103 protein-coding genes, 1 tRNA gene and 1 riboswitch (2 of these 105 running past the window's edge) are annotated in these 115,343 nt (G+C 58.3%); of the genes, 47 read left to right on the forward strand and 57 right to left on the reverse strand.

Annotated elements, in window-relative coordinates:
* The 3 genes in view from AABB31_RS12560 to AABB31_RS12570 are tightly spaced (each overlapping or abutting the next) and all read left to right on the forward strand, a layout consistent with a single transcriptional unit that may run on beyond the window.
* On the forward strand, positions 1-1,306 hold the 3' portion of the coding sequence (locus tag AABB31_RS12560) for an ABC transporter ATP-binding protein (protein WP_342077804.1). 194 nt of this gene lie to the left of the window's left edge; only the last 1,306 of its 1,500 coding nucleotides appear in the window; the start codon falls outside the window, past its left edge; its stop codon occupies positions 1,304-1,306.
* The gene (locus tag AABB31_RS12565; protein ID WP_373634813.1) at positions 1,303-2,373 is read left to right on the forward strand and encodes an ABC transporter permease; all 1,071 of its coding nucleotides are present in this window, start codon (positions 1,303-1,305) and stop codon (positions 2,371-2,373) included. The genes AABB31_RS12560 and AABB31_RS12565 overlap by 4 nt, the downstream gene beginning before the upstream one ends.
* Complete coding sequence (locus AABB31_RS12570; protein WP_342077801.1) at positions 2,370-3,251, forward strand: ABC transporter permease; 882 nt, start codon at positions 2,370-2,372, stop codon at positions 3,249-3,251. The genes AABB31_RS12565 and AABB31_RS12570 overlap by 4 nt, the downstream gene beginning before the upstream one ends.
* Before the next feature lie 101 nt (positions 3,252-3,352).
* Here the strand turns inward: AABB31_RS12570 and AABB31_RS12575 are convergent, their stop codons facing one another.
* From AABB31_RS12575 to AABB31_RS12585, 3 genes are all read right to left on the reverse strand, one after another.
* Positions 3,353-7,237 carry a choice-of-anchor I family protein gene (locus tag AABB31_RS12575; RefSeq protein ID WP_373634814.1) on the reverse strand — a complete coding sequence of 1,295 codons (3,885 nt, stop codon included), beginning with the start codon at positions 7,235-7,237 and terminating at the stop codon, positions 3,353-3,355.
* Between the two features lie 624 nt (positions 7,238-7,861).
* The gene (locus AABB31_RS12580) at positions 7,862-8,470 is read right to left on the reverse strand and encodes a dihydroxyacetone kinase subunit L (protein ID WP_342077798.1); all 609 of its coding nucleotides are present in this window, start codon (positions 8,468-8,470) and stop codon (positions 7,862-7,864) included.
* 2 nt (positions 8,471-8,472) lie between these two features.
* The gene (locus AABB31_RS12585; RefSeq protein ID WP_342077797.1) at positions 8,473-9,468 is read right to left on the reverse strand and encodes a dihydroxyacetone kinase subunit DhaK; all 996 of its coding nucleotides are present in this window, start codon (positions 9,466-9,468) and stop codon (positions 8,473-8,475) included.
* A gap of 169 nt (positions 9,469-9,637) precedes the next feature.
* On the opposite strand from AABB31_RS12585, the gene AABB31_RS12590 reads away from it, so the two are divergent.
* From AABB31_RS12590 to AABB31_RS12600, 3 genes are all read left to right on the forward strand, one after another.
* A complete protein-coding gene (locus tag AABB31_RS12590; RefSeq protein ID WP_342077796.1) occupies positions 9,638-10,402 on the forward strand; it encodes an IclR family transcriptional regulator in 765 nt (254 codons plus the stop codon).
* A gap of 144 nt (positions 10,403-10,546) precedes the next feature.
* Positions 10,547-11,884 (forward strand): FAD-binding oxidoreductase, encoded by a 1,338-nt coding sequence (locus AABB31_RS12595; RefSeq protein ID WP_342077795.1) that lies wholly within the window; start codon positions 10,547-10,549, stop codon positions 11,882-11,884.
* Entirely contained in the window at positions 11,881-12,237 is a 357-nt protein-coding gene (locus AABB31_RS12600) for a cupin domain-containing protein (protein WP_342077794.1), read from the forward strand. The genes AABB31_RS12595 and AABB31_RS12600 overlap by 4 nt, the downstream gene beginning before the upstream one ends.
* Positions 12,238-12,324: 87 nt before the next feature.
* Here the strand turns inward: AABB31_RS12600 and AABB31_RS12605 are convergent, their stop codons facing one another.
* From AABB31_RS12605 to AABB31_RS12615, 3 genes are read right to left on the reverse strand one after another with little or no spacing between them, the layout of a single operon-like run.
* Positions 12,325-12,777 carry a nuclear transport factor 2 family protein gene (locus AABB31_RS12605; RefSeq protein WP_342077793.1) on the reverse strand — a complete coding sequence of 151 codons (453 nt, stop codon included), beginning with the start codon at positions 12,775-12,777 and terminating at the stop codon, positions 12,325-12,327.
* Positions 12,778-12,822: 45 nt separating this feature from the next.
* Entirely contained in the window at positions 12,823-13,221 is a 399-nt protein-coding gene (locus AABB31_RS12610) for a nuclear transport factor 2 family protein (RefSeq protein ID WP_342077792.1), read from the reverse strand.
* 22 nt (positions 13,222-13,243) lie between these two features.
* Complete coding sequence (locus AABB31_RS12615) at positions 13,244-13,780, reverse strand: peroxiredoxin-like family protein (RefSeq protein ID WP_342077791.1); 537 nt, start codon at positions 13,778-13,780, stop codon at positions 13,244-13,246.
* Between the two features lie 69 nt (positions 13,781-13,849).
* On the opposite strand from AABB31_RS12615, the gene AABB31_RS12620 reads away from it, so the two are divergent.
* Positions 13,850-14,473: a TetR/AcrR family transcriptional regulator gene (locus AABB31_RS12620; protein ID WP_373634815.1), complete on the forward strand. Its 624-nt coding sequence runs from the start codon at positions 13,850-13,852 to the stop codon at positions 14,471-14,473.
* A 32-nt stretch (positions 14,474-14,505) separates the two neighbouring features.
* Here AABB31_RS12620 and AABB31_RS12625 read toward each other — a convergent pair whose 3' ends face one another.
* A complete protein-coding gene (locus AABB31_RS12625; RefSeq protein WP_342077788.1) occupies positions 14,506-16,686 on the reverse strand; it encodes a molybdopterin cofactor-binding domain-containing protein in 2,181 nt (726 codons plus the stop codon).
* 1 nt (position 16,687) lies between these two features.
* On the reverse strand, positions 16,688-17,152 hold the full coding sequence (locus tag AABB31_RS12630) for a (2Fe-2S)-binding protein (RefSeq protein ID WP_342077787.1): 465 nt from the start codon (positions 17,150-17,152) through the stop codon (positions 16,688-16,690).
* A 322-nt stretch (positions 17,153-17,474) separates the two neighbouring features.
* On the opposite strand from AABB31_RS12630, the gene AABB31_RS12635 reads away from it, so the two are divergent.
* The gene (locus AABB31_RS12635) at positions 17,475-19,307 is read left to right on the forward strand and encodes an ABC transporter ATP-binding protein (RefSeq protein ID WP_342077786.1); all 1,833 of its coding nucleotides are present in this window, start codon (positions 17,475-17,477) and stop codon (positions 19,305-19,307) included.
* Positions 19,308-19,508: 201 nt separating this feature from the next.
* Positions 19,509-21,260, forward strand: a complete 1,752-nt coding sequence (locus AABB31_RS12640) for an alpha-amylase family glycosyl hydrolase (protein WP_373634817.1) — start codon at positions 19,509-19,511, stop codon at positions 21,258-21,260.
* Between the two features lie 7 nt (positions 21,261-21,267).
* Here AABB31_RS12640 and AABB31_RS12645 read toward each other — a convergent pair whose 3' ends face one another.
* Positions 21,268-22,488: a glycosyl transferase gene (locus AABB31_RS12645; protein WP_342077785.1), complete on the reverse strand. Its 1,221-nt coding sequence runs from the start codon at positions 22,486-22,488 to the stop codon at positions 21,268-21,270.
* The gene (locus AABB31_RS12650; RefSeq protein WP_342077784.1) at positions 22,481-23,284 is read right to left on the reverse strand and encodes an HAD-IIB family hydrolase; all 804 of its coding nucleotides are present in this window, start codon (positions 23,282-23,284) and stop codon (positions 22,481-22,483) included. The genes AABB31_RS12645 and AABB31_RS12650 overlap by 8 nt, the downstream gene beginning before the upstream one ends.
* A 114-nt stretch (positions 23,285-23,398) precedes the next feature.
* Here AABB31_RS12650 and AABB31_RS12655 point away from each other — a divergent pair, with 114 nt between their 5' ends.
* Positions 23,399-25,708 (forward strand): methyl-accepting chemotaxis protein, encoded by a 2,310-nt coding sequence (locus tag AABB31_RS12655; RefSeq protein ID WP_342077783.1) that lies wholly within the window; start codon positions 23,399-23,401, stop codon positions 25,706-25,708.
* 317 nt (positions 25,709-26,025) lie between these two features.
* Here the strand turns inward: AABB31_RS12655 and AABB31_RS12660 are convergent, their stop codons facing one another.
* Positions 26,026-27,258, reverse strand: a complete 1,233-nt coding sequence (locus AABB31_RS12660) for an ABC transporter substrate-binding protein (RefSeq protein WP_373634819.1) — start codon at positions 27,256-27,258, stop codon at positions 26,026-26,028.
* 509 nt (positions 27,259-27,767) lie between these two features.
* Positions 27,768-27,877: riboswitch (guanidine-I (ykkC/yxkD leader) on the forward strand.
* A 97-nt stretch (positions 27,878-27,974) separates the two neighbouring features.
* On the opposite strand from AABB31_RS12660, the gene AABB31_RS12665 reads away from it, so the two are divergent.
* The 6 genes from AABB31_RS12665 to AABB31_RS12690 are packed head-to-tail and all read left to right on the forward strand — an operon-like array spanning position 27,975 to position 32,428.
* Positions 27,975-29,039 carry a putative urea ABC transporter substrate-binding protein gene (locus AABB31_RS12665; RefSeq protein WP_342077781.1) on the forward strand — a complete coding sequence of 355 codons (1,065 nt, stop codon included), beginning with the start codon at positions 27,975-27,977 and terminating at the stop codon, positions 29,037-29,039.
* 11 nt (positions 29,040-29,050) lie between these two features.
* Positions 29,051-29,863: an ABC transporter permease gene (locus tag AABB31_RS12670; protein WP_342077780.1), complete on the forward strand. Its 813-nt coding sequence runs from the start codon at positions 29,051-29,053 to the stop codon at positions 29,861-29,863.
* On the forward strand, positions 29,860-30,627 hold the full coding sequence (locus AABB31_RS12675; protein ID WP_342077779.1) for an ATP-binding cassette domain-containing protein: 768 nt from the start codon (positions 29,860-29,862) through the stop codon (positions 30,625-30,627). The genes AABB31_RS12670 and AABB31_RS12675 overlap by 4 nt, the downstream gene beginning before the upstream one ends.
* A complete protein-coding gene (locus AABB31_RS12680; protein ID WP_373634820.1) occupies positions 30,608-31,852 on the forward strand; it encodes an agmatinase family protein in 1,245 nt (414 codons plus the stop codon). The genes AABB31_RS12675 and AABB31_RS12680 overlap by 20 nt, the downstream gene beginning before the upstream one ends.
* A complete protein-coding gene (locus tag AABB31_RS12685) occupies positions 31,842-32,267 on the forward strand; it encodes a hypothetical protein (protein WP_342077776.1) in 426 nt (141 codons plus the stop codon). Before AABB31_RS12680 ends, AABB31_RS12685 begins: the two co-directional genes overlap by 11 nt.
* On the forward strand, positions 32,264-32,428 hold the full coding sequence (locus AABB31_RS12690) for a hypothetical protein (RefSeq protein WP_342077775.1): 165 nt from the start codon (positions 32,264-32,266) through the stop codon (positions 32,426-32,428). Before AABB31_RS12685 ends, AABB31_RS12690 begins: the two co-directional genes overlap by 4 nt.
* Here the strand turns inward: AABB31_RS12690 and bhcD are convergent.
* From bhcD to bhcA, 4 genes are all read right to left on the reverse strand, one after another.
* The gene (bhcD, locus tag AABB31_RS12695; protein ID WP_373634821.1) at positions 32,425-33,390 is read right to left on the reverse strand and encodes an iminosuccinate reductase BhcD; all 966 of its coding nucleotides are present in this window, start codon (positions 33,388-33,390) and stop codon (positions 32,425-32,427) included. The genes AABB31_RS12690 and bhcD overlap by 4 nt on opposite strands.
* Before the next feature lie 86 nt (positions 33,391-33,476).
* Complete coding sequence (bhcC, locus tag AABB31_RS12700) at positions 33,477-34,640, reverse strand: 3-hydroxy-D-aspartate aldolase BhcC (protein WP_342077774.1); 1,164 nt, start codon at positions 34,638-34,640, stop codon at positions 33,477-33,479.
* A gap of 12 nt (positions 34,641-34,652) precedes the next feature.
* Complete coding sequence (gene bhcB, locus AABB31_RS12705) at positions 34,653-35,618, reverse strand: beta-hydroxyaspartate dehydratase BhcB (RefSeq protein ID WP_373634822.1); 966 nt, start codon at positions 35,616-35,618, stop codon at positions 34,653-34,655.
* Positions 35,618-36,808 carry an L-aspartate--glyoxylate aminotransferase BhcA gene (gene bhcA / locus AABB31_RS12710; protein WP_373634823.1) on the reverse strand — a complete coding sequence of 397 codons (1,191 nt, stop codon included), beginning with the start codon at positions 36,806-36,808 and terminating at the stop codon, positions 35,618-35,620. Before bhcA ends, bhcB begins: the two co-directional genes overlap by 1 nt.
* A 164-nt stretch (positions 36,809-36,972) precedes the next feature.
* Here bhcA and bhcR point away from each other — a divergent pair, with 164 nt between their 5' ends.
* From bhcR to AABB31_RS12755, 9 genes are all read left to right on the forward strand, one after another.
* Complete coding sequence (gene bhcR, locus AABB31_RS12715) at positions 36,973-37,812, forward strand: HTH-type transcriptional regulator BhcR (protein WP_373634825.1); 840 nt, start codon at positions 36,973-36,975, stop codon at positions 37,810-37,812.
* Between the two features lie 154 nt (positions 37,813-37,966).
* Positions 37,967-39,994 carry a bifunctional diguanylate cyclase/phosphodiesterase gene (locus tag AABB31_RS12720; protein ID WP_342077773.1) on the forward strand — a complete coding sequence of 676 codons (2,028 nt, stop codon included), beginning with the start codon at positions 37,967-37,969 and terminating at the stop codon, positions 39,992-39,994.
* Positions 39,995-40,051: 57 nt separating this feature from the next.
* Positions 40,052-40,663, forward strand: a complete 612-nt coding sequence (locus AABB31_RS12725) for a ribonuclease H-like domain-containing protein (protein ID WP_342077772.1) — start codon at positions 40,052-40,054, stop codon at positions 40,661-40,663.
* Complete coding sequence (locus tag AABB31_RS12730) at positions 40,663-41,631, forward strand: KpsF/GutQ family sugar-phosphate isomerase (protein ID WP_342077771.1); 969 nt, start codon at positions 40,663-40,665, stop codon at positions 41,629-41,631. The genes AABB31_RS12725 and AABB31_RS12730 overlap by 1 nt, the downstream gene beginning before the upstream one ends.
* Before the next feature lie 3 nt (positions 41,632-41,634).
* Positions 41,635-42,234, forward strand: a complete 600-nt coding sequence (locus tag AABB31_RS12735) for a hypothetical protein (protein WP_373634827.1) — start codon at positions 41,635-41,637, stop codon at positions 42,232-42,234.
* 32 nt (positions 42,235-42,266) lie between these two features.
* A complete protein-coding gene (gene lptA / locus AABB31_RS12740; protein ID WP_342077768.1) occupies positions 42,267-42,752 on the forward strand; it encodes a lipopolysaccharide transport periplasmic protein LptA in 486 nt (161 codons plus the stop codon).
* A complete protein-coding gene (gene lptB, locus AABB31_RS12745; RefSeq protein WP_342077767.1) occupies positions 42,752-43,513 on the forward strand; it encodes an LPS export ABC transporter ATP-binding protein in 762 nt (253 codons plus the stop codon). The genes lptA and lptB overlap by 1 nt, the downstream gene beginning before the upstream one ends.
* Before the next feature lie 239 nt (positions 43,514-43,752).
* Positions 43,753-44,328, forward strand: a complete 576-nt coding sequence (gene hpf / locus AABB31_RS12750; RefSeq protein WP_342077766.1) for a ribosome hibernation-promoting factor, HPF/YfiA family — start codon at positions 43,753-43,755, stop codon at positions 44,326-44,328.
* A gap of 29 nt (positions 44,329-44,357) precedes the next feature.
* On the forward strand, positions 44,358-44,822 hold the full coding sequence (locus AABB31_RS12755) for a PTS sugar transporter subunit IIA (protein WP_342077765.1): 465 nt from the start codon (positions 44,358-44,360) through the stop codon (positions 44,820-44,822).
* On the opposite strand, the gene AABB31_RS12760 is transcribed toward AABB31_RS12755, so the two are convergent.
* The 7 genes from AABB31_RS12760 to cysQ form a co-directional block, all read right to left on the reverse strand.
* Positions 44,819-46,252, reverse strand: coding sequence for a nodulation protein NodH (locus AABB31_RS12760; RefSeq protein ID WP_342078835.1), 1,434 nt, complete (start codon positions 46,250-46,252; stop codon positions 44,819-44,821). The genes AABB31_RS12755 and AABB31_RS12760 overlap by 4 nt on opposite strands.
* 2 nt (positions 46,253-46,254) lie before the next feature.
* The gene (locus AABB31_RS12765; protein WP_373634828.1) at positions 46,255-47,949 is read right to left on the reverse strand and encodes a beta-1,6-N-acetylglucosaminyltransferase; all 1,695 of its coding nucleotides are present in this window, start codon (positions 47,947-47,949) and stop codon (positions 46,255-46,257) included.
* Positions 47,946-48,953, reverse strand: a complete 1,008-nt coding sequence (locus AABB31_RS12770; protein WP_373634829.1) for a glycosyltransferase family 2 protein — start codon at positions 48,951-48,953, stop codon at positions 47,946-47,948. Before AABB31_RS12770 ends, AABB31_RS12765 begins: the two co-directional genes overlap by 4 nt.
* Positions 48,954-48,985: 32 nt before the next feature.
* Entirely contained in the window at positions 48,986-50,023 is a 1,038-nt protein-coding gene (locus tag AABB31_RS12775; protein WP_342077764.1) for a glycosyltransferase family 2 protein, read from the reverse strand.
* Between the two features lie 15 nt (positions 50,024-50,038).
* Positions 50,039-50,932 (reverse strand): UTP--glucose-1-phosphate uridylyltransferase GalU, encoded by an 894-nt coding sequence (gene galU / locus AABB31_RS12780; protein ID WP_342077763.1) that lies wholly within the window; start codon positions 50,930-50,932, stop codon positions 50,039-50,041.
* Between the two features lie 146 nt (positions 50,933-51,078).
* Positions 51,079-51,879 carry a 3-deoxy-manno-octulosonate cytidylyltransferase gene (locus AABB31_RS12785; RefSeq protein WP_373634831.1) on the reverse strand — a complete coding sequence of 267 codons (801 nt, stop codon included), beginning with the start codon at positions 51,877-51,879 and terminating at the stop codon, positions 51,079-51,081.
* Positions 51,879-52,676, reverse strand: coding sequence for a 3'(2'),5'-bisphosphate nucleotidase CysQ (cysQ, locus tag AABB31_RS12790; RefSeq protein WP_342077762.1), 798 nt, complete (start codon positions 52,674-52,676; stop codon positions 51,879-51,881). The genes AABB31_RS12785 and cysQ overlap by 1 nt, the downstream gene beginning before the upstream one ends.
* 123 nt (positions 52,677-52,799) lie before the next feature.
* Between cysQ and AABB31_RS12795 the strand changes: the two genes are divergently transcribed.
* The 4 genes from AABB31_RS12795 to radC all read left to right on the forward strand — a co-directional run bounded on the left by AABB31_RS12795 (position 52,800) and on the right by radC (position 57,787).
* Positions 52,800-53,621, forward strand: coding sequence for an ABC transporter permease (locus tag AABB31_RS12795; RefSeq protein WP_342077761.1), 822 nt, complete (start codon positions 52,800-52,802; stop codon positions 53,619-53,621).
* Between the two features lie 217 nt (positions 53,622-53,838).
* Complete coding sequence (gene dnaK, locus AABB31_RS12800; protein ID WP_342077760.1) at positions 53,839-55,758, forward strand: molecular chaperone DnaK; 1,920 nt, start codon at positions 53,839-53,841, stop codon at positions 55,756-55,758.
* A gap of 76 nt (positions 55,759-55,834) precedes the next feature.
* Positions 55,835-56,977, forward strand: a complete 1,143-nt coding sequence (gene dnaJ / locus AABB31_RS12805; RefSeq protein ID WP_342077759.1) for a molecular chaperone DnaJ — start codon at positions 55,835-55,837, stop codon at positions 56,975-56,977.
* A 51-nt stretch (positions 56,978-57,028) separates the two neighbouring features.
* Complete coding sequence (gene radC / locus AABB31_RS12810) at positions 57,029-57,787, forward strand: DNA repair protein RadC (protein WP_342077758.1); 759 nt, start codon at positions 57,029-57,031, stop codon at positions 57,785-57,787.
* 10 nt (positions 57,788-57,797) lie between these two features.
* Here radC and AABB31_RS12815 read toward each other — a convergent pair whose 3' ends face one another.
* Together AABB31_RS12815 and secA are read right to left on the reverse strand one after the other, a co-directional pair.
* Positions 57,798-58,790 carry a hypothetical protein gene (locus AABB31_RS12815; RefSeq protein ID WP_342077757.1) on the reverse strand — a complete coding sequence of 331 codons (993 nt, stop codon included), beginning with the start codon at positions 58,788-58,790 and terminating at the stop codon, positions 57,798-57,800.
* Between the two features lie 103 nt (positions 58,791-58,893).
* Positions 58,894-61,602, reverse strand: a complete 2,709-nt coding sequence (secA, locus tag AABB31_RS12820) for a preprotein translocase subunit SecA (RefSeq protein WP_373634832.1) — start codon at positions 61,600-61,602, stop codon at positions 58,894-58,896.
* A 185-nt stretch (positions 61,603-61,787) separates the two neighbouring features.
* Here secA and AABB31_RS12825 point away from each other — a divergent pair, with 185 nt between their 5' ends.
* The 4 genes from AABB31_RS12825 (at position 61,788) to AABB31_RS12840 (ending at position 64,697) form a co-directional block, all read left to right on the forward strand.
* Complete coding sequence (locus AABB31_RS12825; RefSeq protein WP_342077756.1) at positions 61,788-62,630, forward strand: peptidylprolyl isomerase; 843 nt, start codon at positions 61,788-61,790, stop codon at positions 62,628-62,630.
* Positions 62,627-63,850, forward strand: coding sequence for a bifunctional glutamate N-acetyltransferase/amino-acid acetyltransferase ArgJ (gene argJ / locus AABB31_RS12830; RefSeq protein ID WP_342077755.1), 1,224 nt, complete (start codon positions 62,627-62,629; stop codon positions 63,848-63,850). Before AABB31_RS12825 ends, argJ begins: the two co-directional genes overlap by 4 nt.
* Complete coding sequence (mutT, locus tag AABB31_RS12835; RefSeq protein ID WP_342077754.1) at positions 63,847-64,245, forward strand: 8-oxo-dGTP diphosphatase MutT; 399 nt, start codon at positions 63,847-63,849, stop codon at positions 64,243-64,245. The genes argJ and mutT overlap by 4 nt, the downstream gene beginning before the upstream one ends.
* A gap of 110 nt (positions 64,246-64,355) precedes the next feature.
* Positions 64,356-64,697: a hypothetical protein gene (locus AABB31_RS12840; RefSeq protein ID WP_373634833.1), complete on the forward strand. Its 342-nt coding sequence runs from the start codon at positions 64,356-64,358 to the stop codon at positions 64,695-64,697.
* A gap of 52 nt (positions 64,698-64,749) precedes the next feature.
* Here AABB31_RS12840 and infB read toward each other — a convergent pair whose 3' ends face one another.
* The 6 genes from infB to panB form a co-directional block, all read right to left on the reverse strand.
* Complete coding sequence (gene infB, locus AABB31_RS12845) at positions 64,750-67,233, reverse strand: translation initiation factor IF-2 (RefSeq protein ID WP_342077752.1); 2,484 nt, start codon at positions 67,231-67,233, stop codon at positions 64,750-64,752.
* Positions 67,230-67,862, reverse strand: a complete 633-nt coding sequence (locus tag AABB31_RS12850; RefSeq protein WP_342077751.1) for an RNA-binding protein — start codon at positions 67,860-67,862, stop codon at positions 67,230-67,232. Before AABB31_RS12850 ends, infB begins: the two co-directional genes overlap by 4 nt.
* A 25-nt stretch (positions 67,863-67,887) precedes the next feature.
* Positions 67,888-69,498: a transcription termination factor NusA gene (gene nusA / locus AABB31_RS12855; RefSeq protein ID WP_342077750.1), complete on the reverse strand. Its 1,611-nt coding sequence runs from the start codon at positions 69,496-69,498 to the stop codon at positions 67,888-67,890.
* Positions 69,498-70,073 (reverse strand): ribosome maturation factor RimP, encoded by a 576-nt coding sequence (gene rimP, locus AABB31_RS12860; RefSeq protein WP_342077749.1) that lies wholly within the window; start codon positions 70,071-70,073, stop codon positions 69,498-69,500. Before rimP ends, nusA begins: the two co-directional genes overlap by 1 nt.
* Before the next feature lie 262 nt (positions 70,074-70,335).
* Positions 70,336-71,193 (reverse strand): pantoate--beta-alanine ligase, encoded by an 858-nt coding sequence (panC, locus tag AABB31_RS12865; protein ID WP_373634834.1) that lies wholly within the window; start codon positions 71,191-71,193, stop codon positions 70,336-70,338.
* Positions 71,190-72,014 (reverse strand): 3-methyl-2-oxobutanoate hydroxymethyltransferase, encoded by an 825-nt coding sequence (panB, locus tag AABB31_RS12870; protein ID WP_342077748.1) that lies wholly within the window; start codon positions 72,012-72,014, stop codon positions 71,190-71,192. The genes panC and panB overlap by 4 nt, the downstream gene beginning before the upstream one ends.
* A gap of 116 nt (positions 72,015-72,130) precedes the next feature.
* Between panB and AABB31_RS12875 the strand changes: the two genes are divergently transcribed.
* Genes AABB31_RS12875 through AABB31_RS12915 form a run of 9 tightly spaced genes read left to right on the forward strand, consistent with a single transcriptional unit; the run spans position 72,131 to position 80,877 of the window.
* Complete coding sequence (locus AABB31_RS12875) at positions 72,131-73,606, forward strand: ABC transporter substrate-binding protein (RefSeq protein WP_373634835.1); 1,476 nt, start codon at positions 72,131-72,133, stop codon at positions 73,604-73,606.
* On the forward strand, positions 73,607-73,849 hold the full coding sequence (locus AABB31_RS12880; RefSeq protein ID WP_342077747.1) for a hypothetical protein: 243 nt from the start codon (positions 73,607-73,609) through the stop codon (positions 73,847-73,849).
* A 3-nt stretch (positions 73,850-73,852) separates the two neighbouring features.
* On the forward strand, positions 73,853-74,356 hold the full coding sequence (locus AABB31_RS12885) for an N-acetyltransferase (protein ID WP_342077746.1): 504 nt from the start codon (positions 73,853-73,855) through the stop codon (positions 74,354-74,356).
* Positions 74,353-75,297, forward strand: coding sequence for an ABC transporter permease (locus tag AABB31_RS12890; protein WP_342077745.1), 945 nt, complete (start codon positions 74,353-74,355; stop codon positions 75,295-75,297). Before AABB31_RS12885 ends, AABB31_RS12890 begins: the two co-directional genes overlap by 4 nt.
* Positions 75,294-76,109 (forward strand): ABC transporter permease, encoded by an 816-nt coding sequence (locus AABB31_RS12895; protein WP_342077744.1) that lies wholly within the window; start codon positions 75,294-75,296, stop codon positions 76,107-76,109. The genes AABB31_RS12890 and AABB31_RS12895 overlap by 4 nt, the downstream gene beginning before the upstream one ends.
* On the forward strand, positions 76,106-77,701 hold the full coding sequence (locus AABB31_RS12900; RefSeq protein ID WP_373634836.1) for an ABC transporter ATP-binding protein: 1,596 nt from the start codon (positions 76,106-76,108) through the stop codon (positions 77,699-77,701). The genes AABB31_RS12895 and AABB31_RS12900 overlap by 4 nt, the downstream gene beginning before the upstream one ends.
* Positions 77,682-79,124 carry an aldehyde dehydrogenase family protein gene (locus tag AABB31_RS12905; protein WP_373634837.1) on the forward strand — a complete coding sequence of 481 codons (1,443 nt, stop codon included), beginning with the start codon at positions 77,682-77,684 and terminating at the stop codon, positions 79,122-79,124. The genes AABB31_RS12900 and AABB31_RS12905 overlap by 20 nt, the downstream gene beginning before the upstream one ends.
* Positions 79,125-79,127: 3 nt before the next feature.
* Positions 79,128-79,868, forward strand: a complete 741-nt coding sequence (locus tag AABB31_RS12910; RefSeq protein WP_342077743.1) for an SDR family oxidoreductase — start codon at positions 79,128-79,130, stop codon at positions 79,866-79,868.
* On the forward strand, positions 79,852-80,877 hold the full coding sequence (locus AABB31_RS12915) for a P1 family peptidase (protein WP_373634839.1): 1,026 nt from the start codon (positions 79,852-79,854) through the stop codon (positions 80,875-80,877). The genes AABB31_RS12910 and AABB31_RS12915 overlap by 17 nt, the downstream gene beginning before the upstream one ends.
* Before the next feature lie 23 nt (positions 80,878-80,900).
* Here AABB31_RS12915 and urtE read toward each other — a convergent pair whose 3' ends face one another.
* From urtE to AABB31_RS12945, 6 genes are all read right to left on the reverse strand, one after another.
* Positions 80,901-81,596, reverse strand: coding sequence for an urea ABC transporter ATP-binding subunit UrtE (gene urtE / locus AABB31_RS12920; protein ID WP_342077742.1), 696 nt, complete (start codon positions 81,594-81,596; stop codon positions 80,901-80,903).
* A complete protein-coding gene (gene urtD / locus AABB31_RS12925; protein WP_342077741.1) occupies positions 81,596-82,339 on the reverse strand; it encodes an urea ABC transporter ATP-binding protein UrtD in 744 nt (247 codons plus the stop codon). Before urtD ends, urtE begins: the two co-directional genes overlap by 1 nt.
* Entirely contained in the window at positions 82,336-83,499 is a 1,164-nt protein-coding gene (gene urtC / locus AABB31_RS12930) for an urea ABC transporter permease subunit UrtC (protein ID WP_342077740.1), read from the reverse strand. Before urtC ends, urtD begins: the two co-directional genes overlap by 4 nt.
* A gap of 104 nt (positions 83,500-83,603) precedes the next feature.
* Complete coding sequence (gene urtB, locus AABB31_RS12935; protein ID WP_373634840.1) at positions 83,604-85,538, reverse strand: urea ABC transporter permease subunit UrtB; 1,935 nt, start codon at positions 85,536-85,538, stop codon at positions 83,604-83,606.
* 71 nt (positions 85,539-85,609) lie between these two features.
* Positions 85,610-86,899 (reverse strand): urea ABC transporter substrate-binding protein, encoded by a 1,290-nt coding sequence (gene urtA, locus AABB31_RS12940; RefSeq protein WP_342077739.1) that lies wholly within the window; start codon positions 86,897-86,899, stop codon positions 85,610-85,612.
* A gap of 273 nt (positions 86,900-87,172) precedes the next feature.
* Entirely contained in the window at positions 87,173-88,099 is a 927-nt protein-coding gene (locus AABB31_RS12945; protein WP_342078834.1) for an alpha/beta hydrolase, read from the reverse strand.
* Positions 88,100-88,564: 465 nt separating this feature from the next.
* On the opposite strand from AABB31_RS12945, the gene AABB31_RS12950 reads away from it, so the two are divergent.
* On the forward strand, positions 88,565-92,944 hold the full coding sequence (locus tag AABB31_RS12950; protein ID WP_342077738.1) for an ExeM/NucH family extracellular endonuclease: 4,380 nt from the start codon (positions 88,565-88,567) through the stop codon (positions 92,942-92,944).
* A gap of 42 nt (positions 92,945-92,986) precedes the next feature.
* Here AABB31_RS12950 and AABB31_RS12955 read toward each other — a convergent pair whose 3' ends face one another.
* The 8 genes from AABB31_RS12955 to AABB31_RS12990 all read right to left on the reverse strand — a co-directional run bounded on the left by AABB31_RS12955 (position 92,987) and on the right by AABB31_RS12990 (position 102,876).
* On the reverse strand, positions 92,987-93,769 hold the full coding sequence (locus AABB31_RS12955; RefSeq protein ID WP_342077737.1) for a hypothetical protein: 783 nt from the start codon (positions 93,767-93,769) through the stop codon (positions 92,987-92,989).
* Between the two features lie 33 nt (positions 93,770-93,802).
* On the reverse strand, positions 93,803-94,165 hold the full coding sequence (locus tag AABB31_RS12960) for a hypothetical protein (protein ID WP_342077736.1): 363 nt from the start codon (positions 94,163-94,165) through the stop codon (positions 93,803-93,805).
* Positions 94,166-94,261: 96 nt separating this feature from the next.
* On the reverse strand, positions 94,262-95,095 hold the full coding sequence (locus tag AABB31_RS12965) for a dynamin family protein (protein WP_342077735.1): 834 nt from the start codon (positions 95,093-95,095) through the stop codon (positions 94,262-94,264).
* Positions 95,092-97,167 carry a dynamin family protein gene (locus AABB31_RS12970; RefSeq protein ID WP_342077734.1) on the reverse strand — a complete coding sequence of 692 codons (2,076 nt, stop codon included), beginning with the start codon at positions 97,165-97,167 and terminating at the stop codon, positions 95,092-95,094. The genes AABB31_RS12965 and AABB31_RS12970 overlap by 4 nt, the downstream gene beginning before the upstream one ends.
* A gap of 158 nt (positions 97,168-97,325) precedes the next feature.
* The gene (locus tag AABB31_RS12975; RefSeq protein WP_342077733.1) at positions 97,326-98,618 is read right to left on the reverse strand and encodes a hypothetical protein; all 1,293 of its coding nucleotides are present in this window, start codon (positions 98,616-98,618) and stop codon (positions 97,326-97,328) included.
* Positions 98,618-99,715, reverse strand: coding sequence for a protein phosphatase 2C domain-containing protein (locus AABB31_RS12980; RefSeq protein WP_342077732.1), 1,098 nt, complete (start codon positions 99,713-99,715; stop codon positions 98,618-98,620). The genes AABB31_RS12975 and AABB31_RS12980 overlap by 1 nt, the downstream gene beginning before the upstream one ends.
* Positions 99,699-100,493 (reverse strand): FHA domain-containing protein, encoded by a 795-nt coding sequence (locus AABB31_RS12985; RefSeq protein ID WP_342077731.1) that lies wholly within the window; start codon positions 100,491-100,493, stop codon positions 99,699-99,701. The genes AABB31_RS12980 and AABB31_RS12985 overlap by 17 nt, the downstream gene beginning before the upstream one ends.
* 58 nt (positions 100,494-100,551) lie before the next feature.
* On the reverse strand, positions 100,552-102,876 hold the full coding sequence (locus AABB31_RS12990; RefSeq protein WP_373634841.1) for a protein kinase: 2,325 nt from the start codon (positions 102,874-102,876) through the stop codon (positions 100,552-100,554).
* 459 nt (positions 102,877-103,335) lie between these two features.
* On the opposite strand from AABB31_RS12990, the gene AABB31_RS12995 reads away from it, so the two are divergent.
* Together AABB31_RS12995 and AABB31_RS13000 are read left to right on the forward strand one after the other, a co-directional pair.
* The gene (locus AABB31_RS12995) at positions 103,336-104,316 is read left to right on the forward strand and encodes a glyceraldehyde 3-phosphate dehydrogenase NAD-binding domain-containing protein (protein WP_342077728.1); all 981 of its coding nucleotides are present in this window, start codon (positions 103,336-103,338) and stop codon (positions 104,314-104,316) included.
* An 85-nt stretch (positions 104,317-104,401) separates the two neighbouring features.
* A tRNA-Met gene (locus tag AABB31_RS13000) sits at positions 104,402-104,478 on the forward strand.
* A 375-nt stretch (positions 104,479-104,853) separates the two neighbouring features.
* Here the strand turns inward: AABB31_RS13000 and AABB31_RS13005 are convergent.
* Positions 104,854-106,047 carry an alpha-D-ribose 1-methylphosphonate 5-triphosphate diphosphatase gene (locus tag AABB31_RS13005; RefSeq protein WP_342077727.1) on the reverse strand — a complete coding sequence of 398 codons (1,194 nt, stop codon included), beginning with the start codon at positions 106,045-106,047 and terminating at the stop codon, positions 104,854-104,856.
* Here AABB31_RS13005 and AABB31_RS13010 point away from each other — a divergent pair.
* On the forward strand, positions 106,001-106,717 hold the full coding sequence (locus AABB31_RS13010; protein WP_342077726.1) for a DUF1045 domain-containing protein: 717 nt from the start codon (positions 106,001-106,003) through the stop codon (positions 106,715-106,717). The two genes, AABB31_RS13005 and AABB31_RS13010, sit on opposite strands and share 47 nt — an antisense overlap.
* On the opposite strand, the gene phnN is transcribed toward AABB31_RS13010, so the two are convergent.
* The 8 genes from phnN to phnG are packed head-to-tail and all read right to left on the reverse strand — an operon-like array spanning position 106,699 to position 112,264.
* On the reverse strand, positions 106,699-107,244 hold the full coding sequence (gene phnN, locus AABB31_RS13015) for a phosphonate metabolism protein/1,5-bisphosphokinase (PRPP-forming) PhnN (RefSeq protein ID WP_342077725.1): 546 nt from the start codon (positions 107,242-107,244) through the stop codon (positions 106,699-106,701). The two genes, AABB31_RS13010 and phnN, sit on opposite strands and share 19 nt — an antisense overlap.
* Positions 107,241-107,924: a phosphonate C-P lyase system protein PhnL gene (gene phnL / locus AABB31_RS13020; RefSeq protein WP_342077724.1), complete on the reverse strand. Its 684-nt coding sequence runs from the start codon at positions 107,922-107,924 to the stop codon at positions 107,241-107,243. The genes phnN and phnL overlap by 4 nt, the downstream gene beginning before the upstream one ends.
* A 4-nt stretch (positions 107,925-107,928) precedes the next feature.
* Complete coding sequence (phnK, locus tag AABB31_RS13025) at positions 107,929-108,699, reverse strand: phosphonate C-P lyase system protein PhnK (protein WP_342077723.1); 771 nt, start codon at positions 108,697-108,699, stop codon at positions 107,929-107,931.
* Entirely contained in the window at positions 108,696-109,571 is an 876-nt protein-coding gene (locus tag AABB31_RS13030; RefSeq protein ID WP_342077722.1) for an alpha-D-ribose 1-methylphosphonate 5-phosphate C-P-lyase PhnJ, read from the reverse strand. The genes phnK and AABB31_RS13030 overlap by 4 nt, the downstream gene beginning before the upstream one ends.
* Positions 109,568-110,164, reverse strand: a complete 597-nt coding sequence (locus AABB31_RS13035; RefSeq protein ID WP_342077721.1) for an HAD-IA family hydrolase — start codon at positions 110,162-110,164, stop codon at positions 109,568-109,570. The genes AABB31_RS13030 and AABB31_RS13035 overlap by 4 nt, the downstream gene beginning before the upstream one ends.
* A complete protein-coding gene (locus AABB31_RS13040; RefSeq protein ID WP_342077720.1) occupies positions 110,161-111,249 on the reverse strand; it encodes a carbon-phosphorus lyase complex subunit PhnI in 1,089 nt (362 codons plus the stop codon). The genes AABB31_RS13035 and AABB31_RS13040 overlap by 4 nt, the downstream gene beginning before the upstream one ends.
* On the reverse strand, positions 111,249-111,809 hold the full coding sequence (gene phnH, locus AABB31_RS13045) for a phosphonate C-P lyase system protein PhnH (RefSeq protein ID WP_342077719.1): 561 nt from the start codon (positions 111,807-111,809) through the stop codon (positions 111,249-111,251). Before phnH ends, AABB31_RS13040 begins: the two co-directional genes overlap by 1 nt.
* Positions 111,809-112,264 (reverse strand): phosphonate C-P lyase system protein PhnG, encoded by a 456-nt coding sequence (phnG, locus tag AABB31_RS13050; RefSeq protein ID WP_342077718.1) that lies wholly within the window; start codon positions 112,262-112,264, stop codon positions 111,809-111,811. Before phnG ends, phnH begins: the two co-directional genes overlap by 1 nt.
* An 81-nt stretch (positions 112,265-112,345) precedes the next feature.
* On the opposite strand from phnG, the gene phnF reads away from it, so the two are divergent.
* A complete protein-coding gene (gene phnF, locus AABB31_RS13055) occupies positions 112,346-113,095 on the forward strand; it encodes a phosphonate metabolism transcriptional regulator PhnF (protein WP_342077717.1) in 750 nt (249 codons plus the stop codon).
* A gap of 24 nt (positions 113,096-113,119) precedes the next feature.
* Here the strand turns inward: phnF and AABB31_RS13060 are convergent, their stop codons facing one another.
* From AABB31_RS13060 to phnE, 4 genes are all read right to left on the reverse strand, one after another.
* A complete protein-coding gene (locus tag AABB31_RS13060; protein WP_342077716.1) occupies positions 113,120-114,334 on the reverse strand; it encodes a glycerophosphodiester phosphodiesterase family protein in 1,215 nt (404 codons plus the stop codon).
* 112 nt (positions 114,335-114,446) lie between these two features.
* Positions 114,447-115,061: a DapH/DapD/GlmU-related protein gene (locus AABB31_RS13065; RefSeq protein WP_342077715.1), complete on the reverse strand. Its 615-nt coding sequence runs from the start codon at positions 115,059-115,061 to the stop codon at positions 114,447-114,449.
* Positions 115,062-115,063: 2 nt separating this feature from the next.
* Entirely contained in the window at positions 115,064-115,216 is a 153-nt protein-coding gene (locus AABB31_RS13070; protein WP_342078959.1) for a hypothetical protein, read from the reverse strand.
* A gap of 35 nt (positions 115,217-115,251) precedes the next feature.
* Positions 115,252-115,343, reverse strand: the 3' portion of a protein-coding gene (gene phnE / locus AABB31_RS13075; protein WP_373634844.1) for a phosphonate ABC transporter, permease protein PhnE. 1,225 nt of this gene lie beyond the right edge of the window; the window shows 92 of its 1,317 coding nt (coding positions 1,226-1,317); its start codon lies beyond the right edge, outside the window; its stop codon occupies positions 115,252-115,254.

The following is a 115,343-nucleotide window of genomic DNA, read 5'->3' on the forward strand; positions in this document are numbered from 1 at the left end:
GAACGGCGCCCCGGTCCAGTTGGCCCGGCCATCGGATGCGCAGGCATTGGGCATTGGTATGGTATTTCAACATTTTTCGCTATTTGAGACGCTGAATGTGTTGCAAAATGTTTCCCTGATGGTCCCCGGCAAGCCAGCCGATCTGGCCCGACAGATTGGCGCGCTTGGACAAAAGTTCGGCCTGACCGTTGATCCCTATGCCATGGTTCACACCCTGTCCGTGGGCGAACGTCAGCGGGTCGAGATTATCCGCTGCCTGCTGTTGAACCCAAAACTTTTGATCCTGGACGAGCCCACATCGGTTTTGCCCCCGCAAAGCGTCAGATTGCTGTTTGACACCCTGCGCAAGTTGCAGGCCGATGGCACGGCCATCCTTTTCATTTCGCACAAGCTGGAAGAAATCCGCGAATTATGTGACGAGGCGACCGTTTTGCGCGGGGGCGAGGTGACCGGCCATATCGACCCGCGTGAACATGACGCCCGCGCGCTCGCACAGATGATGATCGGGCGCGCCATGCCCCAGGTGGCCGCATCCAGCGCCACTGAACCGGGCGAAATCCGCTTGCGCCTGACCGGCCTTAGTCATGCACGTGCGACGCGTTTTGGCACAAGTCTGGAGGATATCAACCTTGATCTGCACGGTGGCCAGATCATCGGAATTGCGGGTATTTCAGGCAATGGGCAACAGGAACTTGCGGCCCTGATATCGGGCGAAACCCGCGCCGGGCAATCCGATATGATCCAGATCATGGGCCGGTCTGTGGGCCACCTGGGGCCGATGCAACGCCGCAAACTTGGGTTTACCTTTGTCCCCGAAGAACGGCTTGGCCGTGGGGCCGTGCCCGAAATGTCGCTCGCCGATAACAGCCTGCTGACGGCGCATCGGCAAGGGATGCTCAGGGGCGGCTTTATCAGACGTCAGGTCGAAAAGACCTTTACCCGCCGCTGCATCGAGGAATTCGACGTCCGCACTCCCGGACCGGATGCCGAGGCCGGCGCCATGTCGGGCGGCAATCTGCAAAAGTTCATTCTGGGACGCGAGATCATGCTTGCCCCCGACGTCATGCTGGTTGCCCAGCCGACCTGGGGGGTCGATATTGGTGCTGCAACAGCTATCCGGCGCCGCCTTGTGGACATGCGCGACAGCGGAACCGCCATCCTCGTGATTTCTGAAGAGCTCGAAGAACTGTTCGAGATTTGCGACATCCTGCATGTCCTGCACGAGGGGCATCTATCCGCGCCCCTGCCCGTGGCCGAAACATCTGCGGATGATGTCGGGGCCTACATGATTGGAGCCAGCGCATGAGGTTGCAACTGATCCGACGCGACGCGGCCTCGCGCCTTGCGATGTTTGGCGCGCCCGCATTGGCCCTGATCCTGACCTGCCTAAGCAGCCTGATCCTGTTTGCGTTGTTGGGCATTCCCGCAGGCAAAGCATTGCATGCGCTACTGCTAAAGCCGTTTCTAAGCTGGTACAGCTTTTCCGAGGTGCTGCTGAAAATGGCACCGCTGCTGTTGATTGCGCAGGGTCTGGCCATCGGGTTTCGGGCAAATGTGTTCAACATTGGGGCCGAGGGGCAGTTTATCATCGGGGCGGTCTGCGCATCGGCCTTTCCGGTATTTTACCCCGACGGCAGTTTCCCGATGATGCTGCCTGCAATGATCATTGCAGGCGGGTTGGGCGGGATGGCCTATGCGGGCATTGCCGCAGGGCTGCGCACGCGCTTTGGGGCGTCCGAAATTCTCGTCACGTTGATGCTAAGCCTGATTGCGGTGCAGATACTGAACTACCTCCTGTTGGGGCCGTGGAAGGATCCGCGTGGCTTCAATTTCCCGCAAACCGTGATGTTCCCCGATAACGCGCTTTTGCCGCTGCTATTTGAAAATGTGCGGCCCAATATCTCGTTGATCTTTGCATTGGGCGCGAGCCTTTTTGCCTATCTGATGATGGAACGCCACTTTCGCGGTTATCAATTGCGCACGGCGGGCCTCGCGCCGAAGGCGGCCCGCTACGCGGGGTTTTCGGCCCCCCGGATGATCTGGCTCAGCCTTGCGCTCAGCGGGCTGGCCGCCGGGATCGCAGGGGCCAGCGAAGTTGCCGGACCACTGGGACAACTGCAACGATCTGTTGCAACAGGGTACGGATATGCGGCCATCATCGTGGCCTATGTGGGCGGGCTGCGACCCATTGGGATCATCGCATCAAGCTTTCTGATCTCGGTTTTGTATATCGGAGGGGACAGCGCGACCGTTTCCGCCGGGCTGCCTGTCGCGGCGGTTGAGGTCTTTCAGGGCATGCTGCTGTGCTTTTACCTGCTGACCTTCACGCTGATCCGCTTTCGGATCCAGATCACGCGAGGTGCAACCACATGAGCGCGCTCGAATTCCTTTTGGCCGGCACATTGGCTGCGGCCCTTCCGCTACTGCTGGCCGCTTTGGGGGAAATGGTGGTGGAAAAGACCGGCCTTCTGAACCTGGGGCTGGAAGGGATGATGGCCATCGGTGCCGCGATCGCCTTTATCTGCGTCTATCATTCCGGATCACATGGGCTTGGCTTTGCGGCAGCCGCGATTGTCAGCGCGATCTTGGCCATGGTGTTTGCGTTTCTGGTCATTTTTGTCCGCGCGAATGAGGTCGCGGCGGGCTTGGCCGTTGGTGTGTTGGGGCTGGGGTTGTCGGCGTTGTTTGGCAAGACATATGAAAGCCTGACAATCACCGGCCTGCCCGAATTCGGCCTGCCTGTCCTGTCGCAAATCCCGGTCATCGGCCCGACCTTGCTGACCCAGGATGTCGTGGTCTGGCTGGCCATCCTTGGCACTGTCGGGCTGTGGTTTGTGCTGAACAAGACAAAGCTTGGGCTGATCATCACCGCCGTCGGCGAGAATGCCGAAGCCGCCCGCGCCATTGGGTATCCCGTGGCAGCGATACGGTGTGCGGCGGTCGCATTTGGCGGGGCGATGTGCGGCTTGGCGGGCGCATACGCATCGACGGTGTACACACCGCTTTGGGCAGATGGTATGATCGCCGGGCGGGGCTGGATTGCGCTTGCGCTTGTCGTATTCGGCACATGGCAGACAGGCCGCGTCGCCTTTGGTGCGCTGTTGTTTGGGGTGTTGTCACTGGGCGAATTAACAGCCCAGGCGATTGGTGTCGCCATTCCATCGCAGGTTCTGTCCAGCCTGCCCTACATTGTCACAATCCTGATGCTGGTCGCGATTTCGCGTCATCGGCATCGCGCCAGCCTGCAGTAGATCAGCACCCTGCCGGGCAATCCGTAAAGAACGGCGCGCCCGGCAGGGAGGTACGATCACAAGGCACAAAGCGTTTGACGAAATGCCTGACGCATCACGCTTTATGCGATCAGGTCATCATCGCCAAATCCGAACACGCCGATCAATGTCACGCTCCCCTCTGACGCGCCGGTCAGGGTGATCTCGGTTCCGTGGATGGTATCGGCGAATGCAATATCCGAATCTTCAAGGTCGATGAATGCGAGCGTGTCCTGCCTGGCGTTGAAATCCTCGATCACGTCATCGCCAAAACTGCCCGCAAAGATGAACGTATCCGCACCGCGACCACCAAACAGCGTGTCGTCGCCTTCGCCACCGGTCACATTATCCCGGCCCCGACCACCAAAGATCAGATCGTCGCCGTCACCCCCGAACAGCGCATCAGCGCCGCGCCCGCCGAACAGATGGTCATCGCCATCGCCGCCATCGACGCTGTCGCGCCCGCGGCCTGCGAAGATCAGATCATCCCCATTTCCACCCGACAGGGTATCCCGGCCGCGCAGGCCAAGGATAATATCATCACCACCTTCGCCCGTCAGAACATTGGCCCGTCTGTCACCAACAAGGAACAAATCATCCGCCTGTTCCAAGAGGAACGTGGCGACGACGGGTTCGTGATCCGACGCGAAATCAGCGAAGTCGTTGTTGACATGCACAACATCGACCTGCGCGCCGTCCAACAGGTTATCGGTGACAAAAACGTGGTCCAGAACCTGGCTGTTGCCCTGAAATACAAACGTGTAGGCCTCGTCACCCGGAAGCGCGTCGATCAGGTTCGTCAGAACCTTTTCATCCCCCGTACCGGGCAGATCCTCGGCCAGTTCGTCGGTGAACTCAAAGGTGTTGAGATCGCCCAGAACAGACACATTGGCATCGGGGTCAGCCGCCAGCAGCGCGTCGACAACCTGATTGATGGCCAGCGCCTGTTGTTCGCGTGCGTCTTCGCCCGCCTGCAGGAAAGGCTGCTCTGCCCCAAAGATCGGCGTCGACCCAAACCGCGACGAGAAGTGATTGTTGATCAACGTCACATCATGGCCGTTGAATTCGAACACACCCAATAGCGGATCACGGGAGCCCGCGAATGCATCCGCGTTGCTGACCCCGTATTCGGCGAGAATATCGGATTCCAGCGTCTGCACGTCCTTGAGCGCAACCCGATCTGCATTCCAAAGAAACGCATTGCGGATGTTGCCCCCCGGTACGCCCCCGTTTTCGCCGTCTTCATCGACAACAGCGCTGACAAACTCGTAACGCGGACCGCCGGCAGCGACGATGGCATCGGCGATAGCTTGCAATGTGGCATCAGCACCAAGCGTGCCATCATCTGCAACACCGCTGTCATCCTGAATTTCCTGCAGCGCCAGAATATCCGGCGTACCCAGATTTTCGACAATTTGCAGGGCCAGTTGCGCGATTTGATCAGCATCGCCATCAGCCTCGGCCGCCGTCACGTTCAGGACGTTGTAGGTCGCGACGCTTAGCCTGTCGTCCCCGCCAACGACTTCGGTGATTTCAGCGACATTTGCGCTTGGGGTCTCGACCGCGAACAGCTCTGTCACCCTGACCTCGTAGTTGCCAAAGCCGTAGTCGATCACGCCGGTGATGTTTGAAAGGTCATCGCCCAGATTGATATCCGCCGGGTCAAACCCGTCAGGCAGCAAATCTGCATCAAACTGAATCTGAATACGTTCCGGGTTCAGGTCACCCAGCCCATCCGCATCGGCGTTCAGGTTCAGGCCACCCCGGTCATTCAGCCCCCCGTTGGGCGAGGTGACATTAGCACCGTCATCGGCCACAACCCAGGTTTCGCCAAATCGGTTCGTGGCAGAAATCGCGACCGGATTATAGACCGTCGCCAACATACCCTCGAGGCTTTCGTAAAAATCAATCGCGTCGGTTTCGGGGTTGAAAACGCCCGGATCGTCTTGAAGGTTAACAGGCAATTCGCCATCCGAAATGACGATTTCGCTGGGTGGATTGCGCCCCGCGGCACCAATCAGCACCGCGTCCGGCAGGGCATTGCCACTGCTTAGCACGTCGATCTCGACATTGCTTAGCTGTGTTGTCGACAGATTGCCGCTTGCCGCACCGCCGGGGATGAATTCACCGACCGTACCCTGAAGCCGGACCGCATCCCCGATTGCGACGCCATCCGTATTGCCGAAACCGGTAAAGACAAAGATCGCGTCAGAGGTGGCCGTGTCGCCATCCCCCTCTGGGTCCTGCACATAGAAACCAGCCCCATCAATGGCCGTTACGATGCCTGACGTGATCACATCATCGCCAACAAAGGCCGAGATATGCCCTGCCCCCTGAATTTCCGGAATTGTCAGGGTCGGCGTGGCGGGAATGATATCGTAGACAATTGTGCTGCCTGATATCTCATAGGCAACCGCGATTTGTGCATTGCCGCTTGTGCTGTCTTCTGCCGGGATAAAGGCAATCGTCTCGGGGCCGTGGCGGGCCACGTCACCCGCTGCGGTGGTATCGACAAAGGCCGGTGGAATGTAGTTCACGAATGTGGAATTGGCCGGGTCGCTGATGTCATAAATCATGATCCCGCTGTCGCGCTCTAACCCGATAAAGGCGTATGTTGCGTCGCCGACCTCGCCGATGATGATGGCTTCCGGCTCTGGGCCTTTTGCGTCAGACCGGTCTTCGCCATCGTCGCCATCATCATCGTTAAACCGCTCGGGCGCGCGGCTGGCAATGATCTGTTCAAACTGGGGGCCGGAATCGAACACAAGATTGCCCGCCGCATCAAAGATCGAGAATGATCGCGACGAGAATGTGTGCAGCACATCAATATCGCCATCCCCGTCCGTGTCGCCATCGACGGTCGACACCTCCAGCCGTTCCAGCCCGGTGATGTCAACGGCAGGGTCAAGCAGGCCATCTGCGGCCAGGTCCGCGACCCGATCTTCGTCAAAGTCGCGGCTATCGCCTTCGTTTGCGGTGGCGATATATGTCTGGCCATTCAGTTCGAAAGCGGCAATTGCGTCGGCCATCCGAAACCCGACAAGATTGTCAAAATTGGTGATATTGACGACCCCGTTGTCATCAGCGTCGATCTTGCTTTCGCTGCTGAAATCAACCGTCCCCAATGAGAAGATGTCAACAATCGCCCCGCTGGTCAGGTCAATCGTCGCAATCGCGTTACTTTCCTGCAGCGACACAAAGGCCTGGGTGCCATCGGGACTGATGGCGATATATTCAGGCTCTACATCCTCGGCCAGACTGACGCCCTGCTGAATGCGGATACCGGCGTCGCGGGCGCGATCCTCCAGCCCGTTGAACTGCGTGAAATCAAGGATAGTGGCGGCGGGGGCTGCCGGATTTGTCGTGTCGATGATGGCAACCGTCCCAAGCGGGTTGTCGTCGCTTTCGGTATCAGCGTTCTTTTCGCCCTCACCCGCGACAAGCAATTGGCTGCCATCCGCGTTGAATGTCAGCTGATCAGGCAGATTGCCCACATCGACAGTCGACAGTAGCGCCCCGGTCGCCGCATCAAATAGCGCGACAAACCCGGGTTGCGACAGTTCCACCGTTTCGCCAAACAGGTCCCGCGTGATATTCGGACGCGAAATGGCAACCGCGACAACACCATTGCTGACCGCGACGGATTGCACACTGTCAAACCCGTCAAGCGCGCTCAGATCAATCGACCCTGCTTGCGCATTGGCCGCGATGTCAAAAATGTCGATACGGTCGCGCGCCCCGTTGGTGACGTATAGTTTGCCATCCTCGTGCACGACCACTTCCGATGCGCCCTCGGCATCATCGGGCGCTTCACCTTCGCCCTGAAATTCCGCAGCGATTGCAAAACCAAGGCTTTCGGTTGCAACCGGCGCGCCTGCATCATTTTCGGGCAATGCAAGGTTCCGAACGCGCGGGTCATCCTGCCCTGCCAGATCGGAGGTCTGCATCGTCTGTTGTTCATTCGTCATTATCCTGGTCCCCACCATAGTCATCTTATAGGGCGCACACGCGCCGCAGCCGTAAAATCACAGCATCATGCAACAGCTTCACGACGGCCCATCCCGACGCAACTGCACATGTCCTGAACAGAATTGAAAATCGAGACCAACCGCCGCGCGATACGGCGATGGGCAATGCGAAAACTGCGTTTTTGTGAAATCCTATGGATCACGCGCACCTACATTGATGGATCAGTGATCCATCTCTCTCGACCAACAAAAATCGCACCCGGCGGCCGCTGCCACAGTCTGTTTGAAACCATTCGCGGCCAGCAAAAGCCTTGTTTGCCGCCCCCATACCGTTTCGCGCATCTGTGCCGGTTGCGAAAATGCGCAACTGCAAGCAGTCGGGTCACCCAGCCCGATACCTTTGACAGTACAGCCGCGCATTTTTGTTGCAATAGATTGCCGAGCACTTTCGGTGCGAGACGCTACGTCAATCAGCCGCGATACGGCCTGGAGGCACGGACGGCGCTGGCCCTTCATCATCATGCGCAAAACAAAAAGGGCCGCGTATGATCACGCAGCCCTTTCAATGTGAGTGGTCGTAAATTTGGGAGGGTCGTTCAGTGGGTCGTCAACGGTAAAAATTCATCAGCCTTTGGCGAGCGCCTCAAGCATCCGTTTGATTGCCATCATGCCCGGATCATCCAGTCCGATGGATTTATCGGCGTATACCCGGGCCCGCCCGATCTTGTTCGGCTTGTCCCGGAATGTGTCCAGCGTGGTATCAGCCGCGGCTTGCGCAGCCGTCAGCATGGCGGCGGGATCCTGCATGCCATCCAAGGCGGTGATGATCGCGTCCATGACATCAAGCATCGTCTTGTCGCCCAGATTGGCGCCACCCCGTGCGATCATCGCCTCTTGTGCCGCAGCCAGAAGCGCCGGCACCTGGGCCCATTCAACCGCCTCCTGCCCCTTGACGGACTTGCCCGCAGCCATCAGTGCGGTTGCCATCAGGGTACCAAAGCTTGATCCGGACACCGCCGTCACGCTTTTGGCGGCTGCAAACAGGGCCTTGCCAAGGTCGGCGGGCAGTTCATCGGTGATCCCCGAAAGGTTGTTGAACCCGTTGATCAACGTGACCCCAAGATCCCCGTCGCCCAACTGCCCGTCAAGTTCGTTCATCTCGGCCCCGATAGGGTCCACATGCGCATGGATGCGTGTGATCGCCGTCTTCAGGCTGTCTGTCGTAAGCGTCATTCTCATACCTTCCAGAAAGGGCAGTTTGCTGGCGCCTTCATCAGCTTTTCAAGCTGATCGTCCAGATGCAGGATCGACAGCGACGCACCGGCCATTTCCATGGAGGTCGCATAGTTGCCGATCATGTGCAGGGCCAATTCGGCACCGGCCTCGTCCAACCGGGCTTTGGCGCGTCGGAAGACCAGATACAACTCTTCGACAGGTGTCGCGCCCAAACCATTGACCAGCAGGGCCACGCGGTCACCCTTGCTCACCGGTTTGTCGGCCAGCAGCATATCCATCATTTCGTCGATGATCGCGTCGACCGGGCGAAGCTTGCCGCGGCGGACACCGGGCTCGCCATGAATACCCATGCCGATTTCCATTTCGTCATCCGCAATCTCAAATGTCGGACGGCCAGCCTGCGGCACCGTGCATGATGACAATGCCACCCCAACAGACCGGACATTGTCCGCCGCCGATTGGGCCAGTGCAGCAACTTCCTGCAGGGAATGACCCGCCGCCGCCGCCGCGCCCGCAACTTTCGTCACCAGAACAAAGCCCGCAACACCGCGACGCTTTTCAGCCTCATCCGGGCCGGCAGCCGCAACATCGTCGGATACGATGACCTTGGCGGTTTCGATATCGTCCATCTCGGCCATTTCGCAGGCCATGTCGAAATTCATCCGGTCGCCGCCGTAGTTGCCGACAACACATAGAACACCCTTGCCGGTATTCGCGAATTCGATTGATCCCAGCATCGGGTTCATATCGGGCGATGCAAACACGTCGCCCACAGCGCAGGCGTCAAGCAATCCATCACCAACATAGCCCGCGAAAACGGGAATGTGCCCAAAGCCACCACCGGATACGACCCCGACCTTGCCATCAACCGCATCGGGACGGCGCAGAATGCGACCTGTCGGACCATCAATCTTGTAATGCTCCGGATGCGCAAGCGCCATGCCTGCCAGCACTTCGTCAACGTAATTCGCGGCCTCATTAATGAGCTTTTTCAAGTGACGTTCCTCCCCCCGCAAACGCCTAAGCGTTTTGCATTGCAATATATCAGTTTTCTATTGTGAAATATGCTTCCAAGATCAACCTGTCAATGAAGATGTCATGGAGTCGCCCGTTCAATTGCGCTAGGCAGGCTGTTAAGCATCAAGAAACGGGCGGGCTGGCTATATGGTTCGGGAACTACAAAGCTCTATTGTCGAGAAAAGCGTCACTGTCGTGGATCTATTGGCCAAAACCTCGGGGCGTCTGACCCAAAGCGAGATTGCGGCCACAACCGGATTCAACAAAAGCTCGACCCATCGCATTCTATCGATTCTCATGGGCCAGGATCTGGTGACCTACGATGAAAGGGACCGCAGCTATTCGGTTGGCCCAAAGCTGATCAGCTGGGCCCGCGCCGCATGGGAGAAGATGGACCTGAGCCTGATTGAAGATCAGGATCTTGCGGAACTCAGCGAAGAAACGGGCATGAATGTCGCCGTTTCAGTGCTGAGTGAACATACGGTCACATTCATCAAGACACGCATCCCCCATCCTTACAGACTGGCCGTCAAGACGGGCGGGCAGTCCGAGCTGCACAATACCGCCGCCGGAAAGGTGTTTCTGGCACATATGACAACAGAGGCCGTGGATACGTTCTTTGCGCAGGCCGAATTGGAAAAGTTCACCGAGACCACGCTGACAACGCCAGACGCGTTGCGCGCCGATATGGCGGATATCCGTGAACGTGGCTACGCGATATCGGATCGCGAGGAGTTCTATCAGGTCGTCGGCCTTGCAGCGCCCATACTGGACTATGATCAGCGGATCCTGGCGGCGCTTAGCATCTGGATACCTTTGCGGGTCGCCTCATTCGAGGAACTCTTGGACCAGTCCGGCAAGCTTGTTGGAATGGCCGACCGAATATCGGCACGCTTCGGGCAGATGACCTGAGAGATATACCCGCACGGCGCGCTGATTTGCCCTTGGCAAATCTCAAAGAGTCATGCATTGTGAAATTCGGGTATTGCAATGCAACACTTCGCGGATGTGATTCCCGCCCCACCGACGGCTCGTTCCAGCGACAGAGAGATGTTGATGACCGCAAACAAGGCCATACCCGAAGAAATCCATTGGCACCGGACGGCGCCACCGCCCCCGGATTGCAGCCCCCTTGAGGGCACCATCAAAACAGATGTGGCGATTATTGGCGCCGGGCTGACGGGGTTGCGCACAGCCGTGACACTGGCCGAGGCTGGTACACAGACAATCGTGATGGACGCGCAGAGCATCGGCTTTGGCGCATCAGGGCGAAGTGGCGGGCAATGCAACCCGATCTGGCGCGCCACCCCCGATGACCTGAACAAACGCTTTGGAAATGCGCAGGCCGAACGCCTTGTTCAGACAACCCTGACATCCGCTGATGATCTGTTCGACGATATCAGGCGCTACGAGATTGATTGCGAAGCCGAGCAGAATGGCTGGCTTCAGACGGCGCATACCCGTTCTGCCGCAAAGGGTATCGCAAAGCTGGGCGAAAGCTGGCGCGCCGTGGGCGCAGATATCGAAGAGATTTCAGGCCCGGAACTGCACGCAAAATCCGGCTCCCCCGAATACAGTTTCGGACTAAGGCACGCCAAGGGCGGCTTTGTGCAGCCCATGGCCCTGACCCGCGGATATGCAAAGGTTGCGCAGGCCCATGGCGCGCAACTATTTGAAAAGACCCCCGCTACAAGCATTGAAAAGAAGGATGGCAAGTGGCATCTGCGCACCCCCAATGGGGAGGTTATCGCGGATACTGTGATCCTGACGACAAATGCCTATACCGACAAACTGTGGCCCGGATTGCAGCAAACCGTGCTGCCGATGGTCAGTGTGGCGCTGGCAACAGCCCCGTTGACTGCGGCGCAGCAGGCCAGCGTGCTGCCGGGGCGGATGACCATATCCGATACACGTCTCGCTATTTATTTTGCCCGCTATGACGCCGGTAACCGTCTGATCTTTGGCTGTGTCGGCAGCGGCGACAGCCCGCGGGATTGGGGTGGCGTCGGCCGCCTGCGCACCGGGTTGCGCACCGTGTTCCCGCAGATCGCCGATATCGACATCGAATGCTCATGGGCCGGACGTATCGGGGTCACCCAGGAAATGATGCCGCATCTTCACGAACCGGCCCCCGGCGTGTTGGCCGGGGTCGGCTTTAGTGGTCGCGGGATTGCGATGACGTCTGTTATGGGCCGCACATTGGCCCGCAAGGTGCTGGGCGGTGCAAATTCCGACCTGGCCTTCCCGGTCACCCCCATCAAACCCATGCCGCTATACGCCCTATCGCGGGCCTTTGTGCCTTTGATGGCGCCAGCCATGTCAACCCACGACCACGCAAGCGTTATTCTGGATCGCGGCTTTCGTCGGTCAAACCCAGAAAGAGCCGATCAATGAAATTCGTAAACTTCTCCGACCTCAAAACAGAGCCCTTCAAGAAGGAATTTGCCGAGGACATTATCGACGGAAGCCCCGAGCAGAATGTCTGGAGCCATTTTGTCGGCGCCGACGGCACCTTCAAATCGGGAATGTGGGACAGCACTGCGGGGGTGTTTCGCGGCCCCATGAACGACCAGATCGAATTCTGCCACATCCTTGAGGGCGAGGCCCGGATCGAGATCGCCGATGGCACATCATATGTGGTCAAGCCTGGCGACGCGTTTGTCATGGATAACGGGCTGCAGCCGGTCTGGCATGTCGATAAATACGTGCGAAAGCACTACGTGATCGTGTCTGTCGAAAACAGCTGATCGGCGTCGCCGCTGGCCACGGCCAGTGCGCGGACACCGCAAAATGGGCTGCCGCGTGATCAAACGCGGCAGCCCATTTTTGTTGGCTTATTCGGCTTTGTGCTGGTTGAACATGTCAACGACGATGTCCCAGCCTTCGCCATTGCGCTGCAGCACAAAGAGATACGTACCCTCGGCCTGCGCACCGGCCTTTTCAACGTCCAGATCGTAGCGCCCGATCATGACGGCCTGGGTGCCGTCATCAGACACGAAAAGCTCATCAAAGCTGTGGGTCAGAAAGCCCTCGTTCTGGATGATAAAGCCAAATGTCCCGCGTGGCACATCGAGGCCGGCGACCGGTGGCGTATCCGGCGCGATCCACAGTGGCGTATCGTTGTAGAGCGCCACAAACGCATCCAGATCATAGTCGCGGATGATTTCGTTATAGCGGTCATTATAAGCTGTCAGCTCGTTCTCGATCTCTGCCTTTTCGACAGCGAAGGAAGGGAATGCCACCAGTGTGGCGAGGGCAAAGCCCATCAGGGAGGAAGCCAAGCGCATCGTCTTGTCCTTTCAGTTTTTCAGATTTTGGGGTTTGATTTAGGTTTAGATGTCTTCGGGACGCAGGAAAATGACTTCGCGGGTCACCTGCCAGCGGTCGTTTTCAAAGATCAGATCAATGCTGAGCGTCAGATCCATATTGACGCCGCTCAGGTCGTTTTTGCGCGACAACAAGACATGTGCGGTATCACCGGCAACATCAATGCTGTGATATTTCGCCCAGGTGTTCATCGGCGGATCGCCCGCCGCACCCTTGGATGCAAACAGCGCTTTGAACGCGGCCTTGTCAGCGGTGTTCAGGTTGTGATCGGTGTCGATCATCACCACGTGAAGACTGTCGTGATAGATCTTCTCCAGCACGTCTACATCATATGTCGTGGCGGTCTGGATAAGGTTGTCAATTGCCTGACGCACCTCGGTTTGTTGTGGGGTATCAAGTGCCATTTTTCTGTCCTTTCAGGCGTGTTCAGGCGGCAAGCGTGCCGCGAATGGGGTAGTTGTTTTCCGGATTGCGAATGAAACGCAGACCGCCAAGCAGGGTCTTGAGGTCCGGGCGGGCGAAGGGCGCATTCGAGATGTCGGTGACCTGCACCTGACCATCTGCATTCACCACGAAAATGCCGGGTTCCGCGAAGGGTTTGTCTGTCTCTTGGGGCGAACGCGGCTCGGAGACATAAAGCCCCAGCGCATGCATCTGTGCGATGCTCAGATCATAGCCGACGGGGAAATTTGGCGTGACGGCTGCCATCTGATCCTGGGCTTTGGCCTTTGGGTCGGCAGACACGGCCACCACGTCCACGCCCAGCGCATGAAATTCGGGCAGCAGCGTTGTCAGCTCCTTCAGATAGCTGGTGCACATCGGGCAATGCTTGCCCCGATAGACAACAACCATTTGCCAGTCGCGCCCGTCGCGTGGCTGTCCAAGCGCAATTGATTCGCCGTCGAGACCGGGGACAACGATGTCCGGAAATGCCGCGCCGGCAGGGATTTTCTGTGCAGTCATGAGATGCTCCTTGCATTTTGTTATGATCGTTATAAAATACATCACAACGACCAAGTCAAGGATTTTGTAATGAACGTCACAAAAAAAGCTGGCCGGCCGAAAAAGTTCGACCGCGATGAGGCATTACTCAAGGCGATTGGTGTCTTCTGGAAGCAAGGCTATGAAGGGGCTTCGATGAAGCTTCTGACGGATGGCATGGGAATTAACAGCCCCAGCCTGTATGCCGCGTTCGGCGACAAGCACGCGCTTTATCTCGAGGCGATTGACCGCTACGCCCAGAACGATGCCTGCGCGCCCCTCGTGGCGCTGGAAACGGAGCCGGATATCAAAAAGGCCGTTCGTGCTTTCTTTGAGGCCGCGATTGACTATTCGACCCATCATGAAAGTGGGGCAAAGGGGTGCTTTCTGGCCTCTTGCGTGGCCACCAGTGCAGGACATATCGAAGGCACGGCAGAGTTGCTGCGCGATGCAATCGAAGCGACCGACACAGGTATCGCGGCCCGTTTTGATATCGAGAAGGCCCGCGGGACGCTACCGCCAGACTTCCCGTCTTCAGATCAGGCGAAGCTGCTGTTTGACCTGCGCCAGGGTCTGGTCTTTCGCGCACGCGCCGGGTTCGGTGAAGACGCGCTGCGCGCCGATATCGGCAAAGCCGTCAACGCGGTCCTGGCCCCGGCCATCGCCCAGACCTGAACCGCGCTGCTTATTTCGCCCGACGAGGTGCGTTAGACAAACTTTACACCGTTTTCATTCATCGGCAGCGATGCGATATGCAGACCACTGGCCACAGAAATTGCATTGGCCAATGCGGGGGCAGCAGGTGGTGTTCCGGGTTCGCCGACCCCGCTGGGGGCTTCCGTCGAGGGCATGATATGCACGTCGATTGCCCCGATATCACCGATACGCAGCGGTTCGTAATCAGGAAAATTGTACTGATCGACCGCCCCGCCTGACAACGTGATCTGATCCCGCATGTTATGCCCGATCCCGTAGCCGATTGCCCCCTCCATCTGTGCCTTGATCACATCGGGGTTGACCGCAATGCCGCAATCCACCGCGCAGGTAACCTTCTCGATCCGGATGCCCTCGCTGGCATTGCCGGAAATCTCGACCACCTCTGCGACATAGCTGCCAAAGGATTTGTGCACCGCAATACCTTGCGCGTTTCCGGACGCAGGCGCCCCCCATCCGGCCTTTTCCGCAGCCAGCCTGAGAACGCCAGCCATGCGGGCCTGGTCCGCGCCGTCCTGCAGATATTGCAGCCGGTAGTCCACCGGGTCCTGCCCGGCAGCCTTGGCGGCCTTGTCCATCATCACTTCCATCACATAGGCCGTGTGCGTGTGCCCGACGGCCCGCCACCACAGGGTGCTTGTGGCCTTCTCGGTATCGGTCAGGCCAAAGAAGGTGGCCGGTATGCGATATGGGCTGTCTGCGGCCCCTTCAACAGAGCTGTGATCAACACCGTCCTTCACAATCGCCGCCTCGAATGGCGTTCCCTTCATGATGGATTGGCCGGCAATCCGGTGATCCCAGCCGACGATCTGCCCGGCAGCATCCAATCCAACGCGCACCCTATGCCCAAAGGCCGGGCGGTAATAGCCACTGCGCAGATCATCCTCGCGCGACCAGACCAGTTTCACCGGGCGGCTGCGATCCGTCATGACAAAGGCCAGCGCCGCTTCGACCTGATAATCCGCATCCGGGGTGGCGCGTCTGCCAAAGGATCCCCCTGCCAGCATCGTCTTGATCTGGATCTTTTCCATCGGAAGTTCGAAAATCTGCGCCAGCGCCATATGCGGACCTGTCGGCATTTGCGCGCCATCATGCAGGATGATCCCACCATCATCACTCGCTGCAATGGTGCAGTTCAGCGGCTCCATCGGCGCGTGCGCGAGCAGTGGGAAATAGAATGTCTCTTCAATCACCTGTTCGGCCCCGTCAATCGCGGCCTGCGTGACTGACTGATCGGTCTGTTGCACGTTGTAGGTTGGTGCGGCCTCCAATGCGGCCATGATTTCGGCCTTGATCTCGTCCGAGCCACGGGTTTCGGCAGCCGACAAATCCCATTCAACCGTGATCGCATCCCGGGCCTGCATCGCAGCCCATGTATTTTCCGCATAGACCGCAACACCGGCCTTGTTGGGCAGAATGGCCGCCCGAATAAAACCGGTGACATCTTTGGCAGCACTGTCGTCAAAACCGGTCGCAAGGCCGCCGCGTTGTTCAGGGCGGGCGATCATGGCGACCATCTGGTTTGGCAGGTGCAGATCCATCGCAAACATCGCCGATCCATTGACCTTGATCGGGCTGTCCAGACGACGCGTGTCAGGATTGCCGATCAGCCGGAATTCCGACGGGTCTTTCAAAGTCGGCGCCTCGGGCGGGGTGACAAGGGCCGCAGCTTCGACGAACTCGCCCAAAGGCGCAGATTGATCTGCCCCGATCACAACACCGTCCTCGATGCGCAGGGAAGACGGATCAACGGCCCAACTGTCGGCAGCAGCGGTCAGGATCATCTCGCGCGCGGCTGCTCCGGCTGTCCGGTATTGCATGAAGGAATTGGCCATCGCGGTTGAGCCGCCGGTCCCCTGAAACCCGCCAAAGAACAGGTTGGCGTAAATCTCGGGGTTCGAGGGCGCAAATTCATAGGCGATCTGATCCATGCGCAGGCCGATTTCCTCGGCGATCAGTGTCGACAGGCCGGTGGCCGGGCCCTGCCCCATTTCGAAATGCTTGATCATCGCCGTGACAGTGCCATCAGCCCCGATTTTGACGAAGGGGTTCAGCATCGGATCCGGCGATCCGGTAGCGGCAATCGCCCCATCGGGCCGGACGCCAACAAGCAGGATTGCCCCGGCAGAGGCGGCGGTTTTCAGAAAATTGCGGCGTGATGTTGTCAGGGTCATCTTAAGCCTCCAGAATTTCTGCGGCGCGCTGGATGCCCGCCCGGATACGTTGATAGGTCGCGCAGCGACAGGCGTTGCCATACATGTAGCTGTCAATTTCATCCGCCGTGGGCTTGGGGTTTTCCGATAGCAGCCCCACCGCCGACATGATCTGCCCGGACTGGCAATACCCGCATTGGACAACGTCCAACTCGACCCAAGCCTGCTGTACCGCCGCCCCTATCGTGTTGTCCTGCATGGCTTCGATTGTGGTGATCTCGGCGCCATCCACGTCCTCGATATAGGTCTGGCAGGATCGCACGGGCGCCCCATCGACATGCACTGTGCATGCGCCGCACGATGCCACGCCACATCCGAATTTCGTGCCCGTCATTTGCAGCTCGTCACGGATCACCCATAATAGCGGCGTGCCTGCGTCTGACTGAACCTCGCGGTCCTTTCCGTTCAATTTCAGTGAATATGCCATGGTCGTCATGCTCCCATTGTTATGTCTGCGCACAACTTAAGATAGCGCGGTTTCACGATGCGACCATGCGCGAAAACCGATTGCTCAAGGCACTGCCGATATGTTGGACCGCGACAGCCTGCCGCGCAAAAAACTGCCGCTAGGTCAAGACAGGCCTGACAAGCGCAGCCCAAATTGCTATCAAGTCACCAGAATCATGACGGAGAGATGATGATGGAGCATTTTGGGATCCCGCAACTACGATCGTAGGCCGGCCCTGAAATGGTGGCCACGTGCCACTTAATTCCATCATTTTTATTTCTTTTGCCCGTTGGAGGGCACCATGTTTCGCAAATTCGAAAACCTCGTCAATCCTTTCCCCGTCCTGTCGCATGACACACCGCCTGCGACTTTGTGGGCCTATATCCGCACCCAGCTGAAACCATTTCACCGGTATCTGCCCTGGATGGCCCTGACCGGCTTTCTGGTCGCGCTTATGGAAAGTGGCCTGATCTTTTATTCAGGCCGCCTGATCGACCTGATGAACCAGACCGGCCCTGCGGTCTTTTGGCAGACACACAGGGTCGAGGTGATCCTGATCGTGCTGTTTGTCCTGTTTTTCAGGCCATTGCTGATCACGTTCAACCACCTGTTTCTGGAACAGACCCTTGCATCCAACATGCAGGAACAAGCCCGCTGGCGCGCGCACCGACACCTGTTGGGTCAGTCGTCGTCATTCTTTCAGAATGATTTTGCGGGCCGGTTAAGCAATCGGGTCATGCAGATCGGCCCGGCCATCGAAGACAGCACATATATGGCATTCGAGGGCATCTGGTTTTCGGTGACCTACATTATCGGGGCGATCCTTATTCTTAGCCAGATCGACTGGCGTTTGGGACTGCCCCTGACACTCTGGCTGGTGGTTTATATTCTGTATGTCCGCCGGATTGCTGTGCGCGTCGCATCGGCATCGGAAAAATGGTCAGATGCACGGTCACTGGTGACGGGCCGGATCGTTGACGCCTATGCAAATATCGAGACGGTCAAGCTGTTCTCGCATGGCAATCGGGAAGAGGCATATGCCTTGTCTGCCCTGCGCCGGCTACGGCTGCGCTTTCAGCGCTTTCTGCGGCTGATGACCGAACTTGCCTTTGGCCTGAACGCCATCAACGGGATGCTGATGGTTGGCGTTGTGGGCCCTGCCGTGTGGCTCTGGACCCAAGGAATCGTCACCGTTGGCGAGGTCGCCGCCGCATCGGCGCTGACCATCCGGCTGAACGGGATGAGTGGCTGGATCATGTGGGTCACGATCCGCCTGTTCGAGCATGCCGGCGTGATCCGCGAAGGGCTCCGCTCGATTGCGAAGCCGCAGAATGTGGTGGATGCGGCAGATGCAGCCCCCTTGGTAGTGCGCGACGCGCAGATCGAAATCCAGGGCCTGACCCACCATTATGGCAAGGGTCACGGCGGTCTGGACAACGTATCTCTGACGATCCCCGCCGGACAAAAGGTTGGCCTGATCGGCCGGTCGGGTGCGGGCAAGTCAAGTCTGGTGAACCTGTTGCTGCGCTTTCGCGATGCTGAAAAGGGCCAGATCCTGATTGATGGGCAATCGGTTGGCGACGTCAGTCAGGACAGCCTGCGCAGCCAGATCGGCATGGTCACGCAGGACAGTTCGCTGCTGCACCGGTCCGTGCGCGCAAACGTCCTTTATGGCAACCCGACCGCCACCGAGGCCGAGATGATCACCGCCGCCAAACGGGCCGAAGCGCATGAGTTCATTCAGGAACTGCGCGATCCCGAGGGCCGGTCGGGCTATGATGCGCAAGTTGGTGAACGTGGGGTCAAACTGTCGGGTGGTCAACGTCAGCGGATCGCCATTGCCCGTGTCATCCTGAAAGATGCGCCGATCCTGATACTGGACGAGGCCACATCCGCGCTTGATAGCGAGGTCGAAGCCGCCATCCAGAAAACCCTGTATGGTGTGATGGAGGGCAAGACCGTCATTGCCATTGCGCACCGGCTGTCCACGATCGCGCAGATGGATCGGATTGTCGTTCTCGATCAGGGCAAGGTCGTCGAAGACGGCACGCATGCCGACCTGCTGGCACAAGAGGGGCTTTATGCGCAGCTATGGTCGCGCCAATCAGGCGGGTTTTTGGACACAACCGATTGATCCATCCTGGCTGTGGCGATCCGGCAATCACGCCGGGTCGCCTAACGCGGCCTTGAAAGAAGTTGCCCAAAAACTGAACAAGTGTTCTTTTTTAGCCGCCAATTCGTGCAAAAATGTGCTGACGGGGTTGGTCCCGGTGCAGGCTTCGTGATTGCATAGGCACGGATGATTTTTCATCCCAAGACAGGTATCAAGACGCAAATGGACCAACCCTCCCCCTCATTCAGCCGCACCCTGTCCGCACGGGTGGCCCGCATTTACCCCGATCTGGACGCCGATATTCTCGCCAGCAAGATCATTGATGCGTTCTGGCCCGAGGGGACACATCGCCGCAAACGCGGCCGGACGCCCAGCAACGCCCTGTGGTCGCAGTCAGATGCGCTGTTGATCACCTACGGCAATTCCCTGATCGACGGGATGCATAAGCCGCTGGATCTGATGAACGACTTTCTTCGCCGGTATCTGCGCGGATCGCTGAACGGCGTGCATATTCTGCCGTTTTTTCCGTTTACCTCTGACGATGGATTTGCGGTTTCGGATTTCCGCGCGGTCAATCCGCAATTGGGCGACTGGCCGGACATCAACCGCATCGCGGATGAATTCAAACTGATGTCCGATCTGGTGCTGAACCATGTCTCAAGTCAGGGCAACTGGTTCAACGCCTACCGGCAGGGGCAGCCGCCTTATGACAAGTTCTTTTTCGAGGCCTCGCCTGACGATGACCTCAGCATGGTGGTCCGCCCCCGGACCACCCCGCTCTTGCGCGAGGTTGAAACGATCAATGGCCCTCGTCACGTCTGGTGCACGTTCAGCCATGATCAGATTGATGTTGATTTCCGCAATCCCGAGGTGCTGCTTGAATTCCTGCGGATCATCCGCCTGCATGTCGATAACGGGGTCGAAATTATTCGGCTGGATGCGGTCGCATTTGTCTGGAAGGAAGTTGGATCGCCCTCAATCCACCTGCGCCAGACCCATGAAATCGTCAAGCTGCTCCGCCTGCTGTGCGATTTTGCCCAGGAACCAATCATCCTGCTGACCGAAACCAATGTGCCGAAAGCCGAGAACCTCAGTTATTTCGGCAACCGGGACGAAGCCCATGTCATCTACAACTTTCCCCTGCCGCCTCTGATCCTGCACGCGATGATGTCCGGCACCGCCAAACACCTCGCGAAATGGCAGCGCGCAATGCCACCTGCGCCGCTGGGATGCGCCTATCTGAATTTCACGGCCAGCCATGACGGGATCGGCATGCGCCCGGCCGAGGGCCTGTTATCGCCTGATGATCAGGCAGCTGTCATTGCAACGGTTAAGGATGTCGGCGGATTGGTATCCATGCGCGCCCTGCCTGACGGCGGCGAGGCACCGTATGAGCTGAATACAACCTTCTTTGCCGCGATGAGCCAGACCTTCGCCGGCCCCGATGCCTATCATATCCCCCGTTTCATTTGCTCGCAGACCATCGTGATGTCGCTCGAGGGTATTCCGGCGTTCTACATCCACTCCCTTCTTGCCACGCCAAACGACCATGACAGCGTCGAAAAGCGCGGCATGAACAGGGCGATCAACCGGCACCGGTGGGATTACCCGACGCTCCGCACGCTTTTGGATGACCCGGGCAGTCCGCAATCATCCGTGATGAACGCCCTGCGTGATCTGTTGCGCATTCGCAAGGCGCAACCGGCCTTTCACCCCAATGCCACCCAATTTACCGTGCGCACCGGCGATGAACGCGTCTTTGCCTTATGGCGGCAAAGCCTTGATCGCCGCCAGTCCATCTTTGCCCTGCACAATGTCAGCGCAGAAGAGGTCATAATTCCGGTGGTCAGCCTGAACCTGATCGCGGATGAACATTGGGCTGATTTGCTATCTGACGATCAGGGCTGGTCAGAAGACGATGACATTGTTCTGGCGCCCTACCAATGCCGCTGGATCAGCAACATGCCAGGGTAGTCGCCCCTTACGCAAATTCTTCGGCATCGGCCGCCGCCGCCTTTTGCATATCCTGCATGAATGACGGATCGGCCGCGTGGACGCGGTTCCATGTGGGAATGAACGGCGTTTCGTGCGGGTTCTCCAGAAAGAACTGACCGGCGCGCATGATGTTGTTTGCAAACAGCTCGATAGATGCCTCCTCGGAGTGCCGGTCAATTGTCAGCCCGTTCATCTTGGCGTCGCTGTAATAGGCTTCGAGCAAATCAAGCGCGCTGCGGTAATAGGTGGCTTTGAGGGTTCGGAAGACGTTGTTGGTAAAGACCGTCCCATCCGCTGCCAGCTTGCGAAAGATCGCCTTGCAGATATCCGTCGACATCCGGTTCAGACCAGTTTGCGCATCCTCGGGGCTAAGCGTCTGGTGCTTGTGGTCATAGGCATCCGCGATCTCGACCTGACACACGGCCTTTGGGGCCAGATTGCGCCAGGCCTCTGACAGAACCCCGATTTCCAGCCCCCAATCAGAGGGGATCCGCAGGTCCGGCAGGATATTGGTACGCATCGCAAATTCGCCCGATAGCGGATACCTGAAACTGCGCAGATAATCGAGATAGTCGCGATCCCCCACCACACGTTTCAGCGCAATCAAGAGCGGGCTGACCAGCAGCCGGGTCACTCGCCCGTTCAACTGCGCGCCGCCGATCCGGGCATAATACCCCTTGGCCACCTGATAGGGGAATGTCGGGTTGGCCACGGGATAGATCAGCCGCGCCAGCATCTCGTTGGTATAGGTGAGGATATCACAATCATGGATCGCCATCACCGCGCTGTCCTGGCAGCCAATCAGGTATCCCAGCGAGGACCAGACATTCTTGCCCTTCCCCTGTTCGCTGGGCGCCAACCCCATATCCACCAGCCGGGCCTCAAGCGTTTTCATCCGCGGGCTGTCATTCCAGATAACGATATGGTTCTGCCCCAGCTCGGAAAAGAACGCCTTTGCATGGCGAAACTGGGCTTCATCCGCCCGGTCCAGACCGATGATAATGCGATGCAGATAGGTGACCTTGGCCAGCTCTGCCAGAATGTTCGGCATCGCCTCTGTTTCCAGCTCGGAATAAAGACAGGGCAGGATCAATGACATCTTGCGGGTCTGTGCGAAGGTTTCCAACTCGTAGGTCATCTCGGCATGAGATCGCGTGCGCAGATTATGCAGGGTCGCAATGTTTCCGTTCTGGTGAAAATCAACCATGATTGTCCGTTCCTGTCTGTATCTCTAATTCTGCCAGTAAGCCGCGCATCGCTGTATTCCAGCCGCGCGGGCCCGTTTCGATGGTGCGGCGGATGCGGCCCTCGGCCTCGCCCCGCAAAGGGGGAAGTGGCGGGCGATGCGGGTTTGCAACCACGATACCGATATCTGCCGTTTCCAGCATCTCGATATCATTGGGCGCATCGCCCAGTGCGATAGTGCGATGCGGTTTGTACTGCGCGATGACCGCCGCCATTTGGTCCGCCTTTGTCTTGCCGAAAGACAGGGTCAGAAAACGGCCACCCTCCCGGCCCTGGATATCATGCGCAGCCAGCGTCTTCAGAAAACGACTATGGGCTGTCGTGTCGCCCGTCCAAAGGCCCGGCTCTGAATGGCGCCGGTCCTTTGCTTGGGCTGCCGCCGCCGCCGCAAGCCCCGTTATATCCTGCACCTCAGCCACGCTCATATCGCCAAAGCCGCGAAACCCTGCGCGCAGATCATCTGGCAATTTGTCAAGGACGGCACGAATTTCATCATATGGCGATGACCCAGCATTGTCAGACATCGCCGACAGCAGGCCAGCCCCGTTTTCGACAATGGCCGGCCAATCCCCCAACCCCATATCGGCCTGCAAAACGCCGATCTCGGCCGCCGTTTTGCTGCTGGCCAGAATGACACCTGCACCACAATCACTCAACGCTTGCAACGCGGGCCGCGCAGCGGACCAATCATAGGTATCATGATCAAGCAATGTCCCGTCCAGATCGCTGAAAACAAGAAGAGGGGGACGTTTCTGCATGGCCCCAGTGTCCTGCGCCTGCGGGTCGGCTGCAAGGCCGAAAATCAAATACGGATCAAGGATGTTTTAACTTCGAACAATTATGGAATTGGCGAGCTTCAAACAGGATCCGGCATGAACAGACTTTCGATTTCGCACCGCATTACGCTTGGCTTTGCATTGCTGACATTGATGGTGCTGATGATGGGTGTCGTCGCCTATTATTCAGTCAACGCACTTGGCGGCGGCTATGAAAGATACCGCAACAAGACCGGCCAGATGTCGTTTATTCAAGCACTTGCTGCGGATTTGTCCAAGGCACGGCTGGTCGAATCGCAATATCGCGTGTCACCCACAGACGAAAAGGCTGCCATCGTCGCGGATCGCATTGCCACGTTGATCGCGGACATCAATATCGCGCGAGACAACAATGCAGACGATGCGGCAATTCAGACTTTCCTGACCGATATGACCGCCCTGACCGATAGTTATGCCAGCAGTTTCCAAAACCTGGTCAGTCAGGACAAGGATCTCAATATCAAGATTGATGCTTTGGAAGCGGCCGTTGCCGAAGCGATGCAAGAACTACGGACGGTGCTCGACGGTACCGCACAAGGTGGCAATACCGAGGTGACAAATCTGACGGCCAAGGCGCAGGAGCGTCTGCTTCTGGCCGAGATTTATGCCGAAAAGCTGACTTTTACCGACAATCCCGAATATGCCGCGTTGATGAAAGAGAATATCCAACAATCCGTAGCCCACCTTGCCGATGTGAAAGCCCGCCTTGCCGATGGAAATGCGGCAAGCCGGCCAACCGCGATCGAGGGCGTGGTTGAGACGGCTATCGGAATGGTCGCTGCAATCGAAGACCGGTTGGACGCAATCAGCAGCAGCGTCGCCGAACGGGTCGCGTTGAAGGATGGCATCTTGCGCACCATCGGTCCGGACATCCAGTCGCGGTTGGATGATTGGGCGCAAAACGTGGTCAACCGCCAGGGTGTGCTTGGCGCGCAAGGTCAGCAACTTGTCGACCGGGCATCAATCATGACGCCGGTCCTCAGCGGCGTGATTCTGTTGGTTTCGTTGCTGACAGCGCTGTTTATCACGCGATGGGTCACGTCCCCCTTGCGCCGTTTGACCCAGACGACCGGCGAACTGGCAAACGGGAACACAGATGTTCAAATTGATGGAACGTCGGAAAATCACGAAATCGGCAAGATGGCGCAGGCATTGGAGGTGTTCCGCGTTGCACAAATCGAGCGCGACAAGGGCGTGGCCGAACGCGAGAAACATCGTGATGAGCAGGCAAAGGTCTTTGCCGCAATCTCGCAAGGGTTGAAGGCATTGGCAGCCGGCCAGCTGGACGCCCGGATCAATGAAAATGTCAGTGCAGAATATCAGGCCCTATGTGATGATTTCAACAATGCGCTGGCGCAATTGGAAAGAACCATGGCCGGCGTCATCGAGGCCGCCCTGACAATCGAGGCAAGCGCCAATGGGGTCAGCAATGCCTCGACCGACTTGTCGCGGCGAACCGAAAATCAGGCAGCAACGCTTGAGCAGACCGCCGCCGCACTAGACCAGTTGACGGCCAGTGTCAGGTCATCGGCTGATCGCGCAGCAGAGGTCGCATCAACCGTGGACGCGACCCGAACCGAAGCAAAAGGCAGCGGCGCGGTCGTGGGCGAGGCCGTCAAGGCGATGGGACAGATCGAAGCATCCTCCCAGCAAATCTCGCAGATCACCGAGGTGATCTCTGACATTTCGTTCCAGACCAATCTGCTGGCATTGAATGCCGGGGTGGAAGCTGCCCGCGCAGGCGATGCCGGTCGGGGTTTTGCGGTGGTCGCCTCGGAAGTGCGCGCATTGGCGCAACGGTCGTCGCAAGCGGCCAGTGAGGTATCTGACCTGATATCGACCAGTTCGACACATGTGCGCGAGGGGACCAAACTTGTGAACAGTGCGGGTGAGGCGCTTGTGGCCTTTGTTGATAAGGTTGATCAAATTTCGCAATTTATCAGCGAAATTGCATCGCACACGGCCGAGCAGGCTTCGGGCATCTCGGAAATCAATGTTGGCGTGAACGAGCTGGACAAGGTGACCCAACAAAATGCCGCTATGGTGGAATCCTCCAACCAGCAGGGTCAGGCGCTGGTACATGAAGCCGCGCAGCTGGACAAATTGGTCAAGGCGTTCAAATTGACCGCAGGAATCGTCCAGTCACCGCAAAACGTAACTATGGCGTCGACGGCGAAACCGTTGGATGCCCGCATGCTCGCTAACGATCTGGCGGAAGATCAGGCCGACGCCCCGGCGACTTTTTCCACAGCGCGCCGGTCAGGCACAGCACAGGTTGTCGCTTTTGATGATGCAAAGCGGCCCCCAGAAGCACCCGCGCCAAAGGCAAAGGCCGTCGGTGACAGCAATATCTGGGAGGATTTTTAGCGGCGGGTGCTGCGTCGCCATAACCGGACGTTTGCGTGTCCGATGTTCCAATTGATCCCCGGCTGATCCTCGCACCCCGAATTACCGTCTGAGCAAAACGAGCTTCTGGAAAATAACGGCAAAGCCTCTCAGGCCAGGTATTGTTGAGATGATCGCCATACCAACAGCTGCGCATTCAGGTTGCAGCGAAGACAATCTATGGCGAAGTCCCCGCTGCAGCAATTACTGACGGCAGCTTTACGCAGGGTCCCGGGCCTATGAAAGCCTATTTGCGACGACCAGCGCAATCAGCACCGGTCGTCTCGATGATTTGCAGATCAGAGGCTGTCCTCGACCGTCTCATCCCAGCGCACCAGAATATCAGCGTTGTCCTGATCCATATCGAGCAGGAAGCCCGTCAGGCTGTCCCAAAACTCTGGATCGAGGGATGCAGGCCACTGCAGGACGGCAAAGGGATAGTTCACGATCCCGCCCGCTGCGCGGGCTTCGTCATAGGCTGCGGCCAAGTCCGGAGTACCACTGGCACCGTCGTCAAACGGTGAATAGGCCGATTCCGCGTCTAGCAGGACTTGCAGATTTTCAGGTTGGGTGAAAAAGGTCACAAACGCATTTGCAGCCTCGGCATTTTCAGTCGCCGCACTGACGGCCCAGGCAATCCCGAACAGATCTGCCGCCACGCCGGAACCTGATCGCGACGGGATTGGCCCAAAGACAAAATCCAGATCCTCACTTTCGCTGAAGTTCCCGATATTCCAAGCCCCTTGCGGTAACATGGCAAAGTTGCCAGCCTTGAATTCGGCCAATGCGGTACTCCACGGGTCAACACCGGCCATGACCTTGGGATCAAAACAATTTGCGGCAGCCAATTCGCGGATGGTGTCCAGCGTCGCGCTGAAACCTGCGTCATCAACAAATTTCGCCGTCCCATCCCCCAAATCGCCGACGGGGGTGGTTGCAGCCTCAAGCCCATTTGCAATGGTGAACAACGTGATCGGATAGCCACCTGCCATCAACATGGGGTTGATGCCGGCATCACTTAGCGCGGTGCAGGTTGCCTTGAGGTCGTCGATTGTCAGCGGGGGGCTTTCGATTCCTACCTGCCGCAACAGGCCCATATTGGTGTAAAGCCCCATGCCGATCACTTCCAATGGAATTGCAAACACCTTGCCATCCAAGGTAACCGCGTCCCGCAGGGCGGGCGTCAGCCGCCCATACCATTCAGGGTCAGTGCCAAAATCGGTCAGCAGGCCCGCGTCACCCCATGCACGGCTGAGTGGCATATCAACCATCAACACATCGGGTGCATTGCCCCCTTGCAAACGTGGCGGGATAACAATGTCGGTGTCTGATCGGCTGATATAAGACAATTCAACGTCGATACCGGGATTTTCAGCCTCAAACTTTTCGATCAACTCGGGCAATCCTGCAGGCTCGGCCTCGTTGCCTTTCCAGGCGGACACGTCGAGGACGACATCCTGCGCCGCAGCCCCTTGTGCAATCGACGCCACAAAAGCCGCCGTGGTCATAAATGTTGTCAGTTTGTTGGTCATAGCTTCCTCCGCGCTACTGTTGCTTTCTCAATTTTGGGGCGCCCAACCGGTGTGATCGCCCCGTTCTCTGATGCTGATGTGAGTTTCAAATACCGGCAGGTCAGTCCCGCCGCCTGCGCGAGCAAGCAGCCCGGCAACACCCAATGGTTTTACAGACCGGGTGCCTCTTCGCACGGCTATGCGACCTCTGCGCTGGTCGCCTGCCTCACCCGCAATGGTGAGCAGTCCAAGCGCGCTGACGGGTATCATTTCACAGGTCCTCCCAGCGTCTGTGCATCATTGATGCCACGGAGATCGCATTTTAGTCCACTAAAAATGCAAAATCGTACTTTATTTTTGATATTGGGTGGATGATGCCCCGCGATTTACCAGCCCACGCAATCCCCGCTTGGGTGAAAAACTGTGCGAATCGGCCGATTTTGCCCCTTTTTTCTGCATCCCGACGCACCAGCGTCGCAATCGGCACCCGCGCCCCTGTGATTTGCCGTGAAATAGCTCCTAGCCTGAAATCGCAGGGCATTTAGGGTTCCGCCTCACACGTTTGAGGGTCTGGTCCGAGAAGTGCCGCCGGCTCGGCAAAATCCGGTCTGGTACACGGCGGGGCAAAATCCCGGGAGAACTCCTGCGCAGGTTTCAACCGCGCCATTCTCTTTTATCCGCCTGCGGTTGGTCTGTTTATTTTCTTGGGCGGAACCGATCAGCACAGGGGGTCCCCCATGAAGAAACGTCACTTTTTGAAAACTGCCATACTCGCCAGCACCATTCTGGCCAGTACTGCTGCACCCGTCATAGCGCAGGAAAAAACCGAATTCCGCGTGGCCTGGTCGATCTATGTTGGCTGGATGCCCTGGGGGTATCTCGAAGACAGCGGCATCATGGACAAATGGGCGGACAAATATGGCATTGATGTCGAGATCGTGCAGATCAACGACTATGTGGAATCCATCAACCAGTACACGGCCGGTGCCTTTGACGGTGTGTCAGCCACCAACATGGATACGTTGTCTATCCCATCGGGCGGCGGCGTTGACACCACAGCCCTGATCGTCGGCGATTTCTCTAACGGGAATGATGCGGTCATCCTGAAGGGCGAGGGCGATCTGGCATCCCTTGCCGGTGCGCCCGTCAATCTGGTTGAGCTGTCCGTATCCCATTACCTGCTGGCCCGCGCACTAGACAGCGCCGGATTAAGCGAAGCTGATCTTGACGGTGTCATCAATACCTCTGACGCAGATATGATTGCGGCCTATGCGACGGATGATGTGCAGGCTGTTGTCACCTGGAACCCGCTTGTGTCCGCCATCATGGAAGAACCCGGCGCAAACAAGCTGTTCGACAGTTCGGACATCCCCGGTGAAATCATCGACCTGATGGTCGTGAATACCGAAACACTTGCTGCCAATCCTGACTTTGGCAAGGCCATGGTTGGGGCGTGGTACGAGGTCATGGGCCTGATGGCTGCCGGTGATGAAGAGGTGCTGACAGCCATGGCCGAAGCATCGGGCACTGATCTGGACGGCTACAAGGCGCAGCTAGCATCGACGCAGATGTTCTACGACCCCGCAGAGGCTGTCAGCTTTACCCAAGGCGCAGATCTGCCGGAAACCATGACCAACGTGGCCGCATTCCTGTTGGATAAGGGTATTCTGGGCGAAGGCGCCCCCTCGCCCGATTTCGTGGGGGTGGAATACCCCGATGGATCCGTAACCGGTGATCCCAATAACGTCACCTTCCGTTACGACACGACCTATATGCAGATGGCCGCAGACGGCGCGCTGTAAGTTCTGTTCCGATGCGGTTGATCAACAAAAAGCCGGGGCCGGCCCTGTCGGTGTTCCTTGCGGCATTGCCCTTTGTGCTGATGTTCGTGGCTTACGCCGTGGCGTCGTATTATCGGCTGTTGGAAAACCCATCGGACAAACTGCTTCCGGCACCCGCCACGGTGCTGGAAACCGCCCAGCGCCTCTTCACCGAAGGTGACAGGCGTTCGGGCCGCATTCTGTTATGGCACGATACCGCATCAAGCCTGCGCCGACTGGCAATCGGCGTCGGGCTATCCGCATTGTTCGGACTGGTCTTTGGTTTGCTGATCGGGCTGATCCCGCTGGCCCGCAACACATTGGCCGGATTTGTCGCGGTGATCTCAATGATCCCGCCATTGGCCCTGTTGCCGATCCTATTCATTGTCTTCGGCCTTGGCGAATTGTCAAAGGTTGTCCTGATTGTCGTTGGCATCCTGCCATTTCTGATCCGTGATCTAAGCGGTCGCACCCTCGAGATTCCGCGCGAGCAGATCGTCAAGGCCGAGACTTTGGGCGCGTCAACCTGGGTCATCGTTCTGCGCGTTGGGCTGCCACAGCTATTGCCCCGCCTGATCCAGGCCATCCGCCTGTCGCTCGGGCCTGCCTGGCTGTTCCTGATCGCGGCAGAGGCGATCGCCAGCGATCAGGGTCTTGGCTATCGCATCTTTCTGGTGCGCCGCTATTTGGCCATGGATGTCATCCTGACCTATGTGATCTGGATCACCTTCCTTGCATTCGTCATCGACTGGATGCTGAAAACGCTGTCTCGCAAGGCCTTTCCATGGGCGGAGGCCGGGTTGTGAGCTTTGTCGTCGTCGAGAATATTTTCCAAACCTATGGAAAGCGCCCGATCATAGAACGGGTGAACCTTACGGTGGCCGAAGGGGAATTCATCTCAATCGTTGGGGCGTCGGGTTGTGGAAAATCCACATTCCTGCGCCTGCTTCTGGCGCAGGAAAAGCCCACAAGGGGCAGTATCCGCATCGACGGGAACCCACCAGCAACCGAACCCGGACTGGAACGCGGTGTGGTGTTTCAGAAGTATTCGGTCTTTCCGCATTTGACAGTGCGGGACAATATTGTTGCCGGCGAGGCCTTTCAACGCCCGTGGGGGCGCTTTTTCGGGGCCCCGGCGAAAGCCGCCCGCGCCCGTGCCGATGAAACGCTTGCCCGATGTGGCTTGGACCATGTGGCAGACCAGTATCCTGCAACCTTGTCGGGCGGTATGCAGCAACGCCTTGCCATCGGTCAGGCATTGACGGCCAAGCCGCGTGTGCTGTTGCTGGACGAACCCTTTGGCGCGCTTGATCCCGGCACCCGCCTTGCCATGCATGCGTTCCTGCTGGAATTGCGGGCCGAGACGGGCATGACCGTATTTATGGTCACGCATGACCTGGAAGAAGGGTTCAAGCTGGGCGACCGCGTCCTTGTCTTTGACAAGCCGCGCTGGGACCCGACCGACCCAGAGGCTTACGGCGCCACGATTACTTACGACTTTGACGCCCGCGACGGCGGCATCCCTTTCCAGACACTCAAGGAGGAAACCCATGTTTTTCGGCCCGCCTGAGCGCACGCGCTCTCACAACCCGCGCGATATGCGCCATGATGCGGCCCGGCCGCACCACCCTGACCTGACCAAGCTGCGCGGCTGGAAGGCAATGCAGGCCGAGGCGGATATCCCCGAGGGTCGCTGGGATGAAGAACGCCGCTGGGCCCTGCGCATGGGTTTGACCGGCGCAGACACAATCGAAGACAAGTCTATCCCGACCTTCGCGCGCGGTGAGCTGCCGCATTATGCGGGCATCAACACCTTTCTCAAGGCGCCTTACGCCGAAGACGTGACAGAGGTGAAAGACTATGACGCAACCGTCCTTGGCATTCCTTTTGACGGCGGGACAACCTACCGCCCGGGCACCCGCTTTGGCCCGCAGGGGCTGCGCAAGATCAGCGCGCTTTATACCCCGTATAATTACGAGCTGGGTGTGGATTTGCGCGAGCAGATGACACTCTGCGACGCGGGCGACGTGTTCACCATCCCGGCCAATATCGAAAAAAGCTTTGATCAGATCAGCCGCGCCGTCAGCCACGTGTTTTCTTCGGGCTCGCTGCCGATCATGATTGGCGGGGATCATTCCATCGGGTTCCCCTGCGTGCGCGGCATCGCGGAATGCACATCTAAGAAGATCGGCATCGTCCATTTTGACCGCCATGCCGACATTCAGGAAAAGGATCTTGATGAACGGATGCACACAACCCCGTGGTTCCATTCGACCAACCTGCCCAATGTGCCAGCCAAGAACCTTGTGCAGGTCGGCATCGGCGGTTGGCAGGTCCCGCGCGAGGCGGTGAAAGTCGCCCGCGAGCGTGAAACCAACATCATCACCATGGGCGACATGGAAAAGATGGGGATCGACAAGACCGCTGAAATGGCGCTCGAAATGGCGTGGGACGGCGTCGACATGGTCTATATGTCCTTCGATATCGACAGCATTGATTGCGGATTTGTCCCCGGGACCGGCTGGCCCGAACCCGGTGGCTTCCTGCCTCGCGAGGCGCTGGCCCTCGCCTCTAAAGTGGCGGCCGAGGGTATCTGCGGCATGGAACTGGTCGAGGTCTCACCCCCCTATGACACGTCGGACATTACCGCATTGATGGGCACCCGGGTCATTGTGGATGTGCTGGGCTCCATGGTGGCTGCGGGCAAGCTGGGCGCGCATAAGAAACATATCGACAAGCCCGTTTCCATTCCGCACGGCGAATTCGAAGGAAAGAGGTGGTCCAATGCCACATGACATTGTCGGTGGCCATATCGGCCACAATCACAGCCACGGCGATCACCTGCACAGCCATATGGACGCCGCCGACGAGGCCGCCGCCATTCAGGTGCTTGCGACCCAGTTCATTGACGGTTTCGTGCAGGCCGCGGATAAAACCGCCTATCTGCGTCTTGCCGGTGTGCCGTTCGAGAAACCCGGCAAGGCCGGTCCAAAGGCGCTGAAGCTGGTTGATGTCCAACTGGCGACGGATTGGCAGGTCGGCACGGCCTCGCCATCATTTGGGTCCCGCGAGCTAAGCTATCTGCCGTTCCCCGGCGAGATGGTTTCAGAGCGGACCAACATGTCACTCGTCTATGTGTCGCTGGACGAGAAATCATCGACGGATATTCGCGACTTTCTTTTGGCCAAAAAATCGGAGCTCGACCAATGATCAAGACTGCAATTGCCCTTCTGCTTGCAACCACAATGCCCGCATGGGCCCATCACAGCGCGCCCGAGGCACATATGCCGACAGCCGCGCCTGCGTTGGCCATTGTCGTCCTTGTCGCGATGGTGTGCGCCGCCTTCTATCAGCGGCACAAGGCCCGCTAGATATCCACCTTGATCGCAACCCCTTTGGCCGCGGCAAGTGCGACGACAGCAGCCGCGACCGCAAGGTCCTGCAAGCCAACACCGGTGCCGTCAAACAGCGTGATCTGATCGGGGCTGATCCGCCCCGGATGGGTGCCGTTGATGACGGCACCCAGCTGGTTGATGTCGCCTTCGCTGATCAACCCAGCCGCGATGGCGTGCTGTGCCTCACCGAGGCTGATCGCCTGTGCAACCTCATCGGTGAAGACGCCGGATCGCGCCAGCAACGCGGCCTCGACCTCTTGCTTGCCCTTCGTGTCGGTGCCCATGCAGGCAATATGCGTCCCGGGTGATACGTGACCGGCCATCAGTGACGGCGCGAAGGCCGAGGTGATAGAGATGATAACGTCCGCCTCGACCATCCCGTCTAGCTGCACAGCTTCGAAGGGCAGGCCTGCTTCCTGCGCCACTTTCGCGATGTTGGGCAGCATTTCGGGGTGATAGTTCCAGCCGATGACCTTTTCAAAGCGCCGTTGTTCCAATGCAGCGCGCAGCTGGAATGTCGCCTGATGGCCGGCCCCGATCATCCCGATCACCTTTGCGTCTGGCGGGGCCAGATGCTTGATGGACACCGAGGATGCAGCGGCAGTGCGCAGTGCCGTCAAAAGATTGCCGCCCACCATCGCGCTGGGTTTGCCCGTATCGGGATCGAACAGGAAGACCGTGGATTGGTGGTTGATCAAATCGCGCTTTTCAAGGTTGTGGGGCCAGTAGCCGCCAGCCTTCAGGCCCAGTGTCAGCCCCGCCTGATCAAACCCCCCTTTGAAACCATAAAGCGCTTCTTCATGGCCAATCGCCTCGCGCACGACCGGAAAGTTGTAGGCGTCACCGGCGGCCATGGCCGCAAAGACCTGTTCGACCGCATCAAAGGCCGCCGCCCGGGTCATCAGATTGGCGATTTCACGTTCAGGGACGATCAACATAAGGAAAGCTTTCGAACAAGGGGATGGCGGCCCGCATTTTCAGCGGGCGTCCAGAAGTTTGCGATTAACGGCAGCACGGGCAGATATCAGTACGCTTTGCCACGCGCCGACACCGGCCAAAGCGTCTCGACCTTGCCGTTGCGCACGCCCACATACCAATCATGCACGTTGCAGGTCGGGTCGCAGTGACCCGGCACCAGTTTCAGCCGGTCATTCACTTTCAGAACGCCATCGGGGTCACCGACCACCCCATGCTCGTCTGAGCATTTCAGATATGCCACATCGTCGCGCCCGAAAATGGTGGGCAGGCCGCTATCGACCGATTGCGCCTTGAGCCCCGCATCGACAATCGCTTTGTCGGCCTTTGCATGGCTCATCACGGTGGTCAGGATAAACAGCGCATTTTCCCATTCGGCCTGATCAATCCGCTGACCATCCTTGTCGAGGATCCGCCCATAATCGGCGTCCATGAACGCATAGGACCCGCATTGCAGTTCATCATAAACGCCAGAGTTGCTTTCGAAATAGTAAGACCCGGTGCCACCGCCGCCCACGATATCGCAATCCAGCCCAGCGGCTTTCAGCCCGTCGACCGCATCGGCGACCTGCGCAATCGCCACGTCAATCTTGGCCTTGCGATCATCATAGCTGTCCATGTGCTGCATGGCGCCCTGATAGGCCTGAATGCCTGCGAATTTCAGACCATCGGCTGCGTCAATCAGTTTCGCAATCTTGACCACATCGGCGGTGGTTGTGACCCCGCACCGCCCTGCACCACAGTCGATTTCCACCAGACATTCGATTTGCGTGCCATGTTTCGCTGCCGCCGCCGAAAGATCAGCAACATTGGCGGGATCATCGACGCAACACAGCACACGGCAGCCAAGTTTGGGCATCTGCGCCAACCGGTCAACCTTGGCCGGGGCGGTCACCTGATTGGACACCAAAACATCCTTGATCCCGCCACGGGCAAAAACCTCGGCCTCGGACACTTTCTGACAGCAGACCCCGACGGCACCGCCCAAGGTTTCCTGCAACTTGGCCACATCCACCGATTTATGCATCTTGCCGTGGACCCTGTGGCGCATGCCATGGGCCTTTGCATAATCGCCCATCTTCTTGATGTTGCGTTCCAGCGCGTCCAGATCAAGCACCAGACAAGGCGTCTGGATGTCGGCCTCGTCCATGCCCGGCAATGCGGGCACGTCGTAGCCCACCTCAAGCCCGTTCAGATTGACATGCGTGTTCATCTGTCTCTCCCTTCATAGCGTCCATGGCAGCGTGTCGAGGTCGACATTGCCACCTGTTATGATCACACCGACCCGCTTGCCTGCGAACCGGTCCTTGTTCTTGATGATCGTGGCAAGCGGCACCGCGCAGCTGGCCTCGATCACGATTTTCATCCGTTGCCATGTCAGCTTCATCGCGCTGATGATCTCGGCCTCAGAGGCGGTCAGGATGTCGGTCACGTGGTTGGACACGAAGTGCCATGTCAAATCCTTCAGCGGCACCTTCAGCCCGTCCGCGATTGTATCGGGCGCATCATCGGCGATGATATGCCCCGCCTTGAAGCTGCGATATGCGTCATCGGCCTGCGCAGGCTCGGCGGCGATGATCTGCACCTCGGGCGCGATATTGGACAGGGTCAGGCATGTGCCCGAAATCATTCCCCCGCCACCAATCGGGGCGACAACCATATCCAGACCGTCAGTTTGTTCGATCAGTTCCCGGCTGCAAGTGCCCTGACCCGCGATAACCCGTGGGTCATTATAAGGATGGACGAAGTCCCCCCCTGTCGCAGCCTGAACACCAGTAAACACTGCCTCGCGGGAGGTCGTGGATGGATCGCATTCCGTGATGATACCGCCATAGCCCCTCACTGCGTCTTTCTTTGCCTGCGGCGCTGTGCGCGGCATGACAACATTGCAGGGAATGCCCCTGCGGCCTGCCGCATACGATAATGACAGCGCGTGATTGCCCGATGAATGGGTGCAAACCCCCTTGGCCGCTGCCGCCTCGTCCAGCCCAAAGACGGCGTTGGACGCGCCACGTACCTTGAACGCGCCCGCCTTCTGGAAGTTCTCGCATTTGAAGAAAAGCTGCGCACCGGTCAGATCGTTCAGATAGGCAGAGGTCAGCACCGGCGTCCGGTGAATATACGGGGCGATCCGGCCATGCGCGGCCAGCACATCCGCGAAAGTTGGTATTTGCATACTGCTATCCTTCATCAGGCCGCATCCCGTTGTGTGTTGGCAGGGTGCGCGCGGTAGTATTCCTGCGCCGCTGCAACGCCCGAACCCAGCCTGATATCCAGACCAAGATCCGCCATACACATCTCGGCCGTTGCGATCCCGCTCAGCATCATGACATCTGTCAGGCTGCCCAGATGGCCGATCCGAAAAACCTTGCCCGCAACATCACCCAGACCAACGCCAAAGGCCACGCCGTATGTGTCTGCCGCATGGGTGACGATATCTGTCGCATTGAACCCCGCTGGTGTGCAGATTGCGGTCACCGTGTCGGAGTAAAGATCAGGCGAGGCCGCGCAGAGGCCCAGGCCCCAGGCGTCTGCTGCCGCCCGGACCCCTGTGGCAATACGGGTGTGCCGGGCAAAGACATTGTCCAACCCTTCGGTCAGCAGCATGTTGCATGCCGTATTCAGCCCGTTCATCAGCCCAACAGCCGGCGTGTAAGGATAGGCCCCCTTGGCATACCCTGCCGCCATGTCGCGAATATCAAAGAAAGTTCGTGGTAGGGTCGCGTCGTGGGTGGCGGCGATTGCCTTCTGGCTCAGGCCAAGAATAGCAAGCCCGGCAGGCAGCATGAACCCCTTTTGTGACCCGGTCACCGCAGCATCAACGCCCCATTCGTCAAACCGGAAATCCATCGACCCGATGGACGACACCCCGTCAACAAAAAGCAGTGCGGGATGCCCTGCTGTATCAAGCGCCCTGCGAATAGCCGCAATATCAGATTTCACACCGGTCGCAGTTTCATTATGGGTCGCCAGGACAGCCTTGATGGCATGGTCCTTGTCGGCCGTCAGGATGTCCTGATACTGATCGGCAGGTATTCCCGCCCCCCAGGGGACATCGACGATCCGCATATCCAACCCATGCCGTTCACACATGTCGATCCAGCGATGCGAAAACATACCGTTGCGCGCCGCCAGAACCGTGTCACCGGCGCTGAGACAATTGGTCAACGCAGTTTCCCAACCGCCGGTCCCTGTCGCCGGAAAGATGAAAATCTCGGCGTCAGTACTTTTGATGATCCGGCGCACGCCTTCGCGGGCAGGATGCAGGATCTGGCCAAACAGGGACGACCGATGATCAATCGTTGGCATGTCACATGCCTTGCGCAGGTTTTCGGGGATATTTGTTGGCCCCGGGATAAATACTGGGTTTTGAAAGCTCATCGCTGTCTCCTCCTCGTTGAGGCCGTTTTACATCGAGTCGATGCGGAGTGAAATTTTTTTGAAATTATTTTTCAAAAATGAAAAAACGTAGAAATTTGTTTGTTGTCAGTGGTTTGATTTTTTCATAATGTGAAAACGAATTTTATTTATTTGCGAGAATACGGATGGCAACAGCACATGATGAGGCAGATGGACCCCGCCGCGCCCGGGGCCGTCCGCGTGACTGGCATGACAAAACGGCCCAAAATACGATCAAATCGCTCGACCGTGCTATGGCGGTGTTGGAATTCCTGAGCGAGGCGCAGGGCAAGGCGCTGACCACCATATCTGATCAGATGGGCCAATCGCCCGCGACGGTCTATCGCATACTCGTCACGCTGGAAGGTCGGGGTCTGGTCGAGTTCGATCCGGCCGAACAGGTCTGGCACATCGGGTCACAGGCCTTTGTCATCGGCGCCCGTTTTCTGCGGCGCACCAGCCTTGTGGAAAGGGCGCGCCCCATCTTGCGCAAGCTGATGGAGGACACTGGCGAAACCGCAAATCTGGGAATTGAAAAGGACGGGTCGGTGCTGTTTGTCAGCCAGGTCGAGACCCATGCCAGCATTCGCGCCTTCTTTCCGCCCGGCACCATGTCACCGATGCACGCATCAGGCATCGGCAAGGCGCTGCTGGCACATATGGATGACGCCCGGCTGGCACGCATCTTGGGGGATCGTAGCCTCGACGTGTTCACACCACATACACTGGCTGACATATCGGCGTTGCGCGCTGATCTCGATACAATCCGCAGTGCCGGGTTTTCGATTGATGGCGAAGAAAAAAACCTTGGGATGCGCTGTATTGCGGCGCCGGTCTTTGACGTCCATGACGAAGCGGTTGCCGGGATCTCCGTCTCTGGCCCCATCAGCCGCGTCGGCAAGGACGACATTGAACGGCTGAGCCAATCGGTGATGGCTGCAGCGCGATCACTGTCACAAGCGATCGGTGGCGACGTCCCCGCATAGCAGCCACGAACCGGTCAAACTGGGGCGCTGGATCTCAATCATGGGCTTCGCGCCAACCGGGAAATTTTGGGCAAATGCAATGATAACTTAAGAGTTTTTGATCATGTTGGAGGCCGAGTTGGAGTGAGAAGTTGGCATGCACCGCATCGGCGCAATGATGAAATGGACGGGGAACCGCATCAACCCGGCGCGACTGTGGTTCCACTATTCCGCTGCATTATGCCTGATTTTCGGGCTGCTTCTGGTCATCAATCAGGTCAGCAACCGCATTGTTGCCAAGGGGGCAGAGATCACGCAAGTGGTCGAGGCCAGCGCGAAACAAGCGGTTCTCAGTCAAAGTGTGCTGTTGAAGGCGGCCCAACTGACCGACGGCGCAGGTGCCGATACGCGGCAATTGCTTGACCTCACACATGAATTTGAGACCGCGCATCTGGACCTGATGCAGGGTGGCGTGTGGTCGGACGCGCTCTACCAACATTACTATTCAGGGCGGGCGCCTTTGAACGGGCAGATGCGGCAATTCGCGGACCTCGCGAATCAATTGGCACTTTTTCCGCCCGACCAGCGGCCCGGTTTGCTGCGCCGCATGCATCTGTTGCATGATGAAACCGGGCTGTTCGCGGCCCTCAAACAAGCCACAGATCTGTTCGAGCTGGCCGGTCGTCAGGAAACACGGCAATTGAAAAAGGTATTGCGATCCGTTCTGGCGCTGTCCGCCGGTGGACTGGTTATCATCACGCTTTTCATTTTCCTGCCCGCGCAGTTGACGGCAAAACATGCGATCCGGCGGCTCGAATCCAGAACCGCAAAACTCACCCGGTCACAGGGCGAGCTGGAGGCCACAAATGCCAAGCTTGAACATCTGGTGAATTACGATGCGTTGACAGGTCTGCCCAACCGCAGCCTGGTAGCAGCGCACCTTTGCGAAGGCATCAAATCAGATGCATTGGTCGACATGTCCTTACTGCTGTTGGGCCTTGACGGGTTCAAGGCGATCAATGATGCCGTCGGGCACGAAGCGGGTGATCTTATTCTTGTTGGCGTTGCCGAATGTCTGAAGACCTGCGTTGATGACGACCAAATTGTCGGACGCGCCGGTGGGGACAAATTTGTCATTCTGACGAATGAAGCACCAGAGATTGTGGCAAAACGGGCGCTGGCCTGTATTTCAGCCGATCCATATGTGGCGGGCGGCCGCTGCATCAATGTCGGTGCGGCTGTCGGACATGTGACAATCACGCCAGATATCCAACATCACGAACAGATCCTCACCCATGCGGAAATCGCACTTCAGACAGCCAAGCAGCATGACTGGCAGCGGGTCGTGGGCTTTTCACAGGAACTGCATGACGAAGTCGCCGCAATGCGACAACTGCAACTGGAATTGAGCGACGCCATACAGGACGGCCAGATCGAACCGTGGTTCCAGCCGCAGATTTCACTGGCCGATGGTCGTCTTCGCGGGGCAGAGGTGCTGGCGCGATGGCGTCACCCCACCCGTGGCCTGCTGACCCCAGACAAATTTCTGCCCGCCGCGGAGCGGGCTGGTCTGATTGTCGATATGGATCATGCAGTCTGGAAGGCGGCGCTTGAATACGCTCATCAATGGCAGCAGGACAGCGGCTGGCGCCCCTGTATTTCATTAAATGCCGCCCCTGCCACAATCGCCGACCCGCATCTGATTGAACGGCTGCTGATGCATCTGCACAAAACCGACCTGCAAGTTGACCAGGTGGTGATCGAGGTTCTGGAAACAACGCTTATCGAAGGGTCCGACGATATGGCGGCGATTAATATTGATGGTCTGGCGGAATGCGGCGTGTCGCTGGAACTGGATGATTTTGGTACCGGATACGCATCGCTTTCCAAGCTGACTCAGTTGCCATTGACGGGCATCAAGCTGGATCGGTCCCTCATCGCCCCGCTGCCGGACCCCGGCGCCGACAGTGTTGTGCGCGCCATACTGGCGTTGGCTGTGGAACTGGGCCTGCTGGTCGTCGCAGAAGGGATCGAGGAAGACGCCCAAGCCACACATCTTGGCAAATGCGGATGTGCCGTGGGGCAAGGCTATGGTTTTGCCAGGCCAATGGCCGCCAGTGACTTTGATCAGTGGCTTCGGGACTACACTGGCGCACCAATTGGGGACCGCGTTGAAGGTGGTCCATGGCCATTGCGGGCTTGAGCCTTTTGACCGCAAACCTTATGCCCGGTGGCAACCTTCCAAATCCACAGGCGACATATGGCAAACCATCTTTATCAAAACGACCTGCCCGATGGGCTGTCACTCGGGCCGATTGTCGCCATTGACTGCGAGACGATGGGGCTGAACCCGCATCGCGATCGCCTGTGCCTTATCCAGATGTCCGGTGGGGATGGCGAATGCCATCTTGTTCAAATCAGACCCGGACAAACCGAGGCGCCGAACCTCTGCGCCATGCTGGAAGATCCCGCCGTCCTGAAACTTTTTCATTTTGGCCGTTTCGACATCGCCGCGCTCTATAACAGATTTGGCGCGCTGGCGGCACCGGTCTACTGCACCAAGATCGCGTCAAAGCTGGTGCGCACGTTCACCGACCGGCACGGGCTGAAGACCCTGCTGCAGGATATGGTCGGGGTGGATATTTCCAAGCATCAGCAGCAAAGTGACTGGGGCGCCGAGACACTTACCGACGCGCAGCTGGATTATGCGGCCTCCGACGTACTGTACCTGCATCAACTCAAGAACGCGTTTGATGCGCTTCTGGCCCGAGAGGGGCGCATGGACATGGCACAAGCATGCTTTTCCTTCCTGCCAACACGCGCAAAGCTCGATCTGGCGGGCTGGCCAGATATCGACATCTTTGCACATTGATGGCGACGGATCCCAAATTTCAGGCCGCGGGGCGACGCGTCATCGCCACAGAGGCCGAGGCGCTTGTCCAACTCGCCGACACGCTTGACGACGGGTTCGGGCAAGCCGTCGCCTTGCTGCTTGAAACGAATGGGCGCGTGATTGTGTCGGGCATGGGCAAGTCCGGCCATGTCGCCCGCAAGATGGCGGCGACCTTTGCAAGCACCGGCACGCCCGCGATTTTTGTGCATCCGGCCGAGGCCAGCCATGGCGATCTTGGCATGATCACCCCGGCTGATGTGGTGATTGCAATTTCGAATTCCGGTGAGGTGCCGGAGCTGGCCAATCTGGTCGCCTATACCCGGCGCTATAGCATCCCCCTGATCGGGATTTCCAGCCAGCCAGGCAGCAGTCTGGGCACGCAGTCGGATATTTTGCTGCAACTGCCGCAATTGGGTGAGGCATGTGGCACAGGCATTGTTCCCACAACCTCGACCACAATGACGATGGCACTGGGTGACGCATTGGCCGTCGCCTTGATGGAGCATCGCGCCTTCACCCCCGAGAACTTTCGCGATTTTCACCCCGGCGGCAAACTTGGGGCAAAACTCGCCAAGGTCGGCGACCTGATGCATCAAGGCGACGCGATCCCACTTGTCGGCGACGACATGCCGATGGGTGACGTGCTGCTGACCATGAGCCAAAAGGGCTTTGGCGTTGTTGGGGTCGTCAGTACCGGCGGACAGCTTGCAGGGATCATCACCGATGGTGATCTGCGGCGCCATATGGATGGCCTGTTGAACATGCGCGCGGCCGAGGTCATGACCCCACATCCGGCAACCATCCCAACGGACGCGCTGGCCGAGCGCGCCGTTGGCATGATGAATGATCGCAAGATCACCTGCGTTTTTGCGGTTGACCCAGCAACGCCGAATATTGCGGCAGGCATACTGCATATCCATGACTGCCTGCGCGCCGGGGTCGTCTGACCCATGGCCGGGGCCGACAATCTGCATTCTCAGCTTGTAGGCTGGTCAAAGATCATCCTGCCCATGATTGCGCTTGGCCTGCTGTCGACCCTGTTTCTTCTGGCGCGCGCGCCCGCCGAACCCCCAGACATTTCATTCGCCGAGATCGAGGCCATGGCCCGCGACCAGCGGATCACCGCGCCGCGATTTTCCGGCGTGACCGATGATGGATCCGTGATTTCCATCGCTGCACGCAGCGCGCAACCGGATATCAACCGGCCCGATACGGTGTCTATTCGCGACCTCAGTCTGCAAATGGACAACGCCGATGGCAGTCGCATCGACATCACCGCCATTCGGGGCGAAATTGACGGTCGCACAAGGGTCGCCCGGTTTCTCGGCCTCGCGCGGCTGGAAACCTCAAGTGGTTATCAGATGGAAACCAACGGATTGATTGCCGAACTCGACAGCGGACTGGTCACCTCGGACGGTCTTTTGGAAATTCGCGCACCATTCGGCGAATTGACCGCCGGGCAGGTCACCTTTTTGGTATCAGAAGAGAATACTGGTCAGCAGATGCTTTTCACCGAAGGGGTCCGCCTGATATACAGACCGCAAGGTTAACGCCGCCATTGTTATCAAAGGATTGTCCCACCGTGTTTCGTATTTTCGTTTTCGGCGCTGTCCTTCACACGGTTTTGGTACTGCCAGCCGCCGCACAAACGGCCATTGATCTGGGTGGGATCACGGTGGATTCTGCTGCTGCAGTCGAGGTTGCAGCCGACACGCTATCGGTCGATCAGGATACTGGTAAAGCGGTTTTCACAGGCAACGTCTTGATTGGTCAGGGTGATCTGAAGATGTCAGCCGACAGCGTCGAGGTTGTCTATACCCAAGCAACCGGCAGCATCGCCCGGTTGCTGGCGTCAGGTGGTGTCACGTTTGTCACCGCCACCGAAGCCGCCGAGGCAGAAAACGCGGACTATAATATCGAGGCAGGCACATTGACGTTGACGGGTGACGTTTTGCTGACACAAGGGCCCAGCGCAATCTCGGCCCAGAAGATGACGGTTAATCTCGACGACGGGTCGGCGGTGATGGAAGGCCGGGTCAGGACCGTTTTGCAACAGGGCGGAAACTGATGCCGGATGGCCCCAACCTGACAGTGCAGGACGGCGCCGTTGGGCTGCAAATCCTGAACCTGCGCAAAAGCTACCGCAAACGGCCCGTCATCCGGGATGTCAGCATGGATCTTGGCCGGGGCGAGGTTGTGGCGCTCTTGGGTCCAAACGGATCAGGCAAGACGACATGCTTTTATTCCATTGCCGGCCTGGTCACGCCAGAGGGCGGGAAAGTTGTCATTGATGGTCGCGAGATCACGACGCTGCCCATGTACCGCCGCGCCCGGCTGGGGATTGGATACCTGCCACAGGAAATGTCGATTTTCCGCGGCATGAATGTCGAGGACAACATCATGTCGATCCTCGAAATCGCGGTTGCGGATCGGCATCGCCGGCGCGAAAGACTGGAAGAATTGCTCTCGGAATTCTCGATCGAGCATCTGCGCCGCGCCTCGGCGCTGTCTCTGTCCGGTGGTGAACGCCGGCGGGTGGAAATCGCCCGGTGTCTGGCCGCTGGCCCCAAATATGTCCTGCTTGATGAGCCATTTGCAGGCGTCGATCCAATCGCCGTTGGCGAAATCAGGCATCTGGTCGCGGACCTGAAAAACCGCGGTATTGGTGTGTTGATCACCGATCACAACGTGCAGGAAACCCTGCAGATCGTTGACCGCGCCTACATCCTGCATGATGGCAAGGTCCTGATGAGCGGCACCACCGATGAAGTCGTCCAGAACGAGAATGTGCGCCGCGTCTATCTGGGCGATAACTTCCGCGTAAACTGAGTCGGATCAAGCGGTTAACCTTTCATCAATGACTGCATCATTGACAAGTGGGTTCAATCTGACGCCAAATGAAGAAGATGACAGACCCGCTTAACTTTTTCCTTAGAGTCGCCCCAGAATTGCCTAGAGGCGCGGTTAAAGTTCAAAGTAAGGGCGTTATCGTTTTCCAATAAGGTGACCGATTGCCTGCAGAATGTAGGCCAATCATCGCGTCATCAGATCAACTTTAAGGAGAAACGATGCGGTATCAAATCAGTGGCAAACAGATCGACATCGGCGAGGCCCTGCAAACCCATGTCAAAACGGAACTTGATGATATTCTGGCCAAATATGCTGGCCGGCCCACCGACGCCAATGTCGTTTTTTCCAAGTCCGGGAATGAATATGTCTGCGAATCTATCGTGCATCTTTCAACCGGTTTGACCGCACAGGCCACCGGCCGCGCCCACGAGATTTATGCCGCATTTGATGGCAGTGGCGAAAAGATGGACAAGCAGCTGCGCCGCTACAAGCGCCGCCTGAAAGACCATCATAAAGAACGTTCACAACCCGTTGAACTTTCAGATGCGGGGTCATATATCCTCGCTGCACAGGATGAGTCGGAAGAGGCAGATCAAGACACGACAAGCCCGGTGATCGTGGCAGAAATGGAAGCAAAGATTCCAGAACTGTCAGTGGGTGAAGCGGTGATGCAAATGGAGATCGCAAGCGCCCCGGTGCTTGTCTTCCGAAACGAAAAACACAGCGGAATAAACGTCGTCTACAAACGAGATGATGGAAATATTGGCTGGATCGACCCGCGTGATGCCGGCTGATCCCTAAAACGTGGTGAGAGAATTCTTAAATGCAACTTGTTGACCTTCTTCATGCTGATGCAGTCAAATCCATTGCGTCCTGTACCAGCAAGAAACGCCTGTTTCACGATCTGGGTGAACTGGCCGAAAGTTGCTATGGATTCTCTTCCCCAACCGTCATCGAAGCCTTGATCGAGCGCGAAGGGCTTGGCCCGACCGGCGTTGGTCAAGGTATCGCCCTGCCCCATGCCCGGTTGCCAGGTATTGATGCGGTGCGCGGGATCTTTCTGCGCCTTGAAAAGCCGCTGAATTTTGATTCCGTCGATCGGCAACCGGTTGATCTGGTGTTTGCGCTGCTGGCCCCCGAAAATGCTGGTGTTGACCATCTTAAATCGCTCGCCCTCGTCTCGCGCACACTGCGCGATACCGGCATCTGCGCCAAGTTGCGCGCCAATAGCGATCCGGCGACGCTGCACACCATCCTGACCGAGGTTCAGGCGATACAGGCTGCCTAAAGCCAGTCACCGAACCCGAAACCAACATAGTCGCGCAAATACGCATCTTGCGCGGCCTGCTCTACCGTTGGGTCATAGATTTCGCGCAATAGACCGCCTTCCATCGCATCGGGCAGCACAAAATCGGGCGCCGTATCCCGGCCCGCATGAGCCGCCAACCGCCCCAATCCAGCCGGCAATTCGTCTTCGCGCAGAATGACATCCGGCAATCCGAACTGCGCCATCCCCTGCAAAACAGCCAGCTGACTGGCCCAAGCCGGATCGACCCGCACGCTTGTTTGTGCGGAAAGGTTGTTCTTGAGAAACGCCAGAAATGCCAGAAATGCCGTCTTATGCGCATTGATATCGTACCCTTGAAGGTTGCGTGGCGGCAAAGGGTCGGCCGGAATGGGCAGTTTGTGAACACGGCGCAAGGTCTGCCTGATTTTTGGCAGAATCTTTGGCCCGTCAAACAGGATATGCGTGCAAAAGGCCTGATGCGCCCGCACAACCGGATGGCGCAACACCGCAAAGCTGCGGTGGTCGCGATGCCCGCGCTTCCACTGGCGCAAGGTCTTTTGGGTAAAGCCGGTGATCGTGTCTTTCTTCTTGCGATCATCCAGCGCGGCCAGCCATTCCGCGATCGCATCATCCAAGCCGCTGCGCAGCGGGAGGTATAGCAAATCGCTTTGTGGTGCCGCGATATAGGCGGGTATCATTGGCCCGCGGCGCGGTTCGAAATTTGGTGTCCGGTGCAGATTGAACCGGTCAAGCCGGGTCAGCGCCTCTTCCATCGCGCCCGGGTTCAGCACCCGTTCAATCGCGGGCGTTGGGTTTTGTTTTTTCAGCTTGCGATCCAGCGTTTTCAACCTGTCCGCACAGCCAAGGAACGCCGCAAGCCCGTTCATCGTGTCCAGATCAGAAAGATCATCATACCCAAGATAGAATGCAGTTTGGCCCGATTTTTGCAGTGTCGTCAGCAGCTTGACCTGAAAATCCTGAATGGCTTGCAGATGCGCCGCGAATTCATCCGGATCAAAGACCACATCTTTTGACTTTGCATGGGTTGCATTGGTCAATTTCCACTGACCAGTGGCCTTTGCAATCTTCCAACTGACGAAACTATCGACAGGATTACGGGTCAGAATGATCTTGGCGCATCGCGGATCTGCAAGACATATTTCCAAAGCGCGCGGATCATGATTGTTGAAAAACCGGAACCCGGCCAAGCCATCAGCCGCCTTGATTGCGCTGATCAATGCGCCCGGATCTGCCTCGCGCGTTGCAAGGTCAATGCCCAGAATATCGGTTGCCTTGGGACCACCGATAAAGCTGGGATTGAAGGCCTCGCCATGACAGGACAGGCCCTCAAAATGATTGATATTCGCTTCCAGAAAATTCGACCCGGTCCGCATTTCTGCAAACACGACAAAATAGTCAAACCGCCCCATGGTCACTGGACCAGATAGGGTTTGGGTGGTCTTTCCGCCGATTGTTCGGTGTCGAGGCTCATCGGGAATTCCCCTGTCAAGAACGGATGCATGCCCTGATTACGCAGATCCTGCAGAAACGCCCCCAGCCCCGTCAGATCAACCATCCGGGGGATCTGCGCCAGCGGCGGATGGGGTTGTCCGCTCATCTCATCGACGATGGTCTGCAGGATATCCATCGGCGACCGCACAAATTCAGCCAGGCTCACCACCCGCACCCGCGCCTTTGCAAATGGGGACCGCAGGATTTTGAGATGCGCATGTTCGATCTGCTGAAGGCGTGCGGCCTCCCCCCGGATGTCCGAAAATTCCCCCCGCGACTGGAACAGGGGAATGATCCACGCGCCGGAAATCACCGAAATACGCGCGTTGGTATCCTTGGCAATCATCCAGTTGATCGACTGGGTATCATCCGGCCCAAACTGAAACGCCTGATGCGTCCCCCGCGCATTCCAGATCAGGTTGCTGAGGAACATCTTGGTGTTGTAGTCCCGCAAAACAGGCTGATCGGACAGCCCGCCCATATAAACAGCGCTTCCATCGCAGAAATGCGCGCGGTCCGGGGCAAACAGATGCCCGTGTACATCCGCGCCGGTGGCCTGCCCCAGCCAGGCTTCAAAATCCTCGAATGTCTCGGCAAAGCCCTGCAGGACGGAATAAGGCTCTGCTGTCATCACTGCTTCGCGGTCAATCGTGGGGAACCGGCTTTGCATATAAAGCCCGGGCCGCCCCAATGTCCGGCGATCTACCGCATTGGCGAAAACGCGATCAATGGCGCTGGGATTGGGCAGGGTCTCTGGCGTTCGTGCCGGTTCAGGGAACGTATTATAAAGCGCATCCGCCTGCGGCCATATCTTGCGGGCCACAAAGCATTCCGCCCGGCGCAGCAGTTCCTTGTGATCATCGTAGAAAATATGTGGCTTGCCTTGATAATCGAATTTCGAAAGCGTCAGGGACCGGCTTTCGATCTTGGTGGAATGGCGCCGCGCCATGGTCTGGAAATAGCTTTCGTCGGGGATCCAGACCCGTTTGAAATACCGATCATAGATCGGGCGCCGGGGGTCGTTCAGGATGGCCATCAAGGTGCGGCGGGTCAGGCACCACCATTGCGACCCCATATGCGGCACAAGCCCATCCGGTATGCGCCGCCGAAACCCCGCCAATTGCTGCGCCTTGACGTAAAAATCAAAAATACGCCGATGCCGCCGCCATGAAAACGGGAAACGCAGGGTGAACCGTTCTTCGTGCAGGCCGCCCACCGTCCAGGGCACATCCGACGTTGTCGAACTTTCGATAAAATCCGTCTCGGGCCGCGCATCAAGATAAGCGCAGAGCTCTGTCACCGGGCGCATCGGAAGGCATGCACCAGACGCCAGATAGACATGCCGCAAATCGGGGCGCGTATCGAGAAGCTGCGTCGCCGCATCCTGTGTCGCCTTGACCAGCGCCCAACCACCCCAGTCACAATTGTAGCGCCGCGAAAACTGCACCTCTTTCAGATCGGACAGCGATTGCACAAAGCCCGCATGTTCGACCGCGCTGACCTTTTTGTCGATATGCACGATCACCGGGCAACCGCCCTTGACCCAATGTCGGATCGCCTGTTCGGCCCGATGCAATGCCGTATGCACCAGCATGATGACGCCTGTCTTGCTCATGCCCAGTTCCCTTTTGACATCAGCCCAAGACCTTCCAGCTGCCGCCAGTTGAGATATTGCGCGCTCCACTTCGTCCAGATGGTCGGGTCATCGGCGGCTGATGCGTAACGCGCATATTCCTGCCCCGACTTGTAGTGCTGCGCGCGCATTTCCGCGTCGCCCGCGCGGTCGCTGAACGTGTTCAGGAACTTTGCGTGCAGCAGGATGCCAGAGGTCTTTTCCCCCCCCTGCTGATCATAGACCAGGTTCAAACCGCGCGGCAAAATCATGTGGGTGGAACTGACATAAGTGTAACGGCGGTTCCATTTCACAAATGGGACCTTGTTCAATGCCGGGGCCTTTGACGGTTTGGCCCCGAAATAGGCGCGTGCCCGTGGCCCGCCTTGAATCCAGAGATTTCGCATCCGTTTGTTGCGGCTGATCGTGTAGTTGCCCGCATCAAACCAGCTCGCCACCTCCAGCGGGTCCATCCCGCGATCATAGACCGCCTCGCTGACGGGACCTTTGGGATACATATCCAGCATCAGCGCCCCGAACGATCGCACGTCCGATGCGTCCAGCCAATCGCCCAGCGCGGACAGCGGTCGGCTGTCGCAGAACGGGTAGACGAAGAATTCATCGACATCGACGGTCAGCGCCCAATGCCCATGCGCATAGCGCATTTGCAGATAGGTCAGCCAATCCATCCCATAGCGGGCGCGGCCATATCCCGCCTTGGTCGACCACAATGACACATCCGATTGGGCCGCAGCGTAATCCCCGCCCCCGTCGCTACTGTCATTGTCGACCATCAGGAAGTGATCGACGCCCAACTTGCGGTAGTATTCGAAGAAATACGGCAGGCGCACATCTTCGTTTCGAAACGTGCAGAACAGCAAAATATCACCAGGCCGGATCCGCCTCGTGCGGTTTTCGACCGATTTCAGTTCACGCCGTTTGCGGAACGCGCGAAATCGCCAGCGCTTTCGTTGCAACCGCAACCCATATGACGTCAAAAAACTCAATACCGCGTCCCGTTATTCCCCTGTGGATCGTATCAGACCCACTCTTCACGACACATTAACCCCAGATCAACCAACTGTCGCCAGTCCTCATAGCGACGCGATTGCGGATTCCACAGATCAGGACCCTGCATCAGTGATCTGTAATAACTGTCATAAAGTGCGCTATTTTCAAAGTGTTGTCGCCGGGAAATCGCCTCGCGCGACCTTTCGGCAATATCCGGCAGGAACTTCGTGTGCAAAAGCACCCCGGTCATGCGGTTTTGGCCCGGGGGCGCGAACACATCATGCAGACGGGGTGGCACAATCTGGTGCGTTGAACTGACATAGGCGAACCGCCGGTTCCAATACACAAATGGGGTCTTGTTCAGCGTTGGCGCGCGTTCCGGCGCTGGCCCAAAAAACACCCGTTCGCGCACACCCCCTTGTATCCACAGATTGCCGTAGGCCGGATGCCAGCGCGACCGGTAATGCGTGGCATCAAAATAGGGGATCGCATCCAGCGGATTGGTACCCGCGTCAACGTCCGACTGCGTTACCGCACCCTTGGGACACATGTCGAGCATCAGGGCCCCGAATGACCGCCGCCCCTGTCGGGACAGCCAATCAGCCAGATCGGGCAAGCCCCGGGTGTCGTGTTCGGGGTAGATCAGCAACTCGTCAGCATCCACTGTCAGGCACCAATGCCCGTGACCAAAGCGCAGGTGTAACCAGCCCAGCCAATCCATCCCGAACCGGGCCAGACGGTAGCTGGCATCTGTCTGCCACAACGATACGTCAGGTTGATCGCGCAACAGGGCTGCTGTGTCATCATCACTGCTATTGTCGACAAAAAGAAAATGCGCGACCCCCAACGCCCGGTAATGCGCCAGGAAATACGGCAGACGCAGCGCCTCGTTATGGACACAGCAGAACGCAAGCACAGCGCCCGGACGGATCAGATGGGTCCGGTCAGCCGCGGGCCGGATTTCATGCCGCTTGCGCAGGATACGAAACAGCAACCGCCGCCGTTTCCAACGCAGCCGGTAGGCCCGCGCAGCGGCCGCCCAAAGCGACAGCTGCGGCTTGGGCATGTCTGCGCGCAAGGGTTACTCGGCTGCCTTTTTGGCGGACATCATCTCGGTCAGATATTGCTGCAGGTCGTCACGCAGCTCGTCTCGCGCCATCGCAAAGGCGACGGTCGCCTGCAAAAAACCGGCCTTGGAGCCACAGTCAAAGCGCTGTCCATCAAAACGGAACCCGAACACATCGCGCCCCTGGCTCAGCTCTGACGCGATGGCGTCGGTCAATTGCAGCTCACCACCGGCGCCCTTGGTGATGTGTTTGAAATTATTCATCACATGCGGGGTCAAAATATAGCGACCAATCACGGCCAGATTGGACGGTGCTGTGCCGGGGGCAGGTTTTTCGACCATCTTGTTGATCGACATCACGTTGCCGCTGGTATCCGCCACATCAAGGATACCGTAGGACGAGGTCTTGTCCGGCGCCACTTCCATCGCGGCCACCATGGCACCGCCAATTTCTTCATAGGCTTCGACCATCTGCTGCAGGCAGGGTTTTTCCGCCGCAATCACGTCATCGGGCAGGATCACGGCAAATGGTTCATTGCCAATCAGTTTTGCGGCACAGTAAACCGCATGGCCCAGACCCAATGGCTTGTGCTGCCGGATATAGGCAATTGCACCGCTATCCATGTTTGTGGTGCGCAGAATATCCAGCAATTCTTTCTTGCCTGACGCCTCAAGCGCGGCTTCCAGATCAGGCGCGAGGTCAAAATAATCCTCCAGCGCCGTCTTTCCGCGTGACGTCACAAAAATAAAGTCCTCGATGCCGGCGGCGCGCGCCTCGTCAATCGCGTATTGGATCAACGGGCGGTCAACCAGCGTCATGATCTCCTTGGGCACGGATTTGGTCGCGGGCAAGAACCGCGTTCCCAACCCGGCTACGGGGAAAATCGCCTTGGTGACTTTTCTACTCATTTCAACTCTTTCTGGCTAAATACGCTTTCGATTATGCCGCGTTCTGTAACACGCATCCGTCTGATGCAAAAGAAAACTCCGTAAATTCGGCGGAATTGAGGTGATCCTGATCTGCCTGCCGCAAAACTGCAAAGAAATCGTAAGTTTCAGGCGAGGTTCATGTCCAGAAGCATCGCTTCGATTCGCGGAACGTCTTCGGGATTATTCAATTCCCAGAACTGCCTGCCCCGGGCGTCAACCTCGACACAGCGCACCGACGCACCGTTTTCGAGAAACCGCAACTGCTCTAACCCCTCGAGGTCTTCGAGCGGCCCGACAGCCCACTCTTGATACGCTGCCAGCGCATCCGGACGATACGCATAGACGCCCACATGGTGAAAGACGGGCGTCTGTGCATCATCCGCATAGGTCTGGCCGGTGAACGGTATTACCTCTTTCGAGAAATAGAGCGCCTGCCGGTCCACCCCGAAAACCGCAGTTGTTCCGCCGACCCGTCCGGCGCGCCGGTCCTGCAAGAAACCGTTCAGCGCCCGCCCGTCTGTGCGCAAAACCGGCGTGGCGGCGGCGGCCTGCGGGTTTTGGCGCAGATCCGCGATCAGGTCTTCGACAAACCAGGCCGGTGTCAGGGGCGCGTCGCCCTGCAGATTGACGACCATGTCGAATGTGTCGTCAATCCGGCCCAGCGCATCTGCACAACGTTCAGTCCCGTTTTTGCAGGCGGTCGAGGTCATCACCACATCTGCGCCGAAATCCTCTGCCGCCTTCTGGATGCGCGTGTCATCAGTGGCAACAACCACGCGCGCCACGCCGGAAACGGACATAGCAGCCCGCCACGAACGTTCAATCAGGCTCTGGCTGGTGCCGGTTGCCCCCCGCAATTGCACAAGCGGCTTGCCCGGATAGCGGGTCGAGGCGTATCGCGCCGGAATGACTATCAGAACGCGCATCAGGCTTTTTCCAATACAACATCGGGACTGGTTGCGATGAAGAACGGGTTTTCAAAGCCGGGCTTGCCGTAAAGCAACGGCTGGTGATTGTCGAAACGCACAACCTTGCCACCGGCGCCGGACAGAACCGCGTGACCAGCGGCTGTATCCCACTCCATCGTGCGGCCCAGCCGGGGATAAAGATCGGCCTCACCCGCCGCCACAAGGCAGAATTTCAGGGAGGATCCGGCGCTTTTCATATCTGCGACCCGGTAGCGGTTGATATAATCATCCGTTGCCTGATCCCGGTGCGATTTCGAGGCCACGACAAGCAGGGCTGCATTGTCAGGATCCGATACGCGCAATGGGGTCTGCTGACCCACCGCGCCGGCGTCAAACGGACCATGTTCCTCGACGGTTTCGCCCGTGGCCGTCGTGTAGAACATCCGGCCCTTCGCGGGGGCATAGACAATACCACGGATCGGCACACCATCGACAACATAGGCGATATTGACCGTAAAATCGCCGCGCCGTTTGATGAATTCCTTGGTGCCATCCAGCGGGTCGACGATCAGGAATGTGGTGACCTGCTGTGTGTGGGTGCTTGCCTGCTCTTCTGTGACAACGGGAGTGTCCGGGAATGCCGCGGTCAGCCCGGCAAACAAAATCCTGTCTGCAGCCTCGTCCGCAGCGGTGACAGGGCTGTCATCGCTTTTGGAGCGCACGTCGAAATCAGGGGATTGATAAATCTCCATGATCTTTTCACCGGCCGCAATCGAAAGGCTGCGCATTTCCTCAACCAGACGATCAAAATCCATCACACATCCTTTGCATTTGCCCCCGTGTTCATTGAAAATCAGTGATTTATCCCTTATGCGTTGCGCATTGCCTGACAGCAAGCTGTTGCCGCCCTTCACCGGGCCAAGCGGAAAGAAACCTGCATGTTCCAGATCAGCGACAGATCGACACGGGTGCGCGGCGCCCTGAGCATGGCAGAGCTTGTCTATCATTCGATTGTACGTGAATTGCGCAAGGGCCATCGCAACGCGCTGATCGGGCTGATCCTGAATATGACCCAGGTGATGACGCTGGTCCTTGCATTCTATGTCATGTTCATTCTGATCGGCCTGCGGGGGGTCCCGTTGCGCGGCGATTTCCTGCTCTACATCATGTCAGGCATCTTTGTTTATATCAGCCATATCAAGGCGCTTAGCGCTGTGCGTGGGTCCGAAGGGCCCGCGTCGCCGATGATGCAGCATGCGCCGATGAATACGATGATCGCCATTTGCGCGTCGGCGGTGTCATCGCTCTATATCCAGATATTGTCGCTTTTTGTGGTGCTGGCGATCTACCATATCGCGTTCACGCCGATTTCGATCTACGCCCCGATTGCGGCGATGGGAATGATGTTGCTTGCGTGGTTCTCGGGTGTTGCGGTGGGCATGGTGTTTCTGGCGATGAATCCCTGGGCGCCCGGATTTGTGACGCTGCTTGCAACGATCTATGTGCGGGTGAACATGTTGGCATCGGGCAAGATGTTTGTGGCAAATGCATTGCCGGCCTCGCGGCTGGACCTTTTTGACTGGAACCCGCTCTTTCACATCATTGACCAGATGCGCGGGTTCGTGTTCCTGCATTACAACCCGCATTATTCGTCGTGGCAGTACGCCTTTTACGTCGCCGTCGTGCTGTTGGTCATCGGTTTGATGGGCGAATTTTTCACCCGCAGACAGGTCTCGATCAGCTGGGCTGCCGGACGTTGAGTTCGCGATTAACCGATGCATCGCGCCCAACAGCGGAAATTCCGTTTTTTTCGCGGTTTTCTCACCAGACCGGCGGTTGCAGCCCCTAAATCGCATCCCTATATACGCCAAGATCATTGTTTGGGGCTAATCCCCTGATCAGACTCATAGAAACTGGCGCGGGTGCCTCAAATGGGTTCGCGCTGCTCAAACCGCCTAAAGTAGAGGGATTTGAAAAATGGCCAAAGTAATTGGTATCGACCTGGGAACGACCAACTCCTGTATCGCCATCATGGATGGCTCTAAACCACGCGTTATTGAAAATGCCGAAGGGGCGCGCACAACGCCGTCTATCGTGGCATTCACTGATGACGAACGCCTCGTTGGCCAGCCAGCCAAGCGTCAGGCCGTCACAAACCCTGAAAACACGATCTTTGCGGTCAAGCGTCTGATCGGTCGCCGGTTCGACGACAAGGACCTTGCCAAAGACAAAAAGAACATGCCCTTCGCCGTGATCGACGGCGGCAACGGGGACGCATGGGTTGAAAGCCGGGGCGAGAAATATTCGCCGTCGCAAATCTCGGCCTTCATTCTGGGCAAGATGAAAGAAACCGCCGAGACATATCTTGGCGAAGACGTGACCCAAGCGGTTATCACCGTACCGGCCTATTTCAACGACGCCCAGCGTCAGGCCACCAAAGATGCGGGCAAGATCGCTGGTCTTGAAGTTCTGCGGATCATCAACGAGCCGACAGCCGCCGCATTGGCCTACGGCCTCGACAAGAAAGACAGCAAGACAATCGCCGTCTATGACCTTGGCGGTGGTACATTCGACGTCACGATCCTGGAAATTGACGATGGTCTGTTCGAAGTGAAATCCACCAACGGGGATACATTCCTTGGCGGTGAAGATTTTGACATGCGGATCGTCAACTACCTCGCGGATGAGTTCAAGAAAGAGAACTCTGTCGATCTGACCAAGGACAAGATGGCGTTGCAACGTCTGAAGGAAGCCGCCGAAAAGGCAAAGATCGAGCTTTCGTCCTCGTCCAGCACCGAAATCAACCAACCGTTTATCTCGATGGGATCAAACGGGCAGCCCCTGCACATGGTCATGAAACTGACCCGCGCCAAGCTGGAAAGCCTGGTTGGTGATCTGATCAAGGCCTCCCTGAAGCCATGCAAGGAAGCCATCAAGGATGCAGGCCTGTCCACATCCGATATCGACGAGGTTGTTCTGGTCGGTGGTATGACCCGGATGCCAAAGGTGAAGGAAGAAGTTGCCAAGTTCTTTGGCAAGGAAGCCCACCAGGGTGTGAACCCTGATGAAGTGGTCGCCATGGGTGCTGCCATCCAGGCCGGCGTTCTGCAAGGTGACGTCAAGGACGTTGTTCTGCTCGACGTGACCCCGCTTTCGCTGGGCATTGAAACCCTTGGTGGTGTATTCACTCGTCTGATCGACCGGAACACAACGATCCCGACGAAGAAGTCTCAGGTCTTCTCGACCGCCGAAGACAACCAGAACGCAGTGACACTGCGCGTCTTCCAGGGTGAGCGTGAGATGGCCGCCGACAACAAGATGTTGGGCCAGTTCAACCTTGAAGACATCCCGCCTGCACCACGCGGCATGCCACAGATCGAGGTGACCTTTGACATCGACGCCAATGGTATCGTCGAGGTCGGCGCCAAGGATAAAGGCACCGGCAAAGAGCAGAAGATCACGATCCAGGCCTCTGGCGGTCTGTCGGATGACGATATCGACGCAATGGTCAAAGACGCCGAAGAGAACGCGGAAGCCGATAAAGAGCGCCGCGAGCTTGTGGATGCCCGCAACCAGGCCGAAAGCCTGATCCACTCGACCGAAAAGTCGATGGAAGAGCATGCCGATAAGGTTGACCCGACAACCATCGAGGCGATCGAACTTGCGATTGCTGCGCTGAAGGATGATCTGGAAGCAGACGATGCGAAGGCCGAGAAGATCAAGTCTGGCATCCAGAACGTGACCGAAGCCGCGATGAAATTGGGTGAGGCGATCTACAAAGCCCAGCAAGAGGAAGAAGGCGAAGCCGAGCCCGAAGCACGTGGGGCTGACCAGGGCGACGACGACATCCTTGACGCCGATTTCGAAGATCTCGACGACGAAAAGCGTGACAACTAAGGCTTTGGCCTGCTGAGGAAATTTGACCGGCCCGTGATCCGGGCCGGTCTTTTCCGTTCCCAAGGGGAAGAATACCATGGCAAAACGTGACTATTACGATGTGCTTGGCGTCGCGAAAGGTGCAGACGCCGCTGCCATCAAGAAAGCCTACCGCCAAAAGGCCAAAGAGCTGCACCCGGACCGCAATTCGGACAACCCGAATGCCGAGGCGCAATTCAAAGAGGCCAACGAAGCCTACGAGGTTCTCAAAGACGCTGACAAGAAAGCGGCCTATGACCGTTACGGACATGCTGCGTTCGAAAATGGCATGGGCGGGGGCGGTCAACGCGGCGCGCATCCCGGTGATTTCGGCAGCGCCTTTTCCGACGTTTTTGACGACCTGTTCGGCGATTTCATGGGCGGCGGGCGTGGCCGGACTGGCCGCGGCGGCGCCCAGCGCGGGAACGATCTGCGCTATAATCTGCGCATCAACCTTGAAGACGCCTTTGCGGGGCTTCAAAAGACCATCAACGTGCCCACGGCTGTCGGCTGCGGGTCTTGCAACGGCACCGGTGCCGAAGGCGGGTCAGAGCCGCAGAACTGCCCCACCTGCAATGGTATGGGCAAGGTACGCGCCCAGCAGGGCTTCTTCACCGTTGAGCGGACCTGCCCCACCTGTTCCGGGATGGGTCAGACGATCAAGAACCCCTGCAACACCTGCAACGGACAGGGCCGGGTCGAGAAAGAGAAATCGCTGTCAGTCAATATCCCCGCTGGCGTTGAAACCGGCACACGCATTCGTCTGGCCGGCGAAGGCGAGGCCGGGATGCGCGGCGGTCCTACCGGTGACCTCTATATTTTCATCGAGGTAAACGATCACCAGCTGTTTGAACGCGACAACACCAACCTCTATTGCCGGGTTCCGGTATCGGTTGCGACAGCCGCCCTTGGTGGCGAGATCGAGGTTCCCACGATTGATGGCGGTCGGAGCCGCGTCAAAGTCCCCGAAGGCTCGCAATCGGGTCGTCAGATGCGCCTGCGCGGCAAAGGGATGCCTGCACTACGCGGCGGCGGAAGCGGCGATATGTTCATCGAATTGATGGTAGAGACCCCTGTCAAACTGACGACACGTCAGAAAGAGTTGCTGCGCGAGTTCGATACGTTGAGCAAGGACAACAACCCGCAGGAATCCAACTTTTTCAGCTCCGTCAAAAGCTTTTGGGATTCGATGAAGGGCTGACGCTCGCCTATGTTTATCGTTCCTTAACCGGAATCGAACAACGGTTCGGTCATGAACCGTTTTTCCGAGACCCGCTCGCTCTTTGCGGATAACGACGACGTTGTCGAGGTGGCACCACTCCCCAAGGGGCGGGTGCCGTCCTATATGCAAGATCACCGAAAACGCCTGCGCGAGCGGTTTCTGGCAGGTGGCGCGACCCCGATGCCGGACTATGAATTGCTGGAACTTGTTTTGTTTCGCGCAATCCCCCGACAAGATGTGAAACCACTGGCCCGCCTGCTGGTCGATACGTTTGGTGATTTCAACCGCGTTCTGTCAGCCCCGATCCCACAGCTTCAACAGATCAAGGGGGCCGGTCCTGCCGTTATCACGGAACTCAAGATTGTCGAGGCGGCCGCGCAGCGATTGGCCCGTGCAAAGGTGATGCAACGCCATGTCATGTCCAGTTGGGATGCTTTGTTGGATTACTGTCACACGGTCATGGCCCACCGCGACACCGAACAGTTCCGGATTCTGTATCTGGATACCAAGAACGTCCTGATCGCGGATGAGGCACAAGCCCAGGGAACGGTGGACCACGTGCCGGTTTACCCACGCGAGGTTGTCAAACGGGCGTTGGAATTGAACGCGGCGGCCATCATTCTGGTGCATAACCACCCATCGGGCGACCCGACCCCATCCGCCGCGGATATCGCGATGACCGAACAGATCAATCAGGCCGCCAAGTCATTGGCTGTCACCGTTCACGACCACCTGATTATCGGAAAGTCCTGTGAATTAAGCTTTCGGGCCGAGGGGTTGCTGACCTAGGGTCCTGACCCTAGCGCGCAGCCAACACGAGATCATCGAAAAGATCGGATCGGAACACGGCCCGGTCAACCTGATCACATCCCGGGATCTCCATCGTCATTCTGGACAACGCAAAGGGTTTGTCAGATCCGGTTTGCCCGGTAAACCCCGCAAGACGGTGCCCGCAATTCGCCGCTGTGACTGTCGCCCCGACCTGAAGGACGATTTCACCCGCGTCGGTCAAGCGCCCGGACGGGAATGTATAGATTTCCGACCAATAGGGCACGGGCGCATCCGACTGACCCAGCCGAACGACATAGCCGCGTTGACCGGCCTGCGCCAATTCAGGCGCCTGCGTCGACGCCGACCAGACATGCCCTGGATCGCCAAAACCCGCCCCGAATTCCAGCGCGTGAAGTTGCAGATTATCGCGACTGCGCCAATGCAGAACGGCGCGGTCATAGCGCCCCATATCCGGCACGTTGATCGCGACGCGTGCTTCCTCCACGTTTTCGTAGGTCACGACAAAAACGGCATCCGTGTCCAACGCCGGAACATTGGCGGTCGCTTGGCCGGCGCTGTCGGTCAGAACGGAAAAAGCCATATCCTCGTGCCAGATCACAAGATAGCTGTCCCGATGACAGGGCGACTGCACATCCAGCGCGACCATCGCGGCCATTTCTGCCGCAGCCTCTATACTTGTTTTGCAACCATCCATGGGTGAACCGGTCACGAAATTCATCCGGGGCACGACGACCTCCGTCAGGACTTCATGAATGTCATCCATCGGCACCACGGAACTGGACGCAGGCAGATCGCTATCCCAGACGTTGCGCGCCCCGAAAACCGGATCACCGGTTGGGTTTTTGGTCATCATCGCGGGGTGAACGATACTGGTCGTGGGCTGTGTCGCCCTGCGCAACGGGTCTTGCTGGCCAGAGGCCCCGCCCTGCACAAGGTAACCAAGCCCAAGCACGACGCAAACCGATGCTGCAACCCGTCCCGCCTTCTGAAAAATGGCCATCCCTGAATCCCACACCAACGAACGCTTGCACGCAGCGTAGCCCAAGACGATGTCTTCAGCACGACCTGCGTTGGGTCTTAGCGTGACGCGATTATGTCAAGTCTCAGGCAAGCCTACCATGGCAGTGTTTAAATTTCTTTCCTGATCCGCAGGGGCATTGATCGTTCCGCCCTGGGTTGCCCCAGGTGTCCGGATCATTTTCGTCAAAGCCTTCCACCGCATCGGCGGTCGCGGCAACGGCAGCACCAGCGGCTGCTGCGGGTGCCGCCGCCTGCATGGCTGCGGCCTGCTGTTCACGCATTTGCGCAATCAGCGCTGATTGCTCTTCGGCGGACATGGGCCGGATTTGTCCAAGCTTTTGCGACACATCGGCGCGCAACCCATCCAGAAGCCGTTCAAATAACTGAAAACCTTCGGTTTTATATTCGTTCAGCGGATCACGTTGCGCATAACCGCGGAACCCGACAACAGATCGCAGATGTTCCAGCGTCAGCAGATGCTCGCGCCACTTTGCGTCAATAGTCTGCAACAAAATCTGCTTTTCGATATTGCGCATCGTATCTGCGCCGAACGCTTCGGCCTTTTCGGCCATGAACGTGTCAGATGCCTCTTCCAGCCTTTCGCGGATCACGTCATCATCGACGCCTTCCTCTTCGGCCCAGGCCATCACCGGCACATCCATCCCGATATCGCGAATCACCGCCGCATAGAGACCTTCGGTATCCCATTGATCGGCATAGCTTTTGGGCGGCATGAACTCGGCGACCAGATCGTCAATCACCTGATGGCGCATGTCCTGCGCGATCTCTGACAGGTCCTCTGTTTCCATGATTTCGCGCCGCTGCGAGAAGATGACCTTACGCTGGTCATTCATCACGTCGTCAAACTTCAACAACTGCTTGCGGATGTCGAAATTCCGCGCCTCGACCTTGGCCTGCGCCCGCTCTAGCGACTTGTTCACCCAAGGGTGTTCGATCGCCTCGCCTTCCTTCATGCCCAGCCCGGACAAGACCTTGTCCAGACGTTCCGACCCAAAGATGCGCATCAAATCGTCTTCCAGCGACAGGAAGAATGATGACCGGCCCGGGTCACCCTGCCGGCCGGAACGACCCCGCAACTGGTTGTCGATACGACGGCTTTCGTGGCGTTCGGTTGCCAGAACAAACAGGCCACCGGCTGTCTTGACCTTTTCCTTTTCCTCGGCAACTTCGGCCTCGATCCGGGCGCGCAGCGCCTCGGGGTCCGCATCGGGATCGGCAGTCATGGCCTGCAGCACACGCATTTCCACGTTGCCGCCAAGCTGAATGTCAGTCCCGCGACCGGCCATATTGGTGGCAATCGTGACGGCACCCAATTTGCCCGCATCGGCAATGATCTGGGCCTCTTGTTCGTGCTGGCGCGCGTTCAGGACATTAAAGGTCAGCCCCGCCTCGCGCAGCAAAGACGCCAGATATTCGGATTTCTCAATCGACGTGGTGCCAACCAATGTTGGTTGCCCCTTTTCATGCGCAGCCTTGATTTCGGCAACAACCCCGTCGAACTTTTCCTTCGCGGTGCGATAGACCTGATCGTTCTCGTCAATACGGGCAACGGGCCGGTTGGTCGGAACCTCGACAACACCAAGGCCGTAGATTTCCTGAAATTCGTCCGCTTCGGTGGCCGCGGTGCCTGTCATCCCGGCCAGTTTTTCATAAAGCCGGAAGTAGTTCTGGAACGTGACCGAGGCCAGCGTCACATTCTCGGGCTTGATCGAGACATTTTCCTTTGCCTCGATTGCCTGATGCAAGCCTTCGGACAGCCGGCGGCCTGTCATCATGCGGCCGGTGAATTCATCAATTAGCACGACCTCGTCATCTCTGACGATGTAGTCCTTGTCCTTGGTAAACAGCTTATGGGCACGCAGCGCCTGATTGACATGGTGGACCAGCGTGGCGCTTTCCGGGTCGTAAAGGGTCTGGCCTTCGGGCAGCAGCCCGGTGGACAGAAGCTGTTGCTCCAGAAAGTCGTTGCCCTCGTCGGTAAAGGTCACCTGACGGGTCTTTTCGTCCAGGGTAAAGTGGTCGTCAGCGATCTGCGGGACGACGCCATCAATCGTGGCGTACATCTCGCTGCGGTCCTGGGCTGGGCCGGAAATAATCAACGGCGTCCGGGCTTCGTCGATCAGGATACTGTCGACCTCATCCACAATCGCAAAATTGTGTGGCCGTTGATACATCTGGCTCAACTCTGACTTCATGTTGTCGCGCAGATAGTCGAAACCCAGCTCGTTATTGGTGGCATAGGTCACGTCGGCGGCGTAGGCCTCTTTCTTTTCATCATCCGGCTGCTGCGGGTAGATCACGCCGGTTTTCAACCCCAGCGCGCCGTAGACCTTGCTCATCCATTCGGCGTCGCGCTTGGCCAGATAATCGTTGACCGTCACGATATGAACGCCCTTGCCCGTCAGCGCGTTCAGGTACGCGGGGAAGGTCGCGACAAGCGTTTTGCCTTCACCTGTTTTCATCTCGGCGATATTGCCCTGATGCAGGAAAATGCCACCCATCAGCTGTGTATCAAAAGCCCGCAACCCCAGGGCGCGCTTTGCGGCCTCGCGGCAATTGGCAAAGGCTTCGGGCAGAATGTCGTCAAGGCTTTCGCCGCCCATGGCACGCTGGGCCAACGCCTCGGTCTTGTCCTTGATGCCTTCGTCGGACAAACTCTCGAACTCGGGCTCTAGCGCATTAATCTTGTCGATCAGCGGACGAACGGATTTGACCTTGCGGTCATTGGCGCTGCCAAAGACCTTTTTTGCAATCGTTCCGATACCCAGCATGTTTTCTCCGGTGGCGCATATTGCGCCTGTCTGACATCTATTTGAGAGGAGGTCGCTTGTCGGCCCCGCGCGGGCCACATACAAAGGGCCAAAGACCTGCCCCCTCGAGGCATCCATGGGATGTAAGGGGCGGGATATGCCGTGTCAACGCCACGCATCTGCGTGGGCAATCAAGGGATCGTTTAATGCTGAAACATGTCACATTTCTGAGCGCCATCGCTCTTTCCACCACGCTGAATGCGGGGGCCATTGCCCAAGAGGTGGACGCGAATACGGTGATCGCGAAAGTTGGTGATACCGAGATCACGCTGGGCGAGGTGATTGTCGCCCGCCAGCAACTGCCGCAGCAATATAGTCAGTTCCCGAATTCGGTCCTGTTTGATGGTGTCGTGGACCAGCTGATCCAGCAGCAACTGCTTGCGGATGCGTTGGAAAACACCCCGCTTGGTATTGATGTGACGCTTAAGAACGAGCGGCGCGCCCTGATGGCCGGTGAGGTGATCACCGACATCTCGGCCGAGGCCGTCACAGAAGAGGCCGTGCAAGCCGCCTATGACGCCCGTTTCGCTGACGTCGAAGAGGTCAACCAGTTCAACGCCTCCCATCTGCTGGTCGAGACCGAAGAAGAAGCCATCGCCGCCAAGGCCCGCATTGACGAAGGGGCTGCCTTTGCTGATGTGGCCCGTGACGTATCAACCGGGCCAACGGGCCCGAATGGCGGCAATCTGGGCTGGTTCGGCACCGGTGCGATGGTGCAAGAATTTGAAGCGGCTATCACCGCATTGGAGGTCGGCGGGGTCTCTGACCCGTTTGAGACCCAGTTCGGTTGGCATGTTGCAACGCTGAATGAAGTCCGGGTCGAACCGCAACCGACACTTGATAATATCCGCAGCGAAATCGCCGGCGAGCTGCAAGAGGCTGCCGTCACCGCAAAACTGGAAGAACTGGCTGCGTCAACGACCGTCACCAAACCAGAGGAAGGTGACTTTGATCCCGATATCATCGGCCAGATTGAGCTGTTGGAATGACAAAACTGGCGGTTTCGCCGCTTGCGCCGGATCGCTTTCCCGATCTGCCGGTCATTGAAGGCGTCGCATTTGCGACCGTCGCGGCGGGCATCAAATACAGCGGTCGTGATGACGTCATGCTTGCCCGGCTTGCACCGGGCAGCAGTGTTGCGGGCGTCTTCACCCGCTCGGCCACCCGATCCGCAAATGTACTGGATTGTCAGGCGAAACTCGTCAACAGCCACACGGATGGGGCGGCGATTGTCGTCAACTCGGGCAATTCGAACGCGTTTACCGGCAAACATGGCGATGGCAGCGTCGCGGCGATCTGCGCCGCCACCGCCGACGCGTTGGGCATGCCACCGGGCAGCGTCTTTACAGCCTCGACCGGGGTTATCGGCCAGCGCCTGCCACATGATCGCATCACCTCAAAGCTGAATGATCTGGTAAACGGATTGTCCCCCAACGGGATCGCCGCGGCAGCCAGTGCGATCAAGACGACAGATACCTTTCCCAAGGGCGCAAGCACACAGCTGGATATTGGCGGCAAGCCCGTCAGGATCGCTGGCATTGCCAAAGGGTCCGGTATGATCGCCCCCGATATGGCGACGATGCTGGTTTATATTTTCACGGATGCGCAGATTGGGCAGACGGATCTGCAAGGGTTGATATCCAACCTGAACGACCAGACATTCAATTGCATCACCGTTGATAGCGACACATCGACGTCAGACAGTCTGATGGTGGCGGCAACCGGCACCTCGGGCGTGGATGTTACCGGGAATGCAGATTTTGCGGACGCCCTGCACAGGGTGATGCTTGATCTTGCCCACCAGGTTGTCCGGGATGGCGAGGGCGCCACCAAATTTGTGACCGTCCGGGTGACAGGTGCAACAGATGATGCCGATGCACGGAAAGTCGCCATGGCGACGGCAAATTCCCCCTTGGTCAAAACCGCAATAGCAGGTGAAGACCCCAACTGGGGACGGATCGTCATGGCCGTTGGAAAGTCTGGCGCGCGCGCTGACCGTGATACATTGTCGATCAGATTTGGCGATATTCTTGTGGCTGAAAACGGATGGGTGTCTGAAACCTATACCGAGGCCGACGGGGCGGCCTATATGAAACAGCAGGCGCTTGATATCCTCATTGACCTTGGGCTGGGCAATGGCGAAAGCACAGTGTGGACCTGTGATCTGACCCATCAATATATCACCATCAATGCGGATTATCGGTCTTGAAGGTCGTTCTGGTTTCGGCCGTCGCCCTGATTGACCCCGATGGCCGGGTTTTGCTGGCACAGCGCCCGGCGGGCAAATCCATGGCCGGTCTGTGGGAGTTTCCGGGCGGCAAAGTCGAAGCCGGCGAAACACCAGAGGCTGCGTTGATCCGCGAATTGCAAGAAGAGCTTGGGATCGACACCTGGGCGTCCTGTCTGGCCCCGCTCACATTCGCAAGTCATTCCTACGATGATTTCCATTTGCTGATGCCGCTTTTTGCATGCCGCAAATGGGATGGCGTCCCGCAGTCGCGTGAAGGTCAGGCATTGAAATGGGTAAAGCCGGCGGAGCTGCGTGACTACCCGATGCCCGCAGCAGACATTCCGCTGATCCCGATCCTGCGCGATTGGCTCTGATTATTTTTCCGGATTTTTTTGGAACTCTTTCTGGCGGCGGCCGTTAGTTCATCGAAGCAACGCGCAAGTGGCGCTTGCTAAGAAAGAAAGGTAGTACGATGAAAAATATCATGAAAACCACCGCAATTGTTGCCGCACTTGGTATGGGCTCAGCCGCAGTCGCCGAAGCAAATTTTGGCCTGCAGGCAACCGTCGAAGATGACAGCACAATCACGCTGGATCTGGTCCGTACTTCGGAAAGCGGCATTCTGGCCATCTATGACTACAGCAAGGGCGAGTTTGGCGACCTGATCGGTACAGCCAGCCTTGACGCTGGTGTGAACACGGACGTCAAAGTATCGCTTGACCCCAATGGCGCACAAGACGTGGCCGCTGTGATCTACGAAGGTGAATTGACAACACCGTCAGAAGCATCGAACTGGATTGAGCTGGAAGTCAGCGAAGACAGCTAAGCGATATTCGCGAATGAAGAAGGGGCAGCCGCTGGCTGCCCCTTCTTTGTGTTTACAATTCCCGCTCGACTTCTTCGCGTTCGAAAATTTCGATCACGTCATCGGGGCGAATATCCTCGTAATTCTCAAATGCCATGCCGCACTCCTGGCCGGACTGCACCTCGGGCACCTCGTCCTTGAAGCGCTTGAGCGTTTTCAGCGTTCCTTCATGGATCACCACGTTGTCACGCAGCAAACGAACACCGGCCGAACGACGCGCCACGCCTTCGGTCACCAGACAACCGGCAACCTTGCCGACATTCGAGACCTTGAAGACCTCTTTGATGTTCGCATAACCGATGAAGTTTTCGCGAATCTCGGCAGATAGCAGACCAGAGGCCGCTTTCTTCACGTCATCCACCAGATCGTAGATCACCGAATAATAGCGAATTTCGACGCCCTTCTGGTTGGCGGTATTCCGGGCCGTCGCATTGGCGCGGACGTTAAAGCCAAAGACAGGCGCGCCGGAGGCTTCGGCAAGGCCGATATCGGTTTCCGTGATCGCACCAACACCGGAATGCAAGACGCGGACCCGCACCTCGTCATTGCCGATTTTCTCCATCGCCTGGATAATCGCCTCGGCAGAACCTTGCACGTCGGCTTTGACCACAATTGGCAGTTCGCTGACATTCTCGTCGGCCTTGGCATTGGCCATCAGCTGTTCCAGCGTCGTTGCAGCACCAGCGGCAGCGCGCTTTTCCTTGGCCGCCTTCTCGCGGTATTCGGCGATTTCGCGGGCCTGCGCATCAGTGTCAACAACGTTCAGAACGTCGCCGGCCTCGGGTGTTCCGTTCAGGCCAAGCACCTCGACGGGCACGGCGGGGCCGGCCTCTTTCACGCGCTCGCCCTTGTCGTTGATCAGCGCACGGACCTTACCGTATTGCTCGCCGACGACAAAGATATCACCCTGACGCAGCGTCCCTGTCTGCACCAGAACGGTGGCAACGGGGCCGCGACCAACGTCAAGCTGTGCCTCGATCACGGCGCCTTCGGCGGCACGATCGGGGTTTGCCTTGAGTTCCAGAATTTCCGCCTGCAGCGCGATGGCTTCCAACAGGTTATCGAGGCCCTGACCGGTGATTGCGGACACTTCAACATCCTGCACGTCACCAGACATTTTCTCGACAATGACCTCATGCTGAAGCAGGTCGGTCCGCACTTTGTCGGGGTTCGCTTCGGGCTTGTCGATTTTGTTGATCGCCACAATCATCGGCACGTCGGCGGCCTTGGCGTGGTTGATGGCCTCGATTGTCTGCGGCATGACCGCGTCATCGGCAGCTACAACAAGCACCACGATATCGGTCACCTGCGCCCCGCGGGACCGCATGGACGTAAACGCCGCGTGGCCCGGTGTGTCGAGGAACGACAGCACAGCGCCGCTATCGGTCTTGACCTGATAGGCCCCGATATGCTGCGTGATCCCACCTGCTTCGCCCGCCACAACCTTGGCGTTCCGGATCGCATCCAGAAGCGAGGTTTTCCCGTGGTCGACATGGCCCATGATCGTCACAATCGGTGGGCGCGGCTTAAGGTCTTCTTCCTTGTCCTCGACGGCGGCGATGACATCTTCAACATCCGCATCCGAGACACGCACAACCGTGTGGCCGAATTCTTCGATAATCAGTTCGGCAGTATCGGCATCAATCGTCTGGTTCTGTGTGGCCATGATCCCGTTGGTCATCAGGGCCTTCACAACGTCAGCGACGCGTTCGGTCATGCGGTTCGCCAGTTCAGAGACCGTGATCGCCTCGGGCAAGGCCACTTCGCGGAACACCTTTTCACGCTCGGCGGATACACCCATGGCCTTGGCCCTGGCGCGGTCCTGCTTGCGCTTCATTGCCGCCATAGACCGCTGCCGGCCGCCTTCGCGACCTGCCATTGCATCATTCAATGTCAGCTTGCCGGACCGGCGGCCTTCGTCGCCGCGACCAGGCTTGGACTTGTTCTGCTTGTCACGGCTGTCGGCATTGCGATCAGCCTTGCGCGGGGCCGCAGTCGGGCGGGAGACAGCCGCCTCACCAGGAACGGCCGCTGCCGCCGGTGGGGCATCTGCCGCCGCCTTCTTGCGGGCTTCCTCGGCGCGCTTGCGCTCTTCCTCTTCGGCCTTGGCCTTGGCGCGTTCCTCGCGCTCGCGGTCTTCGGCTTCTTTGGCCTCAACTTCGGCACGGCGCGCCTCACGCTCGGCGGCGCGGGCCTTTTCCTCGGCTTCGCGTTTGGCCGCTTCTTCGGCTTCGCGGGCCTTGGCCATCGCCAATGCCTTCATCCGGCGTTCCAGCTCGGCATCCGAGATACCGGCAGGCCGTTTTGATGGATCACCGCCGCTGACCGGGGCCGCCCCGCCAGCGGGCTTGGCCGTACCTGGCTTTGGCACCACGACACGCTTGCGTTTGGTCTCCACCACGACGTTCTTGGTCCGCCCATGGCTAAAGCTTTGCTTCACGTTGCTTGGACGCGAACCACCGAGACCGAGTGTCTTTTTACCGTCGTTATCGCTCATCTAGCTTCTTTATCCTTCCCGGAGGCCGCATCGCCACCGTCATTTTCGCGTAATCCGCGCAGCTTTGTGGCTTCCTCTACAACACGATTGCTGAGTCCACCAGTGGCAAGCGCGCCATGTATCACAGTTTGCCGCCCAAATGCCAAACCCAATTCGGTTGACGTCAGGCACCCGAAATAACGGGCGCCTTCGGGCGTCCAGAGTTTTGCTTTGCCCCGTTCAGACCCATCATTGGCCTGCAACAGAACACGGACACGCTCACCACCGGCAAGCCAGCCCTTGACCTTCTCAAATCCACAGACCGCACGCCCCGATTTCCGGGTCAGTGCGATCAGATCGACGGTGCGGCGCGCCAACTGACGCTCGACCTCTTCAACAAGGCCATCCGGCACCGTCACCGGCTGCTTGGCAGAGCGCGAGAATTGGCCCTTCTTGGCCGCTTCCAGCGTTTTGCGATCTGCCGTCACATACATGCCGCGCCCGGGCAGTTTGCCCAGAATATCCGGCACAATCTGGTTGTCCGGCCCGACAACAAAACGGATCAGCCCAGCCTTCGGCTGCACCTCACCTGTGACGATGCATTTGCGTTCCGCATCGCCGCGTTCCTTGTTATGGCCGCCCCGCGCCATCTGTTGCGAACCCGAAGGCCTGAAATCAGGCCTCCGCCTCCTCTTCGGCGTCGGTTTCTTCTGCGTCGGCTTCCAGATCAGCCGGATCAACCCAGCCAAGCATCACCCGGGCCGTCATGACCATATTCTGCGCTTCCTCAAGCGAGACATCAAATGGTTCCAGAACACCGTCATCTTTGCTGCGCTCGCCATCAACAGTGGTCCAGCCACCGGCCAGCTCCCAGTCGGCGCAGGTTGCGAAATCTTCCAGCGTCTTGACGCCATCATTGCCCAATGCTTCCAGCATTTGGGGTGTCAGACCCTCAAAATCAATAAGGCTCTGCTCGACCCCGGCCGCGATGGCGGCTTCCATGGCTTTCTTGGCCTGCGCATCAAGATAATCGCGGGCGCGGGCCTGCAATTCACCGGCGGTGCCTTCGTCGACACCTTCAATGACCAGCAGTTCCTCGATTTCGACGTAGGCAACTTCCTCGAGGCTGGTAAATCCTTCGGAGACGATCAACTGCGCAAAGAACTCGTCCAGATCCAATGTTTCCATGAACATTTTGGTGCGCAGCTCGAATTCGGCCTGACGACGCTTGGATTCTTCTTCCTCGGTCATGATGTCGATGTCGAGGCCGGTCAATTGCGACGCAAGGCGCACGTTCTGGCCGCGGCGACCGATGGCAAGGCTCAGTTGCTCTTCAGGGACCACAACTTCGATTTTGCCGGCTTCTTCGTCCAGAACAACCTTGCTGACCTCGGCGGGCTGCAATGCGTTCACAAGGAAGGTCGGCATGTCTTCATTCCATGGAATGATGTCGATCTTTTCGCCCTGCAATTCGTTCACAACCGCCTGCACGCGGGACCCGCGCATACCGACGCAGGCACCGACAGGGTCGATGGAGTTGTCATAGCTGATCACGGCAATCTTGGCGCGCGAACCCGGGTCGCGGGCGACGGCCTTGATGTCGATCACGCCTTCGTAGATTTCAGGCACTTCCATCTTGAACAGTTCGGCCATGAATTCCGGCGCCGTGCGGGACAGGAAAATCTGCGGGCCACGCTGCTCACGGCGGACTTCCTTGATGTAGCAGCGGATACGGTCATTCGGGCGATACGCCTCGCGCCCGATCTTTTCGTTGCGGCGCAGCACGGCCTCGCCAGCGCCCACATCAACGATGACATTGCCGTATTCTTCACGCTTGACCAGCGCGTTGATGATCGTGCCTGCCTTGTCCTTGAATTCTTCGTATTGCTTGTCACGCTCGGCTTCGCGGACCTTTTGCAAGATCACCTGCTTGGCAGATTGGGCGGCGATCCGGCCCAGTTCAACAGGCGGAACCTCTTCGATCAGCTGTTGGCCGACCTCGGGGTTTTCCATGTATTGCTTGGCCTGTTCGACGGTGAACTCGGCCTGATAATTCTCAAGCTCTTCATCCTCGACCACGGTGCGGACGCGGGTGAATGTTGCCTTGCCGGTCTTGCGGTCAATCGCGACGCGAATGTCCATTTCGGCGCCGTAGCGAGACTTGGCAGCCCGTGCGAGCGATTCTTCCATCGCCTCGACCACCAGATTGGGGTCGATCATCTTTTCGCGGGCCACGGCCTCTGCCGTTTGCAAAAGCTCTAGCTGGTTGGCAGACGTAATCGCCATCAGGTGTTCTCCTCACCATCTATGATAGTTTCAATCTCATCAAATTGGGCCTCGTCGATCTGGCCCGCATCCTTGCGCCCGCGCAAAACGTCGCGGATCAATTCATCTGTCAGAACCAGCTTGGCATCCGACAACCATTCAAATTTCAGACCAACGGTGCCTTCGGCGATGTTGATCAGTATCTCGTCACCTTCGGTGCCGGCCAGTTCCCCTTTGAACCTGCGACGGCCGTCGATCAATTGCTCGGTCTCGACCTTCGCTTCAAACCCGGCCCATTGATCAAAATCCTTCATCCGGGTCAGCGGGCGATCAATCCCGGGGCTGGAGACCTCAAGGTTATAGACATCCAGAATCGGGTCTTCGACATCCAATACCGCACCCAATGCGGTGGAAATCTGCCCGCATTCGTCCACCTCGATCTGACCGTCGGGGCGTTGCACCATGATCTGCAGAATGGTTTCCTTGCCCGACATCATCCGGACGCGCACAACCTCAAACCCCATATCCTCGACAACGGGGGTCACAATCTCTGCAATCCGGCGATCTATCGCCGCTTTCGCGATCAAGTCATTCATCAGCATCATCCGCCATTGCGGCACAAAAAAACGGGCGCGCGGCCCGTTGATATTTCCCGGTGGAGCCGTGGGGGTGGAAGCCAAGGCGCCGCTGTTGAGGATGATATACGCCGAGTTCTGCGAGTCTGCAAGGGGCACCGGAACCATATCCCGGCTTTGACCCGCGCACCGGCGCGGACCATCCCGCAAGCTATTGGTTTGGCTGCTTATAAGCACCAGCTACGGGCATCGCATCAATGCCCCCGCCATGACGATGCGTCGTTCAATCCGGCGGCGCATCGACCGCAATGTTGTCAATCAACCGTACCCCGGCCAGCCATGCGGCTGCGAATAGTCGTGCGCCGGGTTTGGTTTGATCCAATAGCGACAAATCCCCCCCGTCGCGCAATTCCAGATAGTCGATCTCGGTGAAGCCCGCATTCAGAATGCCAGTGCGTGCGTCATCCACGATATCAGACATCGCGGCGCCATCCAAAAGCTGATCACGCAGATCGTTCATGACTTGCGCAAGCATTGGCGCCTTGATCCGCGACCGATCCGACAGCAACAGATTGCGCGACGACATCGCGAGACCGTCCTCTTCGCGGATCGTGGGACAGCCCACAACCTCAACCCCCAAATCCAGATCTGCCGCCATGCGCCGCACGATTTGCAGCTGTTGGTAGTCCTTCTCTCCGAAAAACGCGAAATCCGCTGCTGTCTGGGTGAAAAGCTTGGATACCACCGTTGCGACCCCGTCAAAATGCCCCGGACGGGCCTCGCCGCAGAGCATGTCTGTCAGGCCACCAACCGACACGGTCGTCGCAAACCCGTCAGGGTAAATCTGATCCGGGTCCGGCACGTAAATCAGGTCAACCCCGATGCTTTCCAGCTTGCGTGCGTCTTCCTGCTCTGTCCTTGGGTAGTTCTTGAGGTCGTCGGGATCATTGAATTGCTTAGGGTTCACAAAAATAGTCACGATCACCCGATCACATGCAGCCCGCGCCGCACGGGCGAGCGACAGATGACCCTGATGCAATGCCCCCATGGTCGGCACAACGCCAATCGTCTCGCCCGCCTTGCGCCAGCCACCGGTGAGCACCCGCAGCCCCGCCAGTTGCCGCTCAATCGGGGCGATCACTGTGGCAGCTCATCAGCAAAGATATGTGCCGCTGCCGGGAAGGTCCGCGCGCGCACCTCGGCGGCATAGGCCGCAATGGCCGCTTCGCCATCATCACCCAGCTGCGCATAGCGTTTCACGAACTTCGCCTTGAAGGCTGTGAACAGCCCAAGCATGTCGTCAACCACCAGGATCTGCCCGTCGCAGCCGGGACTGGCGCCAATGCCGATGGTGGGGATGGGGATCATCGCTGTCACCTCATCCGCCAGCGTGGCCGGGATCTTTTCCAGGACCACAGCAAATGCGCCCGCGTCGCTGACCGCCTGCGCATCTGCAACCAGCGCCGCACGGGCATCACCCCGCCCCTGCACCTTGTAGCCGCCAAGCGTGTTCACCGATTGCGGGGTCAGACCAATATGGGCCATCACCGGAATGCCCCGCGCCACCAAGAAAGCAATGGTGTCCGCCATATCCACACCGCCTTCCAGCTTGACGGCGCCTGCCCCGGTTTCGGCCATCAGGCGGGCGGCATTGCGAAAGGCCTGTGCCGGATTTTCCTCATATGATCCAAAGGGCATATCAATGACCATCATCGCCTGCCGCAAGCCCCGTGCGACGGCCTGACCATGCATGATCATCATCTCCATCGTGACACCCAGGGTTGAGGGCAGCCCATGCAGAACCATCCCCACACTGTCGCCGACCAACACAAAATCGCAATGCGCATCCATCATCTGGGCCATTGGGGTCGTGTAGGCGGTCAGGCTGACAAGGGGCGTCCCCCCTTTGGCCGCACGAATGTCATCGGGCAGCGGTGCGCGTTTTTTGGCTGTTGCACTCATGGCGTCTCCTTTTGTGAAATGGGGGATAACGGCCTTGGCAGGGCCTTTCCAGTGCCAAGGGCTTGATTTGGCAATAGACAGTGTGAAGACTGATCATAACCATGAGGGGGAAGATCATGACAAAATTTGCACCAACCGGGCTGGCAGCAGCCTTGGCCTTTTGCGCCACAACCGGGCTTGCACAGGACAGCATAACCGTCGCCATTCAGCTGGAGCCACCAAATCTTGACCCCACAGGCGGGGCGGCACAGGCGATTGACTCTGTTCTTTATGCGAACGTGTTCGAGGGGCTGACCCGGTTTGATGCAGAGGGGGCGATTATCCGCGGGCTCGCGCAAAGCTGGGACATCTCGGATGACGGGCTTGTCTACACTTTCAACCTAGCGGCTGGGGTGACTTTTCACGATGGCACCACCATGGACGCAGAGGACGTGAAATTCAGCCTTGATCGCGCCCGGGCCGAGAACAGTATCAATGCCCAAAAGGGGCTGTTTGCGGGGATCACCGACGTCACCGTGGTTGAGCCCCTGATTGTGCAAGTGACCCTTGACCAGCCAAACGGGAATTTCTTGTTCAACATGGCTTGGGGGGATGCGGTTATTGTCGCCCCCGAAAGTATCGAGGATATCGCAAGCAATCCTGTTGGCACCGGTCCATTTACCTTTACGGATTGGGTGCAGGGCGACCGTCTGGAGCTGACCCGCAACCCGGATTACTGGGGGCCTGCGCCCGCGCTGGAAAGTGCCACTTTCCGCTTTATCGCTGACCCCACAGCGGCGTTCGCGGCCGTGATGGCCGAAGATGTTGATGCCTTCATAGGCTTCCCCGCACCCGAGAACCTGCCGCAATTCGAGGCGGATCCGCGGTTTCAGGTCCTTGTCGGGAATACCGAAGGCGAGACGATCCTGTCGACCAACAACAAAATGCCCCCCTTTGATGATGTGCTGGTCCGGCAGGCGGTTGCCCATGCAATTGACCGGCAGGCCATCATTGATGGCGCCATGTTCGGGCTGGGCACGCCCATTGGAACCCATTTTGCACCGCACAACCCCGACTACGTCGATCTATTGGCAAACTCCCCCCATGACCCCGACAAGGCCCGCGCACTCTTGGCCGAGGCGGGCTTTCCGGACGGCTTCACCACAACGTTGAAACTGCCGCCCCCATCCTATGCGCGACGCGGGGGTGAAATCATCGCGGCGCAATTGCGGGCGGTCGGCATTGAAACCGAAATCACCAATCTGGAATGGTCGCAATGGATCGAAGAGGTCTTTACCAACAAGGATTTCGGCCTGTCTATCGTCAGCCACACAGAGCCGATGGATATCGGGATTTACGCCAATCCTGACTACTACTTCCAATACGACAATCCGGATTTTCAGGCATTGATGACCGAACTGAATGCGACGACCGACCCCGCCGGCCGCAGTGATATTCTGGCCAAGGCCCAAACGATCATTTCCGAAGACTACGTCAACGGCTACCTGTTCGAATTGGCGGTGGCCACTGTGGCCAAGGCCGGTATTCGGGGGCTTTGGCTGAACCAACCGACAGCTGCGGTTGATCTGACCGGCGTCAGCTGGGCTGAGTAAGTGGCAAATGCCAATAAACAAGCGCGTGCCCTGATCGAAGGGCGCGCGGTGCGGTCTATCGACAATATGCAGGGCTACAAAGACCGGATGCTTTTGGCCCGCCGGGCCATCGACAAGGCCCATGATGTGGGCGCCCCGCTGATTTTCATTCAGGACGTCCACCGCCCCGATCTGGTTGATTTTGGTCCCGAGCTTAACCGGGTGCGCGCAATGGATCGTACCATGCAACGGGCTGCCGAATAGTTGATGCAGATCCGTCCAGAGACAGCCAGTGACACAAGGACTATCCGGGAACTGACCGAAGTTGCCTTTGCCCCCATGCCCTATGGCGACGGGACAGAGGGCGCGTGCATTGATCGGTTGCGCATTGACGGTGACCTGACGCTGTCGCTGGTCGCGGACGAGGCCGGGGAGATCATCGGCCATGTCGCCTTTTCCCCCGCCCAGATCAGCAAAGCGACCGGCGATTGGTATGGGCTGGGGCCGATATCCGTGCGGGCGGATCGACAAAAGCAGGGTATCGGCACCATGCTTGCGCAGGCAGGGCTGAAACAGCTCAAAACACGCGGGGCTGCGGGCTGCGTTCTGATCGGCAGACCCGCAGTCTATGGCCCTATGGGGTTTGTCTCGGACGGGAACCTGACGCATGGCAAGCTCGACACCGCCCTTGTGCAATATATCGGTCTGAATGGGACACCCCCCAAGGGCGAGGTTACCTTTGCCCCAGCCCTGCAAGAGACAAGCCCGTGATCCGCTATACGCTTGGCCGTCTCACATCGCTGGTGATCAGCCTGTTTGTCGCATCCATCGTGATTTTTGCGGTGATCGAGGTGATCCCGGGCGACCCTGCAGCCTTCATGCTGGGTGTGAATGCGCGCCCCGACACATTGGCGGCATTGCGGGCCGAGATGGGGCTGGATCAGCCATTGGTGCTGCGCTACCTCGACTGGGTGACCGGCTTGCTGCGCGGGGATTTCGGCCAATCCTGGACCTACAAGACCCCGGTCGCCGAACTGATCGCGGATCGGATATGGGTCTCGCTTCCGCTGGCGATCTACGCGCTGATCCTATCAACGTTGTTGGCTTTTCCTGCGGGGATATTTGCGGCCAGTCGCCGTGGCAGTGCAGGTGATGTGACCATCATGGGGGCCACCCAACTGGGGGTAGCGATCCCGAATTTCTGGTTTGCGATGATCCTTGTGCTGATCTTTGCCATCAATCTGCGCTGGTTCAGTGCGGGCGGGTTTCCGGGCTGGGACAACCCGTTGCTGGCCCTGCAATCACTGACATTGCCTGCGATTGCGCTGGCCTTGCCGCAAGCCGCAATATTGGCGCGCGTCATGCGCTCGTCCCTGCTGGACATGCTGGGCGAGGACTTTATCCGCACCGCCCGCGCCAAGGGGCTTACCGCCCGGCAGGCGCTTTGGCGGCATGCGGTGCGGAACGCGCTGATCCCGGTGCTGACCATCATCGGGCTGCAGTTTTCCTTCCTGCTTGCAGGCGGGATCATCATTGAGCAGGTGTTCTTTCTGCCCGGGCTGGGCCGGTTGATTTTCCAGTCGATCAGCGCGCGTGACCTGATAGTGGTGGAAAGCGTCGTGATGCTGTTGGTCTTTACCGTGATCATCGTCAACTTTGCCGTTGATCTGGCCTATGCTGCCGTCGACCCAAGATTGCGGCGCAAGGCATGAGCCGGGGTCTGATCATCGGCATGGTCCTGTCGGTCGTCTTCGTGGGGCTGGCAGCGCTGTCATTCGTCTGGACACCCTATGACATCGAAACGCTCGACATCCCGAACAAGTTGAAGGCCGCGGGCGGGTCCAATCTGCTGGGGACAGATCATTTCGGGCGGGACATTCTGTCGATGATCATGATGGGCGCGCGGACCTCGATTGCTGTCGCCCTGCTGGCTGTGGGCATTGGCATGGCACTGGGGGTTCCGCTGGGTCTGCTGGCAGCAGCACGGCGGGGGTCGTTGCTGGACGAGCTGATCATGCGCGGCAATGATCTTGTTTTTGCATTCCCATCGCTGGTGATTGCGATTCTGATTACGGCTGTTTTTGGGGCGTCTGCGGTCAATGCGATTATTGCCATCGGCATTTTCAATATTCCGGTCTTTGCGCGCCTGACACGCGGTGCCGCTTTGCCCTTGTGGGAACGTGACTTTGTCCTCGCCGCCCGGGTTTGTGGGAAATCCGCGACACGCATATCCGTGGAACATATCCTGCCCAATATCACCAACCTGATGATCGTGCAGGGAACGATCCAGTTCTCACTCGGCATTCTTGCCGAGGCCGCCCTGTCCTATATCGGTCTGGGCGCACAACCACCGACGGCCAGTTGGGGGCGGATGTTGGCGGATGCGCAAACCCTGGTCAGTATTGCGCCGCATACCGCACTGGTGCCGGGCTTTGCTATCCTGCTGATGGTGCTGGGCCTGAACCTGTTGGGGGACGGGCTGCGCGACTGGCTGGATCCGCGCATCCGGGTGGCCCGCACATGAGCCTGCTGCATATCAAGGATCTGTCGCTATCAATCGCCGACACGCCAATCCTGCACGGGATCGCGCTTGACATGCAGCGCGGCGAAATCGTCGCAATCACCGGCGAAAGCGGCTCGGGCAAGTCGATGACCGCGCTGTCGGTTATGGGGCTGTTGCCGCGCGGAGCTGTCGCACGTGGGCAGATCAGCCTTGACGGCACGGATATCCTGACAACACCCGAGGCCGCGCTGTGCCAAATGCGCGGCAACGCAATGGGAATGGTGTTTCAGGAACCCATGACCGCGCTGAACCCGGTCAAGACCATCGGGGCGCAGGTGGCCGAAACAATCCTGATCCATGAAAAGACCACCAGGGCGGTTGCGCACCAGCGCGCAGCCGACATGCTGATCCGGGTCGGGTTGAATGTGTCCCCCTCGCGCTATCCGCATGAATTATCGGGGGGGCAACGCCAGCGGGTTGTCATCGCCATGGCCATCGCCCTGCGCCCCAAACTGTTGATCGCGGATGAACCGACCACGGCGCTTGACGTCACAACGCAGGCCCGCATTCTTGATCTGCTGCGTGATCTGGTCCGCGAGTTCGATATGGGGCTCTTGCTGATCACCCATGATCTGGCGGTGGTCGCTGATATCGCGGATCATATTGTCGTCATGCAGCACGGCCGCGTCGTGGAAACAGCCCCGACAGGGCAGCTGTTGCACAACATGACCCATCCCTACACCAAGGCGCTTTTCGCGGCATCGACACATGCGGTCAGCCTGCCGGATCATCCGCCAAAGGCGCCGCTTTTGTCTGTTACGGGCGTCACGCGCGATTATGGGCTGCCGCGCGCCCGGGTTCTTGGCCCACGGCCGACCTTCCGGGCGTTGAACAAGGTCAGTTTTGACATCGGACAAAGCGAACGTGTCGGGCTGGTGGGCGAAAGCGGGTGCGGAAAATCGACCCTGACCCGCGCCATTCTGGGGCTGGAGCCGGTTCAGGGCGGGCAGATCACCCTATCCGGTCAGCCCGTCTTTGCCGGGCGCAAACCCAATCTGGCCGTTCGCCGCAAGATGCAGGTTGTTTTCCAGGACCCCTATAGCAGCTTCAATCCGCGCCATAAGGTTGACCGTTTGATCACCGAACCTTTCCATCTGCTGGAAACCCCGCCCACCAAGGCAGACCGGCGCAACAGAATTGCCAAGGCACTGTCCGATGTCGGATTGTCCGAAAGTGATGCGGATAAATATATCCACGAGTTTTCCGGCGGACAGCGGCAGCGTATCGCGATTGCCCGCGCCCTGATCGTGGAACCGGAACTGATCATCTTTGACGAGGCCGTATCGGCCCTCGATGTCTCCGTGCGGGCGCAGGTTCTGGACCTGATTGCAGCCCTTTGTCACAAGCGGCCGCTGGCATATCTCTTTATCAGCCACGATCTGTCGGTTGTGCGCAGCATCACCGACCGTGTTATGGTCATGAAATCGGGCGAGATTGTCGAACAGGGCGACACAGAGACGATCTTTGCCAATCCAGTGCATGACTACACGAAAAGCCTGATCAACGCCGCCCCCCAACTTCCGGATATCGCGCATGCCACTGTCCCCGTTTAACATCCCCCCGGGCCATCACTTGATTGACGGCGCCTGGGTGCCGGCAGAGGCGCGTTTACAGGTCAGCGATCCATCCACCGGGGCGCCGATGACCACGATTGCCCGTGGCACGGCATCTGACATTGATGCCGCCGTTAGTGCAGCCCAGCGCGCCGGGGCCGGCAGTTGGGGCGCGATGACGGCCCTCGACCGGGGTCGCATCCTGACCCGGATCGGACAGGCCGTGCAGACCCATATCGACACCCTCGCCCGGATCGAGGCGATGGACGTCGGCAAACCCTTGTCCCAGGCGCGCGCCGATGCCTTGGCCCTTGCCCGCTACATGGAGTTTTACGGCGGTGCCGCCGACAAGATCACGGGCGAGACGATCCCGTATCTCGACGGCTACACCGTCTACACGCTGCGCGAACCACATGGGGTGACGGGGCATATCATCCCCTGGAACTACCCGATGCAGATTATCGGGCGTTCCATCGGGGCGGCCCTGGCCATGGGCAATGCCTGCGTATTGAAGCCGGCGGAAGAGGCCTGCCTGACCGCGCTGGCCTTTGGTGCCATCGCAACCGAAGCCGGTTTGCCCGACGGCGCCCTGAACATCGTGACAGGGCTGGGGGCAGAGGCCGGTGCCGCATTGGCCGCCCATAGGGGCATTCAGCATATGTCCTTCACCGGGTCGGTGACCACTGGCGGCCTTATTCAGGCAGCGGCTGCGGCAAATGTTGTGCCGGTCACGCTGGAACTTGGGGGGAAATCCCCGCAATTGGTTTTCGATGATGCCGATCTTGACCGGGCGCTGCCCTTTTTGATCAATGCGGGCATTCAGAATGCCGGGCAGACCTGCTCGGCGTCCAGCCGCATTCTTGTGCAGCGCGGGGTGTACGACACGGTGCGCGATCAAATGGCGGCGGCTTACGGGGCGTTGAAGGTTGGCCCAGCCCTGGATGATCTGAATGTGGGGCCACTGATCTCGGCCCGGCAGAAAGACATCGTGACAAGCTATATTGCAAAAGGTCAGGACCTGACTGTCGCAGGACAGGGGCAGATCGTGACCGACGCCAAGGGTCACTATGTGCAACCAACCCTGTTTGCCGATGTTCCCGCTAATCACATTCTGGCCCGCGAGGAAATTTTTGGCCCGGTCCAGGTGATCATCCCCTTTGTGGACGAGGCGGACGCACTGCGGATCGCCAACAGCACCGATTACGGGCTGGTCGCATCGGTCTGGACAGCGGATGGCGGGCGGCAGATGCGGTTGGCAAAAGCGTTGAAATCGGGTCAGGTCTTTATCAACAATTACGGGGCCGGGGGCGGCGTCGAACTGCCCTTTGGCGGAGTCGGCAAATCAGGGCATGGTCGTGAAAAGGGCTTTGAAGCGCTTTACGGGTTTTCATCGTTAAAGACGGTCGCAGCATGGCATGGGTGACATATGAGACTTGAAGGGAAAACGGCAATTGTGACCGGGGCAGGCTCGGGCTTTGGGGCGGGGATTGCGCGCAAATTCGCTACCGAAGGCGCGATGGTGATCGTCGCAGACATCAATCATGACGCGGCAGTCGCAGTTGCGGGCGAGATCGGCGGCACAGCTTTGGCCTGTGATGTCAGCGATGGTGATAGCGTCGCAGCGCTGAAGGCGGCGATGCTTGAAAAGTTCAGTCATCTGGACATCCTGGTCAATAATGCAGGCGTCACCCATTTACCCACCGCACTGGAAGACGTCAGCGAGGCGGATTTCGACCGGGTCTGCGCGGTGAATATGAAATCGGTTTACCTGATGGCGCGGGCTTTTGTACCGCATTTCAAAACCCGCAAGGCAGGGGTTATTCTGAATGTTGCATCAACGGCGGGTATCTCGCCGCGCCCGCGGCTGAACTGGTATAACGCCTCAAAGGGCTGGATGATCACCGCAACCAAGACAATGGCCGTGGAACTGGCGCCAACAGGTATCCGGGTCAACGCACTGAACCCCGTCGCCGGCGAAACACCGCTGCTGAAATCCTTCATGGGTGAGGATACGCCGGAAATCCGCGAAAAATTCCTGGCGACCATTCCGTTGGGCCGGTTTTCAACACCCGAGGACTTGGGAAATGCCGCCTGCTTCCTGTGTTCGGACGAGGCCAGTATGATTACAGGCGTTGCAATGGAGGTTGACGGTGGACGCTGTATCTAAACCCGGACCAAGAAACCTGATCACCGATGTGGCCCGGCTGAAAGTCGGCAACGCGCAGGATGACGTGCTGAAATCCGGCAGCACCGTGCTCACCGCAGATCAGCCATTCACCGCCAGTGTCCATGTCATGGGTGGCGCGCCGGGTACACGTGAAACCGATTTGCTGGCGCCCGACCGCACTGTGACCCAGGTCGATGCGCTGGTATTGTCGGGCGGGTCCGGTTTTGGGCTGGATGCAGGGTCCGGCGTGGCGGATACGCTGCGTGATATGGGGCGCGGATATGCTATCGGCGACATCCACGTGCCGATTGTGCCGGGTGCGATTGTCTTTGATCTGATCAATGGGGGCGACAAGGCCTGGGTGGATAACCCTTATCGGGCGCTGGGCCGGCAGGCCTTGCTGAATGCATCTGCGGATTTTGACATCGGGTCGGTCGGGGGTGGCACAGGCGCGCTGGCAGCCATGCAAAAGGGCGGGCTTGGTTCAGCCTCGCTGGTCTTGCCGAACGGAACCACGGTTGGGGCCTTGGTTGTGATCAATCCATTGGGCAGCGTGACGACGCCGGGGGACCGGCATTTCTGGGCCGCACCATTCGAGGTTGATGCAGAGTTTGGTGCCGCCGGGCCGGATCCGGGAACCGGCTATGTCTCGCCCGAGGCCAGCCGCAAGGAACAGGCCATGATGCTGCAGGCCACCGACGGGGCAAATACGACAATTGCAATTGTTGCGACGGATGCATCGCTGACCAAGACCCAGTGCCACAGGCTGGCGGTGACCGCCCATGACGGGATCGCCCGGGCCATTGTGCCTGCACATACACCGCATGATGGTGATCTGGTCTTTGGGGTTGCCACCGGATCAGAGACGGGCGTGGACCGGTTCGCGATGCGTGATATCGGCGCCGCCGCCGCCATCTGCCTTAGCAGGGCCATCGCGCGGGGGGTCTATGCGGCCACACCGGCGCCGGGCGACATCATTCCGACCTACCAGATGATGAACGAAGGCTGAGTGATTGAGCTAGGGTGAGGACCCTAAAGGGCCAGTTCACCCAATAGCCGATCCGCGCTCATCTCAGCCTTGTCGGCGCGGGTTTTGACCGCCCCGCGGGTCATCACCGCAAAACGATCTGCCAGCCCATAGGCAAAGTCGAAATTCTGTTCGACCAGCACAATTGCCATATCGCCCTGACTGCGCAAAAGACTGATCGTATGTCCGATCTGCTGGATGATGTTTGGCTGAATGCCCTCGGTCGGTTCATCCAATAGCAGGACTTTGGGACGCGTGATCAGCGCGCGGGCAATCGCCAGTTGCTGTTGCTGGCCACCGGACAGGTCCCCGCCGCGCCGTCCTTCCATGTCCTTCAGGACCGGGAAAAGCGTAAACACCTGATCGGGGATGTGATGTGCGTCCTTGGGCAGGCATGCAAAGGCCGTTTCCATATTCTCGCGCACGCTCATCATCGCAAAAATCTCGCGGCCCTGCGGCACATAGGCGACCCCGGCACGGGCAGCGGCATGGGCTGTCGGATGGGTCAACAGCGTGCCATCGACGGTCAATGACCCGCCGGAATAGGGATGCCTGCCCGATATGGCCTTGAGTAGGCTGGTCTTTCCCACCCCGTTGGTGCCCATCACGGCGGTGACTTCCCCCACCTGGGCGGACAGGTCGATCCCGTGCAGGATCTGGCTTTGGCCGTAATGCAGGGTCAGGTTCTCGACATTCAGCATCAGCCACGCCCCAGATAAACGTCAATCACGGTCTGATCGGCGGTCACATGATCCAATGAGCCCTCGGCCAGAACCGATCCTTCATGCAAAACGGTGACTTTGCAATCCAGACGGCGGACGAATTCCATGTCGTGTTCGACCACGACCACCGCGCGGGTTTCGGCGGCCCGCTTGAGCAGATCTGTTGTATGCTCGCGCTCTTGTGTGGTCATGCCGGCCGCAGGTTCATCCACCAATAGCAGCCGGGGGTCCTGCGCCAGCAACATGCCGATTTCGAGCCATTGTTTCTGACCATGGCTGAGCTCGCCCGCGGGCCGCATGAGTTCATCGGTCAATCCGACCTCTACTGCGATTTCCTCGATGCGTTGTCCGCCTTCCTTGGTCTTTTTGTAGAACAGGACTGCAAAAGGGCCGCGCGGATTGCGCAGGGCCATGGCAAGGTTTTCCCGAACGGTCTGTGCCTCGAACACGGTGGGTTTCTGGAATTTGCGCCCGATCCCCTCTCTGGCGATCTGGCTTTCCGACATGCCCAAAAGCGAGATATTCTTGTCCCCCCAGATCACCTGACCTTCATCCGGCTTTGTCTTGCCTGTGATAATGTCCATAAAGGTTGTCTTGCCGGCCCCATTGGGGCCGATGACAGCCCGCAATTCAGGCTCTCCGATCTGGATCGACAGGTTGTTGATGGCCCGAAACCCGTCAAACGTCACCGAGACGCCCGAAACCTCTAGCAGCGTGCTCATGACGGTTTCCTCACCAGATAGTCAAACAACCCGCCAATACCCTTGGGAAAGAACAGGGTCACAGCAACAAATGAGACCCCCAAAAGGACCAGCCACCAATCGGTCCACTGGATGGTGTAAAAGCCAAGGTCGATTGCAGGGGCCCCACCACCGGTGAACCAGCTCGACAAGAGCGAGACAAACGCCGCACCGATGACCGCGCCGTAAAGACGCCCGCGCCCCCCAATGGCAACCCAGACCGCCAGATAGATGGACGCAATCGGCGCAATCTCGGCCGGGTTGATGATGCCGGCCTGCGGGTAGTAAAGCGCCCCTGCGATGGCAGAAACGATCGCCGTCAGCGTGAAGACGAACAACTTGTAGCTTTCCACATTATAGCCGAGGAAACGTACCCGCGCCTCGTCATCGCGGATCGCCTTGATCACGCTGCCCATCTTGCCCGAGACAACCCAGGCAAACAGGATATATCCCAAGGCCAATGCAAGTGCGGATGCGTAAAAGAATGCCAGTGAAATTGTCGATTGCGGCGTGGTTTCAAAGCCGGGGATGTTTTGCAGCCCCGACAGCCCGTTATTGCCGCGCAACCCGCTATCGTTCTGAAACAGGTAAAGCGCCAGCGCCAGCGTCATGGCCTGGGTCAGGATCGACAGATAGACGCCCGTCACCCGGCTGCGGAAGGCCAGCCAGCCAAAGACAAGCGCCAGCAGGCCTGGCGCAAGGACAACCATCAACAGTTGCAGGAACAGGCTGTCCGAAAACGCCCAGAGCATGGGGAATTCAGAAGACCCCACGACCCCGAAAATCTGATTGCCGATGGCGTCGGTGATTTCCTGCGGCGTGGGCGGGATGGTTTGTGTGGCAAGGCTGTCGATGACGATCCCTTCGGTACGCGCGTACATCAGCCACATCCCGATCGCGTAGCCCCCGATACCGAAGAACGCGAAATGCCCAAGCGACAGGATGCCGCAATATCCCCATACTATATCCATCGCGATGGCGATCAGGCACAGGCAGAGCGTCTTGCCCAGCGTTTTGACAAAGGATGTGGAGAGTGTCCCGATCCCGGCCTCTGACAGGATAGTGACCCCGATGGTAAAGAGGCTGAGCGCCAGCAGGAACCACAGCACGGATGGATTGCGGGTGATGAATGATCTATGCATTTGCGCCGCCTTCGGCGTCGCGGTGGCAAGGGGGCGTTGCCCCCTCGGGCCTGCGACCCTCACCCCCAGAGTATTTTTGGCAAGATGATAGATGTGTCATGGGATCAATCCGCGGCCGCCCGGCCTTTGAGCGCGACGATGCCCCGCGGCCGGAATTGGATGAAAAGGATGATGAAGAGGATCATGTAGGTTTGTGCCGCCAGCGTGTTGGACGGATTCATCCATTCGATCCCCTTTTGCAGGAACCCGATCAGCGACGCGCCTGCCAGCGTCCCCCAGACATTGCCCACGCCGCCCACGACCACCGTCATGAATGATTGCACGATATAGTCGGCACCCATTTCGGACGTGACTTTGGCGTAAAGCCCGATGGCCACCCCCGCGATCCCCGCGATGCCCGACCCAAGCCCGAATGTCAGCATGTTGATCCGGTCCGGATTGATCCCCATTGATGCGGCCATTCCGGGGTTTTGCGTCACGGCCCGTACCTCTAGCCCCAACCGGGTCCGTTTGAGCACATAGAGGATCAGGCATAAAAAGATCAGCGCCAGCACGAAGATGGCAATGCGGATATAACTGATCTGGATCACATCCGAGAAAACCAGCGCCCCATCCAGCCATTCCGGCGAAGTCAGGGGCCGTGCCTGCGTGCCAAAGATATTTTTGGCCAGCTGCTGCAGCGCGATTGAGATCCCGAATGTCGCGAGCAGCGTTTCCAGCGGCCGGTGGTAGAGATGCCGGATCACAAGCCGTTCCATCGCAACCCCGGCCCCGAAAGTCACGGCAAAAGCCAATGGCAGCGCAATGATGATCGAGGCGGTGTAGCTGGGGACAAAGAGTTGCACCACATAGCCCGTATAGGCCCCCATCATGATGAATTCCCCATGCGCCATGTTGATGACCCGCATCACGCCAAATGTAATGGCCAGCCCGATTGCTGCCAGAAAATAGATCGAGGCGAGAGATAACGCGTCGAGCGCAAGATCAGCTGCCTGCCCCGCCGCAACCCGTGTTTCGACCGATCCGAGTGCGGCCAGTGCGGCATCAGTGATTGCTTTTTCATCTTCGGTATAGGTCTCGAAGAATGTGAATTTTGCCAGTGCCGCGTCTCGGTCGACCGCTGTCACCAGAGGCGGCACCTTGCCAGCCGCGGCCAACTGGGCATAAGCCCGTTCGCGGTTCGTGTCGGTGTTCAGTTGCGCGACCGGCACATCGCCAACGCGACCATCGACGATATTGTCCTCCAACGCGGCACGGATCGTTGCGGGGGGTGTGCGCAGGGCAGCAAGGTCGGCATCAACCAGCAGCGCATAAGCCGCGTCCGATGTCATGTCCTCGCCGGGGTTGAGAATGCGGGCGATGTTCTGGTCAGTCGGCAGTTCCACCGCAAGGCCGGGGGACGTTGACAGAATTTGGTTCAGGACGGCGCGTGCCTCGACGCTGGTATCGGTCGAAAGGCTTTCAATCGCCGCAATTCTGTCATCGGTGCTGTCGGCAAACCGGGCAGACATGAAATTGGCCAATTGGATCTTGCGTGCTTTCAGCGCGGGGTCAGCTTCGCCCTCGATCGAGGCAAGCAACGGGCCAAGTTGTGCGGCTTCGGGACGGCGCGCAATCGAGGCAACCGCCGTTGTGCGCCGTTGCAGATCGGGATCCATCAGCTGGAACTGGACCAGGGCCGTACCAATCAAACGACGGACGCCACCATTGGGTTTGAGTTGCGTAAATTCATCCTTTGCAGCGGTGTCCTGATCGCCTGTGTCGATATCGGTGATCGCCAGGCTGTCACCATCCTCAACCGCGATGAAAAACGGGCCGTCATCACGTTGCCAGACGGATTTATCCTGCCATTTTTCCAGAAAAACCGGGACGCCCGGCAGACCGGATGCGGCCAGATCCGCGAGGACGACATCAACCGACCGGCGGCCGGGCTTTGCCACCTCATCGGCGTGTGTCTGGAGGATGGACTGGATATCCTGGGCGTGGGCAACAGGGGCAAAGCCCAGAACCAGCGCGAAAAGCAGCAAAAGACGGTGCATGGAGGGGCTTTCAGGTCTTCAATGGGCGGGCACGGAGGAGAAAGAGAGACCCCGCGCCCGCACCGGCAGTATCAGTAGTTCGAGGTCAGCTGCACGCAGGTCTCGGTTTCGGTGTTGTACATACCGCAACCAAGCTCTTGCCAATCAGACTTCAGGATCGCCGATTCCGGCAGGAAATCGGTCCAGGCATCGCCCGGCACTTCGGAAGTCTGGCTGATGATATCAAACTGACCGTCGGCCTGGATTTCACCGATCAGCACCGGCTTGGCCAGATGGTGGTTCGGCAACATCACCGCAGTCCCGCCCGTCAGGTTCGGGAATTCCTGCCCGTACATGGCGTCGCGGACGGCATCAACCTCGGTTGTGCCAGTTTCAGTCACGGCATTCACCCACATGTTGAAGCCGATATAATGGGCCTCCATCGGGTCGTTTGTGACGCGATCTTCGCCGGCAAATGCCTTCCAGGCGGCGATGAATTCATCATTGGCCTCGGATTCTGCAGACTGAAAGTAGTTCCAGGCGGCGAGGTGACCGACAAGGTTGGATGTGTCCAGTCCGGACAGCTCTTCCTCACCAACGGAGAATGCGACCACAGGGATGTCATCAGCCGAAACGCCAGCTGCTGCCAGTTCCTTGTAAAAGCCGATATTGGCGTCGCCATTAATGGTCGAGATGACGCCAACCTGCTTGCCATCTTCGCCAAGCGCAACGACATCGGCAACAATTGTGGCCCAGTCGGAATGACCGAAAGGCGTGTAGTTCACGAAAATGTCTTCCTCGGCAATCCCCGCCTCTTGCAGGTAGGATTCCAGAATGTTGTTCGTCGTGCGCGGATAAACATAGTCCGTGCCAAGCAGGGCGAATTTCTCGACACCCAGTTCTTCGAGGAAATAGTCGGTTGCGGGGATCGCCTGCTGGTTTGGCGCCGCACCGGTGTAGAAGACGTTTCTGGAGCTTTCTTCACCCTCATATTGCACGGGGTAGAACAGCAGGCCGTTCAGTTCCTCGATCACGGGAAGAACGGATTTGCGTGAAACGGACGTCCAGTTGCCGAAAATCACGTCAACTTCGGAGACGGTCAACAATTCGCGGGCCTTTTCCGCAAAGAGCGGCCAATCAGACGCCGGATCGACGACAACCGCCTCGATTTCGCAACCCAGAAGACCGCCAGCCGCGTTCTGCTGTTCGATCAGCATCAGCATGGCGTCTTTCAGTGTGGTTTCGGAAATGGCCATGGATCCGGAAAGCGAATGCAGCACGCCCACCTTGATAGGTTCGGCACAGTCCTGTGCGACGGCCATGCCAGTACTGCCCAACAAGGCCGCAAAGACAGAAGCGCTAAGAATTTTGGTATTGTTCATCGAAACAAAGTCCCCGTTTCGGCGCTGCGATGCCTGTTATCAGGCCTGTCCCAATGGTATTGAGAACGCGCAGCAGTGATGTTGTAGTCGTGCGAGGGGAGTATTTCTGCCACGAAGCCCCCTCGCGCGGCGATGGATGTTCAAAAAGAACGCCCAAGGCCTAAAGTTTGCGCAGATGGGAGTCCCCTGCCGCAGGCCAATTAATTTGTCGCGCGTATAGGTTTGTGTCTTTATACGACACAAAAAGTGGCCAATGCCTAATTATTGGGCGACCTACCGCTTGGCATCCCACACCTCAGCAAAGAATGGGCGCCACGCGGCGATCACATCGTCCGGGCATTCCTCGGCCAGGTAATGACCACCGGGCAGTGACCAGCCCCGGACATCCGTAGCCCGTTCGCGCCATAGCGCGAGGCAATCAAAATGCGCCTCGATCGCGCCATCCCTGCCCCACAGGGCCAGAAGGGGCATTTCCAGCATGGCGGTATCATTGTCGTCATGGGCGATGTCGATGGTTGCGGCAGCGCGGTAATCCTCGCACGCGCCGTGAATGGCGCCCATATCGCCGAAGGCCGTCAGATATTCATCCAGCGCCTGCTGCACAAATGGGCGCAATCCGGCAGAGCCCGCACCACATTTGCTAAGCCAAAAGAATGCAGGATCAGCAGCAATCATCGTTTCGGGGAATGGATGGGGCAGCGTCAACCAGTACCAATGCCAATAGGTGTGGGCAAAGGCGCTGGTACCGTCGCGATACATCTCGCGCGTGGGCGCGATATCCAATGTACTTAGCCCGATGACCCGGTCGGGGTGGTCTGCCGCCAATCTATGCGCCACGCGGCTGCCGCGATCATGCGAACCGATCAGAAATGCGTCATGGCCCAGGGCATCCATCACTGCCAGGATATCTGACGCCATGGCCCGTTTGGAATATGGGGCATGGTCTGGCGTTGTCTGCGGTTTGACAGACCGGCCATAGCCGCGCAGGTCAGGGCAGATGACCTGATAGTCCCGCGCAAGGTCAGCCGCCACATGATGCCACATTGCGGATGTCTGCGGGTAGCCATGGAGCAAGACAAGCGGGGGACCATCGCCGCCAATTCTGCAAAATACCGGACCTGCGGGGCCCTCAAAGAAACGGTCTTCGAAGCCTGCAAAGAAGGTGCTTGCCGGCTGCGCGTCCATGGCCCGCGGATGCATCATTGTACCCTTTCGAAGTCTTTGTCCGGGCCAGATTAGCACCAATGCGGCGAAACGCGAGTGCGCCACGATCCCCAAAGTGACCCAACGTTCAAGCTAGGGTCAGGACCCATTAATTCCACGCCGTCAGTTTGACTGATTTTAGTCGTGACGAGGCGCAGCCCCGCCGTAATAGTGTTTCTATTTCAAGGGGATGCAACGATGATCACGGCCAAAATCAGCCAAACCCTTCGGGCGCGGATTTCACTTCATCTCAGCGGCGCGGGCCGCTTGCCCGTAGAACAACTATGGCCTGCGCGTCCCAAACCGCTGATATTTCGTGAAATCTGCGCTGGCGGTGTGGAATTAATGGGTCCTGACCCTAGGCAGGTGCGCGAAATACACGATTAACGTGTGTGTTCTGCAAAATAATGCTGTTACAAATTTCCTAGACATAAAAAGAACTGCAACATCTGGGGAAGTAACATGACATTTTATCGTCCGAATTTTCAGTTTGGTACATTTGGGGATGACGTTCTGACAGGAACCGATGACCGAGATTTCATTTTCAGCTTCTTTGGTGATGACGATATTTCGACCGGGGCCGGCAATGACCGGATCATCGCAGGATTTGGCGACGACCTTGTGACCGGCGGGGCCGGGGATGACTACATCAACGGTGGTTTCGGATTTGACATCGCCCGATACGCGGGCGGCATCGCGGACTATGACATCCAGATGGGCTATGGCTGGTTTGGCCGGACGACGGTTACGTCCACCACGGCGGTTGATGATGCCGGGCGTGACAGGTTAGTCGGCGTCGAGGCGCTCTATTTCGCGGCGGATGATTATACGTTGTTCATTGACGGCACCAACAATGCTGTGCTGGCCGAGGATGATGACGGGTTCAGCCTGCCTGAAAACAATCTGCTGGCGATCAACACGTTTGGCCTGCTGCAGAATGACCGGGATTTTGACGGGGATACCCTGACCATCATCAGCGTGTCCGAGACAAGCGCATCCGGCGTGCCCGTGGCTTTGAACGGCGAAACGATCAGCTACACCCCCGGGACGCAGTTTGACAGTCTTCAGGCTGGCGAGTTTGCGGTCGATACATTCACCTATGTTGTTGATGACGGCAAAGGCGGGACAGACACCGCCGTGGTCAGCATCACCATCGAAGGGACAAATGATGCGCCTGTGCTCACAGTCGACAACGCGACCGTCGCCGAGAATCAGGCCGACGTCATCGCAAACATCAGCGCCACGGATGTTGACAGCGACTTTCTGATCTTTTCGCTTGGCGGCGTTGATGCCAGCCTGTTCGAATTTGACGCAACAGGCACCCTGCGCTTTATCCTGGCCCCCGATTTTGAAGCGCCCGCCGACGATGGCGCCGACAATATCTACAACCTGACAATCACCGTCACGGACGAACAGGGTGCAAGCACCAGCGAAGATATCACCGTGACCGTCACAGATGTAGATGAAGTGCCGCCCGTAGTCGCCCGGATCAACGAATTCCATTACGACAATGTCGGCACAGATGTGGGTGAATTCGTCGAGATACGGACAAATACCGGGGATGATGTCAGCGCCCTGCTGTTGGAATTCTACAATGGATCGAATGGTTCGGTCTATCGCACGGCGACGATTGACGCTGCGACCATGACCACTGACGGGACCTATGATTACTATCTGATCAACCTGCCCAGCAACGGTATCCAGAATGGCGCCCCTGACGGCCTGGCCCTGTCGAATGGCGGAACCCTGATCGAATTCCTCAGCTATGAGGGTAGCCTGACCGCAGTTGGCGGCGCCGCAGATGGCGAAAGTTCGACCGATATTGGCGTGGCAGAGGCCGGCGATACGACAGTTGGCTTCTCGCTGCAGCGCGACGAGGATGGCAATTGGGCCGCGCCCGCGTTGAACACCGCCGGTGCGGCCAATGTCCCTGCCCCCATCGCCCTGGACGCCCGGATCAACGAGTTTCACTATGACAATGACGGGGGCGATGTCGGTGAGTTCATCGAAATCCGCACCAATGCAGGGGCAGATGCCAGCGGCGTCGGAATAACGCTTTATAACGGGGCCAATGGCGCGCCCTACGACACACTCGATCTGTCCGACGCTGTACAGTCGAGCGATGGAACCTACGACTACTACGTCTGGAACCTGCCAGCCAATGGCTTGCAGAATGGCAGCCCGGACGGGATTGCCTTGTCTGATGGCGATGGGCTGGTCGAATTTCTCAGCTACGAGGGGACGCTGACCGCGATTGGGGGCGTGGCCGATGGTCAGACCTCGGTCGATATCGGCGTGGAAGAAAGCGGGGCAACGCCGATTGGCGACAGCCTGCAGCGCAACGATGCCGGTGCCTGGGCCGAGGCTGGGCCCAACACCGCGGGGGCCGCCAACGCATTTGTTGCAGGACCGACAAGCGCCCGGATCAACGAATTTCACTATGATGATGACGGGGCGGACGATAATGAATTTGTGGAAATCCGCGTCAATGCGGGCGAAGATGTCAGCCTGCTAAGCGTCGATCTGTACAACGGAAACGGCGGCGCGTCATATCAAAGCTTTGCGGTCAGCAGCCTGCCCCGGACAACGGATGGCACCTATGACTATTACGTCTTTGAAGGCAGTGTTCAGAACGGCCCTGATGGGATCGCATTGTCCAATGATGGGGTCGTGGTTGAATTCCTCAGCTACGAGGGGGAAATCACCGCAACCGACGGGCCAGCCAATGGACAAACCTCGGTCGATATCGGCGTGGCAGAGGCCGGCGATCAGGCAGAGGGGCTTTCACTGCAACGCAATGATGACGGCAGTTGGGGGGCCGCCCGCGCGGCGACATCCGGCGCCGCCAATGATGAGGTTGTCGATCCACCCGCGACCGACGCCCTGATCAGCGCCATTCAAGGCAGTGGTGCGGAATCCGCGCTGGTGGGCCAGTCGGTCAATGTTGAGGCGGTCGTCACGCATGTGGTGTCCAACGGCTACTACCTGCAAGAGGAAGACAGCGATGCAGACGCCGACGCCGCCACGTCAGAGGGCATTTTTGTCTTTACCGGGGCGGCAGCCATGGTTGCGGTCGGCAATCAGGTTCAGGTGACGGGCGAGGTGCAGGAACGGTTTGGCCAGACGCAACTTACCAATGTGACCAGCCCGGTTATTGTCATGGACATGGTCGCGACACCCACGGCAGCAGAGGTGCTGTTATCCCCCGACGCAGCACCCGATTTTGAAGCGGTCGAAGGGATGCTGATCACTGTCTCCAGCGGTAAGCCTGATCCGTTGATCGTGATCGAGAACTTCAATTTTGACCGTTTCGGGCAGATTGTCATCAGCGCCGGCGCGCAGACGCAGGCAACACAGCTCTTTGATGCGCAGACCGAGGCCGATGAAATCGCAGCCCTGCAAGAGGCGAACCAGATCAACCGGTTGATCCTTGATGACGGCGATAGCAGCCAGAATCCGGACCAGTTTGAATTTGTACCCGGTGGACCCGGCGACAACGGCAATGGGTTTCTTGACGCAGGCGATGATTTTGGCGATGCGGGATCGACGCTGCGTTTGGGCACCGAACTGACGGATGATGTCACCGGCGTTCTGTCCTTTGCGTTTGGCGATTACCAACTGATCGTGACCGAAACGCTGGATATTGATGAAAGCACCAATAGCGGGGCGCGTCAGGATACGCCGGATGATGTGGGCGGTGACCTGCAGGTCGCAAGCGTGAACGTCCTGAACTATTTTGCGACTATTGATGAAGCCGGTGCAGGATCAGGGCCGAACAACCTTGACCCGCGCGGGGCGGATACGCTGGACGAACTGGGGCGGCAGACCGAAAAACTGGTCGCGGCCATCACCGGAACCGGGGCCGAAGTGTTTGCCCTGCAAGAGATCGAGAATGGCGGCTTTGGCGCCACGTCTGCAATCGCAACCCTTGTCGGGGCTTTGAATATCGAGGCTGCGGCATCCGGATCCGGCGCATCCTACGCCTTTGCGGACCCGACGGCGGATGCAGGTTTCATTGGGACCGATGCGATCACGACCGGGGTCATCTACGATCAGAACGCTGTGCGGCTGATACATTCGGAAACACTGGTCTACGTGGAACAATCCGCGCAAACGACGTTTGATCTGGCAAATGTGCTGGATACCGCGCTGGGCACTGACCGGGTTGGTGACTTCCAACGCAATAGACCCTCTGTCGCGGCAACGTTTGAAGATCTTGAAACAGGCGAGATCTTTACCGTGGTGTCATCACACTTCAAATCCAAAGGACCAAGCGGGCTTGATCGGTTGGCAGAAGCGGCGCAAGACGCGCTTGACGCAGGAACGGCAACCGGGTTCACGCAGGCCGACGTGGATGCGCTTGTCGCCGACCCGAACTTTGATCAGGGCGATGGGCAGGGTTTCTGGAACCAGGTCCGGCTGGATGCATCCATCGAACTGGGTGACTGGATCGCGAATGGCTACAATGGGGGCGGCACCACGAACTATGTGCTGCTTGGTGACCTGAATGCCTATGCCAAGGAAGATCCGGTCCAGCACCTTGCAGAGGATGCAGGTCTTGTCGATCTGATCGACCGCGAAATCGGGCAGGACGAGGCGTATAGCTTTGTCTTTGACGGGCAGCGCGGCACGTTGGATCAGGGGCTCGCCGATGCGGAATTGGCGGCCTTTGTCACCGGCGCGACCGAATGGCATATCAACGCAGACGAGCCTGATCTGCTGAACTATGATACCTCATTCAAGAACTCCGCCTTCTACAATGACGGGGTCTATGGCGCATCGGATCATGATCCATTGATCATCGGCCTGGACTTTGACGGGCCAGATCCATTGCTAGGCTAGGAATATTGAATGTGCTGCCCGGGGCATCGCGCCGGGCAGAGCCTATCCGGTGATCGCGGCCCAAGAGGCCAACAGGGTGCCGATCGCAGCAGTATCATAGGAAAACAGGCCCGTTTCATTCTTGGCACTGACCAGTGCAACGGCACCCTCGCCCGCCAAGGCATTTTCCAGACAGATCAGAACGGGCCCGTCCTGATCAGGCCTGACTTTTGCATGAGCCGTGCGAAACGCGACAATCTGTTCGTCCCAAATCGCCTGCAGCACTTCGGAATCGCCTTCGGCCTCGACAAGCTTGTCATCCACCAGATAAAGCAGACCACCCATCACCCCGGCATTTGCAGCCAGAAAACGTTCCACCGGAGGCGGCGGCGCCGCATCCAGATCGACACCCCAGGTCACAGCCAGCGCAGTTGCCGGAACGCCGGTGTCAGCGCTTGGGCTGCTGGACTTCACCGGGGCGGCAAGCACCGTAATCTTGGCGGCTGCGGTGGATATCGCCGTCAGGGCGGCACCAACGGTGTTGATCGTGTCGGGGTCTTCGGCCGACAGGAACTGGCCCACAACGTCATCCTTGTCAGGAACGTCGCCGGTAATCGCCGTAATGCCACGGAACCTGCGGCCAGCCGCAACAAGGCTGACGGTGACATCACCCATGGTGAATGTCAGGGTCCGTTCCAGAACGGTATTGTCGACCTCGCGCAGGATCGCGGACATCGGCAGCGGGGCCCCACCGGATGATATCACACGCGCCCCGCCGTCGACAAAAACCGCATCTGCCGCAACCAGAGCGGCCAGTTTCGTGGAAAGGGATGTATTATCAATCACTTGTGTTGTCCTGCGATCACTATATTTCTTGGCCTAGGTGCCGCCGCTGATGCGGTCAAGACAGGGGCGCGCGTCCGACAGGAATGCAGCAACATCCACATCCGGCGCACAGACGCAGCACAACACATCCGTCGGCTCGGCGGGCGCGCGCAGGAAGATACGCAGTTGATCCTTTGTGGCAACAAAGGCGGCATTGCTGGGGCTATCGCCAAAGGCGGGGTTCTTATCTGTGCCCAGCGCCATCGCGGCCTCTGCACAAAGCTTGTCCAGACTTTCGCGCCGATATGTCGTGTCCGAATTTGTCACCAGAATCATCTGTGTCGACAAATCAGCAAATGCCAGCGTATCGCAGCCCGAAAAATTGCCTTTCAGCGCGTCCAAATCATCAACAACCATGTTTCTCTACCCGTCTTCTCATAGCCCTTGTTCCTCACTAAGGGAAAATAAGAGATTGGGGAAGCCTGTGAAAGAGGCGCGCGCGATCAAACGCCGTCAGCTGTTGCCATTTGAAGAGGCAGCCGCCGGGCGCACCCGCTTGGGCTGCTCTGTGTCGCTGGACCGTTGCACACGACGCGGAACAACCGGGGCGGCCACATGTTCGGGGACAGCCTGACCGTCGGCAATGTTATACAGCGGCTCTGGGCTGCGGGCCGCAAGATCGGACAGCTTTTGCAGCGTTTCGATCAAATGTTCGACAAACGGGCCAGCCCCGCTGCCATCCCACTTTTCGTAATCATCCCCCGCCTCCAGCGCCTGAAGCAGTGAAATCGGGAACGTGCCGCCGAACTGTCCTTCGGTCTCGCGGCGTACCCGCTTGAAGACACGGCGGCGGTCCTTGTCGGTCGTCAGCTTGTCGTAACGGGTGATCAGCAGGATGGAATTCTCGCGAACCGATTGCGGCATTGTTTCCCACACCGCAGCCTCGGATTGGCGCCAGGCTTGGGTCGCATGGGTGCACCAGATCACGGCGTCAATCTCGGGCAGGACACGTTCCCAGACCTCTGATGACATGTTGGGATCAGAGATGCCCGGAAAGTCGATCAGGTCGCAAACATCCAGAACGTCGCATTCCATGAAAAGCCGGATAACCCGGGTTTCCTCGACCGGGATCCCTTCGAGGTGATCAAGCGAGATAGCCTCGGCATGACCGTCGACATCTTCGCGGTAGGGTTGGGCGTTGCCATAGGACATCCACACCGGCGAAAGGCGTGTGGCGGTCACCTTTTCGGGCAGCGGTCGGGCGCCAAGCAGCAGGTTTGACAAGGTGCTTTTGCCCGCGCTGAATTCGCCCATCAGGGCGATCCGGGGTTTGCGCCGTTCGCTCATGCGGCTGATCCGTCGATGGCGGCGCCATGGCTCAGCTCTTCGAAGATGTAGTCAAACAGCTCTTCGCGTTCTTGCTGGGCCTTGATGCCAAAGATATTCTCGAGGTCATCAACACCAATATTCGATTTCTCGCTGATATCGGTCAGCAAGGCGCGCTGTTCGGCCATGAAATCTGTCAACTCGCGCTCGGCCATTTGCCGAATACCGTTGGCTTGCCTGACTTTCAGTTCATCCACGATAGGGGCGGTTTCAGCCTCGATCAGGTCATAAAAGCCACTTGCAAAGGCGCGGTAGCCCTTGCGGCGTTTCCACCAGCCCTTCCACCAGGATGTCTGCAGATCAAGCGCGATGGTCTGCCCAAGCGATACAGGCGCAGGAATTTCCGGCGCCGCAGGCGGTGTGATCGTGAAGTTCTCAACATCGACACCAAACGCTGTCCGGTAGGTTTCCGCCAGTTCGGTGGATGCGACCTGAAACACCTGATCACAGGTCGACGATACATTGCGGCGCATGACCTGATAGCTGGTCCGCAGCAACATCCGCAGCCCGTCAGGGCTATATTGCCAGACCTGATCTTCACCATTGGTTTCCAGATGCTGCAGCAGGGATTCCAGTGCACGATCCAGGAAACGTTTGTGCGATTGGTCAACCCGCGACCCGAACTGCTGGAAAACGATGTCCAGCCGTTCGTTCAGCAGCGCCAGATTGTCGGCCTCAAGCTTATCGAGATGTGTCACCAGTTCGCCATGCGGCATCACATCGACATTGTCGCCGTCCAGACGCATGGACACGACAGAGTTCGACGCGCGCACACCGCTGACAAGGTTCAAGGCACGCTTGCGCGAGGATGTCAGAATTTCCGCACCCGGCCCTTCGGCAATCCGGTCGGCCAACGCCTTGTAGAGTGCGGGAACCCCTGACAGATGCCAGACAAGCTCGTTCGTTTCCATGCCGGCAGTCTTGGAATCCAGCGCCACTTCAGCCCAGTTATACAAGGCCTCGGCACTGTCGGACACGATTTCGTTGAGATCTTCAGACAAAGCGATATTCGCCCAATACGCACTGCCAAAGATAACTTCGGGGTTTTCGGGGCCGTTATTGTCCGCAAGGGTCTGCAAAATGCTGTCGCGAATTTCGGGCACCTGATCAGCGGGGTTCGACAATTCGTCGATCCGGTTCACGAAAATCACAACCTCGCGGGCCTTTACGTTCGATATCAACCGGATCAGGCCCATATCCATAGAGCTCAACGCCTGATGCGCTGACAGCACAACCACACAGATGCGGCTTTCGCGCAATGCGTTGATGGTGATCTGCTCGCGCATCATGAAGGTATCGTTCACGCCGGGGGTGTCACGCAGGCAGAACGGCATCGGGATGGCCGGGGCGGACAGATACAGATCGGCCGATTTGGTGATATCGGCGAACTGACCCTGCTGATCCTCTTCGTCGAGGTCCTCAAAATCATCGCCCATGCAGACGTAGCGTTCCACCAGCTCGTCAGTGAGTTCGGCGTAATTGTGTTTCTGACCCAGCAGCAGTTCAAACTTGCGCCCCAGTCGGGCCTTTGTCTTTTCACGCATCTCTGCGATCTGCTCGCGGACTTTCTCAAGCTCCTCATCAGCGCCGGCGCGCGACGACAGTTCACCGATTCGGCCGCCATTCTCGACAAGGTGGTCCCATTCGCCCTGGCTAAAGAACTGGAACGTGGCCGTCGGCGCATCCAGCGGCAAGGGCGCATTCAGATGCAGCGAGGTCACAACCGATGTCCACGGGTTCACATCCGCAGGCAGCAAATCAGGCCGACCGATCATTGCGTTGACCAGTGACGTCTTGCCAGACTTGATCTGGCCAATCATCGTGATGCTTGGCTCAAAAGCCCTTAAGGATTTGATTAATTTGGCAGATTTCTTCTCGGTGTCGTTGCTGCCCAGCTTGACGACATCCCCGAGAGTGGCCTCGAGGTCCTTGATCTCGTCATGAAACTCTTCCAGCTTTTCGAGGCCGAGTCGCATGAATGGGTGGTGCGCTGCCGGGACTTTGTAGCCGTCCCCTTTTGTCAGCTCTTCCATTTTCATTCCTGTCCGTCCTCAATCACAAAACTTCTTAACAGTTGTTCAATGCGCCGCCAAATCACGACTCTACGCCAGCTTTATTGCTATAATGGAAACAGGTTAGCAGGGCAAAACTATGGCGATTGTTTCTCATTTCTTTCAAGTGTTGTCGCAGGTTACGCAGCCAGGTCGGCCTGCAACTCGTGCTTGATCTGCAAAAGCAGGCTTAACGCCTCAATCGCGGCGCTGTCGCTCTTTTCCATCTGCATCAACTGCACCAGATCAGCGGCATCCATGGCGGCGTTGCGCGCGATCTGAAGGCGTTCATCGGCAGCATCACCGTTGTCATTCAGATGCTCGCTTAACCATTGCATATTTTCGACCGTCTTGGCGATGATCTTTGCAGGTGCCCCATCCTGAGACCCTTCGGCAAGTTTCAGCATCGCCTGACTTTCAGCCACGATATAGGACACAGCACTTTCATAGGCATCGCGCGTGCTTGGCTGCAAAGTCACGATATCGGCCGGGGTATCGGCTTTCTTGGCGGCGGCTTTGGGCTTGGCTTTTGATTTCGCTTTCGGCTTTGCCTTGGCGGTGGTTTTTGGTGCGTCGGCAGGCACATCTTCGGCGGTCATGATGTCGGCCAAAACATCCATGTTCTGGTGCATCAGCATATCGGCCATATCAATGGCCGTCTGACGCCCTTGATCCACCTGTTTCAGAACAGCCGAGATCAACGCCGTCCCGCCCGACGCCTTCAGCGCGGCCTTGTCCACATTGCCGTCATCGTCACGTGCGCCAATGGCGTCCAGCGTGGCAATCGGCATGATTTTGTTGAACTCATGCTGGGCTGTGTTGCGAATTGTGCCTTCGCTCGCTTCCAGCATCCCGTTTGCCTTCAGGAAATCGGCCTTCGTGATCATCAGGAACGCATGGTCCTTGATCAGATCAGGCATCACAGACCACAGGGCCTGTTCAAGCGCGTTAAATCCTTGGGTACACCACAGCGCGACATCCGCACGTTTGGCCGCCCACTGGCTGGCCCGATGCATGGATGCCTTGTCCTCGGGGGCGACGACCTCCAGCACGGAAATCTTGCGCAAGGCTGGCAGCGGGAGCTGCAGGTCCACAAACACCGGGGATTGTTCGGCGATCGAGGATGGATCCACACTGATCAGGGTCTGCTGACTGCCATCCGCAAGGGTGCAGGTCGCCTTTGCCTCGTCACCATAGGTCAATTGCAGGCTTGGCAGGCGGACGCCTTCGGGAACAACCTCGGATCCGACAAGCAGATTCAACAAGGATGACTTTCCAGAAGAAGGCAGGCCCATCAACGCCAGCCGGACCGGTTGCTCGATCCGTGACAACAGATGTTCGGCCCGTTCCTGAGCGGGTTCAGGCAGCCGCTTTGACGCGACTGCCTGTTTGAGTTGTTCGTGGACGCGTGCGCCCAGAGATTGGTTCGACATTACTTACCTCCGGCGGCTAACTTAGCCGGCGGCGTTGCCTCTTCAACCTCCTTTTTCTTGCCAGCGCCTTTTGGCGACTGCGATTTCGCGTCAGTCTTGCCATCTACGGACTTCAACGGCGCGACCTCTTTGACGGTCGGCGGCAGTTGCAAATCCTTGACGCGGGCCGCTTCGGGGTTGCGCGGCTTCATACCGTCGGGAGTCACAATCGCGTCTTTCTTGTCCATATCGACAACACGCGTGATGTTCGACCCGTGCGTATCAATCTGACCTGCAGGCTTGGCGCGGATCGCGCGGATCACCGGCTTGTTGTGGTTCAGCTTGATCACAGAGAACGTGCAGTTGTCCTGATCAGGATCACCCAGCGCCTCGATTGCCTCGAGAAGGTGACCGCAGATTTCGGCGCTCTTGCGACGGCGATACCGGTGCAGGATCTTCTGGATATGCGGCTCTTCGAGATATTGCAGGCCGTCAGACGAAACGACAACGATATCACCAACCTGCAGCTCAAACGGTGTCCGGGGACAATCCGATTTCGCCACGCGATCGCCAAGGATGACCGAGGTCAGGCAGTTGCGATCCGGATGGTTTTTGCCGGCAGCCGGGTCCAGCAAACCTTGCTTGACCATAAAGTCGATCTGCGGCGCCATCGAATGGTCTTCGTTCAGCTGCTGCATCTTTCCGGCACGGAAATGATAAAGCGGGCTGTCACCAATCGACATCCAGAACATCCGGTTTTCGATCAGGACCAGGGACACCAGAGTAGCCCCCATTCCGCGTGTATCCGGGTTCTCTTTGACGTGTTCGCGCACAACATTGTTGGCGTTCACAGCCGCAGAGGTCAGATATTGCGGGATCTCATTTTCGAAATCCGTGAAATTCGCACTTTGGAATTTCAGCTCACTATACACTTCGGTCACGACGATCTTGCTGGCGACATCACCAGCGGCGTGACCGCCCATGCCGTCTGCAAGAACCACAACACCACTGTCCGCCCCAAACGGGAAGTCGGTGACAATTGCGTCCTCTTGATAGTCTCTACCGCCCTGACAAATCGCTGACGCGACGTCAAAACGTGGTTCAGGCGATCGCCACATCTTCATCATCCTCCCCGTCTGCACTGTCTTCTGTCCAGCTGAAATTTTCATCACAGAGGGCTACGAAGCGCAGAACCGTCTCACCAATACGCATGACGTCACCCGTTTTCAGCGTCTCGTTGCTGATCAAAGGCTTGTCGTTCAGGCGCACAATATTCGACTTGCCGCCATGGCCCAGCGTGAATTCCTTTGCTTCTGGGTCATAGACGATCGCCGCATGGTTTGTGCGCGAAATAGAGTTGTCGCCAAAATCAAGCTGCACAGCCTGATCTTCGCCACGGCCAATCTGGGACATTCCAGCAAACAGCGAAAAGCTTTCGCCGCGGCCCGGACCTTCGGAAACCACGATCCAGCCCACTGGGAACTTGGACCGTTGTGCCGGGGCGGATTTGGGCGCATCGTTGAAGATGTCCACAACATCGCCGTCGGACTTGTCAAAGCCGATCAACCGGGTCTTGGTCCGGCGGGCACGTGCTGGCGACCGCATTGCGGCGCTGGCAGCGTCAGCTGCACCTGCGGAAGGCAGATCCGGCACTTCGGTTGGCAGCTCGGTCGAGCCGTCTTCCATGTCCCAGATGTTCACACCACCGGCCGCGCCGCCATCACCAGCATTTACCTTGCTATTGATGTTGGTGAGCATATCGCTGACCCCGGCATCGCCATTCTCATCCTCGACGATCGAACCGATTGTGTCCCGATAGGACTGTTCGAGCGTTTCCGCATCAGATCGGCCAGCGTTTCTGTCTTTTCTACCGAATAGAGCAAGAAGAAATTTCATTTTACCTACCTTCCATCTAAATCACAGGGCGTGGCCGCAAGGCCTGCCGTCCCGTAAATTATTCCTCATCACCAGTGTAATTCATTGGCGCCACCCACGTACTTTCGCCCCGCCGAACCGAGAAAATGAACTGTTTCGTTCCTTTTTCGAGTTCGCTTTCGACGATCGTCGCGATCGCGTCACGGCTTACAAAATCCTGACCAGTCGGGATGTAGCTGACAAGCACATCGCCCACCTTCAACTCACCCGCACCGCTTTCCGGTGCGTCGGTCACAACTGTCCGCCATTCTGTTCCGGTATAGCTTGTCTGGAATTTCACGCCGTTGCGCAGTTCAGTCTGCTGAACCACTGGCAGGATCCAGGGCTGATCGACGCTTTCGCTTGTCGCGGGGTCCAAGGTGCCGAATGCGACTTCGATCTGATCGGCCTCACCGATATCAGTGGCGTTGCGCAATACGCTTGGGATCTGGCTGATCGCATCAACGGGTGTACCGTTTACGGATGTGACCACCAGGCCGGGCTTGACCCAAACCGGTGAGATCGCACCGACCTGACCAATCACGTTGGATCCGGCTGCATCTGCTTCGAACGGCAATTGAACCGTCCATTGTGTTTCCACGGATGCTGGCGGCAGTTCATTACCAGGCTTTACAGCAACAATCTCTTGCGCTTCAGGACCGGGGCCAACCGCACTGACCGTTGACGGCGTGCTGGGCAGCGCAACCGCTGGGGTCGCACCATCGGCAACCGGACGGTTTGCTGTCTGGCTTGGCAGATCGCGGGTGCCTTCCAGCGCGTCGGTCTCAGGCCGCGGCGTCGCAACAGGCTCTGGCAGTGGCGCGGGCGCTTCGATGACCGGCGCGGCTGCAATCTCTACACTTTCGGGACGCACGGCAGGGCGAACTGCCGGAACGGGCAGGGTCGCGGCTTCGGTGCCGGATACGATCACGGGACCATTTGGCGCTTCTTCTGCCGCATCGGTGCCGGTGTCGGTTGTGATGACAACAGGACCCACAGGTTCCGGTGTTTCGGCAGCCGGTGCTTCCTCGGCCGGGGCTTCAACCACAGGCTCGGTGACGGGGGCGGCGGCCTCTTCAACAGGGGCCACGGCGGCGTCGTCCGTCGTTACGGTCGGCGCTTCGGGCGCAGTTGTAACAGGCGTGGTCACTTCGGGGGTGGTCACTGTCTCGACCGGTGCGACCGCAGCGGTTTCAACTTCGACGTTTGCGGGCGCCTCGGGCACTGCAGTGGACACCTCGGGTGCCGCAGCCACCGGGGTCGCTTCGGGCGTATCATTGCCGGTTGCCACAAACGCACCAACGCCGATCAGCAACGCAACAGCGGCGGCCGATCCAAGGAGCATTGGCATTTTTGATCGGGTCTGTGTCCCTTCATCCGCAGCCACGGCGGCAACAGGTGCAGCACCGGCAACGTTCAACGCCGTGACGTTGTCGGTATTGCCGTCCATCATGTCGATCCAGGCCTTGGCGGACTGCAAACGATCTTTCGGCAGGACGGCGAGCGCCTTGTCGATGGATGCCAGGAAATCATCGTCGTAATCGGGGAAGCGGCCGATCAGCGGCACATATGGGTCAGCTTCGCCGGATGCGATAGCGGCAAGACGAGCCTGCGAGTTGGGCGGCACGTCCTTTGCAATCAGGTGGTGGAAGGACGCAGCCAGCGCGTACAGGTCACTGCTTGGGCTTTGCTCGGACCCTGCAATGTAGAATTCCTGCGGGGAATAGCCGTCCTTGACCACGCGCAGCGCAGACAGAACCCGGCTTTGCTTGGTTGCTTCTTCACGCGCAGCACCAAAGTCGATCAGGACCGGGTGAAAGTCGCTGTTGATCAGAATGTTGTCCGGCGAAATGTCACGGTGCAGGATGCCCTGATCGTGGATAAAGCCCACAGCGCCCAGAATTTCCTTGAGGATCGACTTGATCTGCGCAGGCGTCAGCCCGTGATTAGGATCCTCAATCGTGTCCAGAAGGTCGCGACCTTCCACGAAATCCAGCGCCATATAGGCGGTTTCGTTATCCTCGAAAACCTGGTGCACGCCAACGATGTTGGGGTGATCAAGCTTGGCGAGACTGCGCGCCTCTTGCACAAACAGGCGAACAATGGACTTCAGCTCGTTCTGGTGCGCACGGGAACGGGCCTGCACGATATAGCGGCTCCGACGGCAGAAGGCACCGGGGAAACACTCTTTAATAACGATCTTGCGGTCGAGGCTGTCTTTGGCAAGATACGTGATACCAAACCCACCCGCGTTCAAGAAATTCTCGATCGTGTACTGACCGTGCATCAACTTGGTGCCCGGCTTCAGTTCATCGACGAAACTGTCCTTGTCGTCCGCGTTATCTTTTACTTGCGCCTTACCCATCTCACATCCAGCTTTCAAACTTCGGTTGCACACGGAGAAAGCCCGTTTGCACTCAGTGTCTAGTCTCATTCAAATTGGGCTAAAAAGTGACGCCAACTTGTTGTTTCGAGGCCCGTAATCCGGACCATTCTGTGCCATTGTTCTCTAATCGTAAACGGAATAGCGGCAAAAAACCGCCGATACCCGTTATTTATATTCATTTTTGGCGGTCAAGCGCCGTTCGGACACATTTCCGCACCTTCGTTTACCTTAAATTCGAAAAAACAGGCATTTTGCACAGTTTCCCCGGTTCGCCTGCGCCGCTCTGCGGGGATTTACAAGTGATTCCCCGGCGCTGATTGAAGGTCGTCTTAACGATTCCTTTACCGAAAACGTATAGCGGCCTCGTCCGCAGACTTGAAACCCTCCTTGTTGTCGCGCTTGCTACGGTGCAGCATTGCCGCAACGGGGGATGTGTGAATGGCGAAAGTCTTTATCAACGGTTTTGGTAGAATCGGCCGTACGGTGCTGCGCGCCTGGGCGACCGGATATGCGCCGGACATAACCATTACTGGTATAAATGACATTGCCGCACCCGATCTGTGCGCGCACCTGTTTGCCTATGACAGCGTCTTCGGGCCGTTCCCCGGACAGGTGGGATTGGACGGCCCGGATCTGGTGGTGAATGGCCATCGCATTCCGCTGCATCGCAGCGATACCATGCGCGGGCTTGATCTGGGCGGCGCGGATATTGTCATGGAATGCACCGGCAAAGCGAATGAGCCAGAGGTTGCGAAGCGCGGTCTGCAAGCCGGGGCGCGGCGGGTCCTGATCTCTGGGCCCTCTGACGCGGCTGACCTGACCGTTGTGCTGGGGGCCAATGATGCATTGCTAGGCGACCAACCCATCGTGTCGAACGCATCCTGCACCACCAATGCGCTTGCGCCGCTTGTCAGGCTGATTGACGACCATTGGGGGGTTGAGACGGGATGGATGACGACGATCCACTGCTATACAGGCAGCCAGCCAACCATTGACGCCCCGCGCGATGATTTTCTGCGTAGCCGGGCGGCGGGTCTGTCCATGGTGCCGACGACGACATCTGCCCAACGGTTGCTCAATCAGGTCCTGCCAGACATCGCCGGGCGGATAGAGGCCGCGGCCGTCCGGGTTCCTGTCGCAAGTGTGTCGGCCGTGGATTTGACCATTGTTCCAAAGAGGCCGTGCAGCCTTGCAGATTTACATGCGATTCTGCGCCAGCAAAACGGGATTATCGGGCAGATTGATGCGCCGCTGGTATCATCGGACCTGCGCGCACGGCCTGAAAGCGTGATCGTTTCACTTCCTGAAACGCGGGTCACGCAGGGCGGGCTGGCGCGCGTATTTGGCTGGTACGACAATGAATGGGGCTTTTCCTGCCGAATGCTGGATGTCGCCGGGATGATGCGGATCCAGCCGTGACGATGATGTAAGTTTCAAGCGTGGCATTTGCTGCAATTTTTCGCTTGTGGTCTGCAGATGACAGATTTATAGAACGCGAACTTGGCGCGGGATGGAGCAGCCCGGTAGCTCGTCAGGCTCATAACCTGAAGGTCGTAGGTTCAAATCCTACTCCCGCAACCAATTACAACGGACGCCCCGCAGACATACCTGCGGGGCGTCGTTTTTTTTCGCCAACCCTGTACATGATCCCACCCAGCTGACCATGCGGTTCCACATCAAGCCCAGTGTCTATGGTGGTTCGCTTGATGTGGGCGATCAAATCTTGGATGGCATGAATAGCACGTTCATGGAGTTAGGATCGCTCAGACCATCGGTGAGTTGCGTGATCCTGGTGCGGTACAGTTGTTCGATGTTGCAAATCAGGATGGCTGTTTTGGTAAGCCGCCCGAAAACGAGGGCCTCGCGGAAGCAAAATACAGTGACCCGCTGATCATGAGCATCTTGAAGGAAACGTTAGAACAAACTGGTAACCCAAAGTGTCTTGCCCCACCTTGGCTAGCTGACGCGGGCACCCTGGCTCCAGCCGCCGCGCAGGATGGGCGTTTCGTTTACCAAACTGACGCGCAGAACATCACCTCTTAGCCTGGTTTCTAGCCGTCCGCGATCTTTCAAACCCGCAGCTTCGGCTGGGTTTCTCGTTACCGTGGAAATTGCGCGGGGCAGATCGCTCCAAATCTGTGCCAATCGGAAGGCTGACAACAACAGCGCGGCGGGCACATAATCGGATGAGACGATGTCCAGAAGATCTGCTTCGGCCAGTTCCTGGGCCGCAACGTTGCCGGAATGGGACGCGCCCCGGATCAGGTTCGGTGCGCCCATCATGATAGCAATACCATGATCCCGACAGGCCTGCGCAGCCTCTCGCGTAGTTGGAAACTCTGCGAACCCGACACCATTTTTGGCAGAGGTCGCCACATGCGCCGCTGTTGTGTCGTCATGACTTGCCAGAACCGCCTCAAGCCGTTTCGCCTCGGCAACGGCGCCGATTTCATGCTTCGCCCCGAAACGTTCCTGCAATCGCAGCAGGTTCTGAACATGCGCTGCAAACTCGGCATCATTCATGCCACGTTTCTTGGCTACGTAGTTCTTGAAGGCGGTCATATCGCGGAATTGGCGCTGCCCCGGTGTGTGATCCATCAGGCTGACGATGCCGACACGGTCTTTTGCGCAAAACCTACCGAGTTCCTCAAGAAGCGTCTCAGAGCAAATCTCGGCCCGCAAATGCAGAAAATGACTGATCTTGAACATGCCAGCGGCACGCGCTGCAAGCAATTCGTCAGCGAGCTTGCGGGCATAGTCGATATAGCGGCCTTTGCCGCTATGGATGGAGCCGACCCGCATCGCATCGAACACGGTCGTGATCCCGGTTGATGCCAGCTCCGCGTCATGGGCTATCAGCGCTGGCAGATGCGGCCAATCCACCTTGGGCCGCGGTTCGATATGGCGTTCGACATTGTCGGTGTGCAGTTCCACCAGACCCGGCAGAACGAAGTCTTGCGCGCAGTCGACAGCACCATCCGGTACCTGATCCCCTTCAGTTATGTCGGCAATCACACCATCTTCGATGGTCAGCGACCCCAACAGAACTTGATCAGCCAGAACCAATCGCGCATTTGCCAAACACAGGTGATTTGACACGTTAATGTCATGCGCATTCTTCAAAGAGGACGGGGAAACAGGGGAATTCATGTCATACTCTCGATTTGCAATCTATTACGTCCCGCCCGAGGGTCCGCTCGCCACATTCGGCGCGACATGGCTGGGCTGGGATATTCTGCGCGGGGCCACAATGCCGCAGTTTAATGTGCCCGGGTTGGATGACATCACGATGACACCGCGGAAATACGGGTTTCACGGGACGCTGAAACCGCCGTTCCATTTGAAGCCGGGACAAACCCAGGCCGCGCTTGAAACAGCGGTTGCCGCCATGGCCAGCCGTATCGCGCCTGCCATATGTGATGGGTTGCGCCTGACACCGCTGAGCCGGTTTCTGGCTCTCACGCCTTATGGCGCGTTGGGGCAACTCCAGCAGGTCGCAGAAGCCTGCGTCCGCGAGCTTGACGATTTTCGCGCCCCAGCCAGCGCGTCCGAATTGACCAAACGGCGCGCGGCGGGCCTGACCGAAAGGCAGGACGCTTTGCTGACGCGCTGGGGCTACCCCTATGTCATGGAAGAATTCCGGTTCCACCTGACCTTGACGGGAAAGCTGCCGGAAGATGCGGTGCCACACTGGACAACGGTTGTGGTGCGCGATCTGCCCAAGCTGCCCCGACCGTTTGTCGTGAACCAAATTGCGTTGTGCGGCGAGAGGCGCGATGGGCGCTTTGAACTGATCCATCGCTACACGCTCGCGGGCTGAAGCGCCGACACCGCGCGCGCGACTGTTTGTGACAGATCGCCGTCATTTGACAACGTGATGACATTCAGGCCTTGCGGTAGCGGCTTTACCGCCTGCGCGAGCCGTTTTGCGATCTCGTCGGGCGTCTCCCGGCCCCGCGCGGCCAAACGGGACGCAAGCGTTTTCGGGCTCGCTATGATGTTGAGCACCAAGAAATTGTCGAAGGCGTCTGCCCCTGCGGTCAGTGCCCCGCGCGAAAAATTCGCAAGGCAATCTGTGCCCTTGTTCAACTGATACCGGACAGATACCGGGATGCCGTAATGCAAGCCATGCGCGCCCCAGTGTACCACAAAGGCCCCATCCCGGGCCATCGCCTGAAATTCAGGAACGGTGACCGGATCGTAGACCTCGCCCCCAAGTTCGGGCGCACGGGTGATCACGCGCCGGACAAGGTGGCTCTGTGGTAAAACTTCATTGATCCCGCGCATCACGCTGTCTTTGCCGACACCAGACGGGCCGACGACGGCGATGAGGCGCCCGGGCTTCATGCGGCAGCCCGTGGGGTGAAGCGGCTTACGTCAATTTCGCGGTCACAGACACGGGCACGGGCGGCTTCATCGTGGAAGATGCCGATGATGGCAGCGCCCCGTTCTTTCGCGGCCTCGATCAGTGATAGCACCACCTCGCGATTGGTCGGGTCGAGACTTGCGGTCGGCTCATCCAACAGCATAGCCGGGTAAGAATGCGCGAAGCCGCGCGCGATATTGACCCGCTGCTGCTCTCCGCCCGAGAATGTGGTGGGCGACAAGGACCAAAGCCGTTCTGGAATGTTCAACTGCGCAAGAAGGGACCTCGCCCGATCCTCGGACTCCTCCGCCCCGATGCCAATGGCGCGCAACGGTTCGGCGACCACGTCAAGTGTCGGCACCCGTGGCACCACCCGCAGGAACTGGCTGACATATCCCAGAACTTCGCGGCGCAGGGCAATCACGTCGCGCGGTTCTGCCTGCACCAGATCCACGTCGCCGATCCGGATTTCGCCCGCCTGGGTCAGGTAGTTGCCATAGATCATCCGCATCAGCGTCGATTTGCCGGCACCAGAGGCGCCGGTCAGGGCAACGCATTCACCGGGGGACACTTTCAGCGACGCGTTGCTGATCACCTCGATCACCGCGCTGCCCTGATTGTGCAGCGTAAAGGTTTTGGAGACGTCTTTGAGTTCAATCATCGGCTCAGACCTGCAAGACAGAGGAGACAAGAAGCTGGCTATAGGCATGTTGCGGATCGTCAAGAACCTGATCCGTCAGACCCGCCTCGACCACCCGGCCGGATTTCATCACCATCAGACGATCTGCCAAAAGCCGCACGACGGCGAGGTCATGGGTGACGATGATCGCCGACAGGCCCATATCGCGCACCAGCCCGCGCAACAGGTCAAGCAGGCGCGCCTGAACGGAGACATCCAAACCGCCGGTTGGCTCATCCATAAACACCAGTCGCGGCCCGGTGACGAGGTTGCGCGCGATTTGCAAGCGCTGCTGCATCCCGCCCGAGAAAGTCGTCGGGCGGTCATCGACGCGGTCGGCGTCAATCTCCACGCGCTCCAGCCAGTCGGTAGCCCGGCCACGGATATCGCAGTAGTGGCGTTCACCCACGGCCATCAGCCGCTCACCCACATTGCCGCCTGCGGAAACCCCCATGCGCAGCCCGTCGCGGGCGTGCTGGTGGACAAAGGCCCAGTCTGTCCGGCCCAGCATGCGCCGTTCAGGTTCGGACATCGTCACCGTATCTTTCGGACCATCGGCACGGGTGTCGAAGACGACAGCGCCCGCATCAGGGGCAAGGTGGCCTGCCATGCAATTCAGCAGTGTCGATTTTCCAGAGCCACTTTCGCCGACGATGCCCATCACTTCGCCGGGATAAAGGTCGAATGACACGTCAGCACAGCCGACGTGAGCGCCATAGTTTTTAGCGATGCCCTGAACAGAAAGAAGCGGTGTCATGCGGCGGCCTCACTCTGTGTTGCAGCGGGGCCAGTATGGCCTGCGTTACGGCGGCCCAGGCAATAATCTGTGTCCGAACAGCAAAAGAGCCGCCCGCCTTGATCGTCGATGATCACCTCATCCAGATAGCTGTCTTCGGCCCCGCAAAGGCCGCAGACCTGATCGGCCTTGGAAGGCGCGAACGGGTGGTCCTCGAAATCGAGGCTGACGACCTTCGTATAGGGCGGCAATGCGTAGATGCGCTGTTCGCGCCCAGCGCCGAATAGCTGGATGGCGGCCATGTCACCCAGTTTCGGGTTATCGAATTTGGGGATCGGTGACGGGTCCATCACATAGCGCCCTTCCACCTTCACCGGGTAAGCGTAAGAGGTTGCGATATGGCCATGACGGCTGATGTCTTCGTAAAGTTTCACATGCATTAGCCCGTATTCTTCAAGGCTATGCATCTTGCGGCTCTCGCTCTCGCGCGGCTCAAGAAAGCGCAGCGGCTCCGGGATCGGGACCTGATAGACGAGGATCTGATCCTCGGTCAGCGGTTCCTCCGGAATGCGGTGGCGTGTTTGAATGATTGTGGCGTCACCGGTCACCGTTGTTGTGTCCACCCCTGCAGTACGCTCAAAAAAGCTGCGGATGGAAACGGCATTGGTCGTGTCATCCGCGCCCTGATCAATGACTTTCAGCGTGTCATCGGGCGTCAGCACAGCCGCAGAGACCTGCACGCCGCCTGTGCCCCAGCCATATGGCATTGGCATTTCGCGGCTGGCAAATGGTACCTGATAGCCGGCGATAGCCAATCCCTTGAGGATGGCACGGCGGATCATCCGCTTGGTCTGCTCATCCAGATAGGCGAAGTTATACGCGCTTTCGGTCATAGCAGACCCCTTGCTTGCAAACCTGATTTCAATATCTCGGGACCCGTGAAATGGATCGCATCCATCCCGGCGACCTGCGCCCCAAGACAATTATGCAAACCATCATCGGTGAAGATGCAGTCGTTGGCGTTCACACCCGCTTCGGCACAGAAATGCGTGAAAATCCTGACGCTTGGCTTCACCATACCAATTTGCCCGGAAACGATGGTCGTCTCAAAAACCTCGGCCAGTTCGGGATGCGCCTTGCATCCTTCCGGCCAGGTTTCAGCGGACCAGTTGGTGATGGCAAAAACGCGGATACCAGCATCTTTGAGTGCATAAAGAATGTCCCATGTTTCAGAGATTTTCTGCGGCACGGTTTGCTGATACCGCCCGACATATTGCGTCAGGCGTTGACGGTCGCCGGGATCGGGCAGCATGCGGGCCGCGTCCAGGAAAGACGCGCCCGCATCGCAGGCAAAGTTCAACTTGTCGAACTTGATACGGTCCAGAAAGGTGTCTGTTTCCGCCTCTCCCAAATCATCAAGCCAAGCCAGTGCCGGGTTCCAATCGACAAGGACGCCGCCGATATCAAAGACAACGTGTTTGGTCATTCTGCGGCCTCCTGCACCTGGCCTGCACCCGCCTCGCGGCGCAGCTTGCGCACAAGCTCCAGCTCTGACTGAAAATCAACGTAATGGGGCAGCTTGATATGCTCCAGAAAGCCCGTCGCCTGGATGTTGTCGGCGTGGTAGAGCACAAATTCGGTGTCCTGCGCAGGTGCGCCGACATTGTCCTCGCCCAGTTCTTCCCATCGCAAAGCGCGGTCAACAAGCGCCATTGATATGGCCTTGCGCTCTGTCTGGCCAAAGACCAGCCCATAGCCGCGCGTGAACTGTGGGGGCTCTGTCTTGGAGCCTTTGAACTGGTTCACCGTTTCGCATTCGGTCAGCATGACCTCTCCGATCTCGATGGCAAAACCGAGTTCAGGTATCTCCATTTCCACAGGCACTGTCCCGATGCGCAATTCGCCGACGAAGGCGTGATTGCGGGCGTAGCCGCGCTGGGTGGAATATGCGAGGCCCAGCGTAAAACCTTCGTCAGACCGTGTCAGCGCCTGCAAGCGCAGGGCACGGTCCGCTGGCATCTCAAGAGGCTCACGCGTCAGGTCTGGCGGTTCGGTGTCATCATGCGGGGCCTCTTCGATCAGACCCTCGCGGTTCAGAAAATCCGTCACATGGGGGACGGCGTCGGCGCTGGCTTCGCGCGCGGGTGCCTCGGTCACGTCACCATCGGCGGCCAGTTTGAAATCCAGCAAACGATGGGTGTAGTCGAAGGTCGGCCCGAGGATCTGGCCACCCGGCAGGTCCTTGAACGTCGCCGAAATCCGGCGGTCACAATCCATCGCGCCCGTATCAACCGGCTCCGACGACCCGAAACGGGGCAGCGTCGTGCGGTAGGCCCGGATCAGAAAGATCGCCTCGATCAGGTCGCCCCGCGCCTGTTTGATCGCCAGCGCCGCAAGGTCGGGATCATAAAGCGAGCCTTCGGCCATAACCCTGTTCACCGCAAGCGACAGCTGTTCGCGGATTTGTGCGACGGTCAGTTCGGCGACATTGGTATCCCCGCGCCGTTCCTCCGCGAGCCAGGCATGGGCGTTTTCGATGGCGCGCTCGCCGCCTTTGACTGCGACATACATCAGGACACCTCGGTTGAGCGGGGCAATGCAGCAAGCTGATCATCGCAGGTGAATATGAAATCAAGCCCCAGCGGGAACATCGCGTGGTTTGCCTGAAACGCGGCCAGGTCCGGCAGGTTCAAACTGCTTGTATCCTTGATCCCCGGCCCCGACAGGGTGGTGCCCCCGGCCAGTTCGTCGCTTTCGACGATCAGAGTGGCTGACCGGTCCGGATATTCGGAGGTGCCAACCTGATAGGCTGATAGCGGCAGCAGGTCGTCCCACGTCCCAACCGCGAACATTGCATGAGATGGGCCCATCATGGGGGCGCCTGTGTGGAACGCCAGCCAGGCGCGGATTTCCGGAGTATCCGTCCCCCCGGCGAGGTAGACAGGGGTGTCACTGTCGCACAGCGTCAGCAGAACAGACCCGGCGGCGCGCGACAGCGGGGCGGGCGGTTCTGCCCCGGCGATGTCGCAGATTTTGCCGGGCCGGGCGATCGCCTCCATCACGCTACGAAAGGCATGAGCAGATTGAATGGCAGGGTCCATGAAACCGCCGCCAAGGGTTTGCGCATCCATCAGTCGTCCCCCCGTACCATCGTGAAAAAGTCCACCTTGGTGGCCGCTGCCTTCTGGGCACGTGTGCTCTTGCGCGCCGGCGCCTCTGTGGCGAGCGGCGCCAGAACAGCAGCTTGAATATCTGCGGCCGCCCCGGTCTGCATCAGCGCATCGACAAGCGCGGCGGCCTCTACATCGGCCTTGCGACGCCCTTGGATATAGGCGTGGCCGACCTCGCCACTTTTCAGTGTCAGCGCACAGCGCGTCACCGTCATCTCACCCAGATTGAACGGGGCACCCGTTGCGCCAGCGCGGCCGCGCACCATGGTGCTGCCGATCTCTGGCGCACGGAGCCATGTGAAATCAGGGCGCGCGCCGTGTTGGTCCAGCAGGTCGCCAACGCGCCCGGCGGGCGCTTTCGCCAAAAGGCTCATCCATGCTTTACGCGGGTTTTCGTCGTCAAACGTGTCTTTCATCTCGACAACTTTTCAGATATCTATACAACTATACATATCCTATCATAACTGGCCGATCTTGACAGAGAAGTTTTGTGAAATTTGCGTGACAGATCCAAACGAACCCCTGTGTGGCAGGCCATCGCAACCGCGTTGCGCGCTGACCTTGCCGAAGGGCGCTACGTCCCCGGCGACAAGCTCCCCACCGAGGCAGCACTCGCCGAACGGTTTGGCGTCAATCGGCATACGGTACGGCACGGGATATCGACGCTGGTGGATGAAGGGTTAATCAGGACCCGGCGCGGTGCAGGCGCCTTTGTGGCCGCAACACCAACTGACTATCCCATCGGGCGTCGTGTCCGCTTTCATGAAAACCTTGTTGCGGCAGGCCGCAGGCCGGAAAAGCGCGTGTTGCACCTGGAAGACCGCGCCGCGTCCGATGGCGAGGCCCACGCGTTGCAGATTGCAGCGGGCGACCGGATTTGCGCCTATTTCGGGCTGTCGCTCGCCGACGGTCAGCCGATTGCGGTGTTCGAAAGCCTGTTCCCGTTGGAACGCCTTCCGGAAATCACTGCAGCTTTGCAAGAGACGCCAAGTGTGACGGAAGCGCTAAGCCGCGTTGGTATCGCGGACTACACCCGGGCCTCGACCCGCCTGACTGCGGTGCGCGCTTCGGCCACGCAGGCGTTGCATTTGCAGCTGGCTGAAGGTGACCCGCTGTTGCGGTCGTCTGGCGTGAATGTGGGCCGCGATGGGACGCCGGTAGAGTACGGCCGCACATGGTTTGCTGGTGATCGCGTCACACTGACACTTGGGAATGACGACCCCCCGATCAAACCAGACCGGGGGTGAAGGCAGTCATCAATTTCAGGTGGTTTATTCCAAACCCATGCAGTTCGCGTAGTAGGTCACCGTGGCAGGCCAGTCAGAGAAGATCCCCTCAACCCCCACATCCATCGCCAGCGCGTCAATATATTCGTACATGATGCCATCGCTGTTGGTGATGTCGCCAATCGACTGGTAGTACCACCCACCGCCATTCACCAGCGGGCCCGAACGTTCGATGGTCCATGTGATGATCTTCAGACCAGCGGCTTTCGCCTGGATCGCCAGTTCAGATGGCACGATCTCTTCGTCATCCAGCGTCACCAGCATCCATGTTGGTGGTGCGATATAGTTCACGCCCATCGCCTTCAGCTCTGCCATCGTATTTGGCCAGGTCGCCGGGTCCATCGGGGAATACCCTTGGATGTCATATTCATCCATCAGGTAGACCGCCTGCGCGCCGAATGCAGGCTCCGCTTTGATCCAGTAGAGCACGTCATCGAGGTTGAAGGATTGCAACCAGACGTCTGACGCGGGAATGCCAGCGGCCTTGTATTCATCCACCAGTTTCTGTGCGTAGTCCTGCTGCGTGAACCCGTTGAATGGCATCTCGACCGATGGGGTTTTCAGTTCCGGCGTGAATTTCGCGCCAAGTGCACGAAACAGTTCAATCGATTCCGCGTGTGTCATGATCGTGGCGGGCTCTGCCGAATAAAGGTCGGTGCGCCAATCGGCTGTTCCACCAAGATAGGCCTCGACCGTTGTGGCAGCGCCGTCGGCGGCGTCCATTTTCGGCGTCAATGTGCGGTACTCGGCCAGCGTGATCTCGGACGTGCGGCACTCTGCCGTGGCAGAGCTGTCACCGCTCGCGGGGGTAAAGGGCGTTGCACAGGTCGATGCGAGTGGCGTGGCCAGAATATCGGTTGTGGTATGCAGATCGTTTTGCGCGTGACGGCAGACCAGTTCCAGATCTTTGGTAAAGGTCACGTCGCATTCCAGAATACCCGCGCCCATCCGTGCCGCAGCAAGGTTGGATTCCGCAGTATGTTCAGGGAATTGCATGGGTGCACCCCGGTGGCCGATAGAAAACAGCGACGGCGATGCATCCTGGCCGCTGCAGGAAAGCAGCTTTTGCTTCAATGGACCATCTTCCATACGGTCGATCAGATAGTAGGGCCGTGGGCCGTATTCGACCCGGTCAACGGACTGCGCGACTGCGGTCGTGCCGACCAACGATAGCGACGCCAAAGCGATAATGCGAAACATAATGTCCCCTTTGAGTTTGTTTGTGCGCAGGGGGTCGCAGCGCGAGGTAACTGCAATATGACGGATCTGCCAAGCTTTTGTGACGGAGGCAAATCATCACAAAATCAAGGTGTTATTCGTATTTCTCCAGGAACGCATTTGCCGTCAAGCTGCGAAAATCCTTTAGCGCGGCGCGCAGGGTTTCATGCGGCCAGTCCCACCAGGCAAGCGCGATCAGACGGTCCGCGATGGCGCGCGGCTGGCGCAGGCGGAGGGGTTTTGCGGGGGTACCTGCAACAATGGTGTAGGGGGCGACATCCTTGGTAACGACCGCGCCCGCCGCGACGACCGCACCATCGCCCAACGTCACCTCTGGCTTGATCATCGCGCCCGCGCCGATCCAGGTGTCATGACCGATGGTCGCAATCCGTGATCTGCGGTGGGCAAAAAAATCCGCGTCAAAGTCGGCATCATCCCAGTAATCGCCCGAACGATAGAGAAAGTGATGCAATGACGCTGTGTGCAGCGGATGGTCGGTGGCACCGATGCGGCTGAACGCGGCAATGTTGGCGAATTTGCCGATCTTGGCGTTGGCAATATCTGCATACCGGTCACAATAGCTGTAATCGTCAAAATGGGTAAAGGCGACGCGGCTGCCTTTACCGATCTCAACGAAGGCGCCGAATGTGCTTTCGGTGATTTCGCAATCTGCATGAATGAAAGGCATCTCTGCCGTCAATCGAGCCATGGTCAGAACGCCCTTTCTTCATCGGTAAGATCCATGTCACGTGGTGACTGCCGCGCGGGTGACATCACGCCAGCACTCTTGATCAGGATGTCGACAGGACCAACATCATACAGCTGCGATGCGATGGCCGCAGTGTCGTCTAGCACATGTTTCACGGTGCCCCTATTGCTGCCCGTCACAGGAATTCTGGTCACTGGTCTTTGCGCCCGATCAGTCTGCCGCGCAGCCAGCCCGAGAACCAGTCCATGAACATCACCATGATGACGATGAGCACGATGTAAT

The sequence above is a fragment of the Yoonia sp. SS1-5 genome, assembly GCF_038443705.2.
In the GTDB taxonomy this organism is placed as follows: Bacteria; Pseudomonadota; Alphaproteobacteria; order Rhodobacterales; family Rhodobacteraceae; genus Yoonia; species Yoonia rhodophyticola.

What these genes read in the sequence shown, in the direction of transcription:
- urtA (WP_342077739.1), bottom strand. Translation starts at nt 86,899, where the DNA reads ATGAACAATACCAAAATTCTTAGCGCTTCTGTCTTTGCGGCCTTGTTG.
- AABB31_RS12630 (WP_342077787.1), bottom strand. Translation starts at nt 17,152, where the DNA reads ATGGCATATTCACTGAAATTGAACGGAAAGGACCGCGAGGTTCAGTCA.
- AABB31_RS12885 (WP_342077746.1), top strand. Translation starts at nt 73,853, where the DNA reads ATGCAGATCCGTCCAGAGACAGCCAGTGACACAAGGACTATCCGGGAA.
- AABB31_RS12640 (WP_373634817.1), top strand. Translation starts at nt 19,509, where the DNA reads ATGGACCAACCCTCCCCCTCATTCAGCCGCACCCTGTCCGCACGGGTG.
- AABB31_RS12720 (WP_342077773.1), top strand. Translation starts at nt 37,967, where the DNA reads ATGATGAAATGGACGGGGAACCGCATCAACCCGGCGCGACTGTGGTTC.
- AABB31_RS12950 (WP_342077738.1), top strand. Translation starts at nt 88,565, where the DNA reads ATGACATTTTATCGTCCGAATTTTCAGTTTGGTACATTTGGGGATGAC.
- AABB31_RS12965 (WP_342077735.1), bottom strand. Translation starts at nt 95,095, where the DNA reads ATGAGCGAACGGCGCAAACCCCGGATCGCCCTGATGGGCGAATTCAGC.
- dnaK (WP_342077760.1), top strand. Translation starts at nt 53,839, where the DNA reads ATGGCCAAAGTAATTGGTATCGACCTGGGAACGACCAACTCCTGTATC.
- AABB31_RS12670 (WP_342077780.1), top strand. Translation starts at nt 29,051, where the DNA reads ATGCGGTTGATCAACAAAAAGCCGGGGCCGGCCCTGTCGGTGTTCCTT.
- AABB31_RS12570 (WP_342077801.1), top strand. Translation starts at nt 2,370, where the DNA reads ATGAGCGCGCTCGAATTCCTTTTGGCCGGCACATTGGCTGCGGCCCTT.
- AABB31_RS12825 (WP_342077756.1), top strand. Translation starts at nt 61,788, where the DNA reads ATGCTGAAACATGTCACATTTCTGAGCGCCATCGCTCTTTCCACCACG.
- AABB31_RS12785 (WP_373634831.1), bottom strand. Translation starts at nt 51,879, where the DNA reads ATGCGCGTTCTGATAGTCATTCCGGCGCGATACGCCTCGACCCGCTAT.
- AABB31_RS13010 (WP_342077726.1), top strand. Translation starts at nt 106,001, where the DNA reads ATGTCATGCGCATTCTTCAAAGAGGACGGGGAAACAGGGGAATTCATG.
- AABB31_RS12960 (WP_342077736.1), bottom strand. Translation starts at nt 94,165, where the DNA reads ATGGTTGTTGATGATTTGGACGCGCTGAAAGGCAATTTTTCGGGCTGC.
- infB (WP_342077752.1), bottom strand. Translation starts at nt 67,233, where the DNA reads ATGAGCGATAACGACGGTAAAAAGACACTCGGTCTCGGTGGTTCGCGT.
- AABB31_RS12680 (WP_373634820.1), top strand. Translation starts at nt 30,608, where the DNA reads ATGTTTTTCGGCCCGCCTGAGCGCACGCGCTCTCACAACCCGCGCGAT.
- bhcD (WP_373634821.1), bottom strand. Translation starts at nt 33,390, where the DNA reads ATGTTGATCGTCCCTGAACGTGAAATCGCCAATCTGATGACCCGGGCG.
- AABB31_RS12610 (WP_342077792.1), bottom strand. Translation starts at nt 13,221, where the DNA reads ATGGCACTTGATACCCCACAACAAACCGAGGTGCGTCAGGCAATTGAC.
- AABB31_RS12580 (WP_342077798.1), bottom strand. Translation starts at nt 8,470, where the DNA reads ATGACGCTTACGACAGACAGCCTGAAGACGGCGATCACACGCATCCAT.
- AABB31_RS12595 (WP_342077795.1), top strand. Translation starts at nt 10,547, where the DNA reads ATGACCGCAAACAAGGCCATACCCGAAGAAATCCATTGGCACCGGACG.
- urtC (WP_342077740.1), bottom strand. Translation starts at nt 83,499, where the DNA reads ATGCATAGATCATTCATCACCCGCAATCCATCCGTGCTGTGGTTCCTG.
- AABB31_RS12755 (WP_342077765.1), top strand. Translation starts at nt 44,358, where the DNA reads ATGCAACTTGTTGACCTTCTTCATGCTGATGCAGTCAAATCCATTGCG.
- AABB31_RS12690 (WP_342077775.1), top strand. Translation starts at nt 32,264, where the DNA reads ATGATCAAGACTGCAATTGCCCTTCTGCTTGCAACCACAATGCCCGCA.
- AABB31_RS12900 (WP_373634836.1), top strand. Translation starts at nt 76,106, where the DNA reads ATGAGCCTGCTGCATATCAAGGATCTGTCGCTATCAATCGCCGACACG.
- AABB31_RS13030 (WP_342077722.1), bottom strand. Translation starts at nt 109,571, where the DNA reads ATGACCGAAAGCGCGTATAACTTCGCCTATCTGGATGAGCAGACCAAG.
- bhcB (WP_373634822.1), bottom strand. Translation starts at nt 35,618, where the DNA reads ATGAAGGATAGCAGTATGCAAATACCAACTTTCGCGGATGTGCTGGCC.
- AABB31_RS13035 (WP_342077721.1), bottom strand. Translation starts at nt 110,164, where the DNA reads ATGACCAAACACGTTGTCTTTGATATCGGCGGCGTCCTTGTCGATTGG.
- phnH (WP_342077719.1), bottom strand. Translation starts at nt 111,809, where the DNA reads ATGGATGCGCAAACCCTTGGCGGCGGTTTCATGGACCCTGCCATTCAA.
- AABB31_RS12875 (WP_373634835.1), top strand. Translation starts at nt 72,131, where the DNA reads ATGACAAAATTTGCACCAACCGGGCTGGCAGCAGCCTTGGCCTTTTGC.
- AABB31_RS12895 (WP_342077744.1), top strand. Translation starts at nt 75,294, where the DNA reads ATGAGCCGGGGTCTGATCATCGGCATGGTCCTGTCGGTCGTCTTCGTG.
- urtE (WP_342077742.1), bottom strand. Translation starts at nt 81,596, where the DNA reads ATGCTGAATGTCGAGAACCTGACCCTGCATTACGGCCAAAGCCAGATC.
- AABB31_RS12605 (WP_342077793.1), bottom strand. Translation starts at nt 12,777, where the DNA reads ATGCGCTTGGCTTCCTCCCTGATGGGCTTTGCCCTCGCCACACTGGTG.
- urtD (WP_342077741.1), bottom strand. Translation starts at nt 82,339, where the DNA reads ATGAGCACGCTGCTAGAGGTTTCGGGCGTCTCGGTGACGTTTGACGGG.
- rimP (WP_342077749.1), bottom strand. Translation starts at nt 70,073, where the DNA reads ATGAATGACTTGATCGCGAAAGCGGCGATAGATCGCCGGATTGCAGAG.
- phnK (WP_342077723.1), bottom strand. Translation starts at nt 108,699, where the DNA reads ATGACACCGCTTCTTTCTGTTCAGGGCATCGCTAAAAACTATGGCGCT.
- AABB31_RS12990 (WP_373634841.1), bottom strand. Translation starts at nt 102,876, where the DNA reads ATGGGTAAGGCGCAAGTAAAAGATAACGCGGACGACAAGGACAGTTTC.
- AABB31_RS12985 (WP_342077731.1), bottom strand. Translation starts at nt 100,493, where the DNA reads ATGAAATTTCTTCTTGCTCTATTCGGTAGAAAAGACAGAAACGCTGGC.
- AABB31_RS12910 (WP_342077743.1), top strand. Translation starts at nt 79,128, where the DNA reads ATGAGACTTGAAGGGAAAACGGCAATTGTGACCGGGGCAGGCTCGGGC.
- AABB31_RS12795 (WP_342077761.1), top strand. Translation starts at nt 52,800, where the DNA reads ATGTTCCAGATCAGCGACAGATCGACACGGGTGCGCGGCGCCCTGAGC.
- phnG (WP_342077718.1), bottom strand. Translation starts at nt 112,264, where the DNA reads ATGAAAGACACGTTTGACGACGAAAACCCGCGTAAAGCATGGATGAGC.
- nusA (WP_342077750.1), bottom strand. Translation starts at nt 69,498, where the DNA reads ATGGCGATTACGTCTGCCAACCAGCTAGAGCTTTTGCAAACGGCAGAG.
- AABB31_RS12725 (WP_342077772.1), top strand. Translation starts at nt 40,052, where the DNA reads ATGGCAAACCATCTTTATCAAAACGACCTGCCCGATGGGCTGTCACTC.
- AABB31_RS12815 (WP_342077757.1), bottom strand. Translation starts at nt 58,790, where the DNA reads ATGGCCATTTTTCAGAAGGCGGGACGGGTTGCAGCATCGGTTTGCGTC.
- AABB31_RS12995 (WP_342077728.1), top strand. Translation starts at nt 103,336, where the DNA reads ATGGCGAAAGTCTTTATCAACGGTTTTGGTAGAATCGGCCGTACGGTG.
- AABB31_RS12980 (WP_342077732.1), bottom strand. Translation starts at nt 99,715, where the DNA reads ATGTGGCGATCGCCTGAACCACGTTTTGACGTCGCGTCAGCGATTTGT.
- bhcA (WP_373634823.1), bottom strand. Translation starts at nt 36,808, where the DNA reads ATGAGCTTTCAAAACCCAGTATTTATCCCGGGGCCAACAAATATCCCC.
- hpf (WP_342077766.1), top strand. Translation starts at nt 43,753, where the DNA reads ATGCGGTATCAAATCAGTGGCAAACAGATCGACATCGGCGAGGCCCTG.
- AABB31_RS12685 (WP_342077776.1), top strand. Translation starts at nt 31,842, where the DNA reads ATGCCACATGACATTGTCGGTGGCCATATCGGCCACAATCACAGCCAC.
- lptB (WP_342077767.1), top strand. Translation starts at nt 42,752, where the DNA reads ATGCCGGATGGCCCCAACCTGACAGTGCAGGACGGCGCCGTTGGGCTG.
- AABB31_RS12850 (WP_342077751.1), bottom strand. Translation starts at nt 67,862, where the DNA reads ATGGCGCGGGGCGGCCATAACAAGGAACGCGGCGATGCGGAACGCAAA.
- AABB31_RS12760 (WP_342078835.1), bottom strand. Translation starts at nt 46,252, where the DNA reads ATGGGGCGGTTTGACTATTTTGTCGTGTTTGCAGAAATGCGGACCGGG.
- AABB31_RS12645 (WP_342077785.1), bottom strand. Translation starts at nt 22,488, where the DNA reads ATGGTTGATTTTCACCAGAACGGAAACATTGCGACCCTGCATAATCTG.
- AABB31_RS12665 (WP_342077781.1), top strand. Translation starts at nt 27,975, where the DNA reads ATGAAGAAACGTCACTTTTTGAAAACTGCCATACTCGCCAGCACCATT.
- AABB31_RS13005 (WP_342077727.1), bottom strand. Translation starts at nt 106,047, where the DNA reads ATGAATTCCCCTGTTTCCCCGTCCTCTTTGAAGAATGCGCATGACATT.
- AABB31_RS12660 (WP_373634819.1), bottom strand. Translation starts at nt 27,258, where the DNA reads ATGACCAACAAACTGACAACATTTATGACCACGGCGGCTTTTGTGGCG.
- AABB31_RS12730 (WP_342077771.1), top strand. Translation starts at nt 40,663, where the DNA reads ATGGCGACGGATCCCAAATTTCAGGCCGCGGGGCGACGCGTCATCGCC.
- cysQ (WP_342077762.1), bottom strand. Translation starts at nt 52,676, where the DNA reads ATGGATTTTGATCGTCTGGTTGAGGAAATGCGCAGCCTTTCGATTGCG.
- AABB31_RS12620 (WP_373634815.1), top strand. Translation starts at nt 13,850, where the DNA reads ATGAACGTCACAAAAAAAGCTGGCCGGCCGAAAAAGTTCGACCGCGAT.
- phnL (WP_342077724.1), bottom strand. Translation starts at nt 107,924, where the DNA reads ATGATTGAACTCAAAGACGTCTCCAAAACCTTTACGCTGCACAATCAG.
- AABB31_RS12970 (WP_342077734.1), bottom strand. Translation starts at nt 97,167, where the DNA reads ATGGAAGAGCTGACAAAAGGGGACGGCTACAAAGTCCCGGCAGCGCAC.
- radC (WP_342077758.1), top strand. Translation starts at nt 57,029, where the DNA reads ATGAACCGTTTTTCCGAGACCCGCTCGCTCTTTGCGGATAACGACGAC.
- AABB31_RS12615 (WP_342077791.1), bottom strand. Translation starts at nt 13,780, where the DNA reads ATGACTGCACAGAAAATCCCTGCCGGCGCGGCATTTCCGGACATCGTT.
- phnN (WP_342077725.1), bottom strand. Translation starts at nt 107,244, where the DNA reads ATGAAGCCCGGGCGCCTCATCGCCGTCGTCGGCCCGTCTGGTGTCGGC.
- urtB (WP_373634840.1), bottom strand. Translation starts at nt 85,538, where the DNA reads ATGCACCGTCTTTTGCTGCTTTTCGCGCTGGTTCTGGGCTTTGCCCCT.
- bhcC (WP_342077774.1), bottom strand. Translation starts at nt 34,640, where the DNA reads ATGAACACGCATGTCAATCTGAACGGGCTTGAGGTGGGCTACGACGTG.
- AABB31_RS12575 (WP_373634814.1), bottom strand. Translation starts at nt 7,237, where the DNA reads ATGACGAATGAACAACAGACGATGCAGACCTCCGATCTGGCAGGGCAG.
- AABB31_RS12735 (WP_373634827.1), top strand. Translation starts at nt 41,635, where the DNA reads ATGGCCGGGGCCGACAATCTGCATTCTCAGCTTGTAGGCTGGTCAAAG.
- AABB31_RS12975 (WP_342077733.1), bottom strand. Translation starts at nt 98,618, where the DNA reads ATGTCGAACCAATCTCTGGGCGCACGCGTCCACGAACAACTCAAACAG.
- AABB31_RS12600 (WP_342077794.1), top strand. Translation starts at nt 11,881, where the DNA reads ATGAAATTCGTAAACTTCTCCGACCTCAAAACAGAGCCCTTCAAGAAG.
- AABB31_RS12945 (WP_342078834.1), bottom strand. Translation starts at nt 88,099, where the DNA reads ATGCATCCGCGGGCCATGGACGCGCAGCCGGCAAGCACCTTCTTTGCA.
- AABB31_RS12765 (WP_373634828.1), bottom strand. Translation starts at nt 47,949, where the DNA reads ATGAGCAAGACAGGCGTCATCATGCTGGTGCATACGGCATTGCATCGG.
- panB (WP_342077748.1), bottom strand. Translation starts at nt 72,014, where the DNA reads ATGAGTGCAACAGCCAAAAAACGCGCACCGCTGCCCGATGACATTCGT.
- AABB31_RS12635 (WP_342077786.1), top strand. Translation starts at nt 17,475, where the DNA reads ATGTTTCGCAAATTCGAAAACCTCGTCAATCCTTTCCCCGTCCTGTCG.
- bhcR (WP_373634825.1), top strand. Translation starts at nt 36,973, where the DNA reads ATGGCAACAGCACATGATGAGGCAGATGGACCCCGCCGCGCCCGGGGC.
- AABB31_RS12590 (WP_342077796.1), top strand. Translation starts at nt 9,638, where the DNA reads ATGGTTCGGGAACTACAAAGCTCTATTGTCGAGAAAAGCGTCACTGTC.
- galU (WP_342077763.1), bottom strand. Translation starts at nt 50,932, where the DNA reads ATGAGTAGAAAAGTCACCAAGGCGATTTTCCCCGTAGCCGGGTTGGGA.
- AABB31_RS12840 (WP_373634833.1), top strand. Translation starts at nt 64,356, where the DNA reads ATGAAAACCACCGCAATTGTTGCCGCACTTGGTATGGGCTCAGCCGCA.
- dnaJ (WP_342077759.1), top strand. Translation starts at nt 55,835, where the DNA reads ATGGCAAAACGTGACTATTACGATGTGCTTGGCGTCGCGAAAGGTGCA.
- AABB31_RS12650 (WP_342077784.1), bottom strand. Translation starts at nt 23,284, where the DNA reads ATGCAGAAACGTCCCCCTCTTCTTGTTTTCAGCGATCTGGACGGGACA.
- AABB31_RS12625 (WP_342077788.1), bottom strand. Translation starts at nt 16,686, where the DNA reads ATGACCCTGACAACATCACGCCGCAATTTTCTGAAAACCGCCGCCTCT.
- argJ (WP_342077755.1), top strand. Translation starts at nt 62,627, where the DNA reads ATGACAAAACTGGCGGTTTCGCCGCTTGCGCCGGATCGCTTTCCCGAT.
- AABB31_RS12655 (WP_342077783.1), top strand. Translation starts at nt 23,399, where the DNA reads ATGAACAGACTTTCGATTTCGCACCGCATTACGCTTGGCTTTGCATTG.
- AABB31_RS12775 (WP_342077764.1), bottom strand. Translation starts at nt 50,023, where the DNA reads ATGCCCAAGCCGCAGCTGTCGCTTTGGGCGGCCGCTGCGCGGGCCTAC.
- AABB31_RS13065 (WP_342077715.1), bottom strand. Translation starts at nt 115,061, where the DNA reads ATGGCTCGATTGACGGCAGAGATGCCTTTCATTCATGCAGATTGCGAA.
- AABB31_RS13060 (WP_342077716.1), bottom strand. Translation starts at nt 114,334, where the DNA reads ATGTTTCGCATTATCGCTTTGGCGTCGCTATCGTTGGTCGGCACGACC.
- AABB31_RS13040 (WP_342077720.1), bottom strand. Translation starts at nt 111,249, where the DNA reads ATGTATGTCGCAGTCAAAGGCGGCGAGCGCGCCATCGAAAACGCCCAT.
- AABB31_RS12905 (WP_373634837.1), top strand. Translation starts at nt 77,682, where the DNA reads ATGCCACTGTCCCCGTTTAACATCCCCCCGGGCCATCACTTGATTGAC.
- secA (WP_373634832.1), bottom strand. Translation starts at nt 61,602, where the DNA reads ATGCTGGGTATCGGAACGATTGCAAAAAAGGTCTTTGGCAGCGCCAAT.
- AABB31_RS12565 (WP_373634813.1), top strand. Translation starts at nt 1,303, where the DNA reads ATGAGGTTGCAACTGATCCGACGCGACGCGGCCTCGCGCCTTGCGATG.